The organism is Streptomyces sp. NPDC052396 (assembly GCF_044593195.1).
Lineage (GTDB): Bacteria > Actinomycetota > Actinomycetes > Streptomycetales > Streptomycetaceae > Streptomyces.
Genome location: NZ_JBIUAW010000001.1, coordinates 502605 through 610756, shown reverse-complemented (window position 1 = coordinate 610756; position 108152 = coordinate 502605). Strand labels below are relative to the sequence as shown.

The following is a 108152-nucleotide window of genomic DNA, read 5'->3' as shown; positions in this document are numbered from 1 at the left end:
TGTCGGCTGGACGCCGGGCTTCGCCCAGCTCGGCTATCTCAAGGACCTCACCGGCACCCCGGCGCTGGACAGGACCGATGACTTCCTGCCCGGCCCGCTGAAGAACGCCGCCTTCCAGGGCAAGACCTATGGCGTCCCCCAGGTCACCGACACCCTGGGCCTGTTGTGGAACAAGGACCTGTTCGCCAAGGCCGGCGTCGACAAGCCCCCGGCCACCTGGCAGGAGGTCAAGGACGTCGCCAAGAAGATCAAGGACAAGACCGGCGCCGACGGCCTGGGGCTCAACCCGGACGCCTACTACTCGCTGCCCTTCCTCTACGGGGAGAACAGCGACATGGTGGACGTGGACAAGAAGCAGATCACCCTCGCCGACGCCGCCTCCCGCAAGGGCGTCGAAACCGCCGTCGACCTGATCAAGTCCGGTGCCGCGCCCAAGCCCGCCGGCACCGACGGCTACAACACCCTCAAGACCGACTTCAAGAACGGCAAGCTGTCGATGCTGATCGACGGCCCCTGGGCGACCAAGGAGCTCTTCGGCGGGGACGCCTTCAAGCAGCGCGGCAACCTGGGCATCGCCCCGGTCCCGGCCGGTTCCACCGGCACCGCGGGTGCGCCGGTGGGCGGCCACAACCTGGTGGTCTACGCCGGGTCGAAGAACTTCGACGCCACCTACCTCTTCGTCCGCTTTATGACCGACACCGCCCAGGAGGAGGCGGCCTCCAACGCCATTGGAGTGCTGCCCACCCGCAAGTCCGCCTACAGCGCCCAGGTTCTCGCCGACCCGGTCCGCAAGTCCTTCCGCGATGCGCTGGACAAGGCCCACCTGCGTCCCCAACTGGCCCAGGGCGGCGACCTGTTCACCGACTGGCTCAAGCACTGGACCCAGATCCTGACGCTGCGCGAGGAGCCCAAGGACGGGCTGGACGCCACCGCCAAGGCGTGGAAGTCCACGCTGCTCAAGGACTACTCGGTCCAGGAGTAGCCAGCAGATGACCACCGTCGCCGAAACCACCGCGCGCCCCGGCCTGTTCCGCCGGGCCAGGCGCTCCTTCGACACCCACTGGTACGCCTGGGCCATGGTCCTGCCGGTGGTCCTGGTCCTGGCCGTCCTGGTCGGCTACCCGCTGGGCCGGGGCATCTATCTGTCCTTCACCGACGCCAATGAGGCCAATGTCGGCCGCACCATCGGCGTCAACCACATCCCGTCCACCTACAAGTTCGTGGGACTGGACAACTACTGGCGGGTGCTCTCCGGCCAGGAGGGCCACTTCTACGGGCGGCTGGGCTGGACGGTGCTGTGGACCGCGTCCTGTGTGCTCCTCCACTACGCCCTCGGTCTGGGGCTGGCCCTGCTGCTCAACCGCAAGGTGCGCTTCCGCGCGCTGTACCGGGTGCTGCTGATCCTGCCCTGGGCGGTGCCCGCCTTTGTGGCCACCTTCTCCTGGCGGCTGATGTTCAACGAGAAGTACGGCGTGTTCAACACCCTGCTGGCCAAGCTGGGCGTGGGCACGGTGGACTGGCTGGGGGACTCCACCCTGCAGAAGATGTCGGCGGTGGCGGTGAATGTCTGGCTGGGCGTGCCCTTCATGATGGTGGCCATCCTGGGCGGACTCCAGGCGATTCCGGCCGAGTTGCACGAGGCAGCCGAGATGGACGGGGCCTCGTCCTGGCAGCGGTTCCGCCATGTGACCCTGCCCGGGCTGCGGCCGGTGAGCGGCACGGTGATCCTGCTGGGCACCATCTGGACGTTCAATATGTTCCAGGTGATCTTCCTGCTGATCGGCGCGGGCGCGGACTCGGACAGCGAGATCCTGGTGACCTACGCCTACCGGCTCGCCTTCCAGGGCATCCGCGACTACGCGGGCTCGGCGACCTACGGCATTCTGATCCTCTCCCTGCTGCTGGTGTTCGCGGTCTTCTACCGCCGGACGCTGGCCCGTCAGGAGGCCACCCGATGACCGCACGCCCGAACGCACGCCCTCGCGGGGAGCGGTCCCGGGGCGCCTCGGTGGCCCTGCACACCACCCTGATCGCCGCCTCGGCCATCTCCGTCTTCCCGGTGCTGTTCATCCTCTTTGTCTCGCTGCGCGGCCGCGACGGCTGGCAGCAGCCCACCCGGCTGACCGGCTTCAGCCTCGCCAACTACCGCCATATCCTGGGCCAGACCGAGTTCCTCACCTGGTTCGGCAACTCGGTGGTGGTGGCGCTGGGCGCCACAGTGGTGGGCGTGCTGATCGCGGCCACCGCCGGCTACGCCGTGTCCCGGATGCGCTTCCCCGGCCACCGGCCGCTGATGTGGATCTTCCTGGTGGTGCAGATGTTCCCGATCGCGGTGCTGATCGTGCCGCTCTACAACATCCTGGGACAGCTGCGACTCCTGGACAGCTACACCGGGTTGATCCTCACCTACTGCTCGACCTCGGTCCCGTTCTGCGCCTGGATGCTCAAGGGCTACTTCGACTCCATACCCGCCGAGATCGACGAGGCGGGCCGGGTCGACGGGCTCTCCCCCTTCGGCACCTTCTGGCGGCTGGTCCTGCCGCTGGCCCGGCCGGGCCTGGCGGTCACCGGCTTCTACTCCTTCATCACCGCCTGGGGCGAAGTCGCCTTCGCCAGCCAGTTCATGAGCAGCGAGAAGCACTACACGCTGGCCGTGGGCCTGCAGACCTTTGTCGGCCAGCAGAAGGCGGAGTGGGGTCTGATGACCGCCGCGGCGGTCCTGATCACCGTCCCCGCCGGGATCGTCTTCTTCATCGCACAACGGCATCTGGTAGCCGGCCTGACAGCCGGCGGCACCAAGGGCTGACATCGGGTTGTGGGCAGTCGTTCCGCAGGGCGGAACGGGTGGGCACAACCCGCCACCGGGCCGCACCCGGCGCCGAAACCCCAAGCATCCACGAACAGGAGCCCCGTGACCCACCCGGCAACAGCGCCCTCCATCACCAGCACCCCCGCGGGCAGCGCCTGGTGGCGCGACGCCGTCATCTACCAGATCTACGTCCGGTCCTTCGCGGACAGCGACGGCGACGGCGTCGGCGACCTGCCTGGCATCCGGCAACGGCTGCCCTACCTCGCCGAGCTCGGCGTGGACGCCGTCTGGCTGACCCCCTTCTACGCCTCCCCGCAGGCCGACGGCGGCTATGACGTCGCCGACTACCGCACCGTGGACCCGCTGTTCGGCGATCTCCCGGACGCCGACGACCTGGTCCGCGAGGCACACCGGCTGGGCCTGCGGGTGATCGTGGACATCGTGCCCAACCACACCTCCGACCAGCACTCCTGGTTCAAGGCGGCGCTGGCCGGCCCCGCCGCGGCCGAGCGGGCCCGCTACCACTTCCGTCCCGGCCGGGGCGAGAACGGTGAACTGCCGCCCAACGACTGGGAGTCGGTCTTCGGCGGCCCCGCCTGGACCCGTACCGCCGACGGCCAGTGGTACCTCCACCTGTTCGCGCCCCAGCAGCCGGACCTCAACTGGGACCACCCCGAGGTGCGGGCGGAGTTCGACTCGGTGCTGCGGTTCTGGCTGGACCTGGGGGTGGACGGCTTCCGGATCGATGTGGCGCACGGCATGGTCAAGGCCCCCGGACTGCCCGACATCGGCCGCAAGGAACAGGCCAAACTCATCGGCTCCCAGGTGCTGCCGTTCTTCGACCAGGACGGGGTGCACGAGATCCACCGCTCCTGGCGCCGGCTGCTGGACTCCTACCCCGGCGAGCGCATCGGAGTGGCCGAGGCCTGGGCCCCCGACGCGGACCGGCTGGCCCGCTATGTCCGCCCGGACGAGCTGCACCAGGCGTTCAACTTCCACTTCCTGACCTGCGACTGGGGCGCCGCGCCCATGCGTGCGGTCATCGAGGAGTCGCTGGCCGCCACCGGCTCGGTGGGCGCCCCCGCCACCTGGGTGCTGTCCAACCATGATGTGGTCCGCCACCCCACCCGCTACGGCGGCGGCGACCGGGGCGAGCGCCGGGCCCGGGCGGCCGCGCTGCTGATGCTGGCGCTGCCCGGCTCCGCCTATGTCTACCAGGGCGAGGAGCTGGGCCTGCCGGAGGTCACCGACCTGCCGGACGAGGTGCGCCAGGACCCGGCGTTCTTCCGCGGGGACGGCCAGGACGGCACCCGGGACGGCTGCCGGGTCCCGCTGCCCTGGTCCGGGGAGAGCGCCCCCTATGGCTTCGGCCCGGGCGGCAGTTGGCTGCCCCAGCCCGACTCCTGGCGCGAGCTGTCGGTGGCCGCCCAGTCCGGCGACCCGCGCTCGGTCCTGGAGCTCTACCGCTCCGCGCTGGCCCTGCGCCGCCGGCTGCCCGGCCTCGGCGACGGCGAGCTGACCTGGCTGGACGCCCCCGAGGGAGTACTGGCCTTCGCCCGCCCCGGCTTTGTCTGCACCCTCAACACCACCGGCACCGAGGCCGAACTGCCCGTCCCGGGGCGCCCGGTGCTGGCCAGCACGGCCCTGGAGTTCACCGGCGGCGCGGTGCGGCTGCCCGCCGACTCCTGCGTCTGGTGGGAACTCTGACATGCGACCGGTACAGTCACCTCCCGTGACCGCCCGGCTAGCCGATATCGCAGCCCAGGCGGGTGTCAGCGAAGCGACCGTCAGCCGCGTCCTCAACGGCAAGCCGGGGGTGGCGGATGCCACCCGCCACCTGGTGCTGGCCGCGCTGGATGTGCTGGGGTACGAACGGCCGGTCCGGCTGCGCCAGCGCAGCGCCGGACTGGTCGGGCTGATCACCCCCGAGCTGGAGAACCCCATATTCCCGGCCTTCGCCCAGGTGATGGGCCAGGCCCTGACCAGACAGGGCTATACGCCCGTCCTCGCCACCCAGACCCCGGGCGGCTCCACCGAGGACGAGCTCACCGAGATGCTGGTCGACCGGGGCGTGGCCGGGATCCTCTTTGTCTCCGGCCTGCACGCCGACACCTCCGCCGATATGCAGCGCTATGCCCGGCTGCGTGCCCAGGGCGTGCCCTTTGTGCTGATCAACGGCTTCTCCGACCAGGTCAAGGCGCCCTTTGTCTCCCCCGACGACCGGGCGGCCATGCGCCTGGCCGTCACCCATTTGGCCGCACTGGGCCACCGGAGCATCGGCCTGGCCCTCGGCCCCCGGCGCTATGTCCCCGTGCAGCGCAAGATCGAGGGCTTCCTCGCCGCCATGAAGGACCAGCTCGATACGGGCAAAGCGACCGCGGGGCAACTGATCGAGCACTCACTGTTCACTCTGGAGGGTGGTCAGGCGGCGGCCGCCGCGCTCCTGGACCGGGGCTGTACGGCGGTGGTCTGCGCCAGCGACATGATGGCGCTGGGGGTCATCCGGGAGGCCCGCCGACGGGGACTGGAGGTCCCCCGGGACGTCTCCGTCGTGGGCTTCGACGACTCGCCCCTCATAGCCTTCACCGACCCCCCGCTGACCACGATCCGCCAGCCCGTGCAGGCCATGGGGCAGGCCGCGGTGCGGGCACTGCTGGAGGAGATGGGCGGCGAGACCGCCGCCCATGGCGAGTTTGTCTTCCTCCCCGAATTGGTGGTTCGCGGTTCAACCGCCTCGGCCCCCAAGGGCGTACCGGCGGCGGCCGCGAATCCGGCCGAAAGCCATCAAGCCCCTACGTAGAGACAATCTGCGGGCGTCCGCCATCTGGCACACTCTGGGCCTATGGGTGAAGCGACAGCAAGGACCCTGCACGACCGGACGGCCGCTCCGTCACCCAGCGAGGACCACGCGGACAGGCCGCCCACCCGCCGGTCCGTGCTCCGGAGACCACATGCGCCACGGCGGCCGCGGCTGTGGTTCGAGATCCTGCTCATCGCGGTCAGCTACTGGGTCTACTCCCTTGTGCGCAACGCCGTTCCGGAGCAGCAGGACGCGGCGCTGCGCAACGCCGGCTGGATCTGGCAGGCGGAGCGGACCCTGCACATCGCCGTGGAGCACAGCGTCAACCAGGCCATGAACTCGGTGACCTGGCTGATCGTGGGGATGAACTACTACTACGCCACACTGCACTTCGTGCTCACCATCGGCGTGCTGGTCTGGCTCTACCGCTGGCATCCCGGCCGCTATGCGGCGGCCCGGCTGGCCCTGTTCGCCACCACCGGTGTGGCACTGATCGGTTACTACCTGTACCCGCTGGCCCCGCCTCGGCTGATGGACGGGGTGGGCTTTATCGACACGGTGACGGTGCACCACACCTGGGGATCGATGGCCTCCGGCAACCTGGCGGACGTCTCCAACCAGTACGCGGCGATGCCGTCCATGCACATCGGCTGGTCCACCTGGTGCGGCATCACCATCGCCACCCTGGCCAGGCCGCTGTGGGTACGGGTGCTGGGGATGCTCTATCCCGCGCTGACCCTGCTGGTGATCGTGTCCACCGCCAACCATTTCTGGCTGGACGCGGTGGGCGGCCTGCTCTGCCTGGCCTTCGGCTTCACCCTGTCCCACTTCTGGTACGGGGCCTTCCCGTTCCGGCTGTCCCGGCAGGTGAGCAGCCGGCCGGTGGCGGTCCGTGCGAACGCGCCCCGCTAGGGGCGCGGGGACCTACCTCCCATAGAACCGCTCTTCCACCACACCCCGCGCCCGCCGCGTAACGCGCCGGTAGTCGTCCAGCATGTCGCCGACATGCCCGGGCTCATACCCGAGATACCGCCCCACCGCGGCCAACTCCCGCGGATCGCCCGGAAACGTGTCGCCGGCCCGGCCGCGTACCAGCATCACCGCGTTGCGCACGCTGGTCGCCAGTACCCATGCCTCGTCCAGGGTCCGGGCCTCGTCCGCCGGGATCAGCCCGGCCGCGCAGGCCGCCGTCAGTGCCCGGCGGGTCCGGGTGGTCCGCAGCCCCGGCACTTCCCACCCGTGCCGCAGCTGCAACAGCTGGACCGTCCACTCCACATCGGACAGCCCGCCGCGCCCCAGCTTGGTGTGGGTGGTGGGGTCGGCCCCGCGCGGCAGCCGTTCGCTCTCCATCCGGGCCTTCAGCCGCCGGATCTCGCGCACCGCGTCCTCGCCCGGCCCGCCGGCCGGATAGCGCAGCGGATCGACCAGCTCCATAAAGCGGCGGCCCAACTCCTCGTTCCCGGCGACCGGTTCGGCCCGCAGCAGCGCCTGGCTCTCCCACACCAGCGACCAGCGCCGGTAGTAGGCGGCGTACGACCCCAGGCTCCGTACCAGCGGCCCCGACTTCCCCTCCGGCCGCAGATCCGCGTCGATCAGCAACGGCGGGTCGGTGGTGGGAAGTTGCAGCAGCCGCCGCATCTCATTGGCCACCGCGAACGCCGCCTTGGCGGCCTCCTGCTCGTCCACGCCCTCCCTGGGCTCATGGACGAACAGCACATCGGCGTCCGATCCATAGCCCTGTTCCCGGCCGCCGAACCGCCCCATTCCGATCACCGCGAACCGGGTGGGCAGGGTCTCGCCCCACTGGGCCCGTACCGCGGCCCGCAACGCCCCCGCGATGGCCGCCGCGTTGAGATCGGAGACGGCCTGGCCCACCGCGTCCACCCGGGCGCCGAAGTCCCGTTCGCCATTGCCGGTGGTGTACGCCCCGATGATGTCCGCCGCACAGGTACGGAACAGCTCCCGCCGGCGCACCCCGCGCACCGCGACCACGGCGGCCTCCGCGTCCCCGGCCCGGCCCACCGCGGCCAGCGTCTCCTGCTCCAGCGCCTGCCGGTCCCGGGGCCGCAGCCCCTCCTCGGCGCCCAGCAGCGCCACCGCCTCCGGCGCCCGCAGCAGCAGGTCCGGCGCCAGCCGGCCGGCCGACAGCACCCGGGCCAGGTTCTCCGCCGCCGCCCCCTCGTCCCGCAGCAGCCGCAGATACCAGGGCGTCTTGCCCAGTGCGTCGGACACCTTGTGGAAGTTGAGCAGCCCCGCGTCCGGATCCGCCGAATCCGCGAACCACCCCAACAGCACCGGCAGCAAGGTCCGTTGAATGGCCGCCTTCCGCGTCACCCCCGAGGCCAGCGCCTCCAGGTGCCGCAGCGCGGCCGCCGGGTCCGCGTACCCCAGCGCCTGGAGCCGCTGCCCCGCCGCCTTGGGGCTCAGCCGGATCTCCCCCGGCTCCAGCTGCGCCACCGCGTCCAGCAGCGGCCGGTAGAACAGCTTCTCGTGCAGCCGCCGCACCTCCCGCGCGTGCCGCCGCCACTCCTTGCCCAGTTCGGCGACCGGTTCGGTACGGAACCCCAGCGATCTGCCCAGCCGGCGTAGTTCGTCCGCCGCCTCCGGCATCAGATGGGTGCGGCGCAGCCGGTGCAGCTGGATCCGGTGCTCCATGGTGCGCAGGAACCGGTACGCGGCGTCCAGCGCCGCCGCGTCCGCCCGCCCCACATACCCGCCCGAGGCCAGCGCCGCCAGCGCGGCCAGTGTGCCGCCCGCGCGCAGGGTGGCATCGCTCCGCCCGTGCACCAACTGCAGTAGCTGCACCGCGAATTCCACATCGCGCAGCCCGCCCGGCCCCAGCTTGAGCTCCCGCTCCACATGGGCGACCGGAATGGAGGCGATCACCGTCCGGCGCATCTGCTGGACGTCCGCCACAAAGTTCTCCCGCTCCGCGGCCTGCCACACCAACGGTGTCACGGCCTCCACATAGCGCCGCCCCAGCTCCTGGTCGCCGGCCACCGGCCGGGCCTTGAGCAGCGCCTGGAACTCCCAGGTCTTGGCCCAGCGTTCGTAGTAGGCGAGGTGACTGGCCAGGGTGCGCACCAGGGGGCCGTTGCGCCCCTCCGGGCGGAGGTTGGCGTCCACCGGCCAGATGGTGCCCTCCGGCGTCACATCCGAACACACCCGCATCATCCGCGAGGCCAGCCGGGTGGCGGCCCGCAGCGCCGACGCCTCCTCCGCGCCCCCGTTGGCCTCCGCCACAAAGATCACGTCCACATCGGAGACGTAATTGAGCTCCTGGCCCCCGCACTTGCCCATGCCGATCACGGCCAGCCGGCAGACCGCCGCGTCATCCGGGTGCTCCCCGGCGGCGATCGCCAGCGCCGCGCGCAGGGTGGCGGTGGCCAGGTCGGCCAGCTCCGCGGCGGTCTCGGCGATGTCGATCGTCCCCGTGACATCCCGGGCCGCGATCGTCAGCAGACAGCGCCGGTAGGCGGCGCGCAGCGCGTCACTGGGCACCAGCCCGCGCTCCCGCCCCAGGGCCGCGCCCTCGGCCAGGGCCCGTTCGAAGTCCGCCGTACCCGGGTGCAGATCGTTCTGCTCAAAGGCGATCAGCGCCCGCCAGTCCCCCGGGTGCCGCGTCAGGTGGTCACCCAGCGCCTCCGAGGCACCGAGCACCCCCAGCAGCCGGTCCCGCAGCGGCTTGGCCGACACCAGGGTGTCCACCAGCGCCCGCCGCCCGTCCGCCGGCAGCACATCCAGCAGCCGGACCAGCCCGCGCAGCGCGAGATCGGGATCGGCGGTGGCGCCGAGCGCCTCCAGCAGTACCGGATCGTCCCCTACGGCCCCCAGCCCCTCGGCCCCGAGCAGCCGCTCGGCCGCCGTGAGATCGGCGAACCCGTACCGCACCAGCCGGGTGAAGGTACTGCTCCTGCGTCCCGGCACCGTCATTCCGCCGCCTCCAGGCTGACCATGTCCGATCAAGGGCTTCGGGGGACCAGCCTATCCGGGACCGGGGCTGGCGGTAGCGGGGCAGGTCGCCGGTGTGGATGCGCCACTCACCGATGGCGACGTCCTCGCCGTGGACGAAGTCCGTTCTGCTCGCATAACGGGGGCGGCCGGACGGGCCCTGGCGGACGCGGGAGAAGACGGCACCCTCGCCATGGCGCGGGTCGAAGACCGCGTAGACCGGGACACCGAGCAGCGCATAGTCCCGTACCTTGCCGGTCCAGTCGTTGTCCGGGCCGGCGACGGACACCACCTCGACGACGGCGAGGAGGCTGCGCGGGTCGAAGGTTCCCTGGCCCTCCATGTCCGACTCGGCGATGACGATGACATCCGGGCAGCGCAGCACGCCCTCGCGCGCGTTCTCCACATCGGGCGCCCCGGCATGGGCCACCAGTCCGCCCGGGATGACCTGCTCCAGGCGGCGGCTGACGCGATACGCCGTCAGCTCGTGGGGCCCCTGCGGCATGCGCAGATCGTGAACGATCCCTTCCTTGGTGATCTCCAACGTGCCGGGCACGCTGTCCCGCACCCGCTCCACGGCGGCTCGCATCAGCGTGTAGCGGCTGCGGCGGAGGGCCTCGCGGTCGGCGCGGTCGGGAGCGATCGCCATAGCGCTCGTTCACTCCTCTCGTTCAACAGCCGGGCCGGCGGGCGACTTGCCGGGCTCACGGTAGAGGCGGTGTGCACGGACTGTTCCTTCCTCGGCCCGCTGGCTGCTGCGCGTCGCGTACTCAAGGACCACATTCTCGTCCAATGCGGCGGACACGGACTCCACCCAGGCCCCGGCCGCCCGCTGAAGCGACCACAAGGCGCCCGCCAGAGCGATGTCGTTGTAGCAGCGGGCCCTCGAACCCACAGCCCCGGCAAGGGTTTCCGTACCGTCGCGCTCCCCAAAGTTCCATGGGATCCCATCCCATCGATCAGCCCGCCGACGGCTACGAGCCCTAAGCTGGCCGCAGGGAATTGGGAGGGAAACAGCGGCGATGCCGGAATTGAACAACACAGCCGGGCCCAACCGGCGGACGGGGAGCGGGCTCTGGGCCCCCGCCCTGGCCAACCTCGCCCTCGGCGTGCCCGCCTTGCCACCCCTCTACCTCGCCTGGTGGCTGCTGACCGAGTATCTGCCGATGGACTGCCGCAGCGTGGCGGACCTGCCCGGGGCAGCCAACTGCGACTACACCACGCTCGATCACGCGCCCGTGATGATGTTCCTGCTGGCGGTGACCGGGCTGCCGATGCTCGCCCTGGTGTACCTCGTGGATGTGCACCTCCCGCCGCGGCGCGGCCGCCGCCCGGGCGTCTGGCTCGGTGCGGCCGCGCTGATCCCGGCCCCCTTCGCGACGGCTCTGGCGCTGGCCTGACGGCAGGGGTGCCTCACAGCCCGAGCAACTCGGCGAAGGTCCCGCCCAGGACCCGGTCGCGCAACTCCCCGGGCCGGGTGACGCGTTCCACGGTCATCCGGGCCAGCGCCGGGTCGCCGTAGGGCGCGTCGGAGCCGAACATCGTCCGCTCCGGCACCTCGTGGATCGCCAGCTTCACCGCGAAGATGATGTTGGCCGTCGACAGTTCCAGGAACACATTCGGGGTCTCCCGGGCCAGCTCGATGGCGGACAGCCAGTGCGCGCCGCCGAGTTGGCTGATCACCAGGGGGACGGACGGGTAGCGGCGGGCCAGCCCGGCCAGGGTCGCCAGGTCGGCCTCGGTGGTCGGCGCGGCCCCGTGCACCACCACCGGCAGCGCGCCATGGTCGGCGGCCGCCCGCAGCACCGGCTCGATCCCGGCCGCCTGCCCGGGCGGCGGCGTCAGCTCACCGATCCCCCGGAACCCCCGCCCGGCCACATCCCGTGCCACCGCCAGCTCGATCTCCTCGGCCGGCACATCGAGCCGGACCGAGCGGAAGCCGATGAACCGGTCCGGGTGCGCGGCGATCGCCTCGTCCAGCTCCCGCCATGCGGCCCGGTGGCCATCGGCGTCCCCGCCCAGCGCCCCGGCCAGTACGCCCATCTCACGGCGGAGCGAGGCCAGGTCCTGGGCCCGCTCCGGGTGCGGACGGGTGGCGAACAGCACCGCCCGGTCCACCCCCGCCTCGTCCAGCAGCGCGAGGTGCGTGTGCAGGGGGTCGTGGACATGGCTGTGGGCGTCGATGATCATTGGTCTCTCCTGGCGGCGACGTGGAATGCGGCTGCCTGACCAGTGTCGAACCCTGACACTGTGACAAGGTCAAATTCATTGAGTTCACGGGGGAGCGAGAGCAGCCATGCTCATAGGGCAACTGGCCGAACGGACCGGCACCAGCGAGCGGCAGCTCCGCTACTACGAGCGGACCGGGCTGCTCGCCTCGACCCGGCGGGCCAACGGCTACCGCGACTACGACGAGACCGCCGAGGAGACGGTCGCCCGCATCCGCGCCCTGCTGGCCGCGGGCCTGCCGACCAAGGTGATCCGGCAGGTCCTGCCGTGCGCCCTCGGCGATGGCTCCCTGCACCCCTGCCCCGGCGTGGTGAACTCCCTCCGCACCCAGCTGACCCTCCTCGACGAACGCGCCGACGAACTGGCCCGTGCGCGGCGGACGTTGCGGGACGCCATCGCATACGCCGAGGGAGTTGTGGGCGGGAGCTGATTCCACGGCTTCACGGCTTTCGCCACCCGGCGTGCGGCGGCGTCCCTAGGCTTGCCACCGGCGGGCGCCGTTGTTGTACGGCACCTGTCCCGAGGGGGGGTCCGCGCTGTCCTGGCTGTCCACCGTGACGTACCGGTGGCCTACGGCGTTGGGGACGGGCACTGGGAGGTGGACGCGCATGAGCGCTGCGGAGCAGGGTGTTGACGAGCCGGGGTGGGAGCTCGACCCGGACGACGAGTCGGTGGTGATGGTCGCGGCGGTCGGCCGCCAGCTACGGCTCTGGCGGGAGGCGGCGGGGCTGCGGCCTGCGGAGTTGGGGGCGGCGATCGGGTATAGCGAGGCGCTGGTTTACAAGGTGGAGCAGGGTAAGCGCATTGCGCAGCCTGAGTTCTTGGACAGGGTCGACGAAGCGTTGGGGGCAGGCGGCAAACTCGCGGCGATGAAGAAGGACCTCACGCAGGCGCGGTTCCCGAAGAAGGTCCGGGACCTGGCGAAGCTGGAGCAAGAGGCAGTTGAGGTAGGGGCATACAACAACTCGGTCATCGACGGGCTCCTACAGACCGAGGCGTACGCCCGAGCGGTGTTCGGCAGCCGTCGCCCCTCATTCCCTGAAGGCGAGGTGGAGCGTCGCTTGGCCGCACGGATGGCTCGCCAGGAGATCATGGACGGCTCGGCGGCACGGCCCACCTTCAGCTACGTGCAGTGCGAGGCTACGCTACGCCGTCGCGTTGGAGGCAGAATGGTGATGCGGAGGCAGCTCGAACACCTGCTGCAGGTCGGAGAGTTGTGGAACGTAGACCTGCAAGTCCTGCCCCTGTGCAGCGAGGAGAACTCCGGCCTGGATGGCCCGTTCCGACTGCTGAAGCTCAAGGACGGCACGGCCGTCGGGATGGACGCGGTACAGCTCACGAGTCGTGTGATCACCGACCACAAGGAGCTCCAAATCCTGGACTCACGCTATGGGATCATCCGGGCGCAGGCTCTCGCGCCACGAGAGTCTCTGGCCTTTATCGAGAACGTGCTAGGAGAGACATGATGCTCAAGCCCTCGCCCGGTACCGCCTCTGGGCCAGAGTGGATAAAGAGCAGCTACAGCGCGGCTGACGACCCCGCGTGCGTCGAGGTCGCCGCCGCCCCAAGCACCATCCGCGTCCGCGACTCCAAGAACCCCCAAGGCCCCCAACTAACCTTCCCCACCGCCCCCTGGGCCACCTTCACCCAAGCCCTGCCGGGCGCAGCCCATCGCCTGTGCCCCTGAAGGGGCGGCTCCCCACCGGCGGTTGGGCCCAGTGGCATGAGTTCACCATCGCCGCCCGGCGGACGGATAAACGACTGGCGCTCACGGCCCTCGTTGGTAGGTTCTCGCCATGTCGCCAACACGCCTCACCAGTACCCCCGTCACCCCCGACGACCTGGAAGAAGTCGTTCGCCTGGCAGTCGCCGTCTGCCGCGCCGCGCCCGCCGGTGCCTGGTCGCGGCCGGCCGGGGAGCTGGAGTGGGACTGCTGGGAAACCGTCGGGCACCTCGCCGACGACATGTTCTGCTACGCCCTGCAACTGGCCCCTCCCGCACCGCCGTTGGACGGCCATGTACCCACCGTGCTGAGCCGGCTGCGCCCCGGCGGCCCCAAGGAGACGGTGCACGCCGAGCGGGACGCCGGCCCGGACGGGCTGATCCAGGTCCTTGAGGGGTGTACGGGGCTGCTGGCCGCCGTGGCGCGCACCAAGTCGCCGGAAACCCGGGCGCATCACTGCCATGGGATTTCGGACCCCGAGGGCTTCACCGCCATGGGCATCGTGGAGGCCCTGGTGCATATGTATGACGTGGCCAAGGGGCTTGGGGCGGCCTGGGAGCCGCCCCTGGACATCTGCGGGCGCGTGATGGCCCGGCTGTTCCGGGACGTGGCCATCGGCGAGGAGGGCGCCTGGCAGGCCCTGCTCTGGGCGACGGGCCGTATCGAACTGCCCGGCAGGCCGCGCCGGACCTCCTGGCGGTGGAACGGGACCCCGGAGGGCACGGACGACGGGGCCTGAACCGGTCCTGCCGGGCGGACCCGGACCGGCGCCGGGCGGGGCCCGGCGCCCCCGCCCGGAAACTCCGCGCGGCTCCCGGCGCACCGGTCAGAGCGTGCGGGCGAAGAGGTCCAGCAGCGCCGTCCAGTGGCGTTCGGCGCCCTCGGGCTGGTACTCGGCGGTGTCGGCCTGGGTGAAACCGTGCGGGGCGCCGGGGTACACCTCGCACCGGTGGCGTACGCCCGCCTCGGTGAGGGCCTTCTCCAGGCGGTCCATCTGCTCGGGCGGCATCGAGGGGTCCTGGTCGGCGTGGCCGAAGTACAGCTCGGCGGTGATCCGGTCGGCCAGCAGGTGCGGGCTGTCCGGCTCGGTGGTGGCCAGGTGCCCGCCGTGGAAGCCGGCCGCCGCGGCGACCCGGTCCGGGTAGGTGCCGGCGGTGCGCAGGGTCAGGTAGGCGCCCATGCAGTAGCCGGTGACACCGACCGGCCCGTCCGCGGCCTGCGGAGCGTCGGCCAGCCAGCGCAGATAGGCATCGGCGTCACGCATCGCCCCGTCCGTCTTCAGGACGGCCCCCATCATGGGCCAGATCTTCTTGAAGAGTTCTTCGCGATGCTCCGAGCCGATGAAGTCGGGCAGGTCGAGCACCGGTGCCCGCCCATGGCGGTAGAAGACATTGGGCATCAGGACGGTGTAGCCGGCCGAGGCCAGCCGGTCGGCCATCTTCTTCAGGTGCGGGCGCACCCCGAAGGCGTCCATGTAGAGCAGGACGGCGGGGTACGGGCCGTCCCCCTCGGGGTGTGCCAGGTAGGCGTCGGCGGCGCCGTCCGGCGTGGGAATGTCCACCATCGTTCCATGCACCGTGGTCATGTGTGTGCCCTCTCCCCATTCACGAATGAACTGACCGAGCTTTCAAGATCGTAGTGAGCCTACGCCCGGCAGCCTCATTCGCGCTCGTCGGACCAGCGGCCCAACTCCCCTTTCCGGCGGGCGAAAAGGTCAGAGCACCGGCAGCATCTTCCGCAGCTCGAAGGCCGTCACCTCGGAGCGGTATTCCTCCCACTCCTGCTTCTTGTTGCGCAGGAAGAAGTCGAAGACATGCTCGCCCAGCGTCTCGGCGACCAGCTCACTGCGTTCCATCAGCTCGATCGCCTCGCCCAGGTTCTGCGGCAGCGGTTCGATGCCCATCGCCCGGCGCTCGGCGTCCGAGAGGGCCCAGACGTCGTCATCGGCGCCCGCCGGGAGTTCATAGCCCTCCTCGATGCCCTTGAGGCCGGCCGCGAGAAGCACCGCGTATGTCAGGTACGGGTTGGCGCCCGAGTCGATCGAGCGGACCTCGACGCGGGTGGATCCGGTCTTGCCGGGCTTGTACATCGGCACCCGGATGAGCGCGGAGCGGTTGTTGTGGCCCCAGCAGATGTAGGACGGCGCCTCGCCGCCCGCGCCGGCGGTGCGCTTGGAGCCGCCCCAGATGCGCTTGTAGGAGTTGACCCACTGGTTGGTGACGGCCGAGGTCTCCGCGGCATGGCGGAGCAGGCCGGCGATGAACGAGCGTCCCACCTTGGAGAGTTGGTACTCGGCGCCGGACTCATGGAACGCGTTGCGATCGCCCTCGAAGAGGGAGAGGTGGGTGTGCATGCCGGAGCCGGGGAACTCGGAGAACGGCTTGGGCATAAAGGTGGCGTGTACGCCCTGTTCCAGGGCGACCTGCTTCATCACCACGCGGAAGGTCATGATGTTGTCCGCGGTGGAGAGGGCGTCGGCGTAGCGCAGGTCGATCTCCTGCTGGCCGGGGGCGCCCTCATGGTGGCTGAACTCCACCGAGATGCCCATGGATTCGAGCATGGTGATGGCCTGGCGGCGGAAGTCCATGCCGATGTTGGTGGGGGTGTGGTCGAAGTAGCCGGAGGAGTCGGCGGGCACCGGCCGGGTGCCGTCCACCGGCTTGTCCTTGAGCAGGAAGAACTCGATCTCGGGGTGGGTGTAGAAGGTGAAGCCGAGGTCGGAGGTCTTGGCCAGGATGCGCTTGAGGACATAGCGCGGGTCGGCGTACGAGGGGGAGCCGTCCGGCATCAGGATGTCGCAGAACATCCGGGCGGTGCCGGGGGTCTCGGCGCGCCAGGGCAGGATCTGGAAGGTGCCGGGGTCCGGCTTGGCGATCATGTCGGACTCATAGACCCGGGCGAAGCCCTCGATGGCGGAGCCGTCGAAGCCGATGCCCTCGTCGAAGGCCTGCTCCAGCTCGGCGGGGGCGACGGCCACGGACTTGAGGTAGCCCAGCACATCGGTGAACCACAGCCGCACAAACCGGATGTCGCGCTCTTCGAGCGTGCGGAGCACGAACTCCTGCTGCTTATCCATGGCTACCTATCCTCGCAGGTCAGACGGCTCGGGTCACCGGGTGCGGGCGGGACTGGGACCTTGAGTATCACGTCCGCGCGTTACCGAGGGGTTTCCGGCCGGTAGCACCGTCCCTCAGCCCCCTCCTGCATCGTACTTACGGGCGAGGGGCGCGTGCCGCTCGCACTCCCGTATGAGCGGTGGCGCACGGGGTGCGCTTTACTCTTTCTTTACGTTGGCGGGGTCGCCGAGTGCGGCGCCGTTCGCCCGCCCGCCGCAGGCGGAAAACAGCGCCGCACCCGGCACTCAGTCGCCCGCGGCGGCCAGGATCGCCGCCAGCGAACCACGACTCGCCCGCATCTCGGCCATCCGCCGGTCCATCTCCCGCAACTGCTCGCGCAGTTGACCACTCACACAAGGATGAACCACCATCCCGTCCCCCTCGATGCACGGCAGCACCTCCCGGATCACCCGGGTCGGCAGCCCCGCCTCCAGCAGCATCCGGATGCGGCGGACGGTCAGCGGCGCGTCCCCGGCATAGACGCGGTGCCCGCCGGGCGTACGCCGGGGAACCAGCAGCCCCTGCTCCTCGTAGTAGCGCAGCAGCCGGACGCCGACCCCGGTGGCCCCGGCCAGCTCACCGATCCGCATGGTGATCCCCTTCACATCCGCTCGCATCCGCTTGAAGCTCACATCGGTGTGAGCTTCTAGCGTCCCTCGTATGACAACTCGCATGACAACGCAGACAACGAACCACACCTCGACCGTCATGACCGCGATCAACGCCAACCCCTTCAATCTGCGGGTCATCGAGGAGTTCCGCGCCAACGGGGGCAGAGTCGGCGGCGAGTTCCACGGCAAGCCGCTGCTGCTGCTCACCACTCGGGGCGCGCGCAGCGGCCGTCCGCGCACCACGCCCCTGGTCCACCTGCCGACCGGGGACGGCCGGTGGACCGTATTCGCCCTCAACGGCGGCGCCCCGGTAGCCCCCGCCTGGTACCACAACTTCCGCGCCCACCCGGAGGAGTTGCATATAGAGCTGGGGGGCGAGACCTTCCCGGTCCGGGCCTCGGAGGTCATCGAGGAGGCGGAGTACGAGGAGCTGTGGCGCCGCCAGATCGCCGCCGAGCCGAAGTTCGCGGACTTCCGGGCCCGGGCGGCGGGGCGACGGGTGCCGGTGCTGACCCTGGAGCGAGCCGGCGGTAACGGTGCGTAGCCTGGCTGGGCTCGCCAGTGGGTGGCTGCGCGCCATCGGCGTCCGCGGACCGTTCGCCGCCAATGGCACCTGATCTCCCACGAGTTGCGCAACCCGGCCCGGGGGACGGTAACGGGCGGCGCGTGGGTGGGGAGAACCCGTCGAAGGCGGGAAACGGCGCCGCACCCGAACCCCGTCACCAGCCCTCCAACACCCCCACCACCTCCCCCGCCCCGTCCTCACCCGCCAGCAAAGCCGCCGCAGCGGAAGCACCCCGCCCAAAAGACCGCTCCTCGGTCACCCGCCCAAGAGCCGCCGCCAGCCGTTCCCCCGTCAGCTCCGCGAACGGAATCGCCGGCGTCGCCGCTCCCAGCGCCGCCAACCGCGCCGCCCAGAACGGCTGGTCGGCGGTGACCGGCACCGGGACGGACGGGATCCCCGCCCGCAGGGCGGCGGCCGCCGTACCCGCACCCGCGTGGTGCACGGCCGCGACGCACCGGGGAAGCAGCAGCTCATGGGGAAGGTCCCCCACCGTCAGCACATCGTCCCCGCCGGCGGCCAGCCCCGCGCTGCCCGCCTGCAGAACCCCCCGCAGCCCCGCCCTCCGCAGCGCGGACACGGCCAGCTCGCCCAGCCGTTCCCCCTCGCCGGCGGCCATGCTGCCGAAGCCCACGAACACCGGCGGCGGACCGGCCGCCAGGAACTCCGCCACCTCCGGCGGAAGTTCACCGGCCCGGTGCGGCCACCAGTTGCCCACCACGGTCAGGCCGGGCCGCCAGTCGCGCGGCCGGGGCACCAGCACGGAGCTGAAGCCGTGCAGCACCGGCCAGTCGGCCGCCTCCAGCCGCCGCCGGGCGGCGCCCGGTGCGAGCGGCGGCAGCTCCAGGGAGCGGCGCAGCTCATGGATGGCACCGGCGAACAGCCGGTCCACCACCCGCAGCGAGAGGCGCCCGGCGGCCCGGTTGCCCAGGCGTCCCAGGGAGCGGGGGGCGCCCACGGTGGGCGGGAAGTCCCCGGTGGGGGCGGTGGGCTGGAGGTAGACGCCAAGGGTGCGGACCCCGGTGGCCTCGGCCAGGTGCCAGCCGAAGGGGGCCGTGCTGGTGGACAGCAGCAGCGCCTCGGTGTCCTCGGGGACGGCCCGGGGCAGCCCGGCGGCCAGCTCCCGGCCGAACGCGGCTGCCGCACGGGCCAGTTGCCGCCGGTCGCCCACCGGCCCGGTACGGGCGTTGCCGGGCAGGGAACGGAAGCACAGCCCCGCGTCCCGCACCAGCGGGGCGAAGGAGTCATGCGTGGCCAGGGTGACCTGATGGCCGGCCGCCCGCAGCCGGGCCCCCAGCCCCGTGTACGGGGCGATGTCACCGCGCGAGCCCGCGGCCGTGATGGTCACCCTCATCGGGCCACCGCCCGCTCCGCGTTGGCCCGCACCGCACGGTGCAGATACCCGGCCAGCCCGGGCCGCTGCTGGGACGGCGGCACCAGCAGCGCGAAGGCCCGGGCATCGGTGGCGAAGTCCTCGGCGATGCGCAGATGCATCTCGTACGGGCAGGGGGTGAACCAGCGGGCGATGTGCTGCCGGTGCCGCTCGGCGAGCTCCATGGCCCGTACCCCGTCGGCCGGTTCGCCGGCGTCGAAGGCGGCGCGGAGCTCCTCCCGCCAGTCGGCGGCCTCGGCCATCAGCCGCTGCCAGTCCTCCTTGCTGTGCGCGGCGGCGCTGGCCATGGACCGCTGATGGCCCTCGCTGTGCCGCCACTTGAGGTCCGCCTCGGTGGCATAGCTGAGGTCGAAGCCGATCTCGCCGAAGACCTCGAAGCGTTCCCCCGGGGTGAGCCGGACGCCGGTGCGTTCCACCTCCATGGCCCGTTCGGCGACCTCGACCAGGCGTCGCAGCCTGGCGATCTGTGCGCTGAGCTGTTTGTGGCGGGCGCGCAGCTGGTCCAGGGCGCTGGCCCCGGGGTCGTCCAGGATGGCGGCGATCTCGTCGAGGGAGAAGCCGAGTTCCCGGTAGAAGAGGATCTGCTGGAGGCGGGCCAGGTCGGCGTCGGTGTAGAGCCGGTAGCCGGCCGGGCTGCGCTCGCTGGGGCTGAGCAGTCCGGTCCGGTCGTAGTGGTGCAGGGTGCGTACCGTGACGCCGGCGAAACCCGACAACTGGCCGACGGTGTGGCTCATGGCGTTCCTTTCGTCCGCCGGTCACCTTGCCGCCTGACGTCGGGTGAGGGTCAAGCGGGGTGGAACGGACCCGCCGGCTTCAGTGCCGGGGCTGCCGTACCGCCAGCACCGCCGCCGCGATGGCCTGCGGTCGGTCGTACATCAGCAGGTGCCCGGCGGGGGCGACGGCCTCGAAGCGGCCGTCCAGCCGTTCGGCGAGCGCCCGTTGGCGTTCCAGCCAGCGGCGTTCCAGCCAGGAGCCGGTGCCGGGCGAGGCGGCCAGCACGGTGACGGGGACCGGCGGCAGCGGGTGCTCGGCGCGCAGCCGCTCCAGTTCGGCGGCCACATCGCGGTAGCGGGCGTTCTCCATCAGCACCGCGCGCACCACCCGGCCGGTGCCATAGGTGCGGCGCACCAGCTCCTCGGGGGCCGGGTCGTGGCGGCCCAGCGAGGAGGCGCGGACGGTCAGCCGGCGCAGCGCCGGGCCGATGGCCCGGGGCAGTCCGGCGGCGGCCAGCACCCGGCCGCGGGCGCGGGCGGCGGCGTGCCGCAGTTCACCGCCGGGCAGCGGGCGGGCGTTGTCCTCGACGCTGCCGTCGGCCAGCACCAGTCCGGCGGTGCGCTCGGGGTGGAGCCGGGCGAATGCCTCGGCGTGGAAGCCGGCCAGTGAGTGGCCGACCACGGTGGCCGGTCCGGTCAGGCCCAGCGCGTCCAGCACCCCGGCGATCCGGTGGGCCTCGCCGGCGGCGCTGGGCGGCTCCTCGGCGGGGGCGCTGAAGCCGAGGCCGGGGCGGTCGAAGCGGACCACGGTGCGGTGCGGGGTGAGCAGCGGAACCACCGGTTCCCAGTCGAACCAGCCCATGCCCAGCCCGCCGCTGAGCACACACACCGGCCCGGCGCCCTGGCGCACCACATGCAGTGGCACTCCGCCGACGCGCAGCATGTGTCCTGGTGGGCGGTGTTCGGATCGCATCCCGGTGGCTCCCCTTCGGTTGGCGCAACGCTAGTCCAAGGCGGCGCCTTCCCGTTCCGCCCCTTCCTCGCCCAGGGCCCAGTGCGGTTTGCGGAACCTCAGGAAGGCGAGCGGGGCGAGGAAGCCCAGGGTGAGCAGTCCGCCGCCGACGATCAGCAGGTAGCGCCACAGCGGCTGGCCGCCGAACTGCTCGGGCGGTATGAAGCCGATGCACAGGGCGGCCAGCGAGGCGGCGAACCCGGTGCCGGCGACCAGACGGACGGCGGGCACCCGGAAGCCACGCGGCTGCCCGGGGCGCAGGGTGCGCAGCCGCACCACGGCGGCGAACATCAGCAGATAGACCACCAGGTAGATCTGCGCGGTGACCACGGAGAAGATCCAGTAGGCGCTGGAGACATCGGGGATCACCGCGTAGAGCAGGGCGATCAGGGTGGTGAGCACGCCCTGGGCGACCATGATGTTGCGCTGGACGCCGTGCTTGTTGAGCCGTTGCAGCACCGGCGGCAGATAGCCCTCCTGCCGGGCGACCAGCAGCAGTCCCCGGGACGGTCCGGCCAGCCAGGTGAGCATCCCGCCGAGCGCGGCGGCGACCAGCAGCACACCGACCACCTTGGTCAGCCAGCCGATGTGGAAGTGGTCGAAGAAGCCCTGGAACGCCTGCATCACTCCGGCGGTGAGGCTGAGGTCCTTGCCGGGCATCACCCAGCTGATGGCCAGCGCGGGCAGGATGAAGATCAGCAGCACCAGGGCGGTGGCAGTGAACACGGCGCGGGGGAAGTCCCGTTCGGGCCTGCGCAGCGCGGAGACATGCACACCGTTCATCTCCATTCCCGCGTAGGAGAGGAAGTTGCCCACGATCAGCACCAGCGAGGAGATGCCGGTCCAGGGCGGCAGCAGGTGGCCGGTGTCCATCGGCGCGGCCGGGTGGTTGCCCTGGCCGAGGAAGAGCAGGCCGAGGACGACCAGCACCACTCCGGGTATCAGGGTGCCGATCACCAGCCCGATCCCGGCCAGTCCGGCCACCGCCCGGGTGCCGCGGGCCGAAATCAGCACGCCCGCCCAGTAGATGACCACGATCACCAGGGCGACATAGAGGCCGTTGTCCGCCAGCGAGGGGTCCACGACATAGGCGAAGGTGCCGGCCACATAGGCGAGCAGGCTGGGGTAGTAGGCGATGGTCATGGCGAACTGGCACCAGACGGCCAGGAATCCCAGCCGCTTGGACAGGCCCTCGCTGACCCAGCGGTAGATCCCGCCGGGCCAGCCGGAGGCCAGTTCGGCGGAGACCAGGGCGGTGGGCAGCAGGAAGACCACGGCGGGCAGCAGGTAGAGGAAGACCGCCGCCAGTCCGTAAAGGGCCATGGAGGGGGCGGGGCGCAGATTGGCCACCGAGGCGGTGGTCATCAGGGCCAGACCGGCCCAGGAGATGAACCGCGGGCGGGGGTGGGTGTCGGGCGTGCTGATGGAGGGACATTCGTCCCGGGCCTTTTCCTTGAGGGGCATGAGCGGGAGGAGCGTCCTTCGGGCCGAGCGTTTATACGTTTCGCCCCATCATCGGCCCTTGGGCCCGCTCTGCGCACATCCGCTGCGGAGTACGTACGGGGCAGGAACGACCCGGGCCCCCGTCGCGGTGCGACGGGGGCCCGGGCGGGGACGGAAGGCGGATCAGGCGGCCAGCGGCACCTGGGTGCCCGGCGGGACCTGGCCGTAGTGGTCGACGACCTTGTTCAGCTCGCTCTGGTAGTAGACCGAGTGCGTGCCGAAGATAAAGACCAGGAACAGGCCCAGGCCGCCGCTGCAGGTCTGCGGCAGACCGGCCGCCCGCTGGGCGTCGCAGATCCGCTTGCCGGTGTTGTAGTAGGAGACAAACGGCGGGATCAGCAGGTACCAGCCGAACCAGATGGTCAGCATGGAGCCCGCCGGGCTGATCTTGCGGCGGCTGTCGAACTCCGCCATCTCCTTGTGGATCTTGAAGTACCAGACCAGGGAGTAGATCCCCAGGGTGATGATCACCAGGAACCAGACGGCCCACGGGCCGCGCCGCTTCATGGCCAGGCCATAGTGCGCCGGCGCCGGGTAGCCGACCGGGGCGGCGGGTGCCGGGTAGCCGTATCCGGCGGGCATCTGCTGGTACGGATTGGGGCCGGGCTGGCCCCACTGCGGCGGCGTGGTCAACGAGTCTCCTTGGCATGGACCCTGGCGGGTTTTCAGTCATCATGGCCTGATCGCCATGAGCGGTGCGCAAGGTTTTCATAAGATCGGACCCGTATGCCAGCGGGAACCCTCACCCTCCGCCCGTCACGCCTATGGCCCCGCTCACACAAGATCGCGTCAGAGAGACGATTAGACTGGCCTTGTGCCTCAACTTCGTCTCGCCCTGAATCAGGTCGATGCCGGCGTCGGCGACCTCGCCGGGAACGCCGAGTCGATCGTCCGCTGGACCAGGCACTCCGCCGGGCAGGGGGCTCATCTGGCGGTCTTCCCCGAGATGGCGCTGACCGGCTACCCGGTCGAGGACCTGGCGCTGCGCTCGTCCTTTGTCGAGGCCAGCCGCGCCGCGCTGGGCGAACTGGCCGCCCGGCTACGGGACGAGGGCCTGGGCGAACTGCCGGTACTGGTCGGCTATCTCGACCGCAGCGAGGAGGCCGCGTCCCGCCTCGGCCGCCCGGCCGGCTCCCCGCTCAACGCGGCCGCGGTACTGCACCGCGGCAAGGCGGTGCTCACCTTCGCCAAGCACCATCTGCCCAACTACGGGGTTTTCGACGAGTTCCGTTACTTCGTGCCCGGTGACACCCTGCCGGTGCTGCGGGTACACGGCATCGATGTGGCCCTGGCCATCTGCGAGGACCTCTGGCAGGAGGGCGGCCGGGTGCCGGCCACCCGCACCGCCGGGGCCGGGCTGCTGATCTCCGTCAACGCCTCCCCCTATGAGCGGGAGAAGGACGACACCCGCCTGGAACTGGTGCGCAAGCGCGCCCAGGAGGCCGGCTGCACCACCGCCTACCTGGCCATGACCGGCGGCCAGGACGAGCTGGTCTTCGACGGCGACTCCATCGTGGTGGACCGGGACGGCCAAGTCATCGCCCGCGGCGCCCAGTTCACCGAGCAGTGCCTGCTGCTGGACCTGGACCTGCCCGCCGCCCGGCCCGAGGCGCCCTCCGGGGTGGTCGACGACGGACTGCGCATCGACCACCACACCGTCTCGGCCGAGCCGCTGCCCGCCTACGCCCCCGAGTTCCCCGGCGAGCGCGCCGACCACCTCGATGACGACGAGGAGGTCTACACCGCGCTGGTGACCGGCCTGCGGGCGTATGTGGTCAAGAACGGCTTCCGCAGCGTGGTGCTGGGCCTGTCCGGCGGCATCGACTCGGCGCTGGTCGCCGCCCTCGCCTGCGACGCGCTGGGCGCGGAGCATGTGTACGCGGTGGCCATGCCGTCCCGCTACTCCTCCGAGCACTCGGTCGCCGACGCCCGGGAGATGGCCCGGCGGACCGGGCTGCACTTCCGCATCCAGCCGATTGCCCCCATGTTCGACGCCTATATGGGCGAGTTGGGGCTGACCGGCCTGGCCGAGGAGAACCTGCAGTCGCGGCTGCGCGGCACCATGCTGATGGCCATCTCCAACCAGGAGGGGCACATCGTGCTGGCGCCGGGCAACAAGTCCGAGCTGGCCTGCGGGTATTCGACGCTCTACGGCGACTCCGTCGGCGCGTACGGCCCCATCAAGGACGTCTACAAGACCGGCATCTTCCGCCTCGCCCGCTGGCGCAACCGGGCGGCCGAGCGGCGTGGTGAGACCCCGCCCATCCCGGAGAACTCCATCACCAAGCCGCCGAGCGCCGAGCTGCGCCCGGGGCAGGTGGACACGGACTCGCTGCCGGACTACGAGGTGCTGGACCGGATCCTGGAGCTGTATGTCGACCGCGACCAGGGCCTGGCCTCGATTGTGGCGGCCGGCTTCGAGGGGGAGCTGGTGGCTCGGGTGCTGCGGCTGGTGGATACGGCGGAGTACAAGCGGCGCCAGTACCCGCCGGGTACCAAGATCTCGCCCAAGGGCTTCGGCAAGGACCGGCGCCTGCCGATCACCAATCGCTGGCGGGAACGGGGCTGATCGGAGCGGGGCTCGCCCCGGGGCGTCTGCCGGCGACTTCCGCGGTTCGGCCGCGGATCGTGCGTGGAGTCGCGCGGTTCCCCGCGCCCCTGATGGGACCCGGCGGGGTGGGTTACAGCTTTAGGCGGGCCGCGACCGGGAGATGGTCGCTGCCGGTGTCGGGCAGGGTCCAAGCCGCCACCGGCTCCATCCCCCGCACCATGATCTGGTCGATCCGGGCCATCGGGAAGCTCGCCGGCCAGCTGAAGCCGAAGCCGTCCCCCGCCGCCCCCTGCGCGGACCGCAGTTGGGAGGTGACCGGTGCCAACGACCGGTCGTTCATGGTGCCGTTGAGGTCGCCGAGCAGCACCACCCGCTTGCCCCGCTCCCGCGCGATCGCCTCTCCCAGCGCCGCCGCACTGTCATCGCGCTGCCCGGCCGTGAAGCCGGCGTTGAACTTGACGCGCACCGAGGGCAGATGGGCCACATACACCGCCACCTGCCCGCGCGGTGTGTCCACCGTGGCCCGCATCGCCCGGGTCCAGCCCATCTTGATGTCCACCGGACGCACCTCGCTCAGCGGGTACTTGCTCCACAGCCCGACCGTGCCCTGCACCGAGTGGTGCGGATAGGTGCCCGCCAGCGCCCGCTCATAGGTGGGCGCCGCGTCCGGCTTGAGCTCCTCCAGCGCCACCACCTCCGCCCCGGCGGCGGCCACCGCCTTGGCGGTGTGCACGGGGTCGGGGTTGTCCGCGTTGACGTTGTGGCTGATCACCATCAGATTGCCGCCGGTGTGCGACTTGGGCGCCAGCAGCCCGCCGAAGAGATTGAGCCAGACCAGCACCGGCAGCAGCAGCGCCAGCAGCGCACTGGCCGAGCGCCGCAGCACCGCGAGCACCAGCAGCACCGGGATGAACAGCCCCAGCCACGGCAGGAAGGTTTCGGTGAGGCTGCCCAGGTTGCCCACCCGGTTGGGGATCGCCGCATGCATCAGCATCAGCAGCCCCAGCAGCAGCCCCAGCACCCCGATGACCAGGCCCCGGCGCCAGATGCCCGGCCCGCGCCAGCCGCTCAGGAAGCGCCGGAGTGCGGAGCCGGCCGGCTCCGCGACGGCTCCCTTGTGGCCGGTCTCCGCCATGTCCGCCTGTGGCATCCCGTTGTCCTCACCAGGTCGTGCGCCGTCACTTTCCCGACCACCCCGGCAGGGCGGTCGGGAAGGAGGACGGACGGCCGGTGGGGCCGGGTTCCTGGCGGTCGGCCGTACGGGCGTCCTGTGACACAACGGGCACATTCGGACCCGTCAGCCGGCGCCTGTCTGCCGGAGCCCGTCAGCCGGTGCCCTCGCGATCCGGCGGCCCCGCCCCGTACAGCACGGTGTCCACGATCTCCGCGCAGAGCCCCTCCGGCAGCTCCTTCCACTCGTGCAGCACCGAGCGCGAAAGCAGCGGGCTGACCAGCAGATCGGTGAGGAGCTCCAGGTCCGCCCCGGGGCGGATCAGCCCTTCGGCGATGCCCCGCCGCAGTACCTCGCCGAACACCTGACGGCGGGCCTCCAGGATGGTGTCGTGGTACTCCCGCCACACCGCGGGATGCGCCTTGACCTGGGCGAGGACCGTCCGCAGCACGGCGGAGGAGCGCTTGGCCAGCACCCGGCGGCGCATCAGTTCCAGCAGGTGGACCAGGGCGTCCCGGACCGAGCTGCCGGCCGGCGGCGGGTCATAGGCGATGTCCAGGGAGCGCAGTACGTCCAGCATCAGCGCTTCCTTGCCCGGCCAGCGCCGGTAGACGGTGGCCTTGCCGACGCCCGCCTCCCGGGCGATGCGCTCCATGGACAGATCGCCGAGGCCCACGCCCTCTTCCAGCAGCCGCACCACGGTGTCGATCACCGCCGAGTCCACGGCGCCGCTGCGCGGCCGTCCACGCTGCACGGCGGGGGCGGCGGAGACCTGGGTTCCGGTCATCGGCCCGCTCCCGTCTGCTCCTTCTCGCTCTCCGGCCGGGAGGAACCGCCGGACGCGGCGGCGGGGCCGCGGCCGGGCAGGAAGAGCGTCACCACAATGGCACCGAGCACGGCCACCGCGGACGAGCACAGCGCGGTGATGTGCATGGCGTGCAGGAAGGCGTCCTCGGCCGGGCCGACCAGCGCCCGTCCCGCCGGGCCGAGCCGCTGGGCCAGACCCAGGGTGGCCTCCACCGACTCGCCGGCCGCGTGCCGGGCGGACTCGGGCAGACCGGGCACCTGGCCGAGCTTGCCGGAGATGCCGTCCCGGTAGGTGGTGGAGAGCACCGAGCCCAGCACGGCCACCCCCAGCGCACCGCCGACCTGCCGGAAGGTGTTGTTGACCGCGGATCCGGACCCGGCCTTCTCGCGCGGCAGCGACTGCATGATCGAGACGGTGGCCGGCGGCATGATGTGCGCCATCCCCGCGCCCTGCAGGAAGAAGATCACTTCCAGGATCCAGATCGGGGTGTCCTTCTCCAGCAGCAGGAAGCCGGCCATGGTCCCGGCCACCAGCAGCATGCCCCCGGCACACACCGCGCGGGCGCCGAACCGGTCCACCACCAGCCGGGCCCGGGGCGCGAAGCCCATCTGGGCGGCGGCCAGCGGAAGCAGCAGCAGACCGCTCTGCAGCGGGGTGTAGCCGCGCACGCTCTGGGTGTAGAAGACCACGAAGAACGTCACACCCATCAGCGCGAAGAAGACCAGCGCGATGGAGCTCACGGCGGCCGAGAAGGCCGGATTGCGGAAGTAGCGCACATCGATGGCCGGGTGGTCGCTGCGCCGCTCGTGCAGCACGAACAGCAGCAGCACCAGCAGCCCGCCGCCGACCGTGCCGAACACCTCGGGCCGGGTGAAGTCGGCGAGCTGGCCGCCCTTGATGATGCCGTACACCAGCAGCACCAGGCCGACCACGGACAGCAGCACACCCACCGGGTCCAGCCGGCCGGGCCGGGGGTCCTTGGAGTCGGGCACCAGCAGCACCATGGCGATCAGCCCGGCGATCACAATGGGGACATTGACCAGGAAGACCGAGCCCCACCAGAAGCGGGAGAGCAGCACCCCGCCGGTGATCGGGCCGATGGCGATGGCAAGGCCGACCGCGCCGGCCCAGATGCCGATGGCCTTGGGCTGCTCCTCGCGCTCGAAGACATTCATGATGATGGCCAGCGTCGCGGGCATCACAAAGGCGCCGCCCAGGCCCATCACCGCGCGGAAGGTGATCAGTTCGGCGGGCGAGCCGGCCATCGCGGAGAGCACCGAGCCGATGCCGAACACGGTCATGCCGAACAGCAGGACCTTCTTGCGGCCCAGCCGGTCGCCCAGCAGGCCGGCGGTGAAGAGTATTCCGGCGAAGACCAGCGTGTAGGAGTTGATCGCCCACTCCAGCTCGCTCTGGGTGGCCCCCAGTCCGGCGGGTCTGGGCGAGGCGATGGTCTTCATCGCCACATTGAGGATCGAGTTGTCCAGCACCACCACCAGCAGGCTGAACAGCAGCACGGTGAGGATCGCCCACCGCCTGCGGTGGACGGCCTCGGGAACCTGGCGCGACGGGCCGGCCCCGCCGGACCCGACAGGAGAAGTCATGTCATCAGACTAAAGCACTTTCGATACGAGACCGTCTCGTATCGAAAAGTCAGGCGGAGTCTTTGCCCGTGAAGGATCCGGGGCCCTGTCTTCCCCGTCCGCGGCGGCCGTGTCAGCATTGGAACTGATCCGGGGACGCCGTCAGGGCGCCTCGAGACGACATCACAGGAGCCAGTGCAATGACGCATGCCGCGAAGACGCCCGACAGCAGCAAGTCGCTGTACGGCGGGATCACCTCCCGGCGCATCACGGTCCGCGACATCGCCGCCGCCAAGGAGCGCGGCGAGAAGTGGGCCATGCTCACCGCGTACGACGCGATGACCGCCTCCGTCTTCGACCAGGCCGGCATCCCGGTCCTGCTGGTCGGCGACTCGATGGGCAACTGTCACCTCGGCTACGAGTCCACGGTGCCGGTCACCATGGACGAGATCAGCATCCTGTCGGCCGCCGTGGTACGGGGCACCAAGCGCGCCCTGATCGTCGGCGACCTGCCCTTCGGGGCGTACCAGGAGGGCGCCGTCCAGGCGCTGCGCAACGCCACCCGGCTGGTGAAGGAGGCGGGCGTCGGCGCGGTCAAGCTGGAAGGCGGCGAGCGGTCCGCCCACCAGATCGAGCTGCTGGTGCAGGCCGGCATCCCGGTGATGGCGCACATCGGCCTGACCCCGCAGTCGGTCAACGCCTATGGCGGCTACCCGGTGCAGGGCCGGGGCGAGGAGGCGGCCCAGCAACTGCTGCGCGACGCCAAGGCCGTTCAGGACGCCGGCGCCTTCGCCGTGGTGCTGGAGCTGGTGCCGGCCGAGCTGGCCGCCGAGGTCACCCGCATCCTGCACATCCCCACCGTGGGCATCGGCGCCGGCCCCGAGTGCGACGCCCAGGTACTGGTCTGGACCGACATGGCCGGAATGACCCAGGGCCGGCTGCCGCGCTTCGTCAAGCAGTACGCCCAGATACGCGAGGTACTCAGCGGCGCGGCACGGGAGTTCGCCGCGGATGTGGTGGGCGGCGCCTACCCGGCCGAGGAGCACTCCTTCCACTAGGCCGCGTCTCGGGTGCGGGCCGCCCCCGGCCGGCCGGGGGCGGCCCGCACCCCTTGTCGGCGGGCTGTCGGCGGGATGTCGGCGGCTGTCGGCGGGATGTCGGCGCCCCCTGGCAGCCTCATCCGCATGCGACCCCAAGACACCCCGCGAGGCGCCAACGGCGCCGTCCAAGTCCGCGGCCTGGTCAAGCACTACGGCACCACCAAGGCCCTGGACGGCATAGACCTGGACGTCCCCGAAGGCACCGTCCTCGGCGTCCTGGGCCCCAACGGAGCCGGCAAGACCACCCTGGTCCGAGTGCTCTCCACGCTGGTCAGGCCGGACGCCGGCACCGCCCGCGTCGGCGGTTTCGACGTCCTCACCCAGCCCCGGCAGCTGCGCCGGGTGATCGGCCTCACCGGCCAGTACGCCTCGGTCGACGAGAAGCTCTCCGGCACCGAGAACCTGTACCTGATCGGCCGGCTGCTGGACCTGCCCCGCAAGGAGGCCAAGCGCCGCGCCGCCGAGCTGCTGGAGCGCTTCTCGCTCACCGAGGCCGCCAAGCGCCCGGCGATGACCTACTCCGGCGGTATGCGGCGCCGGCTGGACCTGGCCGCCTCCATGATCGGCCGCCCGGCGGTGCTCTATCTCGACGAGCCCACCACCGGCCTGGATCCGCGCACCCGCAACGAGGTGTGGGCCGAGGTGCACCATCTGGTCCGCGAGGGCGCCACCGTGCTGCTCACCACCCAGTACATGGAGGAGGCCGAGCAGCTGGCCGATGAGCTGACCGTCATCGACCGCGGCCGGGTGATCGCCGGTGGCCGGATCGACGAGCTCAAGGCCAAGGTCGGCGGCCGCACCCTGCAGGTCCGGCCGGCGGATCCGGCCGAACTGCCACGGCTGGCCGGGGTGGTGGCCCGGGCGGGGCTGGACGGTGTCTCCGGGGCGACCGTCGACCAGGACGGGGGTCTGGTCAACGTCCCCATCGTCACCGATCAGCAACTGACCGCCGTGGTGGGCCTGCTGGCCGGGAGCGGCTTCGCCCTCGCCTCCATCAGCACCCATCTGCCCAGCCTGGACGAGGTGTTCCTGGCCATCACCGGCCAGAAGACCTCCACCGGCAACGCCGTCCAGGCCGAAGAACTCCAGGAGGTGGCGGTATGAGCGCCGCGACGATCACCGCACCCGTCACCGACGCCCGGCTCGGTCTCCGGGACCACCTTCGGCACATCAGCGCGCTGGCCCGCCGCAACGCGCTGCAGCTCAAGCAGAATCCGGAGGCGATGGTCGATGTCGTCCTGACGCCGGTGATCTTCACCCTGATGTTTGTCTATGTCTTCGGCGGCGCCATGTTCCCGGGCCACCGCGATGACTATGTCAACTATCTGGTGCCCGGCCTGATGGCGATGACCGGGCTGAACATCGCCATGGCGGTGGGCAGCGGCGTCAACGAGGACTTCCAGAAAGGGGTGATGGACCGGTTCCGCACCCTGCCGATAGCCCGGTCCTCGGTCCTGATCGCCAAGATCGTGGTGGAGGTCGGCCGGATGCTGGTGGCGGTGGCCATCCAGCTCGGCATGGGCTTCGCGCTGGGCCTGGAGATCAAGACCTCGGTGGGCGAACTGCTGGCCGCGGTCGCTCTGAGTGTGCTCTTCGGCGCCTCTCTGATGTGGATCTTCGTGCTGCTGGGTCTGACCGCCAAGTCGGCACAGGCCGTGCAGGGAATGGGGATGATGATCATGATTCCGCTGCAGTTCGCCAGCTCCATCTTCGCCCCCACCAAGTCCATGCCCGGGTGGCTGCGGGGCTTTACCGAGTACAACCCGCTGGCCAATCTGGCCGATGCCGCCCGCAGCCTGATCAACGGCGGCCCGGTGGCCCACTCGGTGTGGATGACCCTGGCCTGGTCGGTGGGGCTGACCGTGGTGGTGGCACCGCTGGCGGTGGCCAAGTTCCGCCGGCGGGCCTGAGGTTGGCGGGCATCCGGTCAGATGAGGGCGGTGGCCTCCTCCAGGGAGAGGCGGCCGCCCTCGGCGTACACCCGCCGGTATGTCTCCTCGCCCAGCGCCGCCCGCGCCGTTGTCTCGACCCGCAGCATGATCTCCCGTTCCAGGGACTGCTGCTGGGGGCCGTCGGCCCGCAGCACCTCGACCGCCCCCAGCAGCCGGGCGGCGGTCAGCGCGTGCTCCTCGCCGTCCAGCGCGGAGTGGGCGAACGCGGCGTGCATCAGCTGCACCACCGGCAGCTTGACCGCGACAAAGGCCGACATCGGGTCGTCGAGCAGTTCCAATGCCTGCCGCACCCTGGGCAGCGCGTCCATGGGACGCCCCTCCAGCACGTCCAGCCAGGACAGCAGGCCCATCATCAGGCCCTGGAACAGCCGGATGGCCCGGTGCCGGAACTCCCCGAGCAGTTCCTCGAGGAGCTGCCGGGCCTCCACGAGCCGCCCGGACCGGGCGACTCTGACACCGAGGGTGAGCCGGATGAGGAAGTCCACATCCGGAACGCCTCCTTCGGCCTCATTCATCGACTCGCGCAGCATCCGCTCGTTCTCGGCGCCGTCGATGGCCCCCGCTTCCATCAGCATCTCGGCCAGCCGGGAGCGCATCAGCGCCACCTGGGTCGTGGCACCCACCGCACGGGCGCTGTCCATGGCCGCCCGGTAGTCCTCGGCGGCGGCCAGGAACTCCCCGCGACGCTCCCGGTTTTCGCCACGTCCGGCCAGCGCCTCGGCCACTCCCCAGGCGTCCCCGGTGCGCCGGAAGATCTCCAGGCCCTCGTCCGCGTCCAGCCGGGCCTGCTCGGCCCGCCCGGGCCACTCATTGCCCACCTTGGCCCGCTGCAGGAGATGGAAGGCCAGCTCCCACTCGTAGCCCAGCTCCCGGCACTGCCGCACGGCCAGGTCCAGATCGTCGAACAGCCCGGTGAAGTCGCCGGTGAGCAGCCGGGCGTAGATCCACAGCATGCCGGGCGTGCGAAGGGTCTGCGGCGGCAGGTGCCGGTACGCCTCGATCACGGCCCGCAGCCGGGCCTGCATCTCGGGGGCGTTGAACACCTGCATATCGGATTCGGCCGTGGCCACGGCGATCAGCCGCACCTGCCGCCGGGCCTCCTGGAGGAGTTCCGGCCGCATCGGCGGCGGGGCGTCGATGCACCGCTCGGTGAGCGCCGGGGCCGGCTCCACCGGCCCCTGGAACGGATCGGGTCCCAGCGCGGCCACCGCGTTGGACCAGGTCCGGCCGTCGGTCAGCCGGGCGCGCAGGTGCCAGAACCAGTTGAGGGAGATGACCAGGCACAGCCCCTCCTGCTCGTCCTGCGCCGCCACCGCGTGCCGCAGCGCGGCCCGCATGTTGTCCTGCTCCCGCTCCAGCCGGTCCAGCCAGTGCCGTTGCCGCGGCCCGCGCAGCAAGGGGTCGGCGGTACGGGCCAGTTCGCGGTAGTACACCAGGTGCCGGCGCTCCACCCCGGCGCGCTCGCCCGCCTCGGCCAGCCGCTCCCCCGCGTACTCGCCGACCGTCTCCAGCAGCCGGTAGCGCATCTCGCCCTGGTCGTCCGGCGCGGCGACCACCAGGGACTTGTCCACCAACGAGCCGACCATGACGGCCACTTCGCCCGGTCCGGCGCCGTCGTCGGCGCACACCGCCTCGGCCGCCGCCAGGTCGCAGCCGCCGGAGAACACCGACAGCCTGCGCAGCACGGCGCGTTCGGGCTCGTCCAGCAGGTCCCAGGACCAGTCGACCACCGCGCGCAGGGTCTGCTGGCGGGGCAGCACGGTGCGGCTGCCGGAGGTCAGCAGCCTGAAGCGGTCGTCCAGGCGGTCGGCCAGGCCGCGCGGGGTGAGCATCCGCAGCCGGGCGGCGGCCAGTTCGATGGCCAGCGGCAGTCCGTCCAGGCGGCGGCAGATCTCGGCACAGGCCTCCGGGTCGTCCTCGACACGGAAGCCGGGGCGGGCCGTGGCGCCCCGGTCGGCGAGCAGCCGCAGCGCCACCGGGTCCGGCAGTGGCTCCACCGGCCGTACCAACTCGCCCGGTACGGCCAGGGGTTCGCGACTGGTGGCGAGCACGGTGACGCCGGGGCAGTGCGCCAGCAGCGTCTCGGTCAGGTGGGCGACGGCGGCCACCAAGTGCTCACAGTTGTCCAGGACCAGCAGCATCCGGCGCTGGGCGCAGTGTTCGGCGAGCCGGGCCACCGGGTCATGGGCGGTGGTGTCGGCCGCCGCCCGCAGCCCTTCGGCGGTGCCGCGCACCACGGTCTCGCGGGCGCCGAGCGCGGTGAGGACCGCCTCGGCCACGGTGTCCTCGTCCTCCAGCGGCGCCAGTTCGGCGAACCAGACACCGTCCGGCCAGGCGTCGGCGGCGGCCTCGGCGGCCTCCTGGGACAGCCGGGTCTTGCCGGCGCCGCCCGGCCCCAGCAGGGTGACCAGCCGGTGCCCGGCCAGATCGGCCCGGATGCTGGCCAGTTCCCGCTCCCGCCCTACGAAGGAGGTCAGCCGGGCCCGCAGATTGCCCCGCCGGGGGCGGGGCGGGGCGGCTCCGGCGGCCGCCCCGTGCTCCGCCGGCGGCCGTCCGGCGCTCTCCGGTCCGCCGGACGGCCGGTCCATGCCGGGCGATCGGTCCCTGCCGGACGGCCGGGGCTCCTCCGGTACCGGCCCGGGCACCGTGCCCGCTCCGGCGGCCGCGGAGACGGCAGGGCCGGCGGCCCCGCATGCCCCGGTGCCACCGGTGTCCCCGTACGGCCCGGCGGCGCCGGGCCCGACAGCCCGGTCCGTCCCGGCGGGCCCGGCAACGGCGGACCCGTACGGCCCACCCGCCCTATTCGCCCCGGCGGCCCCGGCGGCCCCGGCGGCCCCGGCGGCCCCGGCGGCCCCGGCGGCCCCGGCGGCCCCGGCGGCCCCGGCGGCAGCAGACCCCGCCCCCCGCACATCCCGCAACCGCTCCGGCGGCGCCAGCAACTCCGCGTGCAGCGCCCGGAGTTCCGGCCCCGGGTCGGCGCCCAGGCGCTCGGCCAGCGCGGTACGCAACTGCTCATAGGCGGCCAGGGCCTCCGCCTGGCGGCCGGCCGCGCGCAGGGCCCGTAGCCGCAGCGCCTGGAGCGGCTCGTCCAGGGGCCGGTCCAGGCACAGTTCCACCAGTTCGGGCAGGGCGCTCTCGGCCCGGCCCAGGGCGACGACGGCGGCCAGCCGGTCGCGGCGGGCGTCCAGCCGGCGGGCCGCCAGCCGGGCGGCCTCCGCCTGATGGCCGGGCAGGTCGGCCAGGGCGGGGCCGCGCCACAGGGCCAGCGCGTCCTCCAGCAGCACCACCGCCTTGCCCGGGTCGCCGTCGGCCAGGGCCAGGGCGCCCTCCTCGGCCAGCCGCTGGAAGCGGTGCATATCCACCTGGTCCGGTTCGGCGCACAGCCGGTAGCCGCCGGCCACCGACTCCACCGCCTGCCGGCCGATCGCCCGGCGCAGCCGTCCCACCAGCGCCTGCAGCGCCCCGGCCGCGTCCGCCGGCGGTTCGGCACCCCAGACGGCGTCGGCCAGCGCCCCGGTGGTGCGGGTGCGGCCCGGGTGCAGGGCGAGGGCGCCCAGCAGGGCGCGCAGCCGGGCACCGCCGAGGGCCACCGGCTGGCCGTCGGAGGCATGGACCTGGGTGGTGCCGAGGATGCCATAACGCATCGGCCCATTCTCCCCTGCCATTACGCCATTCGTACCGCGCCCAGGTACCGTCGCCCGGAACCGTCCGTACGCCCGGAATCTCCCCGGCGCCCACCCCAGGAGCACTCAGATGGCATTCGACGCGACCCGCGGCGAGCGGCGCGTAAGTCCCGTCTTTCTCGCCCTCGTCGCCATCATGGCGGTCTCCCTGTGGGCGATCTGGACGGACTTCTCGGCCAGCCCCGGATTCGCGGTCTTCCTCTTCGTGGTCTCGGCCTGGGTGGTCTCGCTCTGTCTGCATGAGTACGCGCACGCGCGCACCGCGCTGCACAGCGGGGACATCTCGATAGGGGCCAAGGGCTACCTCACCCTCAACCCGCTCGCCTACACCCATGCCCTGCTGAGCGTCGTGCTGCCGGTGGTCTTCGTGATCATGGGCGGGATCGGTCTGCCGGGCGGCGCGGTCTTCATCGAGCGGCACCGCATCCGGGGCCGCTGGCGGCACAGCCTGATCTCGGCGGCGGGCCCGCTGACCAATGTCCTGTTCGCGGCGGTGTGCACCGCGCCGTTCTGGCTGCACGCGATGGACGGGGTGCCGGACCACGTCCGCTACGCACTGGCCTTCCTGGCGCTGCTCCAGGTCTCCGCGGCCATCCTCAACCTGCTGCCGGTGCCGGGCCTGGACGGCTACGGGATCGTCGAGCCCTGGCTGTCGTACGGGGTGCGCCGGCAGATCGAGCCCTTCGCGCCCTTCGGCCTGCTGGCGGTGTTCGGCTTCCTGTGGATCCCCGAGGTCAACAACGCCTTCTTCGACCTGATCGACTCGGTGCTGCGGGTGCTGGGGGTCAGCGACTGGGACGCCTACTGGGGCCAGCGGCTGTTCCGCTTCTGGCAGGGCACCCCGGAGATCCCGGACCTCGGCGGCTACCTGATCACTCGCTGACGGCGGCCCGCTCCATCCGCGCCTTGCGCACGTAGTACCAGGTCATGTTGGAGGAGACGCCCACCAGCAGTACCCAGACCACACCCAGCCAGCTGCCGCGTACGAAGGAGACGACGGCCGCCGCGGTCGCGAGGACACAGACGGCGAGGGCGTAGCGGGCGAGGCGGGGCATGGGGGGCGGCTCCTGTCGGCAGCGCGGTCGCGTACTGAACCCGGCCATTGTCCCCCATGCCCCGTTTGCGCGGCCGCCCGGTGGGGTGAACCGTCAGGGCTCAGACGTCGGTGACGCGCAGCCCGGCGTGCGCCTTGTAGCGGCGGTTCACCGAGATCAGGTTGGCCACCAGCGACTCCACCTGGTGGGCGTTGCGCAGCCGGCCGGCGAAGACGCCCCGCATCCCGGGGATGCGGGCGGCCAGCGCCTGCACCAGGTCGGTGTCCGCCCGCTTCTCGCCGAGCACCATCACATCGGTGTCGATCTCGGCGATCTCCGGGTCGGAGAGCAGCACCGCGGACAGGTGGTGGAAGGCGGCGGTCACCCGGGATTCCGGCAGCAGCGCGGCGGCCTGCTCGGCGGCGCTGCCCTCGGCCGGCTTCAGGGCGTAGGCGCCCTGCTTGTCAAAGCCCAGCGGGTTGACGCAGTCGATCACCAGCTTCCCGGCCAGTTCCTCGCGCAGCGCCTCCAGGGTCTTGGCATGCCCGTCCCAGGGCACCGCGACAATCACCACATCGCTGCGCCGGGCGCACTCGGCGTTGTCCGCGCCCTCGATGCCCAGGCCCAGTTCGGCGGCGGCGGCCTCGGCCCGCTCGGCCGCCCGGGAGCCGATGATCACCCGCTGGCCGGCCTTGGCCAGCCGGTAGGCCAGGCCGCGTCCCTGGTCACCGGTGCCACCGAGGACTCCGACCACCAGGCCGGAAACATCCGGAAGGTCCCAAGGGTCCTTTGCCGCGGGCTTTGTTGTGTCAGCAGAAGCAGTCATGACAGCGATACTGTCACGCCCGCCCCGGCCCCGGCCCGGCCCCTGTCGAGCGAGCTGGGTCCCTAACGAGTGAGCCGGCCCCTTCCCCGCTCCCCGACTGCGCCGGGCGCGCCAGGATGGGGGCGTGGACGCCGTACGGGTCGCGCTGCTGCGCGAAGTGCTCGCCGGAACCGAGTGGTTGCAGGCCACCCGCCGCTTCGCCGGGGCGCTGCGCAAGTCCGTGGGGACGCGGGACGGGGGCCTGCTGCTGCTCGGCACGGCGGAGTACGAGCCCTGGCATCTGGCCGCGCACCTGGACGAGGAGGCGGCCCGCTCCGGGCTGCCGGAGCTGTCCCCCACCCTGGTGCGCCACCGGGTGCCGCCCGCCGTCCCGGCCCATCTGTCGGTCGGCCTGGGCCGACTGCGGGCGGCGGGGCGCGGCGAGACCCTGCTGGTGGTGCTGGCGCGGACCGGTGCGGAGCCCGGCGCGGAGCTGCTGGAGCGGGTGCAGGATGTACGGCGCGGCGGGGCGACGGTACTGGCGCTGGACGGCGCGCCGGAGGGCGTGCACCAGGAGATGCGCGCCCTGGCGCATGACGCGCTGTCCGTACCGCCGTCCGCCGAGCCGGACTTCTCCCTGGTGCAGCATCTGCTGAGCGCCACGGCGGGCGAACCGGCGCCGTCCGGCCGGCGCTTCCGCGACCAACTGGCCAGACTCGCCGAGGAGTTGACGGCCGCGCCGCCCAACCGCTGGTGAGGCGGGGCGAAAACCGTTTGCCGCCCCGCCCGGCGAACGCCGAGCATGATGCCCCGTGACCGAGCACCATCCCCGTTCTCCCACGGCACGGCTGCGCGCCCTGCTCCCCGACCTCACCCCCTGGCACTCCTCGGCGGACTTCCGCCGGATGTGGCTGGCCGGGCTGATCACCGTCTTCGGCAGCTTCCTCACCCTGGTGGCATTGCCGGTGCAGCTGAAGGAGCTGACCGGCTCCACGCTGGCGGTGGGCGCGATCGGCGCGGTGGAACTGGTGCCGCTGATCGTCTTCGGGCTCTACGGCGGGGCGCTGGCGGACGCGCTGGACCGCCGCCGGCTGATCCTGTGGACCGAGGCGGGCCTGGGCCTGCTCAGCGCCCTCCTGCTGGCCAACTCGCTGCTGCCGCATCCCATGATCTGGCCGCTCTATCTGGTGGCCGCCCTGGCCAGCGCGCTCAACGGGCTCCAGCGCCCGGCCCTGCACGCGCTGGTGCCGCGCATCGTGGCCCATGAGCAACTGCCCGCGGCGACCGCCCTGAACACCATCCGCTGGCAGCTGGGCGCGGTCGCCGCACCCTCCCTGGCCGGCGTGATCATGGCCTACTGCGGCCTGCGGGTGTCCTATGGGCTGGATGTGCTCAGCTATGCCGTCTCCTTCGCCCTTCTCCTGGGCCTCGCCCCCTCGCCCGCGTCCCGGGACGCCGCCCGGCCCTCGCTGCGCGGCATCGTGGCAGGCGCCCGTTACGCCTGGGGACGCAAGGAACTGCTGGGCACCTATGCGGTGGACCTGACCGCCATGCTGTTCGCCTTCCCCAACGCGGTCTTCCCCTTCCTCGCCGACGATCTGGGCGCGCCCTGGGCGCTGGGCATGATGTACGCCGCCGGGGCGGCCGGTTCGCTGGCCGTCAGCGCGACCAGCGGCTGGATCACCCGGGTGCACCGGCACGGCCGGATGGTCGCGGGCGCGGCGGCCTGCTGGGGTCTGGCGATGGCCGCGGCGGGCTGGGTGGGCGAGATCTGGCTGGTGCTGCTCCTGCTGGCGGTGGCGGGCGGCTGTGACACGGTCAGCGGGCTGTTCCGCTCGGCGATGTGGGACCAGAGCATTCCGGATGAGCTGCGGGGCCGTCTGGCCGGGATCGAGCTGCTGTCCTACTCGGTCGGACCGCAGCTGGGGCAGGTGCGGGCCGGTGCGATGGCCTCTGTCACGGGGGTCCGGATGGCCGTCTGGGCGGGCGGACTGGCCTGTGTGGCCTCGGTGGGCCTGCTGGCCCTGGCCCTGCCGAGGCTTCTCTCCTACGACCAGCGCACGGACGAGCACGCCCAGCGGGTCCGTCTGGCCCGCGCGGCATAGCCTCACGGCTGCCGGACCACCGCCCGCCGGGCGGCACCCGGCGAGGAAACCCCGGCCGCGGCCGCGCCTGCCCGGGGCTCCGCCCCGGGCGGACCAGGCGGGTGCGTGGCCGGGGCGCGTGGCCGGCCGCGGGCCCTGTGTGCCCACCCCGTTCCGGCGGGGCGGGCGCGAAGTGGTCACCCCGCACCGGCGGAGACCCCGGCCGGCGGACCCGAGGAGTCAGTCGTCCTTCCAGCGAGGATCCTCGCGCCAGGACTCATTCCGTTCCCGTGCCGTCTCCATCGCGTGGGATGCCTCCTCCCGCGTGCCGTACGGCCCCATCCGGTCCGCCGCCCGGCACTGCGGCCCCTCCTCGACCACGCGGTGCTTCAGGCAGTAGTACCACTCACCCGGCTTCCCGGCCGGGCGCCGCTTGAACAGGGCCATCGCGCCCTCCTCTCCTCACCGACTGCTCACCCACATGCTCCCCGAGAGCCGCTGACTACACTCGCTGACATGTCTGGCCAGTCACTTCTCGCCCCCGGGAGACTCTCTCCCACCCGCCCCGTCCCCGCCTCCATCCCCCGGCCCGAGTACGTCGGCAAGCCGGCCCCGGCGCCGTACGCCGGTCCCGAGGTGCAGGACACCGAGACGATCGAGCGCATGCGGATCGCGGGCCGTATCGCCGCGCAGGCCATGGCGGAGGCGGCCAAGCACATCGCCCCGGGTGTGACCACGGATGAACTCGACCGGGTCGCCCATGAGTTCATGTGCGACCACGGCGCCTACCCGTCCACCCTCGGCTACCGCGGCTTCCCCAAGTCGCTGTGTTCCTCGGTCAACGAGGTGATCTGCCACGGCATCCCGGACTCGACCGTGCTGCGCGACGGCGACATCGTCAATCTGGATGTGACCGCCTACATCGGCGGCGTGCACGGCGACAACAACGCCACCTATCTGTGCGGCGAGGTGGACGAGGAGTCGCGGCTGCTGGTGGAGCGGACCCAGGAGGCGCTCAACCGGGCCATCAAGGCCGTCAAGCCGGGCCGCCGTATCAACATCATCGGCCGGGTCATCGAGTCCTACGCCAAGCGCTTCGGCTATGGCGTGGTACGGGACTTCACCGGCCATGGCATCAACTCCTCCTTCCACTCCGGCCTGATCGTGCCGCACTACGACAGCCCGCACCACGACACCCTGATCCAGCCCGGAATGACCTTCACCATCGAGCCGATGCTGACCCTGGGCACCCATGAGTACGACATGTGGGAGGACGGCTGGACCGTGGTCACCAAGGACCGCAGGCGGACCGCGCAGTTCGAGCACACCCTGGTGGTCACCGAGACGGGGGCGGACATCCTGACCCTGCCGTGACGGACCTCACGGCGGTAAGGTTTTCCCGACAGCACGTCGGGAAACATCTGGCTTAGGTAACCCTAATCTTCCGCCCTTCGTTTGGTCACCGGAGGTCCGCCTTGGACTCGCCCGCCGCGACACCGTTCTCCACGCTCATCCGCACCGCCTCGCACCAGCAGCACACGGAGGCCGAGAACTCGTCGTTCATGAGCCACCTGCTCGGCGGGCGGCTCGGGGTCGCCGCCTACCGTGGCTACACCGAGCAACTCTGGTTTGTCTACCGGGCGTTGGAGTCCTCCTCGGCGGCGCTGGCCGGTGACCCGGTGGCGGGCCCGTTCATCCGTCCCGAGCTGGCCCGCACCGCCCAGCTGGAGCGCGACCTGGCCCACCTGGGCGGCCCGGGCTGGCATACCGGCCTGCGCCCGCTGCCCGCCACCGCCGCCTACGCGGCCCGTATCGAGGACTGCGCCCGCGCCTGGCCGGCCGGCTATATCGCCCACCACTACACCCGCTACCTGGGCGACCTCTCCGGCGGCCAGGTCATCCGGGGCACCGCCGAGAAGACCTGGGGCTTCGCCCGCAAGGGAGACGGCGTGCGCTTCTATGTCTTCGAGGACATAGGGAACCCGGCCGAGTTCAAGCGCCACTACCGCTCGCTGCTGGACGCGCTGCCCCTGGACGACCTGGAGAAACAGCAGGTCATCGACGAGTGCAAGCGCGCCTTCGCGCTCAACACGGCGGTCTTCCGGCAGCTCGGCGAGGCCTTCCCGCTCAGCGCGTAGCGGTGGCGGCGGCCCGGCGCACCCGGCCGCCCACCTCGATGGTGCCGTCCGGCAGGGGACGGGTCAGCAGCTGGGAGCCGGCGCCCTGGCGGATGTCCAGGGCGCGGCCCAGCTCCCCGGTGAGCAGCAGGGCGGCCGCGCCGGTGGCCTCGTCCTCCGTGATTCCGTCGCCACGGCGCGGGAAGGCCCGTGCCCGGACCCGGCCCGCTTCCTCGTCCGCCCAGGCCCAGGCGTACAGCCAGCCCTCGCCCGGCGGCGGCGCGGGCAGCGCGTCCACCTCCGCCGGGGAGGCGTACCGCTCGGTACGGCGTCCGGTCACCCACTCCGGGCGGGCGGTGATCCACACCAGCTCGCCCTCCCGGCGCACCGGCACCTGCCCGGCGGGCGGGCGCAGCACCTCGGTGTCACCGCCCAGCAGCCAGGCCACGCCGATCAGCGGGTGCCCGGCGAACGGCAGCCGGGTACTGGGGGTGTAGATGTCGACGGCCCCGCGCTCGGCGTCGTCCACGAACACCGTCTCGCTGTAACCGAGTTGGGCGGCCAGCGCCTGCCGCCCGGCGGAATCCGGCACGGCGGCGCCGTCGGCGACCACCCCCAGGGCATTGCCGCCCCGGCCGTCCGGGCCGCAGAAGACATGGACTATGCGCACATCGGTCATCCGGCAATCCTCTCGTAGCGGGCGCCTCCGATGGCCGGTGCCAGGGCCGCCCGACAACGCCGCAACCAGCAACGGGGCACGGTATCCCGGCCGGACGGCAGCCCGGCCACGGCGGTGACCGGCGGAGCGCGGCCACGCCCCGGCCCGCTGCCACGGACCGGGGCGCAACCTCTATTGATCACACGTCAGTTGACGGTGACCGTGGCCTTCCACTGCTGCAGCAGGTGGGAACAGAAGTGGCCGGGGTCCGGCACACAGCCCTTGACGGACGTGATGTCCGTGGTGCCGGTGGCGTTGGCCTGGAAGGTGGCCGTCACACTGCCGCCGCCCAGCGACGCCGAGTTGGTCAGGGTCAGCACATCGCTGCTGCTCGCCGTGGGCGTGCTCCAGGTCCAGGTCATCCCGTTGCCAGTGGAACCGGTCAGCTGAACCGTGACGGTGTCCCCGGCGTGCACCGAGACAGCGGTGCCGTTGTCGGTGTCCGACAGCGTGATGGCGCCGGCGGTGGTGTCCGCGTAGGACGCGGGGGCGGCGAGGGCAACCCCGGTGAGGGCCATGCCTACGGCGAAGGGAACGGCCAGAGCCTTGACTCGCATCATCATCACCTCGAGATATCGAGCGAATGGAAACGACAATCGTCTACACGTTCGACGTTGCGATCGGCACCCACGTTGTCCGATAGTCGAACCTATTTCGCCAACTACCGGAGGTGAGTCATCAGTTGGGGCAATCGGGAGCGACCTGTGGTGAACCCCGCGCTCCGCTATCACTTGCGGCTCGGCACCGGACGGCCGGCCGGTCGCGAACACCCGGGAAAGACCCCGTCCGCGGCTTTCTCCGGACCGGGGATCCAAGACGGTGACTCAATCAACTCGCCCCATGGATGACCGAGAGCGATCGGCCCACCAAATCGGGCGGAAGTACCCAAGGCCGGACGGATAACTCCGCGCGGTGCGACGGTCCCCCATATGGAGCAGCAGGCCGGGCGGCCGCGAGTGGCGGGTGACAACACTGAGCAGGTCATGCGTTCGACGGCAGGAGGAGGGAACTCCCATGCGAATACGTCAGGTATCCCGCGTACTGGTGCCGCCGGCCCTTCTGCTCGCCGTGTCCGGCCTGGGCGCCGCATCGGCCACGGCGGCGCCCAGGGCGCCTCAGCCCGTCACCGATGTGGAGTGCATAGAGGCGGGCGGACAGCCGAAGAACGTCTCCTTCGGCTGGGACACCTACACCATCTGCTCCGGCGGCGCCTTCGACGGCAAGGTCATCGCTGACGATGACGACGACTGGTGGTCGCTGCCCTGAGGACACAACCTCCGTACACCGCCGGGCCGTTCAGCAGCCACCCACCGTAAAGCGGTCGAAAGCCTGGTAGAGGTCCTGGTCTTCGGGCAGCGAACCGTCGACGGAGGGCCCGGCGGCGGTGGCCAGCAGGGTGGTGAGCCGGGCCAGGGCCGGGTGGCGGGCCCCGGCCGCCGAGTGCACGGCGAGGGCGTCGGCCAGGAAGGGGGCCTGGGCCACATCGGCCGGCGGCCGGCCACCGGTGAGGTGGACGGTGCGCGGCCGGCCGGCGATACCGCTGAGGGAACTGTTGACGGCGAGGGCGGCGAGGCAGTCGGCCAGCGGATGACCCGCCGGACAGACCGGGGCCTCGATATGGTCCACGGCGTAGTGCGGCACGGTGCGCACACCGGCGACCAGCCACCGCCGTACGGCCGGTGCCAGGTCCGGCCATGCGGCGGCGGGCGGCAGCCCGGTGAGCGCGGCCGCGGCTCGCGCTTCGGCCTCCGCCAGGCGGCCGGCCGGCACGGCGAGCGAGGTGAGGCCGAGCACCGGGGCGGCGGGCCGCTCGGTGACGGCCAGGAAGACGGCGTAGTGGGTCATGCTCCCGCTCTGGACGACCGCGCGACGGCTACTTGTGGATGCAGATCTCGCCTTGGCTGTGGTTGGTCAGCGTAGTGGTGTGCGCATGGCCATCGGCGGTGATGGTGAACGTGGCATTGGCCGAGTACTTGTGGCACTGCCCCTTCGGCGGCGGCCAGTTGGCCACCACCCGCGCCTTGAACTTATTGCTGCCGGAACCGGTGTTGTGCGCGACCTGGTGGCCCTCCCGGAAGAGAGTGACCGATATCGAGTAGTGGGGCATCTTCTTCTTACAGCCCTTGAGGTCCGCGTGCACATTGATGACGTCCGGGTTGGTGTGCGATTCATGCGGTGAGTCCAGCGCGGCATCACAACTGTCCCACAGGGCCCGGATGTTGGCGGGCGCGGCGGGGCTCTGGGGCTGGGCCAGGGCCTGCGCCTGGAACGGGGCGCTCAGACCGACGGCAATGATCGCGGCACCGAGGAGTCGCGTTCGCATGGAGTGCTCTCCTGTGGTCGGGGAACATCAGCGGCGCCCACGCTATGCGCCGGGCGCGACACCCCGACACCGGCTATCCGGCCAGTTGCCGCCGCAGGCCGCGGCGCCCACCGTCGGCCCGGTCCGCGGGCGATGAAGCCGGACGACCTGCGCCCGGCCGCAGGTCGTCGTGTGGGCCGGGTACCTGGTACCCACGCCGGCGGTGTTCTTCGCCCCGGGTAGGGTTGCCCGGAATTCCGCGGCACCCAAGGAGGCCACCCCCGATGCGACGTCGGCCGCGCCCAAGACTGTTTCCGTGGCTGGTGGTGCTGACCGTGCCGCCGCTGCTGGTGGCGACCGGCTGTGTGACGGTGCACGGGGAGCGGGCGATCATCCCATCGCTCACCAGGGATGAGGCCCCCAAGGTCCTGCGGGAGTTCACCGAGGGCTATACCCGCGCCTACCGCACCCTCGACCCGGCCCAGGTGGACCGGGTCGAGACCGGTGCGCTGGCGGAGATAGGCAAGGCCGACCTGACGGCCCAGCGCGCGCTGACTCCCCAGGGCAATCCCGGCTATCCGGCACTGGTGCTGGACGACGCCCGCTTCACCGTGCCGCAGATGGCCGGGTGGCCCAAGTTCTTCCTGGCCGACACCCGCAGCAACCGGGACGGCAACCGCTGGCTGGTGGTCTTCACCCGTAATGGGCCCAAGGACCCCTGGAAGGCGGCCTATCTGTCGCTGATGCCCAAGGAGCGGGTGCCCGGCTTCGCCCTGGACAAGGACGGCTACGCCCTGCCGGTGCCGGTGAAGCCGGGCGCCGCCGCCGGGCTGGCGGTGGACCCGTCGGCGGTCAGCGGCGCGTACACCCGCTTCCTGGGCACCGGCGGCGGGGAGGTGTTCGCCCCCAGCGGGGCCACCACCCAACTGCGGGCGGACCGCGCCAAGTTCGCCCGTACTCCCAGCTTCTGGACCGAGTATCTGGACACCCCGGACGGGGCCCCCGGCCTCCCGCCCTTCGCGCTGCGCACCAAGGACGGCGGGGCGCTGGTGTTCTTCACCGCGCACCACCGCGAGAAGCGCACCATGGCCAAGGGCCTGCGCCCGGCCGTCACCGACCCGCGCACCAAGGCGCTGCTGTCCGGGGAGCTGAACACCTCGGTGACCTACACCCGGGTCTCGGAGTCGGCGGTGACCGTGCCCGCCAGGCCGGCCGGCGGGCGGGTCACCTTCCTCAACCGCATCGAGTCGCTGACCGCGGCCAAGGGCGGCTGACGCCGGTCAGCACCGGTAGAGGGTGTCGGGCCCATGCGGGTCGCCGCCGTAGGACGCGGCCGGCACCCGGGTGCAGGAGGAGCGGACCCAGTCGGTGATCCCGGTGACGGGTGTGGCGCCGCCGCCCCCGCCCCCACCAAGCATGGCGCCGAAGCCGCGCTCGGTGCCCACCAGGACGTAGGACACCTTGCCCGAACTCACCAGCTGCCGGAATCCGGCCTCGGTGGGGAACGGCGCCCGGCCGCTGAATCCGCCGATCGGCAGCACATCGGCGCCGGTGGCCAGGATGTAGGGCGATGCCTGGCTCCAGCCGGTGGTGGCGAAGAGGTACTCGGCCCTGCCCCGGTGGGCGGTGGTGTAGTCCAGCAGCCCGCGCTGCTCGGCGGTGAGCCGGCCGTCGCCCTGGCCGAAGCCGCCCCGGCCGCCGGGCCCGCCGAAGCCGCCGCCCTTGGCGAAGTCCCCGCTGCCGCCGGGCGCGCCGCCCCACGGCATCCGGCCCTGCTTCCCGGCGCCGCGGTGCCCGCCCGGTCCGCCCGTTCCGGAGGGGCCGACGGCGCCCATGCCGGAGCTGCCGTAGCGGGGGTTGAAGACCTGCACCGCCCAGGCGCTGGGCGCGATCAGCACTGCGGCCAGCGAGGCGGCCAGGCCGGTGAGGGCCAGCCGCCGCCCGCCACCGGTGCGGGCGATCACCAGCACCACCACGGCGGCCGCGCCCAGCACCGCCACGGTGGGCGCCAGCCAGGGCAGGAAGCCGGGGAACCGCCCGGCCAGATAGGTGCCCCAGGCGGCGGTGGCCGCCACCGCGCCGGGCAGCGCCCAGGCGCGGCGGCTGCCGCCGGCCCGGAAGGACCGCCACATCAGGGTGAGGCCGCCGCCGGCCAGCGCGGCCAGCGGTACCGCTATCACGCCCATGTAGTAGGTGTGGCCGCCCACGCTGCCGGCGCTGAAGGCCAGGAAGTACACGGCCAGCCAGGTGCCCCAGAGCAGGAAGCCGGCCCGGGCGCGGTCGGTGCGCGGCCGGCCCCGGCGCCACAGCAGCCCGCAGACCACCGAGACGGCGCCCAGCGGGTAGAGCCAGCCGGTCTGCGCGGCCAGCGCCGGGCCGAACATCTTCCCCCAGCCGTCCTCACCCCGGCCGCCGGGACCGCCCGGGCCACCCGGGGCCCGGGCGGCCGGGGCCTGACCGTCGGCCTGCTGTCCATCAGCCTGCTGACCGGTCCGCCCGTGAACGGCCTGCCCATGAGCCGTCTGCCCATGAGCCGTCTGGCCCTGACCGGCCGGCCGCCGGCCGTACGACCCGTCGGCGGTGGGCGGCGTGGCACGGTCCCCGCCCGGCGCGGCGGACGGCTGGTGGTGTCCGCCCCCGCCCTGGGTGGCGCTGACGCTGCCGGTGGACGCGGCGCTGATGCCCAGCGAGGAGAAGCGGTTGAGGAAGTTGTAGCCCACCACCATGCTGACCGCGGAGTTGTTGGTGGTGCCGTCCACATAGGGCCGGTCCTTGGCCGGGGTCAGGGTGACGGCCGCCGTCCAGGACGCCGAGACCGCCAGCACCACCGCGGCCGCCGCACCCAGGTGGGCCAGCCGTCTGCGCCGTCCGATGGGCGCCGAGACCAGATACACCAGGGCCAGCGCCGGCAGCACGGCCCAGGCCTCCAGCATCTTGGCCTGGAAGCCCACCCCGACCCAGACCGCGGCCATCAGCAGCGGGCGCAGCCGCCCCCGCTCCGCCGCCCGCTGGGTGGCCTCCGCCGCCAGCAGCACACACAGGGTGAACAGCGGGTCCTCCACGGCCGTGCGGAACAGCCCCACCGCCACCGGCGTCAGCAGAAACGCGGCATCGGCGATCAGCGCCGCGCTGGCGCCGGCCCAGCGGCGGACCACCCGGTGCAGCACCAGCAGGCTCAGCACCCCCTCGATTACCTGAGGGAGCGTCAGCGCCCAGGGGTGAAAACCGAAGATCCGGGCGGAAATCGCCTGCGGCCAGAGGAATCCCGGCAATTTGTCGAGGGTGATGGAATCACGCGGGTCGAAGGAACCGTAGAAAAACGCCTTCCAGCTCTGCGTCATGCTGCGCACGGCATCCGCGTAGAAGGCGTGGTACTGGCTGTGGTTGATCCCCCAGGCATAGAGCACGGCGGCGGCCACGGTCATGGCCCAGAGCGCCGGGCGGGCGTATCCGGGCTGGTCGTCCGGTGTTTTCCAGAGCGCGCGGCGGGTGGCCGCCCCCGGCGGGGCGGCAGGAGCGAGGGGAGTCGTAGCCATGCGGAGCAGTCTTGGCCACGGTTGGCGGAATCCTGTCGGAAAAGCGGCCGCTTCAAGGAACTTCTCATGGAACGCGGAGGAACCCTTTACGGACCTGATCGTCCCTTGGAATTACCCGGTGGAATTCATTACCGCCCGATCGGCCAGGCGGCGTGGTGTTCATGGTCGGGCCGCTGCCCCGCGTACTGGGCACAGGCGTCGGTCAGCGCCTCCAGCAGCGTCAGCGGATCGGGCAGCGGACGCTCGGGGCCGTGCAGCCAGGCGACCCGCCCGTCGTCACCCGGCAGCGAGGAGGGGGGCAGCAGCACATAGCTGCCCCGGCAGTGCCAGCGCAGGCCCGGATGCTCATCCATGGTCTCCGGATGGCAGTCCAGCTCGCAGGGCCACCACTCGTCCTCGTCATCCGGAGTGCCCCGGGTGGCGGTGAAGAACAGCATGCGGTCCGGGGCCACCGTGGCCACCGGACCGACCTCCACTCCAGCCGCCGCCAGCCGCTCCAGCGCCTGGCGGCCGGCCTCCGCCGGGACGTCCAGCACATCGTGGGCGATGCCGGTGGCGGTGATGAAGTTGGCCTCCGGCTGGCCGCGCAGCCATTTGGCCACCTTCTCGGTGTCCGTGGTGGCCAGCGTCTGCCAGGCGAAGGAGACCGGATGGCGCCCCGGGGTGGGACAGCCGATGCGTTCACAGGAACACCCGTAGCCGGATGGGTGCGCGGCGGGCGCCAGCGGGAAGCCGGCGGCGGCCGCGGCCAGGAGCAGTTCCTCGCGGGCGGCCGCGGTCGCCGCCCCCGTGCCCGAATCGTCCGACCCGTTTCTGGGGCGGCGCAACCACTGGGAGAACCTGCCCTTGCGTTCCATCTATCCCCTCACCGACCTCGACCGCGCTCTTCGCTCAATGCTGCCACCATCCGCGGCCCCGCGTGACCGCCGGGCGCACCCGGGGGTGTGACTCGGGCCGCTTCGGCGGGTGTTCCGCGCGGATTCAGCCGCCGGTGAGCCCGCGCAGGGTGAGGTCCACCACCGCGTCCGCGTACTCATGGGTCAGCGGGAGGGTGCGCAGCAGCCAGCGGTGGGTGAGCGGTCCGGTCAGCAGTTCCAGGGCGGTGCGCGGGTCGATGTCCGCGCGGATGTGGCCGGCCCGCTGGGCGGCGGCCAGCCGCCGGGCGTACAGCCCCAGCTGGGGCTCCAGGATCCGCTCGGTGAACTGGGCGCAGACCTCGGGGTTGACGATGGACTCGGCGGCCAGCGCCCGGTGGGCCGCGTCGAAGACGGGGCTGTTGAGCTCGTCCACGGTCATCCGGAGCACCAGCTTGAGGTCGGCCTCCAGGTCCCCGGTGTCCGGGAGCTCGTGCTCCCCCGCGGCCGCCTCCTCGGCCGAGGCCGCGAAGGCGTCCAGCAGGACCGCCGCCTTGGAGGGCCACCAGCGGTAGATGGTCTGCTTGCCCACGCCCGCCCGGGCGGCGATGGCCTCGATGGTGAGCCGCTGATAGCCGGTCTCGCCGACCAGTTGGAGGGCCGCGTCCAGGATGGCGCGCCGGGAGCGCTCGCTGCGCCGGGAGGCGTCGGGGGCGGTCTTGGGGGTCATACGGAACACCCTAGCGGGATCTTGAGCCGAGACGGTTCGTCTCATATGTCGCCGGTACGACCATCCGCCACGCAGGAGTGACGCACGAAGACGGTCCCGTGTAAACCACCCGTACGGTTCATGCGCGCAGGTCGCCGACCGTGGACCATTTGGGCACGCACCACCGCCACACCTGGCCCAACACCACTGTGAGGAGCGCTACTTGCGTACCGCAATCCCTCGCCGCTACCTGATGTGCGCGCCTGCCCACTTCCGGGTCACCTACTCCATCAATCCCTGGATGGATCCGGCCAAGCCCGTCGACCTGCCGCTCGCCCTCACCCAGTGGGAAGAGCTGCGCGACCGCTACCGGGCGCTGGGCCATACCGTCGAGGAGCTCAGCCCCCGCCCCGACCTGCCCGACATGGTGTTCGCCGCCAATGGCGCCACCGTGGTCGACGGCCGGGTGCTGGGCGCCCGCTTCGCCCACCCCGAGCGGGTCCCCGAGGCCGCGGTGCATCTGGACTGGTTCCGGGCCCATGGCTATCGCGAGGTGCGCGAGCCGGAGCACATCAACGAGGGGGAGGGCGACTTCGCCGTCACCGCCTCCTATCTGCTGGCCGGCCGCGGCTTCCGCAGCAGTCCGCTCTCCCACCCCGAGGCCCAGGAGTTCTTCGGCCGTCCGGTGATCGGCCTGGACCTGATCGACCCCCGCTACTACCACCTGGACACCGCGCTGTGCGTGCTGGACGGCGACGAGGTGATGTACTACCCCGGCGCCTTCTCCCCCGGCAGCCGCGCCGTCCTGGCCCGGCTCTTCCCCGACGCCCTGATCGCCACCGAGGCGGACGCCGCGGCCCTGGGCCTCAACGCGGTCAGCGACGGCCGCCATGTGCTGCTCCCCCAGGCCGCGGTGGGCCTGTTCGCCCCGCTGCGGGAGCGTGGCTTCGAGCCGCTGGGGATGGATCTGGGCGAGCTGCTGAAGGGGGGCGGCAGCGTCAAGTGCTGCACGCAGGAACTGCGTTGAGCGGGGTTGCCCGGTGAGCGCCGTCAGTTCAGGCGCGCGTTCCGTCCTGCCGGCGGGGTTCCCGCGAGGGATTCCCCGCCACCCGTCCCAGCACCGGGGTCAGCAGCCGGGCGGCTATGCCCAGGCGTCGCCCCAGTCCGCGTCCCGGGCCGCCCGGTAGCGCTCGCCGTGCCGCTTGGTCACGGTCTCGCGGACCAGGCCGTCCTCGGGGGTGCACAGGTCCAGCAGGACCTGGCCCTTGCGGATCTGCGGGCGGCGGACGATGCGCGGGGCTGCCTCCGGGAGCGACTCCTCGCGGACGGCGGCCACATAGGAGAACTTCTCGTCCTCGTAGGCCAGCGAACCGCCCTTGACCTGCCGGTGCAGCGAGGAGCGGCTGACCCGGGCGGAGAAGTGGCACCAGTCGGCACCCGGCACTATCGGGCAGGCGGCGCTGTGCGGGCAGGGGGCCACCACCCGGAAACCGGCCGCGATCAGCTGGTCGCGGGCCTGGATGACCCGGGCGTAGCCATCGGGGGTGCCCGGCTCGACGATCAGCACGGCGCGGGCCCGGGCGGCCTGGGCGGTGAGCGTCCGCCGGGCTTCCTCGGTGAGCTCGTTGAGGACATAGGAGACGGTCACCAGATCGGTGCCGTCCGGGATGGGCAGTTCCCCGCCGATGGTCTGGCGCCGCCAGTCGACACCGGCCAGCGCCGGACAGTCCCGGGCCAGTTCGGCGCCCAGGTCCAGGGCGGGCTGGGCCCAGTCCAGGACGGTGGTGTGCCGCTCGCCGCCGGGCCAGGTGGCGGCGACCGCCCAGGTGGCGGCGCCGGTGCCGCCGCCGAGGTCGACATGGGTGGCGGGCACCCACTCGGGCAGCCGCTGGTGGAAGGCGGCCAGCGCGGACCGTACCGCCTCGAAGGTGGCCGGCATCCGGTACGCGGCGTACGCGGCCACATCGGAGCGGTCACGCAGCACGGGGGCGTGGGTGGGGACGCGCCCCCGGTAGTTGGCGATCAGCCGGTCGACGGCCTGGGCCGCCTGGGTGGGCGGCAGTCCGTCGAGCAGTCCGGCGAGCGCGGCGCGCAGGTCCTCGCCGGTCGGGGCGGTGTGGGGGGCGTGCATTGGTCGGATTTTACGGGCTGACGGGCCTTACGGGCGGACGGGCTTCGCCGGCCCCGCACCGCCGGTGGCACCCGCACTCCCGGTGGCGTCCGCACCGCCGGCGGCACCCGCACCCCCCATGGCGTCCGTGCGCCGCCAGGGACGGCACAGCCCGGCGAAGCAGAGCACCGCCGCCAGCGCACAGCCCAGCTGGACGGCCGCCATCGGCACCGCCGTGCCCTCGCCGGCGATCCCCACCAGCGGTGAGGCGATGGCGCCCAGCAGGAAGGTGGAGGTGCCCAGCAGCGCGGACGCGGAACCGGCCGCGTCCTGGGCGCGCATCAGCGCCTGGGCGTTGGTGTTGGGCATGGCCAGGCCCATGGCCGACATCAGCACGAACAGGCCGGCGGCGATGGCCGCCAGCGGGGCCCGGCCGAAGACCCCGGAGGCCATCAGCAGCAGGGCTGTGGCGGCCAGGGTGATCACGGCCAGGCCGAAGGCCAGCGCCTTGTCCAGGCTGACCCGGCCGACCAGCAGCTTGCCGTTGATCTGCCCGACCGCCACCAGACCCACCGAGTTGAGGCCGAAGAGCAGGCTGAAGGTCTGCGGGGAGGCCCCGTAGATGTCCTGCACCACAAAGGGGGAGGCGGATATGTAGGAGAAGAGCGCGGCGAAGGCGAAGCCACCGGAGAGCAGATAGCCCAGGAAGATCCGGTCGGCGAGCAGCGAGCCCATGGTGCGCAGCGCCTGCCCCACGCCGCCGTTCCGGCGCCGCTCCGGCGGCAGCGTCTCCGGCAGCCGGGCCCAGACCAGCAGGACCAGGGCGACGCCCACGGCGGTGAGGACGACGAACACCCCTCGCCAGTCGGTGAGTTTGAGGATCTGCCCGCCGATCAGCGGGGCGATCACCGGCGCCACTCCGGAGATCAGCATCAGGGTGGAGAAGAAGCGGGCCATGGCCAGCCCGTCGTAGAGGTCGCGGACCATGGCACGGGCGATCACAATGGCGGCGGCCCCGGCCAGGCCCTGGACCAGCCGGAAGGCGACCAGCAGTTCGGTGGTGGGCGCGAAGGCGCAGGCGGCGGTGGCCAGTACGTAGATCACCAGGCCGGTGAGCAGTGGGCTGCGGCGTCCCCACTTGTCACTCATCGGCCCCACCACCAGCTGACCCAGCGCCATGCCCATCAGGCAGGCGGTCAGGGTGAGCTGGACGGTGGCGGCCGGGCTGCCCAGCGCGTCGGTGACCTCGGGCAGGGCCGGCAGATACATGTCCATGGACAGCGGGGGCAGCGCGGTCAGGGAGCCCAGGGCGAGGGTGACCAGCAGGCCGGTGCGCCGGGTCCGGTCAGGGGCTTCCGGCGCCTCCTGCCCTGGTCCGGCGTGGGTGCGGCCTATCCGGCCGGTCTCGGTCATCCGCTGCTCCTTGGGTTGTTGAACCCTCATGCTGTCATGGGTGTCACCCGGCGGCGGCCATTACTTCCACAATTGATCACCTCGCCTGTGGTCCGACCGGACAAGGCCGCATCAACGTCCCATACGAATCAAATAAATTCGTTCGAGAAACCCGCAACCAGAGGCCCAGGTCTCTCGTGTTCCTCAACGAAGGCCCAAGAACGGGCCGATCGGGCTTAATCGGGAGGAACGCCAATGAAACGCGCATACCGTCTCGCCGCCTCCGGTGCTCTCGCCGCCACCCTGATAGCCGGCGGGGCCGCGGCCGCCGTCGCCGCTCCGGCCTCCGCCCACACCGCCCCGTCCGCCGCCCAGCCGGCCGCCAAGCCCGCCCTCACCGCCCAGGCGAGCACCGGCGCCGTCAAGGCGTGGCAGGAGTTCCGGGTCAGCGGCAAGGCGTCCGGCATCAAGGCGGGCACCACGGTCACCCTGCAGCAGAAGCAGGGCGCCAAGTGGGTCTCACTGCCCGCGAAGGTCGCCGTCAACAAGAGCCTGAGCTACTCGATGCGCGTCAAGCTGGGCATCAAGGGCAAGAACGCACTGCGCGTGGTGGGCGGGGGCGCGGTCTCCCCGCAGTTCACCGTCACGGTCCGCTGACCGGGGACTGCCGCCACCCGACAACGACACGGCGCCGCAACCGAGTTGGACCATCGGGTCCCTGGTTGCGGCGCCGTGTGCGTGCCGGTGCGAGGACGGCTCGCGACGACTTACGACGGCTTAGAAGAAGCCGCCCTCGTCGTCGTCCTCCTCGTAGTAGTTGTTGTTGACGACGGTGACCTGCTCGGGCTCGTCGTCGCTGAACGCCTCGTTCAGCAGCGCGCCACCGACCAGGCCCGCCACACCCGCGCCCACCAGGGCACCGGTGCTGTGGCCGCCGCGCTGCGGGGGCTGCTGGGCCTGCGGGTAGCCGGCGGCCGGGTAACCCGGCTGCTGCTGGGGGTAGCCGGCCTGCGGGTAACCGGCCTGCTGGGGGTAGCCCGCCTGCGGGTAGCCGGCCTGGGGAGCCTGCGGCGTGTAGAAGGGCGGGGGCGTGGTCTGCACCCGCTGGGCGCAAGCCGGGCACGTCTGGATGGGCCTGGGGACGCCCCACTGGGGTGACCACTGCACGCTCATCGTCCCGACCCCGTGAGACGGGTCGAAGAAGCAGGTCATTGTTACTCCTTGTAATCGGCACTGCCGGCGAACAGCATAACTCCCTGTCATCGACGAAGCGTTGGCCCCGGCAGTTCCCTGATACTCGTCACAACTCGGTGACCACTACATCCAGTGCCCAGGGCCGGCCGCCCTTCGCCGGCGGCTCGCCCTCCACCCGGTAACCCAGCTCCCGCAGGGCCTCGGCCAGCTCGGCCGGGCGCTCCGGCTCGGCGCCGGCGGTCAGCAGGTCCCGTACCAGACGGCCCTTGGTGGCCTTGTTGAAGTGGCTGACCACCGACCGCTTCTCCACCCCGGCCACCACCCTGGACTGCAGCACCCGCACCGTCACGGTCCGTTCGGCCGGTTCGCCCTTGGGTTTCCAGGCGGCCGCGTATGCCGCCGAACGCAGGTCCAGCACCAGCCCGTCGCCCGCCGCCTCGGGCAGCACCCGGGCCATGGGCTCCCGCCAGTACGCCGCCAGCGCCCCCAGGCCGGGCAGCTTGACCCCCATCGAACAGCGGTAGGAGGGGATGGCGTCACCGATGCGCACCGCGCCCCACAGCCCCGAGAAGACCAGCAGCGAGCGCTCGGCGGACCGGCGGGCCTTGCCCTCCAGGCTCGCCAGGTCCAGCGCGTCATAGAGGACGCCGGTGTAGATCTCCCCGGCGGGCGCGGTGGGCGCCCCGTACAGGCCCGCGTTCTTGGCGATCTCACCGCGCAGCCCGGGGCTCAGGCCCAGCACCTCGGCGGCCTTCTGCTCATCGCCCGAGCACAGCTGGACCAGCTCGTCCAGCACCGCCCGCCGCGCGTCCGCCAGACCCGGCAGGGACAGCGCCCCGAGGTCCACCGAGGCCCCGGTCCCCGCGGTGGCCTTCCCCTCGGACGGCGGCAGCAGCACCAGCACAGTCGATCTCCTTCGCAAAGCGGTCGGATACGGAGCCTAGCGCCGCACGCCGCGGTCACCTCGCCCCCGTGTGAACCGTCGGGTAACAGCCCGCTACCATGGTCCATACGGCGGACGAGCCGGCCGGGCGGCCGCGAGGGATCTTCGGATCTCCCGAGGAACGTCCGGGCTCCACAGGGCAGGGTGGTGGGTAACGCCCACCCGGGGTGACCCGCGGGACAGTGCCACAGAAAACAGACCGCCGGGGGCCGTAAGGCTTCCCGGTAAGGGTGAAACGGTGGTGTAAGAGACCACCAGCGTCCGAGGTGACTCGGACGGCTAGGTAAACCCCACCCGGAGCAAGGTCAAGAGGGACCGCCGCTTGCGACGGTCCTGCGCGGACGTTCGAGGGCTGCCCGCCCGAGTCCGCGGGTAGACCGCATGAGCCTGCCGGCAACGGCAGGCCTAGATGGATGGCCGCCTCCCCCGGGGCCGCAAGGCCCCTGGGAGACAGAACCCGGCGTACAGGCCGACTCGTCCGCCCCTTACCCTTCCTGACCTGCGAAAACAGGCTCCGGCGGGGCTTCTTTTTGACTCCTGGGGGTTTTCTGGGGGTTTTCAGTCGGAGCGCTCGCCATTTCCCGCTGCGTCTCCACGGCCACGCGAACGGCGAGCGCCAGCAGGGAGCCGAGCGCGGCAATTCCCCGGGCTCTGGACTTCGGCATATTGAGAACGAAGTCGAGTTGCTCCGCGCGAGGGTGGCTTCCTATGGGATGTGGGAAACGAAGGAAGAGTTGTTCCTGCGGATCTGGCGTGGCTACTCCGGGCGTGCGGCCAGGATGTTCTGGCCGCAGGTGTTGCCGGCGATTTGATAGCCAGCCCAGGAGGGTGTGGCTCAGGAGCAGGCGACGAGGTCGCAGTCAAACCTCACTGCCAACGCGGGAGGCGTTCCGTCCGGCTTACCCCACGCCGTGCCCCTTCCGGTTCCGGGGTCGGCCGCCACGACGGCAATTTCTTTTGTGTTGCACTTGTCGTCCTGGAAGAGGTGAGCCTTCTGGTTGGTCGCGTTGGTGACCCTGATGACCTGATAGGGGAATGTGATGCACCTGCCCGAGGGCGGGTTGGTCATCTCTCCCGTTCGGCTGGCCGAGTTCTCGAAAACGAAGCGGCCGTTCGCCGCGTATGCCGGGGCTGTGCCCGCCGTGGTGGCGAGCAACGCTGCTACGGGCAGCGCGAGCAGGATGCTCATGCGGTGCTTCACTCGGTCCTCCCTCCTCGCCGTGCTCACGTGTGTGTGATCTCGATTTGGGTGTGGCAGCTCGGGCTGGGGTTGATGTCTGCAGTGTGGAGGACCTCGCGACTGCCGATGAAGGCACTTGCTGCGAACTGCCGGACGTCCGAGCAGGGCCCGAGGTCGAAGCTCGCTGTGGCTCCTGACACCACGTGGCGCTGGGTTTGCAGCCGGATGACCGGGTCGCTGAAGCGCGCGACGGCGAGGTCAACTTCGTCCAGACCGAAGCCAGAGTGATTGACGACATCAACCCGGTAGCTCGGTGCGGCCGCCTGGTGTACGGCCGAAGCCGGCGCGGTAGGCGTGAGCACCGCGGCGATTGCCAGCGAGGCGGCGCAGACCGCCTTGACCGCGCACCTCATCGGACTTTCCTGTGCATTTCGAGTGCGCCCGTGTTCCGGATGGTGACGACGTCGTCGCAGCCGACAGGATCGGCGTCGACGTCGCCGGTGGTGAACTTGCGCTCACCGCCCACGAGGCCGCTGACGGCGTACTGCTTGACGTCGGAGCACGGTCCGAGGTCGAACATGATCACGCTGGAGGCCGGCACGTTGAACTGGTGGAGGATCTGGGTGACGGGCGTGCTGTTGCGGGTGAAGGCCAGAGCGACCTCGTCGAAAGCCTGGTTGGAGAAGTTGTCCACCTCGACTTGATAGTTCTTCTCCTGGCGCATCATCACGCGCGGAGCCGTTGCCGACGCCGTTCTCGTCTCAGCTGCATACCCGGAGGCCGGAGTGGCGGCCAAGGCCGCGAGGCAAGCCGCTGTCACAGCCATGGCGCGGTTGAAGAGTGAGATTCGCATGCATCCCCCCTTTGAAGGGCCGGCGGAGGCCAACCCAGCGCCCCCTACGCTGAGTTGCGGCGCTATCGCTCGCCATAGTGGACCGGCCAGAGCCCGATCGGGTGAACAGTCCGACTGCCCACGCCCGACCGCACGCCTCTCGACCTTATGAGCGCCGCTCGCTTCCCGTCCGCCTCGCCCCGCGTTCTGTGGAAGGTGCGGCTCGTCGCCGAGCCCACTCCGTGTAACACAGATCATCCCGCCCCACCCCAGGCAGAGCGACCTGCCGCTGAGACCGTTACCCGATCCCTCGGACAGGCCCTAGTTCAATGCCCCTGCTCCGGCCCTAGCCGGAGCAGGGGCCTTCTCCTCGTTCACCGGCTTTCGCTCAATCCCGCGTGGCGCCCGTTGGCCACAGCACACGAACCGGCACCCCGGTGCGGTCGGCGTAGGCCACCACATCGGCTGTGCCACCGAAGCCCCGCGCAGGCTGCCCGTCCCAGATTGCGAGGACCTCGTCAACGAGCCCTACGAGTAGCTCACTACCGGCCATGTGTGCCTGAGAGTTGGACTGGATCAGCCCTGTGTGGTGAACGTCTGACGCACGCCGCAGCAGAGCGTCATAAGTCTCGTGATGCCAGGAAGGCAGACCGTCACGGTACTCGTCCGCTGGCACTACGACCTCGATTCGGCCGCCGTGAAGAAGCACCGCTTCGGCGAACCAGGCGTCTGGCCCGTCGGCGATACAGCTCACCCCTACAAGGTCATCCGGCGGATATGCCTCGACCGCTTCGCGGAGTGCCCGCCGAACGTCCTTCTCCACCTCCTGGGAGAGCCCCCGATGTCCCGTGATGCCGACCCTCATACATGCCCCCTCGCTTACAGATATGCGTCGCTCAAACGGCCGTCGAACTCCCGGACCACGGCCGGCGGCGTGGAGGACGAGTAGCTTCGCCGGAAGATGCGGGCACGCTCAGCCACACGCCCCGAGCGCAGCCTCAGCCCGGTGTCGAGCGCTTGGGATGCCAGAGCAAAGGCAGTGTCGAGGTGGCCTGTCGCCAGGTGGCCGCTGGCCACGTCGAGGGTCAGCAGAGCCCTTTGTTTCTCGTGGGCGGATGACAGCGCGGCTGTGGCGTCCGCTACGGAGGAGAGCACCCACCTAGGCCGCGACAGTCGGGCACCACACGTCACTCGGGCCGCTGCGACCTTGCGCTCATCGAACGTGAATACCCAGGGCCATGGGGGAATCTCCGTTGTCGGAATCCGGGCGACCTCGGCGGCGCTGGTGGCGAGAGCCCGGTCGGCAGCTCGCTCGTCCCCGGCCGTGGCGTGAGCGACAGCTTCCAGTGATGACAGCCATGCGGCGGCAATTGGCGGGCACGACAAGCCTAGTTGCCGACGTGCCGACCGAATCAGCGCGAGCCCTTGCGCACAGTTACCGTACTCGACCTCGAACTGAGCGAGACTTCCCTGTTGATAGGCGATCAGCAGCGGATCGCCAGCACGTCGCGCCGCCTTGATCGCGGCGCCGTACCAAGTACGCGCCGACCCTTGATCCGCCATGTCCCAGCTCAGCCATCCCACTAGGCTCGCGACTTCACTTCCGACGGCGGCGAGGCGGTTCCTCGCCGCTCGGTCGGTGGTCTGAGCGGCCACCGTCTGCACGAGGCGCATATGCCCTTCAACTGTGTCCGACAACTGCCGGGCTGAAACGGTGGCGTCCATCCGCCGATATGCAGTCGTCGCGAGATGGAGCACGGCGGCTTGCCCCCCTTCCCACTCGGCGCGCGGGGGCGTCACTGGGTTCAGGACCGGCGTTGCTGCCACGGCACCAACGTCGAGCAGGAAATTTCGCCGTTTCACGTCATCGTTTCCATCTCTGCGCTGCCCCGTCACCGCGCCGGAGTCGGCAAGGCCAACCAGTCGGGGCGGAATGCCGAGGTGGTGCGCAGCCCGGGCAAGGGCGGTCATGTTGTACTCGCCGGCACCGCGCTTCTCCAGCCGGGAGACCGCTGACTGCGACAAGCCGCAGGCAACGCCGAGCTGGCCCTGTGTCATGCGCACAGATGCACGCACAAGTTGGATCACGCGACCGTAGTCACCTTGCGCGGACGCGGCCTGTAAGGCGCTGTCGGACCAGTTCATCCGTGCCTGTCCCTCTCACGGTAAGTAGCGGGGAACGGATATACGAACCCACGTACCCGCAGACCGCATATTCGTATGCTCGCTGCGCATAGATGCTGGCGTCACGCCACCATCACCGGTTCGCTCGTCCCACGGAACAACGGGACAGAGGAGCGTCCGACATGGCCAGTCCGCAAGGAGCCGAAGCCCTTGCCGCCAAGCCGAACGTCAGTCGCGTGGCCTTGCCGCGACTGACCGCTGCACACGGCCCCGCCGCTGAACGCCGCGACCAGGGCAGGCGGGTGTTCGTCGTCCGCGAGAACGGCACCGTCGTGGAACGACCACCCGGGGCTGCGCCGGCGGCCGAACGGTTGCGGGCCCGGGTCGCCGAGGAGAACGCGGCCTCCCGGAAGCGCGCCGGGGGCTTGCTGTGACTGTCCCGGGGATCACGCTACCCACTTCTACGAAGCTGTTGACCGACCCGCATGCGCCGGGGCGGAGACCTCTGAGCGTTCCGTTCATCACCGCGTGGAGCGGGGAGACCCGCAGGCAAGAGGCGATCGTCCCCAACCGCGACGGCACCGGAATCACGTTCCTGGAAGGAGAGAACGTGCAGGACCGCGACGAGCGCGGGGCCCTGTGGACCACCCGCGGCCTTGCTCGCGGCAAGGGGACGCCCCTGTTCGGCTACGTCCATTCCCAGCGTCAACGCCGGTGCATGCACCGCCGGCTCTGTCAGGTCTGCGGGGGCCCGGCCGATCACACCGCTGACGGCACGCTGTGGCTCCTGGACACCGCAGATGTGGAACAGCCCTTCCCTCAGTCCGTGGAGGGCACGGTGCAGCCGCCGGTCTGCCGCCGCTGCGCGATCGAGGCTCCGCGCCTGTGTCCGGCCCTGCGCCGTGGTCATGCCCTGGTCCGTGTACGGCATCACGCGATCGCCGGGGTGTACGGCTATCTCTACCGGCGCTGCCGCAGCACAGGCCAGGCCGTCGCCGATAGGGAGGAGTACGTCTACTACGACGACTCCGCGCGGCTGAGGTGGGTCCTCGCCGGACAGCTCTTCGTTCACCTGGCGGGTATCTCTCACGTGCCCGAGGACGAGATTGCCCGCTGGCGCGAGCAGGCAGCGGCCGAGACTCCCGAGGCCCACGCCGTCGGCAGCAGCCACCACGGGCAAGGGGGCTGAGGATGACCCTCGCCAAGACCGACCCCACCAGTGCCGGTGAACTGCCGGTCGGCACAGGGCGGGTGGGGCGGGTTTCGGCCGGCTCCGCACGAAGCGCATACCTGCGAGCTTCCCGCCACGGCAACGTGGCGGGCGTCAAGTTCCCGGCCGACCGTCCTTCGTGAGGACGGGGTACGGCGGCCGGCCGGGTCGCACCACGCACAGTCTCATCCGTCATCGAATGGAAAGGCTCGTGATGTTCAACTACTCCGATCGCCTGCCGACCGGGACGCCTCTTCCGCAGGGGCACCTGACAGCAGCGCCGTGGGGGCTCCGCCGGATCGCCGCGTACCCGCCGGTCGAGGTCCCGCAGTACCACCGTGTCGAACTCGACGCCGCGACCCAGACCGCCCGCTACCTTGACGCCAACGGGGCCGTGGTCATGGCGCCGGGGCACGGTACGTCGTCGGGCACGAACCCGCCGACCGGGACCACCGGACAGGGCGACCGCAGCAGTGATTCGCCCGACAGCGACACCGGGAACGACACCGACCAGTGACAGACCCGCGCCCGGTACTGGTCGTCACCAACCTTGACGACCCGACCGCCGATCTGGTGATTGCCGAGCTGCACGACCGGGGCACCCCGGTCGTGCGGTTCGACTCCGGTGACTTCCCCGCCACCCTGTCCTGCTGCGCCTTCATCGGCGGAGATGTGACGCAATGGCGCGGAAGCGTTCAGACGCCCACCCGTACCGCCGAACTCGGCGCCGCCCGGTCCCTGTACTACCGGCGCCCCTCCGGGTTCGCCTTCCCGCACCTCGATGCCCAAGACGCACGTTTCGCCGCCGCACAGGCCCGGTTCGGCCTCGGCGGCGTGCTCACCTCGCTCCCCGACTGCCTGTACGTCAACCACCCCAACCGCATCGGGGACGCCGAGTACAAGCCGGCCGGGCTCGCCGCCGCGGCGACCTGCGGCTTCGCCGTGCCGCCCACACTGATCACCAACCGCCCCGACAACGCCCGCAGCTTCATCAAGCAGCACGGGCCGGCCATCTTCAAACCGCTGTCCGTACCGCTCTACCTCGTGGACGGCAAAGCCCAGACCGTACCCGTCGCCGACGTCAGTGCCGACGAGATAGACGAAGCCGTCACCGGCACCATGCACCTCTTCCAGGCCCGCGTGGACAAGGTCGCCGACGTGCGGGTGACGGTCATCGGAGATCGCGTCTTCGCCGTCCGCATCGACTGTGACCTCCTTGACTGGCGCACCGATTACAGCGTTCACACCTACACGCCTGTCTCTGCGCCTGCGCCCGTAGAGCGCGCGATCTTCGCGTACCTTCGGCACTTCCGGCTCGTCTTCGGCGCCTTCGACTTCGCCCTCTCGCGCTCCGGCGAGTGGACGTTCATCGAATGCAATCCCTCGGGTCAGTGGGCATGGATGGAGCCCCCTACGGGTCTGCCCATGACCGCGGCCCTCGCTGATCTCCTGGAACGAGGTACCCGTGACCGCCGTACCTGACATCGACACCACCGCCGCCGACCTGCGGCACAAGCTCGCCGACCAGCTCGCCGGCCACGGTTGGCTGCGCTCGCCACAGTGGCGGGCGGCGGTCGAGGCCGTTCCCCGTCACGAATTCGTCCGCCGCTTCTACCGCGAAACCGATGCCCCCGGGCTGACCACGTGGACGCCGGTCACAGCCGACCTCGTCGGTGTCGGGGAGTGGTTGCAACAGGCGTACACCGATGACACCCTCATCACCCAGTTCGATGGCCGGGAGATCGACTGGAGCGAACCGAAGCCGATCAGCGGCGCGCACCCGACATCGTCCTCCACCCTGCCGTCCCTCGTCGTGCGCATGCTGGAAGACCTTCAGGTTCACGACGCCATGGCCGTCCTGGAGATCGGTACCGGCACCGGCTATTCGACCGCCCTCATGTGTCACCGTCTCGGGGCCCAGAACGTGACCTCCGTGGAGACCGATCCTGATGTAGCCGACCGCGCACGCGAAGCACTCAACAGGTGCGGATACAGCCCGCGCCTCGTCATCGGCGACGGACTCGCCGGCGCCCCCGAAGGCGGCCCCTACGACCGGGTCATTGCCACCTGCGGTGTCCGCAACATCCCCCAGACATGGGTGGAGCAGACGCGCCCCGGCGGCCTCATCCTCGCAACGCTGCGCGGCTGGATGCGCTCCCTTGGCCTCGTCCGCCTCACCGTCGGCCATGACGGACACGCGGAGGGCCGGATCATCGCCGAAGAACCCAGCTTCATGATCGCCCGACAGCAGGACGCACCCGAAAGCCTCGGCATGCTCCCTGCACCGGACGAGGGCAGCACGCGCACCACGCCGCACGGCCCCGATCTGCTGTCCATGTCCGACAGCGGGTTCCTGGCCCAACTCGCCATGCCGAACGCCCGCTTCTTCACCATGCCGGCCGACAACGGCACCCCTCACACCTACGTGCTCGACGCCACGAACAACGCCTTCGCCGTCCTCACACCCGCCGACGGCAACGAATGGACCGTGCGCCAAGGCGGCCCCATCGCCCTGTGGGACGAGCTGGAACGGTCGCTCGCCACATGGCACACCGCCGGCTCCCCGGCGCCCACCGAGTTCGGGATCACGGTTACGCCGACGCGTCAGGCGATCTGGCTCCGGTCACCCGAAGGTCCGAGCTGGACACTGCCAGACCAGACGTAGCCCCCTGGTCGTGCCAATCGTGGAGGCGCCGCACCTAGTGAAGGTGTGGACTTCAACATCACAGCGGAGGAACAACGGCTTCCCCTCGTGATCGTCGGCCACCTGGACGCTGGCAACGCGCCGACGGTCGATGGTCTGTCCGCGGATCTGGGGCACGATGTCCACTCCGCCGCTCTGTCGCTCCGAAGGAAGGGGTGGATCCTGGTGCGCGACGTCAACGGGCGAGACACAGTGGTCGCGCTGGCTCCAATGGCGCTCCAGGCCGTGCGCAGTCTCCGCTACGGGCGCCGGGAGACATGAGACGTGCTGGCCGGACGGCCCGGGTCACTTGTTCCGTACCCGGGCCGGCGCCGACCGCTAAGTGGTCCACAGAACCCGGCGTACAGGCCGACTCGTCCGCCGCCTCTCCCCTTTGCGTAGGGGGTCTGGCGTACCGGCCCCGCAACTGCCCCCGCGCACAGCCGAGATGGGAACATCCGTCACCCACAAGTGGTGCGTCGGGCCGATCCCCGGCACCAGGGGCGATAGCCTGCTGCCCGCCATGCACGAATTCGCCGACGAAGCCCGCTCACGCGTCGCCCACCTGCTCAGGATGGCCAACACCAGTGACGACCAGGTGCGCGCCCGGCTCATCGAGTACGCCGACAGCACGCCGGAGCCGCCGATCATGGATCAGGCCGGGATCGTCACCACGGGCTGCTCGCGCTGTCGTGGGACGGCCTGGCGGCGGCAGGATCCCGAGGGGCCGGTGTGGGTCTGCGGCTCCTGCGGTCATGTGGCCGAGGTGACCGTGCGGTGCCCGCACTGCGGGGTGGACATGGCGGCGCCACCGCCCGGCGCCCCGGACCGCTGGGCCTGTCCCAGCTGTCCGCGCACCGCCGCCACCGGTGAGCGCGCCCAGGACATCGAGGAGCGGGAACGCAAGCGGCTGCGGGCGGTCGCCCTGCTGGGCAAGGCGGTAGCCCGGGGCCGGGCCGAGCGCTGAGCCGGCCCGGCCCGGCCCCGGACATCAGCGCGTTATCTGCGCGTCCAGCTCTGGTCGGCGCCGCCGGTGCAGTCCTGCGCGTACACCGAAGTGCCGTCGGTGGCCACGCACTTGCCGGTGTTGACGTTCCGCAGCTGGTACGGGTTGGCACCGTCCAGGAACCACAACTGGTTGCCGCTACCGCAGTTCTGCGCGTACACCGACGAACCGTCGGTGTCCAGGCACTCGTTGGCGGCCACATTGCGCAGCTGGACCGCGCTGGTGCCGGAGGCCACCCAACGCTGGCTGTAGCCGGTGCTGTTGCAGTCCTGTGGAGAGACCGTACTGCCGTCGGACTCCAGACACTTGCCGGTGGCCGCGTTCTGGTACTGGTACATGCCGGGCATCGAGGACAAGGAGCTGGCGCCGGCGGTGGGTGTGAGCACGGTGAGGGCGGCGGTGGCCGCCAGGGCTCCGGCCGCCAGCAGTGAGCGGTGTTTCATGTGCGCCTCCTGATGAGGATGTTGCGCGGAAACGGGCGCTCACAGACTGACGGCCGAACCTCGCAGTCAGTAGTAAGAAACTGGCCAGGAAACCGGCCACCGGGGCCGGCGGCCCGGTCAGCGCAGGTGCGCGGTGTCGTTCAGCAGCCGCAGCGAGGCATTGCCGTCCCCGTAGTACGCCACCGCCGACAGTGAGGCCGCCGCCAGCTCCATCCGGAACATGGACTCGGGCGGGGCACCCAGCGCCAGCCGCACCAGGGTCTTGATCGGCGTCACATGGGTCACCAGCAGCACCGTGCGTCCCGCATAGCGGGCCAGCAGCTTGTCCCGGGAGACGGCGACCCGGCGGGCGACGGCCGCGAAGGACTCCCCGTCGGTGGGGGCGGCCTTGCTGGAGGCCAGCCAGGCGTCCAGGTCCGCCGGGTAGCGCTCGCGCACCTCGGCGAAGGTCAGCCCCTCCCAGGCCCCGAAGTCGGCCTCGCGCAGGCCGTCTTCGACACGTACCTCCAGGCCCAGCCGGGCCGCGACGGTCTCGGCGGTCTCCCGGCAGCGGCGCAGCGGGGAGCTGACCACGGCCTGGATGGTGCCGCGCGCGGCCAGGGCGGCGGCGACCGCCTCGGCCTGCCGGCGGCCGGCCTGCGAGAGTTCAGGGTCCGGGCCGGCGCTGCCGGAGAAGCGCTTCTGCGGGGTGAGAGCGGTCTCCCCGTGGCGCAGCAGGACAAAGGTGCTGGGCGTGCCCAGGTCGGCCGGGGCGGCCCAGCCGACCGGTGTGGCCTTGGGCTCCGAGAGCGGCTCCGCGAGCGGCTCCGCCACCGGCTCCGGGCGGGTCTGAGGCACGGCCGCCCGCGAGGGCTCCCACCGCTCGCCCCGCTTGCCGGCGTCCATGGCCTCGTTGGCCAGCCGGTCGGCGTGCTTGTTCTTCTCCCGGGGGATCCACTGGTAGCGGACCTGGCCGGCCGGGAAGACGGACGCGGCCCGGGCGGCCAGCGGCTTCATATCCGGGTGCTTGATCTTCCAGCGCCCGGACATCTGCTCCACCACCAGCTTGGAGTCCATCCGGACCTGGATGGCGGCCTCGGGGTCGAGGGCCTTGGCGGCCTCCAGGCCGGCGATCAGACCCTGGTACTCGGCGACGTTGTTGGTGGCGGTGCCGATGTACTCGGCGGCCTCGGCCAGTGCCTCGCCGGTGACCGCGTCCAGGACGACGGCGCCGTAGCCGGCCGGGCCGGGGTTGCCGCGGGAGCCGCCGTCGGCCTCGACGATAAAGCGGTTGGCCATGGTGGTTACAGGCCGGACTCGGGGGTGCGGACCAGGATCCGGCGGCAGTTCTCGCAGCGGACGACCGTGTCGGCGGCGGCCGCGCGCACCTCGTTGAGCTCGGTGATGTTCAGCTCCAGGCGGCAGCCCTCACAGCGGCGCTGGTAGAGGCGGGCGGCGCCGACGCCGCCCTCCTTCTCGCGCAGCTTGTCGTAGAGCTTCAGCAGGTCGGCGGGGACGGACCCGGCGACGATCTCCCGCTCCTTGCCCACGGTGGCGATCTCGGCGTCGATCCCGGCCAGCGCCTCGTCCCGGCGGGTGACGGCGGCGTCCACCTTGGCCTGGACGGCCTCGACCCGGCCGGTCAACTCGGTGACCCGCTCCTGGGCGGCTTCGCGGCGCTCCATGACCTCCAGGACCACGTCCTCCAGGTCGCCCTGGCGCTTGGCCAGCGAGGCGACCTCGTGCTGGAGGTTCTCCAGGTCCTTGGGGGACATCCCGGCGCCGGAGTCCAGCCGCTGCTGGTCGCGGGCGGCGCGCTGGCGCACCTGGTCGACGTCCTGCTCGGCCTTGGTCTGCTCGCGGGCGGTGTCGCTCTCCTCGGTCTGCGCGGCGACCAGCAGGTCGCGGTGCTGGGCGAGGTCGCTCTCCAGGGTGGTGATCTCGGCGTGCTCGGGCAGGCTCTTGCGCTTGTGCGCGAGCTGTCCGAGCCGGGTGTCGAGCGCCTGGAGGTCGAGGAGGCGGATCTGGTCGGCGGGCGCGGCGTTCAGTTGGGGGCTCCTAGGAAGGGAGTGGCGGGCGGGGCTTTTAGTCGGCGGACGCCGCGTGGGCGGTCCAGGGGTCGGTCACGATACGGGACACATGGGTGCGCAGGCCCCAGTCATGACGGTCGGAGATCTCGTCCAGCTGGGCGGCGGCCTGTTCGCACCAGGGCCACTCGGTGGCCCAGTGGGCGGCGTCCAGCAGGGCCAGCGGGCTCTGCTCGCGGGCCTCGGAGGCCGGGTGGTGGCGCAGGTCGGCGGTGACATAGGCGTCCACACCGGCCGCCCGGACCTCGGCGAACAGGGAGTCGCCGGAGCCGCCGCAGACCGCGACGGTGCGGATGAGGCGCTGCGGGTCGCCGGCGACCCGGATGCCCTGGGCGGTGGACGGCAGCCGCCTGGCGGCGCGTCCGGCGAACTCGGCCAGCGGCAGCGGCGGGTCCAGCTCACAGATCCGGCCCAGGCCGCGGCGACCCGCCGGGTCGGTGGGGTCGGGCACCAGGGGGCCGGTGATCCGCAGGTCCAGGGCGCCGGCCAGGGCGTCGGAGACCCCGGGGTCGGCCCGGTCGGCATTGGTGTGCGCCACATGCAGGGCGATGTCGTGCTTGATCAGGGTGTGCACGGCGCGGCCCTTGAAGGTGGCGGCCGAGACGGTGGTGGTGCCGCGCAGATAGAGCGGGTGGTGGGTGACCACCAGGTCGGCGCCGAGCCGTACCGCCTCGTCGACGACCTCCTGTACGGGGTCCACGGCGAACAGCACCCGGCTGACCGGGCTGTCGGGGTCCCCGCAGACGGTGCCCACGGCATCCCACTGCTCGGCCCGCTCCGGGGGCCACAGGGCGTCGAGGGCGGCGATGACTTCAGACAGTACGGGCACGGGGAAAGGCTACCTGCACCCCGTACCCGGCCGGTGGGGAAGCACACTCGGCACCTCTTCACCCGGCGAATCCCCCAAGCTCCACCCATACGCATGAAGCACCCTCCCTCGGAGGGTTGGGCGGCAGGTCCGAAAACTACGTTCTGTGCCGGAGGTGACGTTTCTCATGACGGTCTGTGCCCCCCAGAGCAGCCCCGAGAGCACTGTCCACCGCGCGTCGGCCCCGGTGCGGCGCCGGGCGTTCACGGTCACCGCGGACGGTTCCTACGCCGCCTGGCTGGCGCTGAGCCGCAGCACCGGCGGCTGGTTCCCGGAGCGGTGGACGCTGGACGGCCCCGAGCCCTACGCGGTGCCGCTGCCCGCCAGCCAGCCGGAGGAGGCGGACACCGAGGTGCTGCCGCTGGCGGACGGGCGGGTGCTGATCCGCCGCCGGGTGGCCGAGCGGTTCGCGCTCTCGCTGCTCTACCCGACCGGGCCGGGCACCGGCGAACTGCCGCTGGGCGCCATCGAGTGCCCGCATCTGTCGCTGTTGCCGCCCGCGCCGGACGGCCGCTCGGCCTACGCCCTGGTGCACGGCGACCTGGCCACCACCCTGTGGCGGGTGCACGGCGGCAGCCGGGGGCCGGAGCTGCTGGCCAAGGTGCCGGGCCGGTGCACCGGCGGCGCCTGGCTGGACCGCTCCGGCCGGCTGCTGGCCCTGGACCGGGAGCTGGAGGGGCTCACCAAGGCGGTGGTGGTGGATCTGGGGCGCGGCGGCGAGACCAGCCCGCTGCTGCAGATCGCCGAGCACAGCAACGACCGGCTGGTGCTGGCCGATGTGGACAGCGGCCTGCTGCTGGTACGGTCCGACGCCCCCGGCGAGGACCGGCTGGGCTGGGGCGTGCTGGGCTCGGCACGGCCGGTGCGGTTCCCCGAGTGCCTGCGGCTGGACGAGGCACCCCTGGTCCCCTTCGCCACCCAGCCGGGACAGCCGCTGACCCCGGAGACCTGCTCGGTGGCGTTTCTGATCGACCGGGTGGAGCTGGACTCCGGCAGCTGGGTGGGGGTGTGGCGCCCCGCCGAGCGGCGGCTGCGCCAGTTCCCCGGGCCGGCTGGCTGGGTGGCCGGGGCCGGGCTGTGGACCGCCGACGGAGAGCTGCGACTGCCCTGTGTGACCCCCCAGGTGCCCTGCGGCCTGGCCCGGCTGCGGCTGCCGGAGGAGGTGGCGGAACCGCCGGAGGAGGACCCGGGCGGGGCGGCCGCGCTGCGCCCGGTGCCGCTCCAGCAGGCACCCCACGCCCGGGCCGTGACACGGCGTCCCCTCTGACGGAAACTCTGACGGATGTTCGATCCTGGGTGGCTGGCTCGATCAAGGTCCCGTTAGGATTGGGGCGGGGGCTGCGCAGCGGTGCTGAAGGGGCGTGCGCGGAAAGCGTGTTGACCGCCGTGTGAGTGGCCCAAGTGGCCCCCGGTGCACGCTATTCCCACACCGACGGAGTGACCTTCCCCATGTCCGAAGCCCGAACCGACACGACCGAAGCGAGCCGCATCGAGGCTTCCGCCCAGGCCGCAGCCGCCGGCTCCGGCAGGCACCGCGGCCCGTCGTCGATGCTTGACGACCAGCCTGCCTCGCCGCACGGAAAGCACCGCCGCCCGGCGGAGGCCAACTGATAAGTCCCGGACTTCTGGGGCGGAGTGCCGGATTATGTTCCGGTTCCGCCCTTTTTCCGTATCCGGCAACTGCCGCCGGCCGTCACAGTCCCAGCAGTTCCGTCGCCGCGAACGACTCCCCCTTGCGTTCCGCGAAGAACCGGGTGAACCCGCCCGCCAGGTCGTCCAGGGCGAACCGGGCGGCGATCCGCGGCCGTTCCAGCACCGCCACCCGCCCCCCGTACACCACCAGCACCTGCCCGCTCACCCCGCCCGCCGCCGGGGACGCCAGATGCCCCACCAGCGGGGAGACCTGTTCCACCGCCAGCGGATCGGGCCCGGTGGCCGGCGCGGCACCGAAGACATCCTCGGTCATCCGGGTGCGCGCCCGGGGGCAGATCGCGTTCACCGTCACCCCGTACTTGCGCAGCGCCGCGGCGGTGGACAGGGTCAGGCCCACGATCCCGCCCTTGGCCGCGGCGTAGTTGGGCTGTCCCGCGGCGCCCAGCAGAAACGCCTCCGAGGCGGTGTTGATCACCCGCCCGTACACCGGCTCCCCGCTGGCCTTGGCCCGCTCCCGCCAGTACGCGGCCGCAAAACGGATGGTGTTGAAGTGGCCCTTGAGGTGGACCCGGATCACCGTGTCCCACTCCTCCTCGGACATGGCGAACACCATCCGGTCCCGCAGGATCCCCGCGTTGTTCACCAGCACATCCAGCGAGCCATAGGTGTCCAGGGCCAGCCGCACCAGCTCCCGCGCGACGGCGAAGTCCCCGATGTCCCCGGCGTGGGCGACGGCCCGGCCGCCCGCCGCCCGGATCTCGGCCGCCACCGCCTCGGCGGGCCCCGCCGAGGCCGCACCCGAGCCGTCCCGCCCCGGCCGCCCCTGGTCATTGACCACCACCGAGGCACCGCGCCGGGCCAGTTCCAGGGCCTCGGCCCGGCCCAGACCCCGGCCGCCTCCGGTGACGATCGCCGTTCTGCCGCGCAGTGGCGGCGTCATCGCCGCCATCTCACAGCTCCACACAGGTACGCAGCGCCACACCCGAACGCATCTGCTCCAGCGCGTCATTGACGCCCGCCAGCGGCACCCGATGGGTGATCATCCCGGCCAGCTCCACCCGCCCGGCCCGCCACAGCTCAATGGCCCGGCCATAGGAGCGCAGCACATCGCCGCCGCCGTACAAGGAGGGCAGGATCCGCTTCTCGTTGAAGAACAGCTCGAACATATTGAGTTGCAGGGTGTCGTCCATGGCGCCCGCGCCCACCACACACAGGGTGCCGCCGCGCCGGGTCAGGTCATAGGCGGTACGGGCGGTGCCCGAGGTGCCCACCACCTCGAAGACATAGTCGAAGCCCTCACCACCGGTGACCCGGTTCCTGGCCTCGGCCAGTTCCTCCGGCGCCACCGCCTCCGTCGCCCCGAACCGCAGCGCCGCCTCGCGCCGGGAGGCCACCGGGTCCACCGCGACGATCCGTGCCGCGCCCGCCACCCGGGCGCCCTGCACGGTGGCGATTCCCACCCCGCCGCAGCCGATCACCGCCACCGATGAACCGGCCGCCACCCGCGCGGTGTTGAGCGCCGCACCGAGCCCGGTGGTGACCCCGCAGCCGATCAGGGCGGCGATGTCAAAGGGCACATCGTCCGGGATCGGCACCGCGCATCCGGCGCCCACCACCGTCTCCTCGGCGAAGGTGCCGGTGCCCGCGAAGCTGAACACATCGCCGCCCGGCCGCCGGAAGTTGGGGGTGGAGACACTGAGGAAGCCGGACAGGCACAGCTGTGTCTGGCCACGCCGGCAGGCGGCGCAGCCGCCACAGGCCGGCAGCCAGCACACCAGCACCCGGTCCCCCGGCCGCACCCCGGTGACACCCTCGCCCACCTCCAGGACCTCGCCCGCCCCCTCATGCCCGGGGACAAACGGCGCGGGCTGCGGCAGCACCCCGGACATCGCGGACAGATCGGAATGACACAGCCCGGCGGCCCGCATCCGCACCCGGACCTTGCCGGGGCCGAAGCCCACCGCCTCGATGTCGTCCACGACTTCGAGCTTGTCCTGCCCTTTCTCGTGCTGCACGGCGGCGCGCATGGGCGGCTCCCTTCGTACGGCTGGGGTGTTGCGGGCTCAGCGGTGTTCGACCACGGTGTCCGCCAGCACGGCGGCGTCCTGGCGCTCGGGCACCGTCACCGACACCTGGATCCGCCCGGGCCCGGGGCAGTCGCGCCACATCCGCAGCCGCAGCCGTTCGCCGGGGTAGACCACGCCGGTGAAGCGGGTGGTGTACGAGCGGACCCGCCCGGCGTCCCCGCCCAGCAGCCCGTCCACCACGGCCTTCAGCGCGATGCCATAGGTGCACAGTCCATGCAGGATCGGCCGGTCGAACCCGGCCCGCCGGGCGAACTCAGGGTCGGCGTGCAGCGGGTTGAAGTCCCCGCTGAGGCGGTAGAGCAGCGCCTGGTCCTCGCGGAGGGCCCGCTCCACCGTCAAATAGGGTGCGCGCTCGGGGAGTTCCAGCCGCATGGCGACACCGCGCTCCCCACCGAAGCCGCCCTCGCCCCGGACATAGATCTGCGCATCGCTGCTCCACAACGGCCCCTCGGCGTCGGCCACATCGCTGCGCAGCACAATCACCGCCGCCTTGCCCTTGTCATGGACGGCGGCAACCCGTGAGGTCTGGGTGGCTCCGGTGGACCGGACCGGGATGGGCCGGTGCACCGAGACGGTCTGCCCGCCGTGCAGCACGGCCGCCAGGTCCACCTCGATCCCGGGCGCGGACAGCCCGCCGGCCAGCGCCATCCCGCCCCCGGCCACGGTGGCGAACGAGGGCAGCACCTGCAGCCTGCTCTCCAGGGTGTAGCGCAGCTCGGCCGGGTCGGTGGCCGGCCGGCCCGCACCGATGCCCAGGTGGTAGAGCTGGATGTCCTTGTGGTCCCAGGACAGATCGGTCACGCGCGGATCGGCGGCAAGGGCCTTGGCGGCGTCGATGGGCATGCACGGCTGTATAGCCCGTTCCGGATGGCTTGGGAAGACGCATGTCACCGCCGTCGACGGGCGGTTGCCCCCGCACCGCCGGGAACCGGACACTCAACGGGATTTCGTCAAAAGGGGTTTCGTAGGCTGTGCGGCATGACGAGCACGGCAGCGGGCCAGCCCGCCGGATGGACCAAAATGCCCACCCTCAAGAGCTTCATCCCCTTTCTGCTCGTCAACATCCATGACACCATCGCCGTCCTCACCGGCGGCATGCCGCTGCCCTGGCTCGGTGGCCTTGGCGAACTGGTCTTCATCGCCCTGTATCTCGCCACCATCTCCACCGCCCTGGACGACGACCGCCACGACAGCCGCACCCCCCGGCTGCTGCTGGCCGGACTGGCCGTGGTCACCTATGCGCTGGCCGTCGGCTACTGGAACCACTGGCAGATGTGCTTCCCGCTGCTCTCCCTGGCGACCGGCGTGGTGCTGCGCCGCGACACCCGGCTGATCGCGTTCGCCCTGGCCCTGCTGGGCATCACCTACGGGATCATGGCCTCGCTCCGGGGCGCCCATGACACCACCGGGGACATCGTGGCCGCGGGCTGGGGCACCGGCCTGGCCGGGATGCTGGCCGCCAACCTGCTCAACCTGGTGGAGAGCAACTCCGCCCTGCGGGCCACCCGCGAACAGCTGGCCCATGCCGCGGTGGAGCGCGAGCGGCTGCGTTTCTCCCGGGACCTGCACGACCTGCTGGGCCACACCCTCTCGGTGATGGTGGTCAAGGCACAGGCGGTACGCCGCCTGGGCCCGCGCGACCTGGACGCCGCGCTCTCCCAGGCCGCCGACATCGAGGCGGTGGGCCGCCAGGCCCTGACCGAAATCCGGGAGGCCGTCACCGGCTACCGGGAGAGCAGCCTGGCCACCGAGCTGGACAACGCCCGTTCCCTGCTGGAGGCTTCGGGGATCGCCGCCGAGATCAGCCAGTCCGGCCCGCCGCTGCCGCCGCAGACCGGGGCGCTGCTGGGCTGGGTGGTGCGCGAGGGCGTCACCAATGTGGTGCGGCACAGCGGCGCTTCGCACTGTGCGATCGAGGTACGCGGCGAACCCGACCGGGTCCATCTGGAGATCACCGACGACGGCGTGGGCCCGGCCGCCGGGCCGGAGATGGAGCGGCCCCGGCCCAAGACCGGCGGCAATGGCCTCAGGGGCCTGGCCGAACGGCTGGCCACCGCGGGCGGCTCACTGACCTCCGGCCCGGCCGGCCGCCGCGGCTTCCGGCTGGTGGCGGAGCTGCCGGTGGACGACGAGGAGGGACTGGCGGCCTGATGAACGCACCACTGTCTAGGCTGGACGGTATGACAGACACCGGCCCCGAGCAGCCCGCCCAGCGCATCCGCACCCTCCTCGCCGAGGACCAGGGAATGATGCGCGGAGCGCTGGCGCTGTTGCTCGGCCTGGAGGACGACATCGAGATCGTCGGCCAGGTGGCCAACGGGGACGAGATCCTGCCCACGGCCCTGGAAGTACGACCGGATGTCGCGCTGTTGGACATCGAACTGCCGGGCCGCAGCGGGCTGGACGCCGCGGCCGACCTCAGGGCCGGGCTGCCCGAGTGCAAGGTGCTGATCCTGACCACCTTCGGCCGCCCCGGCTATCTGCGCCGGGCGATGGAGGCCGGGGCGGCCGGGTTCCTGGTCAAGGACGGCCCGGTGGAGGACCTGGCGGCCGCCATCCGCCAGGTGCTGGCGGGCAAGCAGGTCATCGACCCGGTGCTGGCCGCGGCCGCGCTCAGCACCGGCCCCAACCCGCTCACCCAGCGGGAGCGCGAGGTGCTGGCCGCGGCGGTGGACGGCGCGACGGTCGCCGACATCGCGGCCAAGGTGCACCTCTCGCCGGCCACGGTGCGCAACTACCTCTCGGCCGCCATCGGCAAGACCCAGACCCGCAACCGCATGGAAGCGGTCCGCACCGCCCGCCAGAACGGCTGGCTGTAGCCACCGAAGGCGCTCCACCCACGACCGCAAGGACAAAAGCAATGCTCAGCCCCGCCACCCTCGCCGCCTTCGAAGAGGCCAAGGGCTTTATGCCCACCGACGAGGGCCGCGCCCTCCACGACGCCGCCACCGAGGCCGCCGAACTGGGCCTCCCCCTACTGGAAGTAGGGACCTACTGCGGCCGCTCCACCATCCTCCTCGCCGACGCCGCCCGCCAGGCGCACCTCACCGCCATCACCATCGACCACCACCGCGGCAGCGAAGAGCAGCAACCCGGCTGGGAGTACCACGACCCCACCCTGGTGGACCCGGTCACCGGCCGTATGGACACCCTCCCCGTCTTCCGCCGCACCCTGCACGCCGCCGGCCTGGAGGACCATGTCATCGCCATAGTCGGCCGCTCCCCCCAGGTGGCGAAGACCTGGCGCACCCCCGTCGGCCTGGTCTTCATCGACGGCGGTCACACCGATGAGCACGCCACCGCCGACTACGAGGGCTGGGCCCCGCACCTCGCCTCCGGCGGCCTGCTGGTCATCCACGATGTCTTCCCCGACCCGGCCGACGGCGGCCAGGCCCCGTACCGCATCTACCGCCGGGCCCTGGAATCCGGTGCCTTCACCGAGGTCTCGGTGACGCACTCGCTCCGCGTCCTGCGCCGGATCGCCCCCGGCCACTGAGCCATAGGCGCTACCATCGCCCAGGTGTCCACCGGCAGCCTCCCCCGCATACCCCGCCCGCTCAGGGCCGTGGCACTGACCGCGCTGCTCCTGACGGGCCTCGCGGGCTGCGACGACAAGACCGACGACGCCAAGTCGGCCGAGGGCAAAGCGCCTTCGGCCGTTGCTTCCGCCTCAAGTTCAACCCCCGCCTCCGCGGCACCGAAGCCAAGTACCTCCCCTGCCAACGATGGTTCGCTCAAGGGCAAGGTCGTCGTCATCGACCCCGGCCACAACATCCACAACCAGGACCATCCCACCGAAATCAATCAGCAGGTGGAGATGGGCAACGGCCGCAAGGAATGCGACACCACCGGCACCGCCACCAACTCCGGTTACGCCGAAGCCACCTTCAGCCTGGATGTCGCCCACCGCATCCGCCGTATCCTCCAGGCGCAGGGCGCCACCGTCACCCTCACCCATGACGGCGACCGCCCTTACGGGCCGTGCGTGGACGAACGCGCCGAGATCGGCAACCGGGCCCACGCGGACGCCGCGGTATCGGTACACGCCGACGGCGCACCGGCCGGCGACCGCGGGTTCCATGTGATTCTTCCCGCACCGCTCAAGAACGGGCAGGTGGACACCACGCCCATCGTCGGCCCTTCCAGGGCACTTGGCGAACGCATCGCCGGCGACTTCGTCCGCGTCACCGGCAGCGCACCCTCCAACTATGTGGGCAAGGGAACGGGTTTGGACGTCCGTGACGATCTGGGCGGACTCAATCTGTCCAAAGTCCCCAAGGTGTTCATCGAATGCGGCAATATGCGCGATCCCGATGATGCCGCCCAACTCACCGATGACGCTTGGCGCGAAAAGGCGGCGCAAGGGATCGCAAACGGCATCAGTGACTTCCTGCACGGGTAACGGAGGGAAATAACGGCAGGCCACAGCCTTGTCACGAGGGCGAAACGAAGAGCCGCCCCGGACATGGGAGCGATAGGTTCCCCCGTACGATGGGGGGCCGAGTTTCCCCCGCGCCCTCGCACCTCGCGAACTGGCACCGACGCCAGCTGACAACTTTCCAACTGCACGGACAAAGGACTTCAGGTGAACATCCGCTCCCTCACTCGAGGCGACGGCGTGGTGATCGGAGCAGCGGTGTTGCTGTTCATCGCCTCGTTCCTCGACTACTACTCGGTCGACTGCAGCGGTCCTTGCGACACATCGAAGGTGCCCAATCTGTGGGAAGGCAAGGTCTTCCCCGCACTGCCGTCGATCGTGCTCGCCGGCCTCATCGCAGCCGCGCTCATCGTCGCCTCCCGTATCCAGACGGGCCGCAATGTGCTGGGCCTCACGCTGGAGCAGTGGGGGACGGCGCTGGCGGTCTTCGCGACCTGGACCACCCTGTGGACCATGTTCGACGGTCCGCTTGAGGACATGAACTCCAACGTCGGTGTCGGCATCGGCCGCATCCTGGCACTGATCGCCAATGCGGTCATCGCCGCCGCCGCTCTGTTCTCCTCCCGCGTCCCGGCCCTTAAGGCCCCTCTGATGGGCGCCCCCCAGCAGCCCGTCTCCCCCTACGGGACCGGCCCCAACCCGGGCTATGGCTACCCCAACCCGGCCGCCGGCCAGCCCGGCGCCCCCTATGGGGCCCAGCCGGGTGCCTCCTTCGGCGGCCAGGCCCCGTCCCCGTACCAGCCGCAGGACCCGACCACGGTGCAGCCCGCCGCTTCCCAGCCGGATGGTGGCGCGGGTGCCGCCGCGGCCCAGCAGGCGGCCGGCCAGTCCTTCGGTGGCGGCCAGCCCGCCGGTGCGCAGGGTGGCGCTCCCGCCTCCGGGTTCACCCCGTTCTGGTTCGCCGTCCCGGTGAACCGGCCGCTGTTCCCGGAGGACGGCTCGCAGACCCCGATCGCCGAGCTGACCCCCGGTACCTGGTACCTGGCCGTGGACCAGCGCGGTCCGGCCCTGGTCGCCCAGACCCAGGACGGCCGCCGTGGTGTCCTCCAGGACACCTCCGGCATCCAGCGCGGCTGATTCAACGCCCCGCCCATTTCCACGCCAAGGCCCGCCGGTTCCCTCCGGCGGGCCTTCGCCGTACAGTGACCCGCCATGCGACTCGGTCTCGCACTCGGCTACTGGGGCCGCGGCCCGGACCCCCGCCATCTCCAACTCGTCCGGGAAGCGGAGGACTTGGGATATCACTCGGTGTGGACGGCCGAGTCCTGGGGCTCGGACGCCTTCACCCCGCTGACCTGGATCGCCGCCCACACCCGGCGCATCGCGCTGGGCACCGCGGTGGCACAGATGGCGGCCCGTTCGCCGGCCGCCACCGCCATGCACGCGCTCACCCTGGACCATCTCTCCGGCGGCCGGCTGCTGCTGGGGCTGGGGCTGTCCGGTCCGCAGGTGGTGGAAGGCTGGTACGGGCGCCCGTTCCCGGACCGCCCGCTGATGGCCACCCGGGAGTATGTGGACATCGTCCGTCAGGTGCTGCGCCGCACCGCACCGGTGACCCTGGACGGCCGCTACCACCGCCTCCCCTATGACGGCCCGGGGAGCACCGGCCTGGGCCGTTCGCTGCGGTCCATCACCCACCCCCTCCGGCCCGACCTGCCGGTGCTGCTCGGCGCCGAAGGCCCCAGGAACATCGCCCAGACCGTCCATATCGCCGACGGCTGGCTGCCGCTCTACTGGTCGCCCGCCCGGACCCACCTCTACGCCGAATCCCTGGCCGCCGCCCCCGAGGGTTTCCTGGTGGCCCCGCTGGTCCGGGCCGCCCTCTGCGCCGATGTCACCGAGGGCCTGCGGCCGGTGAAGGCGATGCTGGCCTTCTATGTCGGCGGCATGGGGCACGCCCGACGCAACTTCCACGCGGACCTGCTGGCCCGCTGGGGCTATGGCGAAGTCGCCGCCCGCATCGGGGAGTTGTTCGCGTCCGGACGCCGCGAGGAGGCGGTGGCCGCGGTGCCGGACACCCTGGCCGACGAGATCTCCCTGGTCGGCCCCCGGAAGCGGATCGCCGAACGCCTGACAGCCTGGCGGTCGGGCCCGGTCACCGACCTCCTGATAACGGCCCCCGACCCACCAACCCTCCAAGCCCTGGCCGAACTCAACGCCTAGACCGGGGACACCCCGAACCCACTCAACTCCTCGGCGGCTTCCCCGCCATGTACAGCCAAGTCCGGAAGAACTCCCCCAGCCCCTTCCCGGACTTCGCCTCGCAGAGCGCGAAGAACTGCTGGGCCTCCACATTGCCGAAACGATGCTCCCGCACCCATGTGCGCAGCACATCGAAGAACACCGAGTCCCCCACCGTCTCCCGCAACCGCTGAAGCATCATCGCGCTCCGCCCGTACACCGGCCGCCCCGATATCTGCTCGGCGTCCGGCGTGGCGGGCGGATAGGACCAGATGTCCTCGCCCGCCGGGCCCTTGCTCTCCGGGTCCTTGCCGTCGTAGTAGTCGTCAAAGGTCTGCCGCACCGTGCGGCCGCCCTCCTTCTCCTCCCACATCCACTCCGCGTACTGGGCGAAGCCCTCGTTGAGCCACATATCACGCCAGTCGCGCAGGGTGACCGAGTTGCCGAACCACTGGTGGGCCATCTCATGTACCACCAGCTTGTCGTCCGGCGGCTCCTGGAAGTACGGCTTGGTCTGGGTCTCCAGGGCGTAGTGCACCTCCTCATTGCGGTCGATGACCACGCCGGCGGAGGAGAAGGGGTACGGGCCGAACAGGCCGGTCTCCCAGTCCAGTACCCGGGGCAGCACCTTGTTCATCCGCTCGGCGGCCGCCTCCTCGCCGGGCGCCGAGGCGATATAGAGCGGCAGCCGGCCGGCCCGGCCCCGGGTGATCCGGAACTCGCCCACCGCCACACTCGCCACATAGCTGGCCATCGGTTCGCCGTTGTGCCAGACAAAGGTGGTCTTGCCGCCCTTGGTCTCCTGTTGGCGCAACTCGCCGTTGGCCACGGCTGTATAGCCCTTGGGCACGGTCACCGTGATGTCATAGGCGGCCTTGTCGGAGGGGTGGTGGTTGCCGGGGAACCAGGCCATGGACCCCTCCGGCTCGCCCAGTCCGACCGCGCCGTGTTCGGTCTCCACCCAGCCCTCGGTGGCGCCGTCCACGTCATGGACGGTCTGGGGGGTGCCCCGGTAGCTGATCTCGGTGGTGAACTCGGCCTCCCTGGCCACCGGTTGGCGCGGCCGGACGGTGAGCTTGGTGCCCTTGCGGGAGGTGTGGGCCGTCCTGCCCGCCACCCGGGCCTCGCGCACCCGCAGTCCCTTGAGGTCCAGGCTGAAGGCGCTGAGGTCCTGGGTGGCCCGGGCGGTGATCACCGCCTTGCCCTCCAGCAGATTGTCCTCCGGCCGGTAGTCCAGGGTCAGGCCATAGTGCTCAACCCGGTAGCCCCCATTGCCCAGCCGGGGGAAGACGCTGTCCCCCGCGCTTTGCGCTCCGGGGCGCCCCTGGCCTTCGTCGGCGCCGCCGCAGGCCGTGACAAACGCGAGTGCCAGGGGTATCGCGCACCGCGACAGCCTGCGGGGAAGCGTCTGTTGCCCCGGTCTTCGGAGAGTGTCTGCCATGCCCGCAATGCTTTCATTGTCGACAGGCTCGGCAACGCCCCTTCCCGGCCGTCCGGTTCAGCCGCCCGAGCCGAGCTCGCTCGCCGAGGGCGTCTTGTCCTTCACCTCGGCACCGGCGCCCTTCCCGGCGTCCTTCACCTTGTTGATGACGTCCTGGAAGCTGTTGACATCACCGTCGACGGCATCGCCCTTCTTCAGCTTGCCGGGCAGGCCCTTGAGCGACTCGATGCCGGCAGCCAGGGGCGCCAGCGCCTTGGACAGCGTGGGGTCGCCCTCGGCGTTCTTCTTGGCGGCCTTGAGCCGGTTGTAGGTGAAGGTGCCCGCCAGGGCCGCCTTGGCCAGGGCCTTGACCCGGCCCTTCTCACCACTCTTGAAGGCGCCCGCCTTGTAGGGCTTGACGATCCACTTGTAGGTGGCGCCCGCGGCGAGCCCGGCGTTGGCGACAAACCGTGTCTTGGCGAACTTCTGCTTCTCGGCCGAAGTCGTCGGCGACGCCTCGCTCTTGCTCTCCTTCTTGCCGCCGCCACAGGCGGGGGCGACCAGCAGCAGGCTGCAGACCAGCGGCAGCGCTACGGCGGTACGGCGGACGCGGGCGCGACTGGACACGGTTGGCCTCCGACGGGCGCTTGGGGACACTCCCGACAAGGCTTACCCAAAGCGACGCCCCCCGCACGCCGGACCGTACCGTTCGGGCGATGCCCTCGTACGCCTGCCCAGGCCCGGCAGCGCACCGGCCGGCTGAAGCGCCGCAGCCGGGCTCAGGCACGGCAGTACGGCTCAGCCGCAGCAGTCGGGTTCCAGCCCGCTCGGCAGCCGTTCACCGCCGAACACCGCCGTGGTCGCCTCGTCGCCGCCCAGCGCGGCCACCGCCAGCAGCAGCGCGCCCGCGGTCCAGGTGGTCTGCTCCTCCGGCCAGACCGCCTGGTCCTGGTAGACATAGCCGGTCCAGTACATGCCGTTGTCGGCGCGCAGATGACCGATCCAGCGCAGGATCTCCACCGCGCGGTCGGACTCGCCCATCACCCAGAGCGCCAGGGCGAGTTCACAGCTCTCGCCGCCGGTGACCCAGGGGTTGGGCACCACACAGCGCACCCCCAGACCGGGCACCACAAAGCGGTCCCAGTCGGCCTCGATGCGCCGCTTGGCCGCCTCGCCGGTGAGGGCGCCGCCCAGTACCGGGTAGTACCAGTCCATGGAGTAGCGGCTCTTGTCCAGGAACCGCTCAGGGTGGTGGCGTATCGCATGGGCCAGCAGGCCGGCCGCCAACTCCCAGTCGGGCTGGGGCTCTTCGCGGTGCTCGGCGATGGCCAGGGCGCAGCGCAGCGCCTGGTGGATGGAGGAGCAGCCGGTGAGCAGGGCGTCGGTTACGGCCCGGCCGTCGGCCTCGCGCTTCCAGCCGATCTGTCCGCCGGGCTGCTGGAGTTCCAGGACGAACTCCATGGCCGCGCAGACCACCGGCCACATCCGGTCCAGGAAGGCGTCGTCGCCGGTGGCCAGGTAGTGGTGCCAGACGCCGACCGCCACATAGGCGGTGAAGTTGGTCTCCCGGCTGCGGTCGGTGGGTTCGTCGGCGGCGCCGTCGGCGTAGGCGGCGTACCAGGAGCCGTCGGCGTTCTGGTGCCGGGCCAGCCAGCGGTAGGCGGCCTCGGCGCGGCCGTGTTCGCCGGCGGCGTCCAGGGCCATGGCGGCCTCGACATGGTCCCAGGGGTCGAGGTGGTGGCCGCGGAACCACGGTATGGCCCCGTCCTCGCGCTGGGTGGCGGCGATGCCCTCGACGGTGCGGGTGGCCTCTTCGGTGGTGAGCACGCCGGGCAGTGCGAGGCGCTCCGCGCGTCCCGGACGACGGTGGTACGTGGTCACGCGCGCACCTCGTCCAGCGCGCCGTGCGCCGCGCGCGGCTTGGTGGCGTAGGCGACAAAGCTCTTGCCGATGACCGGGTTGAGGGCCTGTTCGGCCAGCCGGGTGGCCAGGGGCTTCTTCATGATGTCCCAGACCAGCAGCTTGTGGTACGCGCGCACCGGCAGTGCCTTCTCGTTGTCCACGCCGAAGGCGCACTTCAGCCACCAGTAGGGGCTGTGCAGGCCGTGCGCATGGTGGGTGCCGTACGGCTTGAGTCCGGCCTCCTCCATCTTGCGCAGCAGTTCATCGGCCTTGTAGATGCGGATATGGCCGCCTTCGACCTCGTGGTAGGCGTCGCTGAGCGCCCAGCAGATCTTCTCCGGGCCGTAGCGCGGCACGGTGATGGCGATCCGGCCGCCGGGCCGCAGCACCCGGACCATCTCGGCGAGCACTCCCTTGTCGTCGGGGATGTGCTCCATCACCTCGGAGATGATCACTACGTCGAAGCTGTCGTCGGGGAACGGCAGGGCCAGCGCGTCGCCCTCCATGGCGGTGGCGGTGGCGCCCTCCGGGGCCTCGCCGGCCTCCTTCATGGCGGCGAACCACTTGGCGACCTCGCGGATCTCCTCGGCGTTGCGGTCCAGTGCCACCACCCGGGCGCCGCGCCGGTAGCACTCGAAGGCATGCCGGCCCGCGCCGCAGCCCAGGTCGAGGACGCGGTCGCCGGGGGCGAGCGGGAAGCGGGAGAAGTCGACGGTCAGCACGGTGTCTGCTTTCGTCCGGCGGAGCGGGTCGGTGGTGCGCCTGGGCGGGTGTGCCTCAGGCGGTGGTGCGGGTGCGCTGCCGTGCCCGCCGGGCCTCGGTGTAGCGGGCGATGGAGGCGCGGTAGTGCTCGGCGGTGCCGATGGCCGCCTGCCGCCAGGTGAACCGGTCCAGTACGCGCCGGCGTCCGGCGGCGCCCAGCCGGCGGCGCAGTTCGCCGTCGTCCAGCAGGCGGCCCAGCGCGGCGGCCAGTGCTCCCGCGTCGCCGGGCGGCACCGCCAGGCAGGTCTCACCGTCCGGGCCGGCCACCTCCGGGATGGCGCCGCCGGTGGTGGCGACCAGGGCGGTGCCGGTGGCCATCGCCTCGGCGGCGGGCAGCGAGAAGCCCTCGTAGAGCGAGGGCACACAGGCGATCTGGGCGCCGCGCACCAGGTCGACCAGTTCGGCGTCGCTGATGCCCTTGACGAACTCGACCGCGCCTTCCAGCCCAAAGCGTTCGATGGCCTGGGCCACCGGCCCGTCGTCGGCGCGCTTGCCGACCACCACCAGGTGGGCGTCCGGGTGTTCGGTACGAACCTTGGCCAGGGCCTCCACCAGGTGCACCAGTCCCTTGAGCGGGACATCGGCGCTGGCGGTGGTGACGATCCGGCCGGGGATCTCGGCGATGGCCGGGTCCGGCGAGAAGAGGTCGGTGTCGGCGCCGATGGGCACCACATGGACCCGCTCCGGGCGGACGCCCAGGTGGTCGGTGATCTCCTGCCGGGAGGAGCCGGAGACGGTGAGCACCCTGGGCAGGCAGCGGGCGACCCGCTCCTGCATCCGGGTGAAGCCGTACCAGCGGCGGACGGACAGCCGGCGCGCCAGGTCCTCGGCGGCGTCCAGCTCCAGCTGCCGGTCCACGGTGATGGGGTGGTGAATGGTGGTCACCAGGGGGGCGCCCAGATCGGCGAGCAGGCCGTAGCCGAGGGTCTGGTTGTCGTGGACGACATCGAAGTCGCCCCGGCGGGCGGCCAGATGGCGCCGGGCGCGCAGCGAGAAGGTCAGCGGCTCGGGGAAGCCGCCGGTCCACATGGTGGCCACCTCCAGGGCGTCCACCCAGTCCCGGTACTCCTCGCGGCCGGGGGTGCGGAAGGGGTCGGGCTGCCGGTAGAGGTCCAGGCTGGGCAGTTCGGTGAGGGTGACGCCCTCGTCGTCGTCGAGCACCGGGTAGGGCTGGGCGCCGATGACCTCCACGGAGTGTCCCAGGCGGGCCAGTTCACGGGAGAGGTGGCGGACGTAGACCCCCTGGCCGCCGCAGAACGGGTTGCCCTTGTAGGACAGCAGCGCGATGCGCAGCGGGCCGTCACCGCCGGCGGTGGGCACCGTGCGGGGCGGACCTGACCCGACTGCCCGGGCGGTCTCAGCGGTCACTCGCGGCCCCCTTCTTCCTGCAGTTCAGCGGGAGCGTAACCGCTGCGTATACCTAGAACAAGTTCCACCTGGCGCCGGGCCCGGCAACTGCCGACCATACCCGGCGGGTTCAGAACACGTTCCAGTGATTCGCGTCACTGCGCGGAGCCCTGACATCATGCAGCGTGTCCGCCGCCACAGCCGTTACGCATGGAACGGAACCCAGCACAGCAGATGACCGCAGCCCCCAAGCCGGCCGCGCCGCCGCTCACCCAGCGCCAGGAGGCCCGCCGCCGCCGCATTCTGGCCACCAGTGCGCAACTGGCCGGCCGGGGTGGCTTTGACGCGGTGCAGATGCGGGAGGTGGCCGAGTGCTCCGGTGTCGCGCTCGGCACTCTCTACCGCTACTTCCCGTCCAAGGTGCACCTGCTGGTGGCCACCATGCAGGACCAGCTGGAGCGGCTGCACGAGACCCTGCGCAAACGGCCGCCCACCGGCGGGGATCCGGCGGCGCGGGTCGCCGAGACCCTGATGCGCGCCTTCCGTGCCATGCAGCGCGAACCGCATCTGGCCGATGCCATGGTGCGTGCGCTCACCTTCGCCGACCGCTCGGTCAGCGCCGAGGTGGACACCGTCTCCCGGCTGACCACCGCCATCATCCTGGATGCCATGGGCCTGCCCGGCGGCCCCTCCCCCGAGCAGCTCTCGGCGGTGCGGGTCATCGAGCACACCTGGCACTCGGCGCTGGTCACCTGGCTGTCCAGGCGGGCTTCCATCGCCCAGGTGCGGGTGGACATCGAGACGGCCTGCCGGCTGATCACCTGAGTCTTTTTCGCTCTTGCGCTTTCCACGGGTTTCGTCAACTCCCGCAAGATCCTTGCCTCGCAGGTATGAAATAGGCGGCCGGTGTTAAACGAACAAGGCTGTGGAATTCCTGCGGGGAGGAATGGTTCGGTGATCCAGGTTCTGCTGGTCCACGACACCCGACTGCTGCGCACCGCGCTGGCGGCACTGCTGGAGAAGGAGCCCGGTATCGAGGTCACCACGGCCGGCTGGCGGGACGCCGCCGGCTGGGAGGGACGGCCCCAGGTATGTGTGGTCGACATGGACGGCCCGGAAGCGGCCAAACCCCACGGAGTACGGGAACTGGCCCGGCGATGTCCCGCCGGCGACGGGCACAGCGCACTGCTCGCCCTGGTCAGCCGGGGACGGCCCGGGCCCCTGCGGCTCGCCTACGAGGCCCGTGCTCTGGGCTATCTGAGCAAGAACGCCGCCCCGGAGCACTTAACAGACGGAATACGCCAGGTGGCCAGAGGTGAGCGCTATATAGACGAGTCCCTGGGCTTCGGCTTCCTCCAGGCCGCCGACATCCCCCTCACCCAGCGGGAGTTGAACGTTCTCTCGCTGGCCGCCGAGGGCGCCTCCATCGACGAGATAGCCTGCGGCCTGCACCTGGCCAATGGCACCGTACGCAACTACATGGCCGCCATCACCCGGAAAACCGGCGCCCGCAACCGCGTTGACGCCATCCGCATCTCCCGCCGCGCCGGCTGGCTGTGAACGCGGACGGGCCCTCCCGCACAGGGAGGGCCCGCTGTACCGCCGCCTGGTTCAGAGGCAGATCAGCACGCTGACGTTGCTCACACAGGACAGCAGGCTGACCGTGCTCTCGTTGGCGGTGGTGCCGAGGTCCTCGGACTCCAGGCTCTGCAGGTCGAGAAGCGCCATGATGTCTTCCTTTCTTATGGGGACTTGGGGACAGTTGGTACTGCTCACCACGATTCCACGGAAAGCGGAACCGGCTCATGGGGCCCGGTGTTCCGGGCGGTGGGGGACGGTCAGAGGAACGGCAGCCCGGCCGGGCGGTCGCCCAGCGCCGCGCCCAGGGCCAGCAGGCAGCCCGCCGTTCCGGTGGCCAGATCCATCGACAGACGCATCATCTGGTGGCCGGGGAAGGCCAGTTCGCCCTGGTAGGGCATGCCGTACCAGCCCAGCGCCGCGACCTGCGCGGCCAGCGCCGCACGGTGGTCGCCGGGGGTCGTGGTCCGGCTGAGGTGCAGGATCATTCCGGCGCGCCCCTGGAGCAGCCCCGGCTGGGCGTAGAACCGGGAGCAGGCGGCGGGCAGTATCTCCGCCCGGGCCCGGGCGAGTTCAGCGTCCTCCTGGGCCTGGGCGGGCAGTTCGTCCAGCACCATGGCGATGCCCACGCTGCCGTCCCCCAGGTAGGGCATGGTGCGCCAGCCCTCGTCCACCTGGAGACTGCCGCTGGGGGTGCGCACGGTGTGGGCCAGGTCCAGCCGCAGCGCGTTTTTGGCCAATTCGAGCAGGGCCGGATCGCCGGTGCGCTCATACCGCCGCAGGAAGAGCAGCGCCGGGCCGCTCGCCCCGCGCATCAGCCCCGCCCGGCGGCGCTTGGTCCCCTCCGCGTCGGCCAGGTCCCCGGCCAGGCGCTCGGCCAGCAGCTGCCCGGCCTCCTCGGCGTACCGGGCCAGTTCGGTCTCGCCCGTGGTGTGTGCCAGCCGGTCCAGCGCCAGGCCGATCCCGGCCAGCCCGCCCCGCAGGTCCGAGGTCAGCTGCCGCCACCGCTCGGCGAGCAGCTGCTCCACCAGGTCCAGGGCGCGGGCCCGGTGCCCCAGCCGGTCCAGCACCAGGGCGACACCGGCCAGCCCGTCGTACAGCCCCAGCGGGGTGCCGGCCGGCACCGGGTCGGTGTGCCTGAGCAGCCACTGCTCCCCCGCCTCGTACCGCTCGGCGCCCACCTCGGCCAGGGCGTGCAGCACCCCCGCCGCGCCATGCGCCAGCCCCAGCCCGCCGCCGTCGGAGAACTGCTCCACATCGCCGGGGAACAGCCGGTCGTCGCGGTCCGGGGTGGCCGAGGCCAGGATCGCGCGCACCATGGAGTCCCGGGCGGTGGGCCAGTCGGCGGTGTCCGGGAGCGAAGTGCCCGGCGAAACGGTTCTGTTGGTCTGGCCCGTGGTACGGGTGATCTCCCGTACCGCCTCGTCCAGGAACTCCCTTGGCACATCCGGGAATTCGGCGGCGATCACCTCGGCCAGGTGGGCCGCCTTGGACCGGTCGATCACCAGCAGGGTGGTCACCGGCAGGAAGAGCGCCAGCCGCAGACAGGCCAGGGCATAGCGGTCCACCTCCGGGCCGGTGCGGTCCGGCGGGGCGAAGAAGCCCGGATGTGCCACCACCTGGCGCCCGTTCTCCGTGGCGTCCGCCGCCGCCTCGAAGTCGATCAGCGCCACCGAGTTCTCGTCCGGCGCCACCATCACATTGAACATATGCAGGTCGTTGAAGACCACGCCCCGGTCATGGACGGCCGTCACCGCCTCCTCGACCGCGCGGTGCACCCGCAGCGCCCACCGGGTGTACCCGGCCACCGCCTCCGGGTCGGGGCGGGCCGCCAGCAGCGGATGCCGTTCCCCGAAGAAGGAGTTGAGCGGACGCCCCTCGATAAAGTCCATCACCAGGAACCGGTGGTCGCCCAGCTGGAGCCAGCCCCTGACCTCCGGCGCCACGCCCAGCCCCGACAGCCGCTCCAGCGCCGTTCGCTCCCGGTCCAGCCGGGCCACCGCGTCCGCGCCGTCCGAGGCCAGTCCGGCATACGGCCGGCCCTCCTTCAGCACCACCTTGCGGCCATTGCGCCGGTCGGTGCCGGCGTACACCCCGCCGCCATTGGAGAAGTGCAGCGCCTTCTCGATCCGGTACGGCAGCTCGCCCACCGTGGTGGCGTTGCGGGCGGCCAGGTGCGGCCGGAGGAACTCCGGCAGCGTCACCCACTCCGGCACCCGGAACGCGGGCTCCCGCCCGTCCGGCACCAGCTTGCCCTCGCCGTCCTCGATGGCCGGCACCAGCCGTCCGCGCTCGTCCACGCAGAACCGCCGGGCGAACGCCCCGTACCGGACATACAACGGCCCCTGGTGCCAGCGCAGATCGGTGAGGATATACGGCCCGGGCCAGCCGCCGATCAGCTCCTGCAGCTCATTCAGGACCAGCTCCAGCTGGGCCTCGTCCGCCGGATAGACAGTCACCGCCTTGCCGCTCATGTCCCGCCCCGCGTACTTGCTGTTGCGCAGGTGGAGCAGATGCGGCGCCGGCACGAACTTGAAGGGGATGCCCCGGCCCACGCAGTAGTCCCAGACCGTGGCGGCCAGCTTCTCGGCGGTGTCCGCGGTGGCCGCCGCATGGATCTTCCAGCCCTGCGCGGGCAGTTCCTGCCCGCTGGGGAACAGATGCAGCCAGTCCCCGGTACGGGCACTCTGCCACCCCTCGGGCACCGGCCGCCGGGCCGCCTCATAGAGCGCGGGCCGCTGCTCGCCGAGGCCGGTCAGCCGGTCCGGGGTCTCATAGAAGTGCCTGTCCGCCAGGCAGTAGACCTCGTACCGCTTATCCATCGCGTCCCCCGGTGTGCGCCCTTGATTGCGACGGAATGAGGCTGCCATGGGGTGAGCGGGACGGAACAGTCACAGATGTCACTGAGTGACCGTGCGGAACGCACGAGTAACAAGGGCGAGTTGAGGAGAGTGTACGCACCACTCGCTACGCCCCGCCCGGGCGCCCCGGCTCAGACCGCTGCGGGGAAGGCGAACCGCACCCCGGTCAGCTCCTCGGACAGCTCCCACAGCCGGCGGCCGGTCTCCGGGTCGGCCGCCGCGTCGGACAGCGGCACCAGGGTGGGCTCGCCCCGCAACTCGGCCGGACCGTCCGGCCCGATGAACTGCCCCCCGGCCACGGCCGGTTCGGTGGCCGCGTACAGCTGTGGCAGCGCGCCCCGCGCCGGCGGCTGGGCGAGCAGCGGATTGCCGATCCGGCCGAACACCACCCGCCACAGCCCCACCGGAGCGCTGGTCTGCAGATTGGTGGCCGTATAGCCGGGGTGGGCCAGCACACTGCGCACCGGGCTGCCGGCCCGCACCAGCCGGCGGTGGAGCTCCCGGCCGAAGACGGCGTTGGCGAACTTGGACTGGTTGTAGAAGCCCATCGGCGAGTACCCCCGCTCCCCGGCGAGATCCTCGAAACGCAGCCGCCCCTTGCGGTGGTTGACCGAGCTCACGGTGACCACCCGGGGATCGCGCCCGGCGGCCAGCAGGTCCAGCAGCAGCCCGGTGAGGGCGAAGTGCCCCAGATGATTGCAGGCGAACTGCAGCTCATGGCCCTGCGGGCTGAGCGACCGGGGCGGCGCCATCACCCCGGCGTTGTTGATCAGCACATCCAGCCGGGAGTGGTCGGCGCGCAGCCGGTCGGCGAAGTCCCGTACGGAGTCCAGGTCGGCCAGATCGACCGGGCGCGCCTCCAGGGCGGCGGCGGGCTGCTCGGCGGTGATCTCCGCGATGGCCCGGCGGCCCTTGTCGAGGTCGCGCACCGCGAGAATCACCCGCCCGCCCCGGCGGGCCAGGGCCCGGGTGGTGGCCAGGCCAAGGCCGCTGTTGGCCCCGGTGACCAGGAACACCCTGCCGCTCTGGTCCGGGATCCGCTCGGCGGCCCACTGCTGCTTCTGCTGCTGCTCGCGCTGCTTGGTCATGCGACACACGTTGCCCCTCGTGTCACTCGGTGTCAAGATGTCACTGCATGACACCCATGGCATGGAGCTACGATGGACTGGTGACTTCCCCACTCCGCCCCGAAGCCAGCCTGGCCCAGCGCAAGCGTCAGCTCGTCTCGGACGAACTGACCGAGGCGGCACTGCAGTTGCTGGCGCTCAAGGGGTTCGATGTGGTCACCATCGACGAGATCGCCACAGCCGCCGGAGTGTCCAAGCGGACCTTCTTCCGGTACTTCTCCTCCAAGGAGGACGTGGTCGTCCAGTTCCTGGCTGGCATGGGCACCGGCATGTGCGCCGAACTGGCGGCCCGCCCCGCCGGGGAGCCGCCCTCGGCCGCCCTGCGGCACGCCGTCTGGATCGCCATGGCGGCCTGCGCGGACCACGGCGACCGGGCGCTGCGGGTGGTCCAGCTGATCCTGCGCACCCCCGCGCTCTACGCCCGCTTCCTGGAACGCCAGGCCCAGTGGCGCGCCGACCTGGCGGTGGAACTGACCCGACGCCGGGGCGCCGGAGCCAAGTCCCCGGATCTGCAAGCCGAGTTGGCGGCCGGCATGGCCCTCACCGCGTTCGACGCGGTGCTGCGGCGCTGGAGCGACAGCGACGGCACCGAGAACGCGGCCGCCCTGATCGACCGGGCCTTCGCGGTCCTGGCCCCGGCGCTGGACGCCCCGTAGGGGGCGCGGGAAACTTTCAGGCTTCCTTGTCAGTGCACCCGGTCGCTCTTCGGCCCGATGTCTTTGATCCTGTTCGGAGTTCCGTCCGGGGCGAATGAGTCGCGGAAGGTGAAGGCGTGCGGCGCGGAGCCATGATCATGGAGGTGCTCCAGCCTGGAAACCCCGTCCCGCCAGGTGGGTATCGCGTCGCCGGAGACCCACCAGAAGACGTAATTCGGGTGCCCTGTCCTCTCGAACCAGTCGTAACGCCTGTTCAGCGCCTCACGGTGCATACCGGTGTAGACGGCGTCAAAGGCGGGGCGCAGATCGGTCCAGAGTGAGAGGGTCGCGGCCAGGGCGGTGGTTTCCGCCGTACGGCCCTTGCCGTACCAGGTCGGTACGGAGAACTCTCCCCAGGCACCCCAGTCCGCCTCGAAGAGGCCGCCCCGCTCGACGTTTACCGGTTCAGCATGCGCCAGGTATCCGGGGTGCTGACTGAACTTCCGGTAGACGGCCTCACCCATGGCGTAGAACTCGTGCGTAAGAGGTGCGGAATCGGCGAGAGGTGACTTCAGGACGCCGAATGTGTACAGAGCAAGATGGGGCATGCGTCTCTCCCTGGTTGTGGCTGCCTGGTGTGGACCCGGTTCGGTGGCTTATGCGTGGGGGCGAGGGTTCATGGGCGTGACCGGCTCATCCCGTCGTGGGTGGCTCAGCCCGCAGGAATCCCCTGTGCGACTGCCGAGGACGAGATGAAGGTAGCTGCCTCTGCGAGCCATGTCGAAGTTGCACATTCCCTGGCCGAATGCCCTCTTGCCCAGGTCCTCGCGGGAGTTGGCACGACGCCGGCGGCGTTGCCGCCGGCCCCTTCACCGCCAGGACTGAACCCGACGCCACCCGGCCCGCACCAGCAGCCACCCCGGCCGCCCCAGCGCCAGTACCAGCCCCACCAGCGGCAGAGCCAACAGCAGGATCTGCAGCCAGGCAGCCACCAGCCCCAGCACCGAGTGGGCATGCGCCAGCAACGCATCAGCACGCCACCAGTCGGCCCACAGCAGCTGCGGCAAGTTGACCAGCATCAGTCCCAGTTGGAGCCCCAGCGTCGGGACCAGGAACAGCACCCAGCAGGCCACCACAATCTGCGGCCACCGCTTCAGGGCACGCAGCAGCCCCTCCTCGTCCCGGCGCCCAAGCAGCACCCGCCGGAGAATGGGGGCGATATACCGGAAGAGGTCGGGGATACCGACCAGGTCCGCGACGATGTAATAGCCGTCGAACCGCAGCGTGGGCAGCAGCTGTTGGACGATTTCCAGGTTGACGGAGAGGATCGCCACCAGCAGCGGCTGGAATCCGGTCAGTGCGTAACAGCCCAACAGCCCCAGGGCGAACAGCGCGTTGAAATAGACCCCGCCCAGATCGGCCCGGATACGGCCCGCCCGGCTCAGCCGGTAGGAGTTGGTGATGTCGGTGTAGAAGGCGGGCCAGACCAGATAGATGCCACAGCCCATCGCCCCGGGCCGTACTCCGCCATAGCGGCAGGCTGCGCCATGGCCGAGTTCATGGAAGGCGCAGGAGGCGACGGCCAGGAAAATCACCAGCAGGATGAGGCCCGGGGAGGAGAGCACCGAGCCCAGTGCGGCGGCGGTGTCCTGGGTGGTCCAGAGCCATGCCTCGCCCGCCAGGAATGCGCCGACGCCCAGGAATACCAGCACCGGCCGGAAGAGCCAGGCGAAGAGGCCGGAGAGAAACCAGGTGAGGTGTTCCGGCAGCACCGCCAGCCGGAACCGGAAGGCGAGGAAGGGATCGGTCTTCGCCGGCGGCGGGGGGAGCGAGCCATCGGCGCGGGTGGTCAGGCCGAGGGGGGCGAGCTTGTGGTCGAGGAGGTAGGCGATATGGGCCTCGGTGAAGCGCCGGCCGGTCTCCCGGCTCAGGTCGGCGGCCACCCGTGCGGTGACCGGATCGCCCGCACCGCTGTGTGCTCCATGCCGCTCCAGGGAGCGGACGGCCTGGTAGAGCAGGGTGGGCAGGCGGACCAGCTGTCCGTCCGGGCGGCAGACCAGCTGGGGCGGCTCGCGGTAGCCGGATCCCTCGAACTCGCCGACCAGCTCGATGCCGGCCACCGGTGCCGGTTCCCCGGTCCGGCCGGTGCGCGGGGCGGAGGGCAGCGACATGGACTCTCCGGGGCGTAGGGGGAGGCGGGGAGGGACCGGAGAACTCCGGTCCCTCCCCGGACGGATGCGACCAGCCGCTGCTATCCGGTCAGTGGCTGGAGATGGCCGCCGGGACGCAGGTCACACCGCTGGCCGGGTTCTGGGAGCCCAGGCCGAGGGATCCGAGCAGGCCCGGGGTGCCCTGGTGGTCGACGGCCTGGCAGGCGGAGAGCGCCGTGGTGCCGTGGTCGCTGGGGGCCGGGGCGAACACACCGCCGCCGGTGGCCGCCGCGGAGCTGCTGCTGGCGGCGCCGGCACCATCGCCGCCGGGGTGGTTGAACGGGGTGGCCACGATGCCCATGACGGTGCGCTCGGGCAGCACCTCACCTGAGATCAGGCCGAGCTCCTCGAAGCTGATGACGTTTTCCATTCCATCCCCTTTCCTTGGTTTTTCGCACCCGGAAGGCCCGCTCGGCGATCCGGAGTTCTGGGATTGATGTGCGGCAGGTGGTTCAGTGGCTGGAGACTGCCGCGGGAATGCAGGTCATGGTGTATCCGGGCGTGCTGGAGGCCAGCCCCAGCGCGGCCAGCAGGCCGGGGCTTCCCGGTTCCTGCCGGTACTGGCAGGCATAGGCGACGGTGGTGCCGTGTTCGCTGCGCACCAGCATCCGGTACAGCGGATGGTCGGCCCCCGGTGGCGAAACGCTGGACAGCACGGTGCGCATCGGCAGCAACTCACCGGACATTCGGTCGAGTTCCTCGAAGGTAATGGCGGATCCCATCGTCAGTTCCCTCCCTCGGGGATGACACCGTCACCATCACCCCTCCGCACGGCCAACGCCTCATAGGAATACCGGAAGCGGTGGCCGTACGGCGATCACTCAATAGGGTTGCGCAGCAGGGGAGTTGGGGTTTTGGCGGGTGAATTCCCCGGGGCGACAGCGGGGGTTCACCCGACGGGGGCGTGCTGTTCGTCCGGCTCCCCGGCCGCGATGTCGGCACCCTGAACCCCTCCTTCCGGCCGTCGGCTCCTTTCTCGCCAGCGGGCAGCCGGAACATGGGGTTCCGCTCCAAAGTGCACTCGTTCGGGGCAGGTTGGGCTGTTTCTGAGGTGCGGGCCGTCGGTGGCTGGTCGCGCCCGCGCGGCGGAGCCGCATGACGCGGACGCCCCGCGCCCCCGAAGGGCTGCCCCTACGGGGCGTCCATGCCTTCGGCCGGGAACACCCACTCCCCCGTGTCGGCGCGGTAAATGGTGATCGCCTCGACCGGGCAGCCCTCGGCCGCGTCCAGCACCGCCCGCGAGGGCTCGGTGTCGGCCGCGGCGGGGTGCGACTTATGCGCCGGGTCGAGGCGGAAGGCGCCGGGCGCCAGGGCCGCGCACTGGCCGGAGCCCACACAGCGCTGCCGGTCCACCTCGATCCGCCACCGGGCCATGGTCATGCTCCCGCCGGCAGGTGGATCGTCTTGTGCTCCAGATATTCCGCGAAGCCCTCGGGGCCGAACTCCCGCCCGATTCCGGAGGACTTGAAGCCGCCGAACGGGCCCAGCATGTCCAGGCTGAAGGTGTTGACGCAGAAGGTGCCGGTGCGGATCCGGCGGGCGAAGGCCACACCGTGGTCCGTGTCGGCGGTCCAGACGCTGCCGGACAGCCCGTACTCGGAGTCGTCGGCGAGGCGGACGGCGTCCTCCTCGTCCTCGTAGGGGATCAGGCAGACCACGGGGCCGAAGATCTCCTCGCGGGCCACCCGCATGCCATTGGTGACCTCGCCGAGCAGGGTGGGCCGCACATACCAGCCGGTGCCGGGAGCCTCGGGGGGCTCGCCGCCCGCCAGGACCTTGGCCCCCTCGTGCTGCCCCAGGGCGATGTACTCCAGCACCCGTTCCCGCTGGCGGCGGGAGACCAGGGGGCCGATCCGGGTGTCCGGGTCCAGGGGGTCGCCCACGGAGAGGGCGTTGGCCGCCGCGGCGAGGCGCTCGGCATAGTCGGGGTAGCGGGTGCGCGGGACCAGGACCCGGGTCTGGGCCACACAGGCCTGGCCGTTGTTCATCCAGGCGGCGGGGACAATGCCGGCCACGGCGGTGTCCGGATCGGCGTCCGGCAGCACCACGGCCGCCGACTTGCCGCCCAACTCCAGGGTGACCCGGGTGAGTTCACGGGCTGCCACGGCCATCACCCGCTTGCCGGCGGCGACCGAGCCGGTGAAGGAGACCTTGTCGACGCCGGGGTGGCCCACCAGGTACTCCCCGGTCTGGCCGCCGCCGGGCAGGATGGACAGCACCCCCGGCGGCAGTCCGGCTTCCGCCGCGATCCCGGCCAGCGGGTAGGCGTCCAACGGGGTCTCGGGCGCCGGCTTGAGCACCACCGGGCAGCCCGCCAGCAGTGCGGGCGCCAGCTTGGCGGCCGCCGCGAACTGGGGAACGTTCCAGGGCACCACGGCCGCCACCACCCCCACCGGCTCATGCCGCACCAACAGCGGGCCCAGGACGCCCGTGCGGCGCTCCTCATAGCTCTGCCCGCGGGCCACCCGGAGGGCGCCGTCCCAGACCATCACCGCGCCCAGCGCCTGGGCGAGCAGACTCCAGGAGCAGGGCGAGCCGTTCTGCGCGGAGATCAGCCGGCCGATCTCCTCATAGCGCGCGGCCAGTCCGTCCTTGATCCGGGTGACGATCTCCATCCGCTCCTCGGGCGGCCGGGCGGCCCAGGCGGGGAACGCGGCCCTGGCCGCCGCCACCGCGCGGTCCACATCCGCGTAACAGGCGTGTGGCACCCGTCCGATGACCTGCTCGCTGTGCGGTGAGACGACCTCGATCACCTGGTCGGAGGCCGGGTCGGTCAGGGCCCCGCCGATGAAGAGCTGCCGGTGCTCCATATCTGACGCCATGTCAGACGTGGTAGCACCGCCCCAGCCGCCCGGCAATGCCTCCGGCGGCCGGGGGCACTACCCGGCCGCTGGATAAGCCCCCGCTAAAATGTCCGGAAACCCGGTACAAACCCGGCGTCCGATGTCTGAGAGGCACTCCACCATGGCCCCCCGCTCCGCCGCGCGCCGGACCTCCGCGATCCTGGGCGCAGTCGCCCTGCTCGGGACCACCGGCCTGACCGCCGCCCACGCCGACTCGGCCCCGTCGCCCAAGGCCCCCGGCCTCTACGGCACGGCGGACCCCAAGTTCGACGGCGTCTTCCGCCAGTCGCTGGCCTTCCTGGCGCAGAACGCGGCCGGGGTCAGCCCGGCCCCGGAGGCCGTGGACTGGCTGGCCGGACAGCAGTGCGCGGACGGCGGCTACCCGGGTTTCCGGGCCGACACCGGCAAGCCCTGTGACGCGCAGAAGGGCGAGTTCACCGACAACACCGCGGCGGCGGTGCAAGCCCTGGCGGCCGTCGGCGGGCGCGGCGAGCAGGTGAAGAAGGGCCTGGACTGGCTCACCGCGCACCAGAACGCGGACGGTGGCTGGGGCATGGGCCCGGGCGAGAACAGCAACGCCAACTCCACCGCCACCGCGATCGGCGCCCTGGCGGCGGCCGGCAAGGACCCGGCCAGGATCACCGCCAAGAGCGGCAAGTCCCCCTATGACGCCCTGCTCACCTTCCAGCTGGGCTGTGACGCCAAGGCCGATGACCAGGGCGCGTTCGGCTGGGCACCGCAGAACGGGCAGCTGACCGCCGACAACTCCGCCTCCGCCGCCTCGTCCCTGGCCGCGCTGGGCAAGGGCTATCTGGTGCCGGCGGCCGGCAAGGACAACAAGCCGGTGCAGCCGCTGGACTGCAAGCAGGGCAAGGCCGCGAAGGACCCGCAGGCCGCCGCCTCGGCCGCCGCCGCCTATCTGGTGAAGAAGCTGGACGCCACCGGCGACCACCTGGAGTCCTCCATGCCCGGTGCCCCCAAGGGCCCGGACTTCGGGGTCACCGCCGATGCCGTGACCGCGCTGGCCGCCGGCGGCCACCGGGAGGCGGCCGCCAAGCCGCTGAAGTGGCTGGAGTCCAAGGACGCCAAGGCCGTGCAGTGGGCCAAGGGCGACTCCGGCCAGGGTGACCCGGGCCGGCTGGCCAAGCTGGTGCTGGCCGTGCACGCGGCCGGTGGCGACCCCGGCGACTTCGCCGGCACCGACCTGGTGGCCCAGTTGAACGCCACCGGCCCCAAGCCGGCGAGCACGCCCGCCCAGCAGGAGGAGAAGAAGAAGGAGAAGGGCACCACCTTCGGCGTCTGGTGGTTCGTCGGCGTCTGCCTGGTGGCCGGCATCGGCGTGGGCTTCCTGCTCAGCGGCCGCAAGAAGAAGCAGCCGTGACCATGGCCCGCACGGCGGGCGCCCTGCTGATCGCCGGGCTGCTCGCCCTCCTCGGCCTGGCCCCGGCGCAGGCGGCCGGCTACCGCTACTGGTCGTTCTGGCAGAGCGGCGGCAGCGGCTGGACCTATGCCACCCAGGGCCCGGCCCAGGCCCGCCCGGCCGACGGCCAGAGCATCGGCTTCCGCTTCGCCGTCAGCCAGGACTCCGCCGACGCCGCCAAGCCGCGCACCGCGCCCGCCTTCGGGGCGGTCTGCGATGCCACCCCCGCCCAGGAGGGCCGCAAGCGGGTGGCCGTGGTGCTGGACTTCGGCACCGCCGCCGACGCCCCCGACCGTGAGCGGCCGCCCGCCGGCCGTACCGCCTGTGCCCAGCTGCCCCGGGACGCCAGTGCCGGAGACGCGCTGGCGGCGGTGGCCAAGCCGCTGCGGTACAACTCCGCCGCGCTGCTGTGCGCCATCTCCGGCTATCCCAGGGCCGGTTGTGGCGAGCAGGTGGACGGGCAGCAGCCCGCCACGGCCGGAAGTGCGGGCGGCGACGGGCCGTCCGTCGGTCTGATCGCCGCGGTCGCGGCCGTGGTCGTACTGGGCGCCGCCGCCCTGTGGCAGGCGCGCCACCGGCGCGGATGAGCGCCCGACAGGCGCGCGCCCGGGAGTTGCACGCGGGCGCGTGGTGGATATGGGCGCTGGGCCTGGCCACCGCCGCCTCCCGTACCACCAACCCGCTGCTGCTGTGCCTGCTGGTGGCGGTGGCGGGCTATGTGGTGGCGGCCCGGCGCACCGAGGCACCCTGGGCGCGCTCCTATGGCGCCTTCCTCAAGCTGGGCCTGGCCGTGATCGTCATCCGGCTGCTGTTCGCCGTGCTGCTCGGCTCCCCGATCCCCGGTACGCACACCGTGCTCACCCTGCCCGAGATCCCGCTGCCCGACTGGGCGCGCGGGGTGCGCCTGGGCGGCCGGGTCACCGCCGAGGGCCTGGTCTTCGCGCTCTATGACGCGCTCAAGCTGGCCGCCTTGCTGATCTGTGTGGGCGCCGCCAATGCGCTGGCCAACCCGGCCCGGCTGCTGAAGTCGCTGCCGGGCGCGCTCTATGAGGCGGGCGTGGCGGTGGTGGTGGCGATGACCTTCGCCCCCAACCTGGTCGCGGATGTCCAACGGCTGCGCGCCGCACGGCGGTTGCGCGGCCGTCCGGACCGGGGGCTCAAGGCCCTGCTCCAGGTGGGGCTGCCGGTGCTGGAGGGGGCGCTGGAGCGTTCGGTGGCGCTGGCGGCGGCCATGGACGCGCGCGGCTACGGCCGTACCGCCCAGGTCCCGCCCGCGGTACGGCATCTGACCTCGGCGCTGACCCTGGGCGGTCTGCTGGGCGTGTGCGCCGGCACCTATGGCCTGCTGGCCGACCAGGGCGCCGGATACGGCCTGCCCCTGCTGCTGGCCGGACTGCTGGCCGCGCTGGGCGGACTGCGGCTGGGCGGCCGCCGCTCGGTGCGCACCCGCTACCGGCCGGACTCCTGGGGCCTCCGGGAGTGGCTGGTGTCCGGCTCCGGGGCGCTGGTCGCCACGCTGATGATCCTGGCCGGTTCCCACGCCCCCGGGGCGCTGCACCCGCCCGCCGTACCGCTGGCCGCGCCCCGGCTGCCGCTCTGGCCGGCCGCCGCGCTGCTGATCGGCCTGGCGCCGGGCTTCCTGGCCCCGGCGCCGCGCACTGTGGAAGGAGACCTGACCAGGTGATCCGCTTCGAGCAGGTGTCGGTCAGCTATGACGGCGCCGCCGCACCCGCCCTCCGGGACGTCGAACTGACCGTCCCCGAAGGTGAGTTGTGCCTCCTGGTCGGCCCGTCCGGAGTCGGCAAGTCGACCCTGCTGGGCGCCGTCAGCGGGCTGGTGCCGCACTTCACCGGCGGCACCCTGCACGGCCGGGTCACCGTGGCGGGGCGCGACACCCGTACCCACCGACCCCGTGAACTCGCCGATGTCGTGGGCACGGTGGGCCAGGACCCGTTGGCCCACTTTGTCACCGACACGGTGGAGGACGAACTGGCCTACGGCATGGAGTCGCTGGGCCTGCCCGCCGACACCATGCGCCGCCGGGTGGAGGAGACCCTGGACCTGCTGGGCCTGGCGGCCCTGCGCGCCCGGCCCATCGCCACCCTCTCCGGCGGCCAGCGCCAGCGGGTGGCCATCGGCTCGGTGCTCACCACCCACCCCCGGGTGCTGGTGCTGGACGAGCCGACCTCCGCCCTGGACCCGGCCGCCGCCGAGGAGGTGCTGGCCGTACTGCAGCGCCTGGTGCACGACCTGGGCACCACGGTGCTGCTGGCCGAGCACCGGCTGGAACGGGTGGTGCAGTACGCGGACCAGGTCATCCTGCTGCCCTCGCCGGGCGCGGCCCCCGTGATCGGCGACCCGGCCGAGATCATGGCCCGTTCCCCGGTGCATCCGCCGGTGGTCGGCCTGGGCCGGCTGGCGGGCTGGTCCCCACTGCCGCTGTCGGTCCGCGACGCCCGCCGCAAGGCAGCGCCACTGCGCGAACGGCTGGCGGACCGTACCCCGCCACCGGCGCCGGAACCCACGATTCCGGAACAACGGCCGCGTAAGCGCCTGTTGGGCGTCCGCTCCCCGGAATCCACCGCTCCGCCCGCCGCCGCAGAGACCTCCGCCCTGGTGGTCCGGCACGGCCGCCTGGACGCGCTGCGCGGGGTGGACCTGCGGATACACGCCGGGGAGACGGTGGCCCTGATGGGCCGCAACGGGGCGGGCAAGTCCACCCTGCTGACCACCCTGGTGGGCCTGCACGCCCCCGCGCACGGCACGGCCCGGGTGGGCGGCCTGGACCCGCACCGCACCGGGCCCCGCCAACTGCTGCGCCAGGCCGGCCTGGTGCCGCAGGAGCCGCGCGATCTGCTCTACGCCGACACGGTGGCCGCCGAGTGCGCGGCCGCCGACCGGGACGCGGACGCGGCGCCCGGCACCTGCCGGGCCCTGGTCTCCGAACTGCTCCCGGAGGTGGCCGACACCACCCACCCCCGCGACCTCTCCGAGGGCCAGCGCCTGGCCCTCGCCCTGTCCGTGGTGCTCACCGCCCGGCCACCGCTGCTCCTGCTGGACGAGCCCACCCGGGGCCTGGACTACGCGGCCAAGGCCCGCCTGGTGGAAATCCTGCGCGGGCTGGCCGCCGAGGGCCATGCGATCGTGCTGGCCACGCATGATGTGGAGCTGGCGGCCGAGCTCGCCCACCGGGTGGTCATCCTCGCCGAGGGCGAAATCGTCGCGGACGGCCCGACCACCGAGGTCGTGGTCTCCTCGCCCGCGTTCGCCCCCCAGGTGGCGAAGGTGCTGGCGCCTGCGGCGTGGCTGACGGTCGGACAGGTGCGGAATGCGCTGGGGCTGATGCCGTCATGAAGCTGCCCCGGCCCCGCCCCGCAAGGGGCGCGGGGAACTGCGCGACCAGCCACAGCCGGCCCGCACCCGGCAAGGAAACGGCGCCCCGCGCCAACCCCATCCGCCTCGGCCCCCGCTCCATAGCGGCCCTGGCCCTGATCACCCTTATCGGCATAGCCGCCTTCGCCTGGCCCCTGCTGGCCGACGGCAACTCCGGGCTGGCGCACAGCCATGACGCCCCCTGGCTGTTCGCCGCCCTGCTCCCGCTCCTGCTCGCCGTCGTCCTGGCGACCATCGCCGACACCGGCCTGGACGCCAAGGCCATCGCCATGCTCGGCGTACTGGCCGCGGCCGGCGCCGCGCTGCGCCCGCTGGGCGCCGGGACCGCCGGCATCGAGCCGATGTTCTTCCTGATGGTGCTCTCCGGCCGGGTACTGGGCCCCGGCTTCGGCTTTGTCCTGGGCGCCCTGTCGATGTTCGCCTCCGCCCTGCTCACCGGCGGGGTCGGCCCCTGGATGCCGTTCCAGATGCTGGCCATGGGCTGGGTCTCCATGGGCGCGGGCCTGCTGCCCGCCCCCGACCGGCTGCGCGGCCGCGGCGAACTGGCCCTGCTCGCCGGGTACGGGGCGCTGGCCTCCATCCTCTACGGCACGGTGATGAACCTCCAGGGCTGGCCCTATATCGGCTCCCTCGCCTCCGGGATCTCCTTCGTCCCCGGCGACCCGCTCCCCGACAACCTGGCCCGCTTCACCGCGTACTGCCTGGCCACTTCACTGGGCTGGGACCTGCCACGCGCCGTGGTCACGGTGCTGGCCACCCTCACCCTGGGCCCCACCGTCCTCAAGGCCCTGCGCCGGGCCACCCGCCGGGCGGCGTTCGACGCACCGGTCACCTTCACTTCCACCTCATAACGGGAACCGCCATGAGCCCAACCGGCATCACCCGTAGCCCGGGACAGCTGCGGGGCAGCATCATCGCCTCGGCGGCGCTGGGGCTCGCCCTCGCCATCGCCGCCGTCGTGCTGCTCCTGGTCCCCGTGCCCCGGGCCCTCCATGAGCAGCGGGCCTACGCCGCCGCGGCCGAGTGCCCGGCGAACGCGGGGGCCGGGGACTGTCTGCGCCGGGTGCCGGCCACCGTGACCGGGACCGACAGCGAGTATGTGCACAGAACGACCGTCCACTGGCTGTCCCTCACCGAACGGGACGGCACCGCGCACCGCCTGGCGATGCGCGGCACGGGCCCCGTCTCCTCCGCGGTCTCCCCGGGCGACCGGGTCACCGTGACGTACTGGCGCGACGCGATCCGCTCCGTCGACTTCCATGGGCGGCGCCAGTCCACCGCCGAGAACCCGGCCGGCACCTACCGCACCTGGTCCGCGGCCGGTCTGGGCCTGCCCGGGCTCGCCGGTCTGTTCCTCTGGTGCGCCCACGCCCTGCGCCGGGCCTGGCGCAGCCCCGATCCCGCCGCACGGCGGGGCTGGCGCATGCGCCTTCCGGTGATGGCCGCACTTGTCATCGGCGGCATCGGCGGCATCGCCCCGTTCGTCACCCCGGACCTGCCCGCGGCCCTCCGGCTCACCGCGCTCTGTGACGCTCCGGTGCTGGTGATCACCGCCATGGTCATGTTCCTGCTGGGTCGGCGCGCCTCCGACTCCCTTGCGGTCACCCCCCGGACGCCCGAGCGGGAAGAGCGCTTCCCCGGTCTCGTCATCGGCCATGTCCCCTATGCCGGCGGTGGCTTCCTGGTGGCCGAACCCGGTCAACTGGCCGTGACCATCGACCCGGACGGCCGGATCCTGCGCAAGCCGCTGCCGCGCACGCTGTTCGCCGAGCGCGTCCGCCACCTCTATCTCACCGACCCCGTCGACGGTCCCCAGCGCGGCTCCCGGGTGATCGAATGCCGTGACGGGGAGCAGCAGGTCCTCATCGTCACCGGGAAGAACAACGTCCCATGGGTGCTGGGCGCCCTGGCACCGGAACCGGTCAGGACAACCGCTGAATGATCGTCCCGGTCGCCAGCGCCCCGCCCGCGCACATGGTGATCAGCGCGAACTCGGCGTCCCTGCGCTCCAGTTCATAGAGTGCGGTGGTGATCAGCCTGGCCCCGGTGGCTCCCACCGGGTGCCCCAGGGCTATCGCCCCGCCATTGACATTCACCTTCTCCAGGTCCTGGTCGAAGACCCGGGCCCAGGACAACACCACTGCGGCGAAGGCCTCGTTGACCTCCACCAGGTCGATGTCGCGCAGTGACATCCCGGCCTTGCCCAGCACCGCGCGGGTGGCGTCGATGGGCCCGTCCAGGTGGAAGTGCGGGTCACAGCCGACCAGGGCCTGGGCGACGATCCGGGCCCGGGGGCGCAGCCGCAGGGCCCGGGCCATGCGTTTGGAAGCCCATAACAGGGCGGCCGCCCCGTCCGAGATCTGGGAGGAGTTGCCGGCCGTGTGCACGGCGGTGGGCATCACCGGCTTGAGGCCGGCCAGCGCGTCCATGCTGGTGTCGCGCAGCCCCTCGTCCCGGTCCACCAGGCGCCACATGCCCTGCCCGGCCAGCTGTTCCTCCTCGGTGGTGGGCACCTGGACCGCGAAGGTCTCGCGCTTGAAGCGCTCCTCCGCCCAGGCCCGGGCGGCCCGTTCCTGGGAGCGCAGGCCCTGGGCGTCCACATCGGTCCGGGTCAGGCCGCGTCGGCGGGCGATCCGCTCGGCGGCCTCGAACTGGTTGGGCAGGTCCACATTCCACTCGTCGGGGAAGGGTCTGCCCGGACCGTGCCGGGAGCCGCTGCCCAGCGGCACCCTGGACATGGCCTCCAGTCCGCAGCCGATGCCAATGTCGATCACGCCGCAGGCGATCATGTTGGCGACCAGGTGGTTGGCCTGCTGGGACGAGCCGCACTGACAGTCCACGGTGGTGGCCGCCGTCTCATACGGCAGGCCCATCGCCAGCCAGGCCGTCCGCGCCGGGTTCATCGACTGCTCCCCGGCGTGGGTGACCGTGCCGCCGACGATCTGCTCCACACAGTCGGGCTGGATGCCGGTGCGGGCGAGGACTTCCCGGTAGGTCTCCCCCAGCAGATAGGCGGGATGGAGCTGGGCGAGCGCGCCGCCGCGCTTGCCGATGGGGGTGCGTACGGCTTCGACGATGACAGGTTCAGCGGCCATGACTCGTCCTCTCCTGATCCCGCGATCCCAGTCCTACGCGGTGCTACCGCCGGTACGCAAGGGTCGCGCAAAGCCGGGCCCGGCAACAGATGGCGTCCTCCTCATTGCCTTGTCCGGGGGCCGGAGTTAGCGTCGGAAAACAGTTGACTGACGGTGCGTCAGCAATCGAGGAGTGGTGGCCATGACCTGCCCCGCCCTGCCGGACGGCTTCGACTTCACCGACCCCGGCCTGTACCACCGCCGGGTCCCGCTCCCCGAGTTCGCCCTGCTGCGGCGTACCGCCCCGGTGTGGTGGAACGCCCAGCCGGCCGGCGCCGCGGGCTTCGACGACGACGGCTACTGGGTGGTCACCCGCCACGCCGACGTACGCGAGGCATCGCTGCGCCCCGAGGACTTCTCCTCCGCCCGCAACACCGCCGTCATCCGCTTCCGTCCGGACATCCGGCCCGAACACATCGACGCCCAGCGGCTGATGATGCTCAACATGGACCCGCCCGAGCACACCCGGGTGCGCCAGATCGTCCAGCGCGGCTTCACCCCGCGCGCCATCCGCGCCCTGCGGGACGCGCTGCGCGAGCGCGCCGAGGACATCGTGGCCCGGGCCCGGTCCCGGGGCGGCGGCGACTTTGTCACCGACATCGCCTGCGAACTGCCCTTGCAGGCCATCGCCGAGCTGATCGGCATTCCCCAGCGCGACCGGGCGAAGATCTTCGACTGGTCCAACACGATGATCGCCTATGACGACCCGGAACTCGCCGCCGACCATGAACCCGGCGTCCAGGCCGCCGCCGAACTGGTCGCCTACGCCATGGGGCTGGCCACCGAACGGACCGCCTGCCCCGCCGACGACATCGTCACCCGCCTGATGGCCGCCGAGAACCAGGGCAACCTCCGCTCCGACGAGTTCGGCCTGTTCGTCCTGCTGCTCGCCGTGGCCGGCAACGAGACCACCCGCAACGCCATCACCCATGGGATGCACGCCTTCCTCACCCACCCCGCCCAGTGGGACCTCTACCGCCGCTCCCGCCCCGCCACCACCGCCGAGGAGATCGTCCGCTGGGCCACCCCGGTCACCGCCTTCCAGCGCACCGCCACTCACGACACCGAACTGGGCGGCACCCCCATCGCCGCCGGCCAACGCATCGGCCTCTTCTACGCCTCCGCCAACCGCGACCCCGAGGTCTTCGACTCCCCCGACACCTTTGACATCACCCGCGACCCCAACCCCCACCTGGGCTTCGGCGGCGGCGGCCCGCACTTCTGCCTGGGCAAGTCGCTGGCCATCCTGGAGATCGACCTCCTCTTCGCCGCCATCGCCGACACCATGCCCGGCATTGAACTCGCCGGCGAGCCACGGCGGTTGCGGTCGGCCTGGCTGAACGGGATCAAGGAGATGCGGGTGCGGTACGCGCCGTCCATGGCCCGGTAGTCCACCGGGGGCTGCGCACGGGCCCCCGAAGGTGGGTCCGGCTGGGAATCAGTGTGGCTACCGAGCAGCAATTTTCGCCTTGCGGCACCTATGTCGCCAACGACATATACAGTGGATCGCGTGGAGCGCCTCTACACGATCGAGATCGAGCCGGAGGTGCGGTCCTGGCTCGAATCGCTACCTGTCAAGCACTACCTCAAGGTCGAGGAGTACGCCTGCTTACTTGCCGAGCAAGCGGCAACCCTCGGAGAACCGTACGCCCGCTATCTCGGCGACGGCCTGCGCGAGCTGCGCCCGACCCTCGACGGCGCGTCGGTGCGCATCACCTACTGGCTGACCCCAGGTCGCACGGCGGTCCTCCTGACCGTCTTCCACAAGACAAAGCAGCATGAGGACGGCGAGATCCAACGGGCAAAACTCGCACGGAAGACCTGTATGACCGAACATGGCCCAGCGCACGAGGAGTTTTCGCGCACGTTCAAGGAAGGGAACAGCAGCCGATGAACCACAGTCGATGGAAGCTCTCTCATGAGCGGAAGCTGGCCGAGGGCTACACCGAACCCGAGGGCATCGCCGAGGCTCGCTATGAGATCCATCTGTCCATGGCGCTCGCCCAAGCCGTGTACGACCGGCGTACCGAGCTCGGACTGACCCAGACCGAACTCGCCAAACGGGCCGGACTCACCCAAGCGAAAATCTCCCGCATCGAGGGCTCGGACACCGTGCCCACCTTGCCGCTGCTCAGCAAGCTGGCCAGGGCACTGGACGCGTCGCTCAACATCGCCCTGGACGACGACAGGACCCAGGTGACTTTCACCGCACACCACACGGACGCGGCCTGATCCGCCAGGCAGGACCGCACTACGCCTCGTCCGCACCCCGGTACGCATACAGCTCGTCCAGAAACTTCCGCCGCACGGCCGGGATCCGGTCGACCGCCCGGAAGTAGGTCCGGTTGGCGGCCAGTACAGCCCGTCCCAGCACCGGCTTGTGCAGCGGATCATCGCCACTGGTTCCGTTCTGCGCCAGTGAGTCCTTCACCCGGGCGAAGCCATAGGGGATCATCTCCGCCTCGTAGTCGCCGATCGCGCCCAGCAGATCGCGCCGCCCCGCCGCGGCCTCCCCCAGCGCCCGTGCCAGCAGCATCGCGTCCCGCAGTGCCGTGTTGGCGCCCACGCCCTGTCCCGGGGTCATGGTGTGCGCGGCATCGCCGAGCAGGGTCACCTGGGTGGTCTCCCAGGCGGGCACCGGCTCGGAGGTCGCGATCCGGATGGGGAACGCCGTCGACGCGTCCGCCATCGCGAACAGCCGGCGGAAATCCGGGTGCCAGTTGGGAGTCAGCTCCAGCGCGAGATCGGTCAACTGCCGCCCGCGCAGCGACATCACATCCGCCGGGAACTTGTCGTTGGCCGCCCAGAGCCCCCAGGAGAGGTAGTCCCGGGTGTTATCGAAGAGCAACCCCGGCCAGGAGCGCAGCAGTTCGGCGTCATTGCCGGCCGCGCCCTCCTTGATGCCGCCGCGCTCGTCCCAGCCGAACTCCATCACATGCCAGATGCACATAAACCCCTTGGGGGCGAAGGTCAGCGACAGCCCGGTGCGCGAGGGGCCGGGCAGCAGGCCGAGCGCCTCCCGGCTCATCGGTATCTTGGCCGCGATGCTGGTGATCCCGGCCTCCTTGAGTACCGCGTGCGGCAGATACTGTTGACGTACCTGGGAGTTCGCCCCATCCGCCCCCACCAGCACATCGCCCACCGCCGAGGATCCGTCGGCGAAGTACGCCACCACCTTCCCGTCCGGCCGCCGCTCATATCCGGTGAAGCGCTTGTCGAAGTGGACGATGTCCTCCAGCCCGGTCAGCAGCACCTGCCGGAGCGTCTGCCGGGACACCGAACGCTCGGAGTTGACCGGGTCGGCGTCCCCGCGCAGCGGTACGGCCGCGGTGATCTTCTTTTTCTCGGTGAGCACAGTGAAGTGCGAGGGCGTCCGCGCACAGGTCGCCACAAAGGTGTCGAACAGCCGCGGCGGCAAGCACTCCCTGAGCGCCCGGTTGCCGGTGGGGTCGATGCCGACCCGGTAGCCGTGCAGTCCATCGGTGCGGCTGCGGTACCGCTCGTAGACGGCCACCGGGATCCCGCGCTGCCGCAGCCCATGGGCCAGCGCCAGCCCGCCGAACCCGGCTCCGACGATCAGGACATGCGGCCGGTTTTCGCTGCTCATCACTCTGCTCCACTTCTCTAGAACTTCGAGTCGCTAGATTTTCTAGCGATCTAACGATGAGGATGACCCTACGAAGGGATCGCTAGAATTTCAAGAGGAATCTCGAAGGAAGGACGGGTGGAGACAGATGGCAGCGGAGCCGGAGCACGAGACCGAGGGCCGGGAGCGGCTGATCCAGGAGGTAGGCGTGGCCATGCAGCGCTATCAGCGCGCCAGCGACGTCCTGGACCAGCGCCTGGCCGACCACCTCGGCCTCAACCGCACCGACCTGCGCTGCCTGGAGCTGCTCCTGGACCCCACCCCGCTGAGCCCCGGCGAACTCGCCACCGCCGCCGGCCTCACCACCGGCGGAGTGACCACGGCCATCGACCGTCTGACGGCCGCGGGCTATGCCACCCGCAGCCGCGACACGGCCGACCGCCGGCGGGTGATCGTCCGCCCCACGGAGAAGTGCTTCGCGATGGTGATGGAGATCTATGGCCCCATCGTGGCCGAGGGCTCCGAGTACCTCCGCGCCCTGGACGTCACCACACTGACCCGGCTGATCGACTTCCTGCGCTTCGCGACGGATCAGCAGCATGAGCATGCGGGGCGGCTGGCGGAGCGGCGCAAGCACGCTCACTAGCGGCGAAGGGCGCCACCCCGCCCTTGATTCCCAACTCACCCTCGGCAACGTCGAATTGGTCCGTACCCGAACCTTGCCAAGGCCCACCCGCGGACTTACTCTCGGGTACACCTTTCTGGGGCGGCATGTTCGTACTACGCACGTTCGCCGTGTCACGGCCCTGATGCGGCAATTGCCCCCCGCACGCTGCGCACTCCCCCCACGTACCAGGCTCATACCGCTCACCAAGGGGACGACAGGATGAAGGACGCTCAGGGAAGACAGGTGACGGGGCGCGTCAGATGGCGGAAGTTCGCCGTGCTGGCGGTGCCCGGGTTCGCGGCGACGGCCGCGTTGGCCGTCGCGCTGGCGCAGGGGGCACTGGCCGCCTCGTTCGCGGTGTCGGGGCAGGAGTTCAAGGTCACGGCCGAGCGTCTGGACGGCGATGGCTTCGTCCAGTACGGAGGCGTGGACCGCACCGTGCGCAAGGAGCTCGTACCGGTCGCCGTCACCGCCATCGGCCACGCCAAGCTCTACGGCATGTGCCAGTCGGTGGTGACCCACCTGGGCCCGCTCGGCGACATCACGCTCAAGCTGCACGCGGGCGGCGGTGGCAAGCCCGCCGAGGCCACCGATCTGTTCGTGGACGCCACCCAGCTCTCCGGTGACGCCACCTTCGACGACATCCAGATCGGGCAGGACGCGTCCACCCTGAGCAAGGGGCCCAAGACCGCCCAGGGCATGCAGGACGCCTTCGGCCAGCAGTCCACCCATGTGAGCATCACCGGTCTCCACCAGACCGCGCGGGCGACCAACGCCGGTAAGTTCACCCTCGCCGGGCTGAGTCTGAACCTCGTCAAGGGCAGTGACGAGTGCAAGTAGGCGCACTCCCGGCCCCCGCACGGCGGCATCCATGGCGGGCCTGGCGGCAGTGGCGCAAGGGACGCCCCTTCTGGGGCGGGCTGTTCGCGGTGTTCGCGGGCACCGAGATCTGCTCACTGCCGCTGGCGCCACTGAAGATCATGCTCGCCCAGGGGATCGCCGGCATCCCATCGGTCCTCATGGGACTGGTGATGATCCTGATGGGCCTGAGTGCGTGGTTTGCGCCCCACTACCGGGTGTTCGCCGGGATCGTCACCGTGATGTGCGCGGCCGCCGCGCTGGTGATGTCCAACCTGGGCGGGTTTCTGATCGGCACCCTGATGGGCGTGATCGGGGGCAGCATGATCTTCGCCTGGCAGCCCTATCCGCCGGCGGAGCCGGAACCTGCCCCGGACTCTCCTACCGACACCGAACCCGCACCTGAAGGCCCGACGGCCAGTACGCAACACCCACAGGAGCAACTTCCCCCCAAGGAGTCGCAATGATGAGTGTGCACAGATCCCGCACCCGCGCCCTGCTCGCCGCCGGCGCCGGGCTGGCCGTCACCGCGGCGCTCACCCTGGCGGGCACCGCCAACGCCCGTACCGC

General features: G+C 71.4%; 113 protein-coding genes, 1 other RNA gene and 1 pseudogene (2 of these 115 cut by a window edge). 58 read left to right on the top strand and 57 right to left on the bottom strand.

The annotated features are described in order from the left end of the window. The 6 genes from ACIHFE_RS03015 to ACIHFE_RS02990 all read left to right on the top strand — a co-directional run. On the top strand, positions 1 to 982 hold the 3' portion of the coding sequence (locus tag ACIHFE_RS03015; protein WP_400103942.1) for an extracellular solute-binding protein. It extends 320 nt beyond the left edge of the window; 982 of the gene's 1302 nt are visible here — the last part of the coding sequence; the start codon falls outside the window, past its left edge; its stop codon occupies positions 980 to 982. A gap of 7 nt (positions 983 to 989) precedes the next feature. After that, a complete protein-coding gene (locus tag ACIHFE_RS03010) occupies positions 990 to 1958 on the top strand; it encodes a carbohydrate ABC transporter permease (protein WP_400103940.1) in 969 nt (322 codons plus the stop codon). Continuing rightward, the gene (locus tag ACIHFE_RS03005; RefSeq protein ID WP_400103938.1) at positions 1955 to 2806 is read left to right on the top strand and encodes a sugar ABC transporter permease; all 852 of its coding nucleotides are present in this window, start codon (positions 1955 to 1957) and stop codon (positions 2804 to 2806) included. The genes ACIHFE_RS03010 and ACIHFE_RS03005 overlap by 4 nt, the downstream gene beginning before the upstream one ends. 105 nt (positions 2807 to 2911) lie before the next feature. After that, the gene (locus ACIHFE_RS03000) at positions 2912 to 4516 is read left to right on the top strand and encodes a glycoside hydrolase family 13 protein (RefSeq protein ID WP_400103936.1); all 1605 of its coding nucleotides are present in this window, start codon (positions 2912 to 2914) and stop codon (positions 4514 to 4516) included. Positions 4517 to 4541: 25 nt separating this feature from the next. Further along, complete coding sequence (locus ACIHFE_RS02995) at positions 4542 to 5609, top strand: LacI family DNA-binding transcriptional regulator (RefSeq protein ID WP_400103934.1); 1068 nt, start codon at positions 4542 to 4544, stop codon at positions 5607 to 5609. 42 nt (positions 5610 to 5651) lie between these two features. Continuing rightward, the gene (locus ACIHFE_RS02990; protein ID WP_400103932.1) at positions 5652 to 6521 is read left to right on the top strand and encodes a phosphatase PAP2 family protein; all 870 of its coding nucleotides are present in this window, start codon (positions 5652 to 5654) and stop codon (positions 6519 to 6521) included. Positions 6522 to 6533: 12 nt separating this feature from the next. Here ACIHFE_RS02990 and ACIHFE_RS02985 read toward each other — a convergent pair whose 3' ends face one another. Continuing rightward, positions 6534 to 9542 (bottom strand): bifunctional [glutamine synthetase] adenylyltransferase/[glutamine synthetase]-adenylyl-L-tyrosine phosphorylase, encoded by a 3009-nt coding sequence (locus tag ACIHFE_RS02985; protein ID WP_400103930.1) that lies wholly within the window; start codon positions 9540 to 9542, stop codon positions 6534 to 6536. A 127-nt stretch (positions 9543 to 9669) separates the two neighbouring features. Further along, positions 9670 to 10065 (bottom strand): annotated as a pseudogene (locus ACIHFE_RS02980) (Uma2 family endonuclease); the annotation flags it as partial. Between the two features lie 517 nt (positions 10066 to 10582). Between ACIHFE_RS02980 and ACIHFE_RS02975 the strand changes: the two are divergent. Next, positions 10583 to 10960 (top strand): hypothetical protein, encoded by a 378-nt coding sequence (locus tag ACIHFE_RS02975; RefSeq protein ID WP_400103928.1) that lies wholly within the window; start codon positions 10583 to 10585, stop codon positions 10958 to 10960. A gap of 13 nt (positions 10961 to 10973) precedes the next feature. Here ACIHFE_RS02975 and ACIHFE_RS02970 read toward each other — a convergent pair whose 3' ends face one another. Continuing rightward, positions 10974 to 11750 carry an amidohydrolase family protein gene (locus ACIHFE_RS02970; protein ID WP_400103926.1) on the bottom strand — a complete coding sequence of 259 codons (777 nt, stop codon included), beginning with the start codon at positions 11748 to 11750 and terminating at the stop codon, positions 10974 to 10976. Between the two features lie 106 nt (positions 11751 to 11856). On the opposite strand from ACIHFE_RS02970, the gene ACIHFE_RS02965 reads away from it, so the two are divergent. The 4 genes from ACIHFE_RS02965 (at position 11857) to ACIHFE_RS02950 (ending at position 14251) form a co-directional block, all read left to right on the top strand. Next, positions 11857 to 12219 (top strand): MerR family transcriptional regulator, encoded by a 363-nt coding sequence (locus ACIHFE_RS02965; protein ID WP_400103924.1) that lies wholly within the window; start codon positions 11857 to 11859, stop codon positions 12217 to 12219. 178 nt (positions 12220 to 12397) lie between these two features. Beyond that, on the top strand, positions 12398 to 13255 hold the full coding sequence (locus ACIHFE_RS02960) for a helix-turn-helix domain-containing protein (protein ID WP_400103922.1): 858 nt from the start codon (positions 12398 to 12400) through the stop codon (positions 13253 to 13255). After that, the gene (locus ACIHFE_RS02955) at positions 13252 to 13476 is read left to right on the top strand and encodes a DUF397 domain-containing protein (RefSeq protein ID WP_400103919.1); all 225 of its coding nucleotides are present in this window, start codon (positions 13252 to 13254) and stop codon (positions 13474 to 13476) included. The genes ACIHFE_RS02960 and ACIHFE_RS02955 overlap by 4 nt, the downstream gene beginning before the upstream one ends. 109 nt (positions 13477 to 13585) lie before the next feature. Next, complete coding sequence (locus ACIHFE_RS02950) at positions 13586 to 14251, top strand: hypothetical protein (RefSeq protein ID WP_400103917.1); 666 nt, start codon at positions 13586 to 13588, stop codon at positions 14249 to 14251. 87 nt (positions 14252 to 14338) lie between these two features. Here ACIHFE_RS02950 and ACIHFE_RS02945 read toward each other — a convergent pair whose 3' ends face one another. The 3 genes from ACIHFE_RS02945 to ACIHFE_RS02935 form a co-directional block, all read right to left on the bottom strand. After that, entirely contained in the window at positions 14339 to 15097 is a 759-nt protein-coding gene (locus tag ACIHFE_RS02945; RefSeq protein WP_400103915.1) for a dienelactone hydrolase family protein, read from the bottom strand. 129 nt (positions 15098 to 15226) lie between these two features. Continuing rightward, positions 15227 to 16588: a type I glutamate--ammonia ligase gene (gene glnA / locus ACIHFE_RS02940; RefSeq protein ID WP_400103913.1), complete on the bottom strand. Its 1362-nt coding sequence runs from the start codon at positions 16586 to 16588 to the stop codon at positions 15227 to 15229. Positions 16589 to 16873: 285 nt separating this feature from the next. Next, positions 16874 to 17218, bottom strand: a complete 345-nt coding sequence (locus ACIHFE_RS02935; RefSeq protein ID WP_400103911.1) for a MerR family transcriptional regulator — start codon at positions 17216 to 17218, stop codon at positions 16874 to 16876. An 82-nt stretch (positions 17219 to 17300) separates the two neighbouring features. On the opposite strand from ACIHFE_RS02935, the gene ACIHFE_RS02930 reads away from it, so the two are divergent. Further along, positions 17301 to 17783 carry a nitroreductase/quinone reductase family protein gene (locus ACIHFE_RS02930; protein WP_400103909.1) on the top strand — a complete coding sequence of 161 codons (483 nt, stop codon included), beginning with the start codon at positions 17301 to 17303 and terminating at the stop codon, positions 17781 to 17783. 175 nt (positions 17784 to 17958) lie between these two features. Here the strand turns inward: ACIHFE_RS02930 and ACIHFE_RS02925 are convergent, their stop codons facing one another. The 5 genes from ACIHFE_RS02925 to ACIHFE_RS02905 all read right to left on the bottom strand — a co-directional run bounded on the left by ACIHFE_RS02925 (position 17959) and on the right by ACIHFE_RS02905 (position 23055). Further along, a complete protein-coding gene (locus ACIHFE_RS02925; protein WP_400103907.1) occupies positions 17959 to 19155 on the bottom strand; it encodes a glycosyltransferase in 1197 nt (398 codons plus the stop codon). Continuing rightward, positions 19152 to 19928, bottom strand: a complete 777-nt coding sequence (locus ACIHFE_RS02920) for a MerR family transcriptional regulator (protein WP_400103904.1) — start codon at positions 19926 to 19928, stop codon at positions 19152 to 19154. The genes ACIHFE_RS02925 and ACIHFE_RS02920 overlap by 4 nt, the downstream gene beginning before the upstream one ends. A 79-nt stretch (positions 19929 to 20007) precedes the next feature. Beyond that, positions 20008 to 20880: an alpha/beta fold hydrolase gene (locus ACIHFE_RS02915; protein ID WP_400103902.1), complete on the bottom strand. Its 873-nt coding sequence runs from the start codon at positions 20878 to 20880 to the stop codon at positions 20008 to 20010. Between the two features lie 30 nt (positions 20881 to 20910). Next, on the bottom strand, positions 20911 to 22383 hold the full coding sequence (locus tag ACIHFE_RS02910) for an APC family permease (protein ID WP_400103900.1): 1473 nt from the start codon (positions 22381 to 22383) through the stop codon (positions 20911 to 20913). Positions 22384 to 22545: 162 nt separating this feature from the next. Further along, the gene (locus tag ACIHFE_RS02905; protein WP_400103898.1) at positions 22546 to 23055 is read right to left on the bottom strand and encodes a DUF4234 domain-containing protein; all 510 of its coding nucleotides are present in this window, start codon (positions 23053 to 23055) and stop codon (positions 22546 to 22548) included. 181 nt (positions 23056 to 23236) lie between these two features. Here ACIHFE_RS02905 and ACIHFE_RS02900 point away from each other — a divergent pair, with 181 nt between their 5' ends. Then, positions 23237 to 24991, top strand: a complete 1755-nt coding sequence (locus tag ACIHFE_RS02900) for an NAD+ synthase (protein WP_400103896.1) — start codon at positions 23237 to 23239, stop codon at positions 24989 to 24991. 112 nt (positions 24992 to 25103) lie between these two features. On the opposite strand, the gene ACIHFE_RS02895 is transcribed toward ACIHFE_RS02900, so the two are convergent. From ACIHFE_RS02895 to ACIHFE_RS02885, 3 genes are all read right to left on the bottom strand, one after another. Then, on the bottom strand, positions 25104 to 26123 hold the full coding sequence (locus tag ACIHFE_RS02895) for an endonuclease/exonuclease/phosphatase family protein (protein WP_400103894.1): 1020 nt from the start codon (positions 26121 to 26123) through the stop codon (positions 25104 to 25106). A 175-nt stretch (positions 26124 to 26298) separates the two neighbouring features. Next, positions 26299 to 26931 carry a TetR/AcrR family transcriptional regulator gene (locus ACIHFE_RS02890; protein WP_400103892.1) on the bottom strand — a complete coding sequence of 211 codons (633 nt, stop codon included), beginning with the start codon at positions 26929 to 26931 and terminating at the stop codon, positions 26299 to 26301. Continuing rightward, positions 26928 to 28556, bottom strand: a complete 1629-nt coding sequence (locus ACIHFE_RS02885; RefSeq protein ID WP_400103891.1) for an MFS transporter — start codon at positions 28554 to 28556, stop codon at positions 26928 to 26930. Before ACIHFE_RS02885 ends, ACIHFE_RS02890 begins: the two co-directional genes overlap by 4 nt. Positions 28557 to 28735: 179 nt before the next feature. On the opposite strand from ACIHFE_RS02885, the gene panB reads away from it, so the two are divergent. From panB to ACIHFE_RS02870, 3 genes are all read left to right on the top strand, one after another. Then, positions 28736 to 29593, top strand: a complete 858-nt coding sequence (gene panB / locus ACIHFE_RS02880) for a 3-methyl-2-oxobutanoate hydroxymethyltransferase (RefSeq protein ID WP_400103890.1) — start codon at positions 28736 to 28738, stop codon at positions 29591 to 29593. Between the two features lie 126 nt (positions 29594 to 29719). Next, the gene (locus tag ACIHFE_RS02875; protein WP_400103888.1) at positions 29720 to 30739 is read left to right on the top strand and encodes an ATP-binding cassette domain-containing protein; all 1020 of its coding nucleotides are present in this window, start codon (positions 29720 to 29722) and stop codon (positions 30737 to 30739) included. Continuing rightward, complete coding sequence (locus ACIHFE_RS02870; RefSeq protein WP_400103886.1) at positions 30736 to 31545, top strand: ABC transporter permease; 810 nt, start codon at positions 30736 to 30738, stop codon at positions 31543 to 31545. Before ACIHFE_RS02875 ends, ACIHFE_RS02870 begins: the two co-directional genes overlap by 4 nt. A 17-nt stretch (positions 31546 to 31562) precedes the next feature. On the opposite strand, the gene ACIHFE_RS02865 is transcribed toward ACIHFE_RS02870, so the two are convergent. Continuing rightward, positions 31563 to 35231, bottom strand: coding sequence for an AfsR/SARP family transcriptional regulator (locus ACIHFE_RS02865; RefSeq protein ID WP_400103884.1), 3669 nt, complete (start codon positions 35229 to 35231; stop codon positions 31563 to 31565). A gap of 109 nt (positions 35232 to 35340) precedes the next feature. Here ACIHFE_RS02865 and ACIHFE_RS02860 point away from each other — a divergent pair, with 109 nt between their 5' ends. Further along, positions 35341 to 36153, top strand: a complete 813-nt coding sequence (locus tag ACIHFE_RS02860; protein WP_400103882.1) for a site-2 protease family protein — start codon at positions 35341 to 35343, stop codon at positions 36151 to 36153. On the opposite strand, the gene ACIHFE_RS02855 is transcribed toward ACIHFE_RS02860, so the two are convergent. Both ACIHFE_RS02855 and npdG read right to left on the bottom strand, forming a co-directional pair. Continuing rightward, positions 36143 to 36325, bottom strand: coding sequence for a hypothetical protein (locus ACIHFE_RS02855; RefSeq protein WP_400103880.1), 183 nt, complete (start codon positions 36323 to 36325; stop codon positions 36143 to 36145). The two genes, ACIHFE_RS02860 and ACIHFE_RS02855, sit on opposite strands and share 11 nt — an antisense overlap. 100 nt (positions 36326 to 36425) lie before the next feature. Then, positions 36426 to 37130 carry an NADPH-dependent F420 reductase gene (gene npdG / locus ACIHFE_RS02850; RefSeq protein WP_400103878.1) on the bottom strand — a complete coding sequence of 235 codons (705 nt, stop codon included), beginning with the start codon at positions 37128 to 37130 and terminating at the stop codon, positions 36426 to 36428. Between the two features lie 124 nt (positions 37131 to 37254). Here npdG and ACIHFE_RS02845 point away from each other — a divergent pair, with 124 nt between their 5' ends. Together ACIHFE_RS02845 and ACIHFE_RS02840 are read left to right on the top strand one after the other, a co-directional pair. After that, on the top strand, positions 37255 to 37866 hold the full coding sequence (locus ACIHFE_RS02845; protein ID WP_400103876.1) for a hypothetical protein: 612 nt from the start codon (positions 37255 to 37257) through the stop codon (positions 37864 to 37866). Between the two features lie 55 nt (positions 37867 to 37921). Next, entirely contained in the window at positions 37922 to 39214 is a 1293-nt protein-coding gene (locus tag ACIHFE_RS02840; protein WP_400103874.1) for an MFS transporter, read from the top strand. Positions 39215 to 39433: 219 nt separating this feature from the next. Here ACIHFE_RS02840 and ACIHFE_RS02835 read toward each other — a convergent pair whose 3' ends face one another. Beyond that, positions 39434 to 39640: a hypothetical protein gene (locus tag ACIHFE_RS02835; protein ID WP_400103872.1), complete on the bottom strand. Its 207-nt coding sequence runs from the start codon at positions 39638 to 39640 to the stop codon at positions 39434 to 39436. Positions 39641 to 39709: 69 nt separating this feature from the next. Here ACIHFE_RS02835 and map point away from each other — a divergent pair, with 69 nt between their 5' ends. Next, on the top strand, positions 39710 to 40567 hold the full coding sequence (map, locus tag ACIHFE_RS02830) for a type I methionyl aminopeptidase (protein ID WP_400103870.1): 858 nt from the start codon (positions 39710 to 39712) through the stop codon (positions 40565 to 40567). Positions 40568 to 40668: 101 nt separating this feature from the next. After that, on the top strand, positions 40669 to 41331 hold the full coding sequence (locus ACIHFE_RS02825; protein WP_400103868.1) for a heme oxygenase (biliverdin-producing): 663 nt from the start codon (positions 40669 to 40671) through the stop codon (positions 41329 to 41331). On the opposite strand, the gene ACIHFE_RS02820 is transcribed toward ACIHFE_RS02825, so the two are convergent. Next, positions 41321 to 41989: a PhzF family phenazine biosynthesis protein gene (locus ACIHFE_RS02820; protein ID WP_400103866.1), complete on the bottom strand. Its 669-nt coding sequence runs from the start codon at positions 41987 to 41989 to the stop codon at positions 41321 to 41323. The genes ACIHFE_RS02825 and ACIHFE_RS02820 overlap by 11 nt on opposite strands. 185 nt (positions 41990 to 42174) lie before the next feature. Then, positions 42175 to 42585 (bottom strand): hypothetical protein, encoded by a 411-nt coding sequence (locus tag ACIHFE_RS02815; protein ID WP_400103864.1) that lies wholly within the window; start codon positions 42583 to 42585, stop codon positions 42175 to 42177. 457 nt (positions 42586 to 43042) lie between these two features. Here ACIHFE_RS02815 and ACIHFE_RS02810 point away from each other — a divergent pair, with 457 nt between their 5' ends. After that, the gene (locus ACIHFE_RS02810) at positions 43043 to 43294 is read left to right on the top strand and encodes a hypothetical protein (protein WP_400103862.1); all 252 of its coding nucleotides are present in this window, start codon (positions 43043 to 43045) and stop codon (positions 43292 to 43294) included. 30 nt (positions 43295 to 43324) lie between these two features. Here ACIHFE_RS02810 and ACIHFE_RS02805 read toward each other — a convergent pair whose 3' ends face one another. Both ACIHFE_RS02805 and ACIHFE_RS02800 read right to left on the bottom strand, forming a co-directional pair. After that, positions 43325 to 43873: a hypothetical protein gene (locus tag ACIHFE_RS02805; RefSeq protein ID WP_400103860.1), complete on the bottom strand. Its 549-nt coding sequence runs from the start codon at positions 43871 to 43873 to the stop codon at positions 43325 to 43327. 28 nt (positions 43874 to 43901) lie between these two features. Then, positions 43902 to 44351, bottom strand: a complete 450-nt coding sequence (locus ACIHFE_RS02800; RefSeq protein WP_400103858.1) for a hypothetical protein — start codon at positions 44349 to 44351, stop codon at positions 43902 to 43904. A gap of 263 nt (positions 44352 to 44614) precedes the next feature. Between ACIHFE_RS02800 and ACIHFE_RS02795 the strand changes: the two genes are divergently transcribed. Then, the gene (locus ACIHFE_RS02795) at positions 44615 to 45604 is read left to right on the top strand and encodes a hypothetical protein (RefSeq protein WP_400103856.1); all 990 of its coding nucleotides are present in this window, start codon (positions 44615 to 44617) and stop codon (positions 45602 to 45604) included. 6 nt (positions 45605 to 45610) lie between these two features. Here the strand turns inward: ACIHFE_RS02795 and ACIHFE_RS02790 are convergent, their stop codons facing one another. The 3 genes from ACIHFE_RS02790 to ACIHFE_RS02780 all read right to left on the bottom strand — a co-directional run bounded on the left by ACIHFE_RS02790 (position 45611) and on the right by ACIHFE_RS02780 (position 49450). Then, positions 45611 to 47866, bottom strand: a complete 2256-nt coding sequence (locus ACIHFE_RS02790) for an ArnT family glycosyltransferase (RefSeq protein ID WP_400103855.1) — start codon at positions 47864 to 47866, stop codon at positions 45611 to 45613. A gap of 128 nt (positions 47867 to 47994) precedes the next feature. Beyond that, entirely contained in the window at positions 47995 to 48723 is a 729-nt protein-coding gene (locus tag ACIHFE_RS02785) for a bifunctional DNA primase/polymerase (RefSeq protein WP_400103854.1), read from the bottom strand. A gap of 124 nt (positions 48724 to 48847) precedes the next feature. Next, entirely contained in the window at positions 48848 to 49450 is a 603-nt protein-coding gene (locus ACIHFE_RS02780) for a TetR/AcrR family transcriptional regulator (RefSeq protein WP_400103853.1), read from the bottom strand. A gap of 202 nt (positions 49451 to 49652) precedes the next feature. Between ACIHFE_RS02780 and ddaH the strand changes: the two genes are divergently transcribed. Further along, positions 49653 to 50456: a dimethylargininase gene (gene ddaH / locus ACIHFE_RS02775; protein WP_400103851.1), complete on the top strand. Its 804-nt coding sequence runs from the start codon at positions 49653 to 49655 to the stop codon at positions 50454 to 50456. 114 nt (positions 50457 to 50570) lie between these two features. Here ddaH and ACIHFE_RS02770 read toward each other — a convergent pair whose 3' ends face one another. Together ACIHFE_RS02770 and ACIHFE_RS02765 are read right to left on the bottom strand one after the other, a co-directional pair. After that, on the bottom strand, positions 50571 to 51560 hold the full coding sequence (locus ACIHFE_RS02770; protein WP_400103849.1) for a small ribosomal subunit Rsm22 family protein: 990 nt from the start codon (positions 51558 to 51560) through the stop codon (positions 50571 to 50573). A gap of 27 nt (positions 51561 to 51587) precedes the next feature. Further along, positions 51588 to 52952 carry a multidrug effflux MFS transporter gene (locus tag ACIHFE_RS02765; RefSeq protein WP_400103847.1) on the bottom strand — a complete coding sequence of 455 codons (1365 nt, stop codon included), beginning with the start codon at positions 52950 to 52952 and terminating at the stop codon, positions 51588 to 51590. Between the two features lie 234 nt (positions 52953 to 53186). Between ACIHFE_RS02765 and ACIHFE_RS02760 the strand changes: the two genes are divergently transcribed. Further along, positions 53187 to 53588 (top strand): hypothetical protein, encoded by a 402-nt coding sequence (locus tag ACIHFE_RS02760; protein WP_400103845.1) that lies wholly within the window; start codon positions 53187 to 53189, stop codon positions 53586 to 53588. Between the two features lie 120 nt (positions 53589 to 53708). On the opposite strand, the gene ACIHFE_RS02755 is transcribed toward ACIHFE_RS02760, so the two are convergent. Together ACIHFE_RS02755 and yaaA are read right to left on the bottom strand one after the other, a co-directional pair. Further along, a complete protein-coding gene (locus ACIHFE_RS02755; RefSeq protein WP_400103843.1) occupies positions 53709 to 54143 on the bottom strand; it encodes a hypothetical protein in 435 nt (144 codons plus the stop codon). Positions 54144 to 54231: 88 nt separating this feature from the next. Further along, on the bottom strand, positions 54232 to 55029 hold the full coding sequence (gene yaaA / locus ACIHFE_RS02750; protein WP_400103841.1) for a peroxide stress protein YaaA: 798 nt from the start codon (positions 55027 to 55029) through the stop codon (positions 54232 to 54234). 115 nt (positions 55030 to 55144) lie between these two features. On the opposite strand from yaaA, the gene rnpB reads away from it, so the two are divergent. Beyond that, positions 55145 to 55549, top strand: an RNA gene (rnpB, locus tag ACIHFE_RS02745) — RNase P RNA component class A. A gap of 354 nt (positions 55550 to 55903) precedes the next feature. On the opposite strand, the gene ACIHFE_RS02740 is transcribed toward rnpB, so the two are convergent. The 5 genes from ACIHFE_RS02740 to ACIHFE_RS02720 all read right to left on the bottom strand — a co-directional run bounded on the left by ACIHFE_RS02740 (position 55904) and on the right by ACIHFE_RS02720 (position 59225). Beyond that, positions 55904 to 56257, bottom strand: a complete 354-nt coding sequence (locus ACIHFE_RS02740) for a hypothetical protein (protein WP_400103839.1) — start codon at positions 56255 to 56257, stop codon at positions 55904 to 55906. A gap of 35 nt (positions 56258 to 56292) precedes the next feature. Further along, on the bottom strand, positions 56293 to 56661 hold the full coding sequence (locus tag ACIHFE_RS02735) for a hypothetical protein (RefSeq protein WP_400103837.1): 369 nt from the start codon (positions 56659 to 56661) through the stop codon (positions 56293 to 56295). Beyond that, positions 56658 to 57101 (bottom strand): hypothetical protein, encoded by a 444-nt coding sequence (locus ACIHFE_RS02730; RefSeq protein WP_400103835.1) that lies wholly within the window; start codon positions 57099 to 57101, stop codon positions 56658 to 56660. The genes ACIHFE_RS02735 and ACIHFE_RS02730 overlap by 4 nt, the downstream gene beginning before the upstream one ends. 367 nt (positions 57102 to 57468) lie before the next feature. Further along, positions 57469 to 57945 (bottom strand): hypothetical protein, encoded by a 477-nt coding sequence (locus tag ACIHFE_RS02725; protein ID WP_400103833.1) that lies wholly within the window; start codon positions 57943 to 57945, stop codon positions 57469 to 57471. 14 nt (positions 57946 to 57959) lie between these two features. Beyond that, positions 57960 to 59225: a helix-turn-helix domain-containing protein gene (locus ACIHFE_RS02720; RefSeq protein WP_400103831.1), complete on the bottom strand. Its 1266-nt coding sequence runs from the start codon at positions 59223 to 59225 to the stop codon at positions 57960 to 57962. A 161-nt stretch (positions 59226 to 59386) separates the two neighbouring features. On the opposite strand from ACIHFE_RS02720, the gene ACIHFE_RS02715 reads away from it, so the two are divergent. The 8 genes from ACIHFE_RS02715 to ACIHFE_RS02680 all read left to right on the top strand — a co-directional run bounded on the left by ACIHFE_RS02715 (position 59387) and on the right by ACIHFE_RS02680 (position 64064). Then, positions 59387 to 59638 carry a hypothetical protein gene (locus ACIHFE_RS02715; RefSeq protein WP_400103829.1) on the top strand — a complete coding sequence of 84 codons (252 nt, stop codon included), beginning with the start codon at positions 59387 to 59389 and terminating at the stop codon, positions 59636 to 59638. Between the two features lie 176 nt (positions 59639 to 59814). Next, positions 59815 to 60393, top strand: coding sequence for a hypothetical protein (locus ACIHFE_RS02710; protein ID WP_400103827.1), 579 nt, complete (start codon positions 59815 to 59817; stop codon positions 60391 to 60393). Positions 60394 to 60395: 2 nt separating this feature from the next. Then, the gene (locus ACIHFE_RS02705) at positions 60396 to 60557 is read left to right on the top strand and encodes a hypothetical protein (RefSeq protein ID WP_400103825.1); all 162 of its coding nucleotides are present in this window, start codon (positions 60396 to 60398) and stop codon (positions 60555 to 60557) included. A 71-nt stretch (positions 60558 to 60628) separates the two neighbouring features. Next, entirely contained in the window at positions 60629 to 60931 is a 303-nt protein-coding gene (gene tgmA, locus ACIHFE_RS02700) for a putative ATP-grasp-modified RiPP (protein ID WP_400103823.1), read from the top strand. Continuing rightward, positions 60928 to 61896, top strand: coding sequence for an ATP-grasp ribosomal peptide maturase (gene tgmB / locus ACIHFE_RS02695; protein ID WP_400103821.1), 969 nt, complete (start codon positions 60928 to 60930; stop codon positions 61894 to 61896). The genes tgmA and tgmB overlap by 4 nt, the downstream gene beginning before the upstream one ends. Then, on the top strand, positions 61880 to 63079 hold the full coding sequence (gene tgmC, locus ACIHFE_RS02690; RefSeq protein ID WP_400103819.1) for an ATP-grasp peptide maturase system methyltransferase: 1200 nt from the start codon (positions 61880 to 61882) through the stop codon (positions 63077 to 63079). Before tgmB ends, tgmC begins: the two co-directional genes overlap by 17 nt. Positions 63080 to 63124: 45 nt before the next feature. Further along, positions 63125 to 63379, top strand: coding sequence for a hypothetical protein (locus ACIHFE_RS02685; RefSeq protein ID WP_400103817.1), 255 nt, complete (start codon positions 63125 to 63127; stop codon positions 63377 to 63379). 241 nt (positions 63380 to 63620) lie between these two features. Next, on the top strand, positions 63621 to 64064 hold the full coding sequence (locus ACIHFE_RS02680) for a hypothetical protein (RefSeq protein ID WP_400103815.1): 444 nt from the start codon (positions 63621 to 63623) through the stop codon (positions 64062 to 64064). 32 nt (positions 64065 to 64096) lie between these two features. Here ACIHFE_RS02680 and ACIHFE_RS02675 read toward each other — a convergent pair whose 3' ends face one another. The 4 genes from ACIHFE_RS02675 to ACIHFE_RS02660 all read right to left on the bottom strand — a co-directional run bounded on the left by ACIHFE_RS02675 (position 64097) and on the right by ACIHFE_RS02660 (position 67441). Next, complete coding sequence (locus ACIHFE_RS02675; RefSeq protein WP_400103814.1) at positions 64097 to 64546, bottom strand: RICIN domain-containing protein; 450 nt, start codon at positions 64544 to 64546, stop codon at positions 64097 to 64099. 117 nt (positions 64547 to 64663) lie between these two features. Then, positions 64664 to 65824 (bottom strand): bifunctional RNase H/acid phosphatase, encoded by a 1161-nt coding sequence (locus tag ACIHFE_RS02670; RefSeq protein ID WP_400103812.1) that lies wholly within the window; start codon positions 65822 to 65824, stop codon positions 64664 to 64666. Positions 65825 to 65829: 5 nt separating this feature from the next. After that, complete coding sequence (locus tag ACIHFE_RS02665) at positions 65830 to 66573, bottom strand: zinc ribbon domain-containing protein (protein ID WP_400104398.1); 744 nt, start codon at positions 66571 to 66573, stop codon at positions 65830 to 65832. Positions 66574 to 66610: 37 nt separating this feature from the next. Further along, positions 66611 to 67441 (bottom strand): Nif3-like dinuclear metal center hexameric protein, encoded by an 831-nt coding sequence (locus ACIHFE_RS02660; RefSeq protein WP_400103810.1) that lies wholly within the window; start codon positions 67439 to 67441, stop codon positions 66611 to 66613. 166 nt (positions 67442 to 67607) lie between these two features. On the opposite strand from ACIHFE_RS02660, the gene ACIHFE_RS02655 reads away from it, so the two are divergent. Further along, on the top strand, positions 67608 to 68747 hold the full coding sequence (locus ACIHFE_RS02655) for a hypothetical protein (protein WP_400103808.1): 1140 nt from the start codon (positions 67608 to 67610) through the stop codon (positions 68745 to 68747). Positions 68748 to 68929: 182 nt separating this feature from the next. Further along, the gene (locus ACIHFE_RS02650) at positions 68930 to 69091 is read left to right on the top strand and encodes a hypothetical protein (RefSeq protein ID WP_400103806.1); all 162 of its coding nucleotides are present in this window, start codon (positions 68930 to 68932) and stop codon (positions 69089 to 69091) included. 82 nt (positions 69092 to 69173) lie between these two features. Here ACIHFE_RS02650 and ACIHFE_RS02645 read toward each other — a convergent pair whose 3' ends face one another. From ACIHFE_RS02645 to ACIHFE_RS02635, 3 genes are read right to left on the bottom strand one after another with little or no spacing between them, the layout of a single operon-like run. Further along, complete coding sequence (locus ACIHFE_RS02645; protein ID WP_400104397.1) at positions 69174 to 70073, bottom strand: 3-oxoacyl-ACP reductase; 900 nt, start codon at positions 70071 to 70073, stop codon at positions 69174 to 69176. A gap of 10 nt (positions 70074 to 70083) precedes the next feature. Then, positions 70084 to 71160 (bottom strand): Zn-dependent alcohol dehydrogenase, encoded by a 1077-nt coding sequence (locus ACIHFE_RS02640; protein ID WP_400103804.1) that lies wholly within the window; start codon positions 71158 to 71160, stop codon positions 70084 to 70086. A 36-nt stretch (positions 71161 to 71196) separates the two neighbouring features. Next, positions 71197 to 72063, bottom strand: a complete 867-nt coding sequence (locus tag ACIHFE_RS02635; protein WP_400103802.1) for a MaoC/PaaZ C-terminal domain-containing protein — start codon at positions 72061 to 72063, stop codon at positions 71197 to 71199. A 135-nt stretch (positions 72064 to 72198) separates the two neighbouring features. Between ACIHFE_RS02635 and ACIHFE_RS02630 the strand changes: the two genes are divergently transcribed. The 6 genes from ACIHFE_RS02630 (at position 72199) to ACIHFE_RS02605 (ending at position 77821) form a co-directional block, all read left to right on the top strand. Then, complete coding sequence (locus ACIHFE_RS02630) at positions 72199 to 73371, top strand: sensor histidine kinase (RefSeq protein ID WP_400103800.1); 1173 nt, start codon at positions 72199 to 72201, stop codon at positions 73369 to 73371. Between the two features lie 29 nt (positions 73372 to 73400). Next, a complete protein-coding gene (locus tag ACIHFE_RS02625) occupies positions 73401 to 74039 on the top strand; it encodes a response regulator transcription factor (RefSeq protein WP_400103798.1) in 639 nt (212 codons plus the stop codon). A 41-nt stretch (positions 74040 to 74080) separates the two neighbouring features. After that, positions 74081 to 74716, top strand: a complete 636-nt coding sequence (locus ACIHFE_RS02620) for a class I SAM-dependent methyltransferase (protein WP_400103796.1) — start codon at positions 74081 to 74083, stop codon at positions 74714 to 74716. 24 nt (positions 74717 to 74740) lie between these two features. Next, on the top strand, positions 74741 to 75622 hold the full coding sequence (locus ACIHFE_RS02615; RefSeq protein ID WP_400103794.1) for an N-acetylmuramoyl-L-alanine amidase: 882 nt from the start codon (positions 74741 to 74743) through the stop codon (positions 75620 to 75622). Between the two features lie 183 nt (positions 75623 to 75805). Beyond that, positions 75806 to 76735 (top strand): hypothetical protein, encoded by a 930-nt coding sequence (locus tag ACIHFE_RS02610; protein WP_400103792.1) that lies wholly within the window; start codon positions 75806 to 75808, stop codon positions 76733 to 76735. A 75-nt stretch (positions 76736 to 76810) separates the two neighbouring features. Continuing rightward, on the top strand, positions 76811 to 77821 hold the full coding sequence (locus tag ACIHFE_RS02605; protein ID WP_400103790.1) for an LLM class F420-dependent oxidoreductase: 1011 nt from the start codon (positions 76811 to 76813) through the stop codon (positions 77819 to 77821). 22 nt (positions 77822 to 77843) lie between these two features. Here ACIHFE_RS02605 and ACIHFE_RS02600 read toward each other — a convergent pair whose 3' ends face one another. The 5 genes from ACIHFE_RS02600 to ACIHFE_RS02580 all read right to left on the bottom strand — a co-directional run bounded on the left by ACIHFE_RS02600 (position 77844) and on the right by ACIHFE_RS02580 (position 83291). Then, positions 77844 to 79280, bottom strand: a complete 1437-nt coding sequence (locus ACIHFE_RS02600; RefSeq protein ID WP_400103788.1) for a M1 family metallopeptidase — start codon at positions 79278 to 79280, stop codon at positions 77844 to 77846. A 57-nt stretch (positions 79281 to 79337) separates the two neighbouring features. Next, the gene (locus ACIHFE_RS02595) at positions 79338 to 79886 is read right to left on the bottom strand and encodes a hypothetical protein (protein ID WP_400103786.1); all 549 of its coding nucleotides are present in this window, start codon (positions 79884 to 79886) and stop codon (positions 79338 to 79340) included. A 171-nt stretch (positions 79887 to 80057) separates the two neighbouring features. Beyond that, positions 80058 to 81140 (bottom strand): prenyltransferase, encoded by a 1083-nt coding sequence (locus ACIHFE_RS02590; RefSeq protein ID WP_400103784.1) that lies wholly within the window; start codon positions 81138 to 81140, stop codon positions 80058 to 80060. Continuing rightward, complete coding sequence (locus ACIHFE_RS02585) at positions 81137 to 81883, bottom strand: methyltransferase domain-containing protein (RefSeq protein WP_400103782.1); 747 nt, start codon at positions 81881 to 81883, stop codon at positions 81137 to 81139. The genes ACIHFE_RS02590 and ACIHFE_RS02585 overlap by 4 nt, the downstream gene beginning before the upstream one ends. A gap of 55 nt (positions 81884 to 81938) precedes the next feature. After that, positions 81939 to 83291: a glycosyltransferase family 4 protein gene (locus ACIHFE_RS02580; RefSeq protein WP_400103780.1), complete on the bottom strand. Its 1353-nt coding sequence runs from the start codon at positions 83289 to 83291 to the stop codon at positions 81939 to 81941. Between the two features lie 213 nt (positions 83292 to 83504). On the opposite strand from ACIHFE_RS02580, the gene ACIHFE_RS02575 reads away from it, so the two are divergent. After that, positions 83505 to 84095 carry a TetR family transcriptional regulator gene (locus ACIHFE_RS02575; RefSeq protein WP_400103778.1) on the top strand — a complete coding sequence of 197 codons (591 nt, stop codon included), beginning with the start codon at positions 83505 to 83507 and terminating at the stop codon, positions 84093 to 84095. 129 nt (positions 84096 to 84224) lie between these two features. Beyond that, entirely contained in the window at positions 84225 to 84830 is a 606-nt protein-coding gene (locus ACIHFE_RS02570) for a LuxR C-terminal-related transcriptional regulator (RefSeq protein ID WP_400103776.1), read from the top strand. Positions 84831 to 84881: 51 nt separating this feature from the next. Here ACIHFE_RS02570 and ACIHFE_RS02565 read toward each other — a convergent pair whose 3' ends face one another. The 3 genes from ACIHFE_RS02565 to ACIHFE_RS02555 all read right to left on the bottom strand — a co-directional run bounded on the left by ACIHFE_RS02565 (position 84882) and on the right by ACIHFE_RS02555 (position 88797). After that, the gene (locus ACIHFE_RS02565) at positions 84882 to 84998 is read right to left on the bottom strand and encodes a SapB/AmfS family lanthipeptide (protein WP_400103774.1); all 117 of its coding nucleotides are present in this window, start codon (positions 84996 to 84998) and stop codon (positions 84882 to 84884) included. 110 nt (positions 84999 to 85108) lie between these two features. Then, positions 85109 to 87670: a class III lanthionine synthetase LanKC gene (lanKC, locus tag ACIHFE_RS02560; RefSeq protein WP_400103772.1), complete on the bottom strand. Its 2562-nt coding sequence runs from the start codon at positions 87668 to 87670 to the stop codon at positions 85109 to 85111. 170 nt (positions 87671 to 87840) lie between these two features. Next, the gene (locus tag ACIHFE_RS02555; protein ID WP_400103770.1) at positions 87841 to 88797 is read right to left on the bottom strand and encodes an oxidoreductase; all 957 of its coding nucleotides are present in this window, start codon (positions 88795 to 88797) and stop codon (positions 87841 to 87843) included. Positions 88798 to 88853: 56 nt separating this feature from the next. Between ACIHFE_RS02555 and ACIHFE_RS02550 the strand changes: the two genes are divergently transcribed. Continuing rightward, positions 88854 to 89492, top strand: a complete 639-nt coding sequence (locus ACIHFE_RS02550; protein ID WP_400103768.1) for a TetR family transcriptional regulator — start codon at positions 88854 to 88856, stop codon at positions 89490 to 89492. A gap of 29 nt (positions 89493 to 89521) precedes the next feature. On the opposite strand, the gene ACIHFE_RS02545 is transcribed toward ACIHFE_RS02550, so the two are convergent. The 6 genes from ACIHFE_RS02545 to ACIHFE_RS02520 all read right to left on the bottom strand — a co-directional run bounded on the left by ACIHFE_RS02545 (position 89522) and on the right by ACIHFE_RS02520 (position 94503). Further along, entirely contained in the window at positions 89522 to 90079 is a 558-nt protein-coding gene (locus ACIHFE_RS02545; RefSeq protein WP_400103766.1) for a DUF3291 domain-containing protein, read from the bottom strand. Positions 90080 to 90340: 261 nt separating this feature from the next. Next, a complete protein-coding gene (locus tag ACIHFE_RS02540) occupies positions 90341 to 91642 on the bottom strand; it encodes a hypothetical protein (RefSeq protein ID WP_400103764.1) in 1302 nt (433 codons plus the stop codon). Positions 91643 to 91730: 88 nt separating this feature from the next. Continuing rightward, complete coding sequence (locus ACIHFE_RS02535; RefSeq protein ID WP_400103762.1) at positions 91731 to 92051, bottom strand: hypothetical protein; 321 nt, start codon at positions 92049 to 92051, stop codon at positions 91731 to 91733. Positions 92052 to 92133: 82 nt separating this feature from the next. Next, positions 92134 to 92403, bottom strand: coding sequence for a hypothetical protein (locus ACIHFE_RS02530; protein ID WP_400103760.1), 270 nt, complete (start codon positions 92401 to 92403; stop codon positions 92134 to 92136). A gap of 409 nt (positions 92404 to 92812) precedes the next feature. Beyond that, the gene (locus tag ACIHFE_RS02525) at positions 92813 to 93055 is read right to left on the bottom strand and encodes a ferredoxin (RefSeq protein ID WP_400103758.1); all 243 of its coding nucleotides are present in this window, start codon (positions 93053 to 93055) and stop codon (positions 92813 to 92815) included. A gap of 2 nt (positions 93056 to 93057) precedes the next feature. After that, on the bottom strand, positions 93058 to 94503 hold the full coding sequence (locus tag ACIHFE_RS02520) for an aldehyde dehydrogenase (protein ID WP_400103756.1): 1446 nt from the start codon (positions 94501 to 94503) through the stop codon (positions 93058 to 93060). 121 nt (positions 94504 to 94624) lie between these two features. Between ACIHFE_RS02520 and ACIHFE_RS02515 the strand changes: the two genes are divergently transcribed. Genes ACIHFE_RS02515 through ACIHFE_RS02490 form a run of 6 tightly spaced genes read left to right on the top strand, consistent with a single transcriptional unit; the run spans position 94625 to position 101279 of the window. Further along, positions 94625 to 95905 (top strand): prenyltransferase/squalene oxidase repeat-containing protein, encoded by a 1281-nt coding sequence (locus ACIHFE_RS02515; RefSeq protein ID WP_400103754.1) that lies wholly within the window; start codon positions 94625 to 94627, stop codon positions 95903 to 95905. A 2-nt stretch (positions 95906 to 95907) separates the two neighbouring features. Beyond that, positions 95908 to 96531: an SCO2322 family protein gene (locus ACIHFE_RS02510; RefSeq protein ID WP_400104396.1), complete on the top strand. Its 624-nt coding sequence runs from the start codon at positions 95908 to 95910 to the stop codon at positions 96529 to 96531. Beyond that, positions 96528 to 97628 carry a CbiQ family ECF transporter T component gene (locus ACIHFE_RS02505; RefSeq protein ID WP_400103752.1) on the top strand — a complete coding sequence of 367 codons (1101 nt, stop codon included), beginning with the start codon at positions 96528 to 96530 and terminating at the stop codon, positions 97626 to 97628. Before ACIHFE_RS02510 ends, ACIHFE_RS02505 begins: the two co-directional genes overlap by 4 nt. Then, a complete protein-coding gene (locus tag ACIHFE_RS02500) occupies positions 97625 to 99298 on the top strand; it encodes an ABC transporter ATP-binding protein (RefSeq protein WP_400103750.1) in 1674 nt (557 codons plus the stop codon). Before ACIHFE_RS02505 ends, ACIHFE_RS02500 begins: the two co-directional genes overlap by 4 nt. Continuing rightward, a complete protein-coding gene (locus tag ACIHFE_RS02495; protein WP_400103748.1) occupies positions 99295 to 100188 on the top strand; it encodes an ECF transporter S component in 894 nt (297 codons plus the stop codon). The genes ACIHFE_RS02500 and ACIHFE_RS02495 overlap by 4 nt, the downstream gene beginning before the upstream one ends. Before the next feature lie 11 nt (positions 100189 to 100199). Continuing rightward, positions 100200 to 101279 carry a hypothetical protein gene (locus ACIHFE_RS02490; RefSeq protein WP_400103746.1) on the top strand — a complete coding sequence of 360 codons (1080 nt, stop codon included), beginning with the start codon at positions 100200 to 100202 and terminating at the stop codon, positions 101277 to 101279. Here the strand turns inward: ACIHFE_RS02490 and ACIHFE_RS02485 are convergent. Beyond that, positions 101260 to 102432 carry a steroid 3-ketoacyl-CoA thiolase gene (locus tag ACIHFE_RS02485; RefSeq protein WP_400103744.1) on the bottom strand — a complete coding sequence of 391 codons (1173 nt, stop codon included), beginning with the start codon at positions 102430 to 102432 and terminating at the stop codon, positions 101260 to 101262. The genes ACIHFE_RS02490 and ACIHFE_RS02485 overlap by 20 nt on opposite strands. 181 nt (positions 102433 to 102613) lie before the next feature. On the opposite strand from ACIHFE_RS02485, the gene ACIHFE_RS02480 reads away from it, so the two are divergent. From ACIHFE_RS02480 to ACIHFE_RS02470, 3 genes are all read left to right on the top strand, one after another. Next, positions 102614 to 103861 carry a cytochrome P450 gene (locus tag ACIHFE_RS02480; RefSeq protein WP_400103742.1) on the top strand — a complete coding sequence of 416 codons (1248 nt, stop codon included), beginning with the start codon at positions 102614 to 102616 and terminating at the stop codon, positions 103859 to 103861. A 120-nt stretch (positions 103862 to 103981) separates the two neighbouring features. Continuing rightward, positions 103982 to 104365, top strand: coding sequence for a type II toxin-antitoxin system RelE/ParE family toxin (locus ACIHFE_RS02475; RefSeq protein WP_400103740.1), 384 nt, complete (start codon positions 103982 to 103984; stop codon positions 104363 to 104365). Further along, positions 104362 to 104703 carry a helix-turn-helix domain-containing protein gene (locus tag ACIHFE_RS02470; RefSeq protein ID WP_400103738.1) on the top strand — a complete coding sequence of 114 codons (342 nt, stop codon included), beginning with the start codon at positions 104362 to 104364 and terminating at the stop codon, positions 104701 to 104703. The genes ACIHFE_RS02475 and ACIHFE_RS02470 overlap by 4 nt, the downstream gene beginning before the upstream one ends. 19 nt (positions 104704 to 104722) lie before the next feature. Here the strand turns inward: ACIHFE_RS02470 and ACIHFE_RS02465 are convergent, their stop codons facing one another. Beyond that, positions 104723 to 106078 carry an FAD-dependent oxidoreductase gene (locus ACIHFE_RS02465; RefSeq protein WP_400103736.1) on the bottom strand — a complete coding sequence of 452 codons (1356 nt, stop codon included), beginning with the start codon at positions 106076 to 106078 and terminating at the stop codon, positions 104723 to 104725. Positions 106079 to 106205: 127 nt separating this feature from the next. Between ACIHFE_RS02465 and ACIHFE_RS02460 the strand changes: the two genes are divergently transcribed. The 4 genes from ACIHFE_RS02460 to ACIHFE_RS02445 all read left to right on the top strand — a co-directional run. After that, positions 106206 to 106703: a MarR family winged helix-turn-helix transcriptional regulator gene (locus ACIHFE_RS02460; protein ID WP_400103734.1), complete on the top strand. Its 498-nt coding sequence runs from the start codon at positions 106206 to 106208 to the stop codon at positions 106701 to 106703. Between the two features lie 240 nt (positions 106704 to 106943). Further along, positions 106944 to 107564 carry a DUF6230 family protein gene (locus ACIHFE_RS02455; RefSeq protein WP_400103732.1) on the top strand — a complete coding sequence of 207 codons (621 nt, stop codon included), beginning with the start codon at positions 106944 to 106946 and terminating at the stop codon, positions 107562 to 107564. Between the two features lie 89 nt (positions 107565 to 107653). Next, a complete protein-coding gene (locus ACIHFE_RS02450) occupies positions 107654 to 108049 on the top strand; it encodes a DUF6114 domain-containing protein (RefSeq protein WP_400103730.1) in 396 nt (131 codons plus the stop codon). After that, a protein-coding gene (locus ACIHFE_RS02445; protein WP_400103728.1) for a hypothetical protein crosses the window boundary here: on the top strand, positions 108049 to 108152 show its 5' portion. Its footprint extends 580 nt past the window's final position; the window shows 104 of its 684 coding nt (coding positions 1–104); it begins with the start codon at positions 108049 to 108051; its stop codon lies beyond the right edge, outside the window. The genes ACIHFE_RS02450 and ACIHFE_RS02445 overlap by 1 nt, the downstream gene beginning before the upstream one ends.

What these genes read in the sequence shown, in the direction of transcription:
- ACIHFE_RS03010 (WP_400103940.1), top strand. Translation starts at nt 990, where the DNA reads ATGACCACCGTCGCCGAAACCACCGCGCGCCCCGGCCTGTTCCGCCGG.
- ACIHFE_RS03005 (WP_400103938.1), top strand. Translation starts at nt 1,955, where the DNA reads ATGACCGCACGCCCGAACGCACGCCCTCGCGGGGAGCGGTCCCGGGGC.
- ACIHFE_RS02990 (WP_400103932.1), top strand. Translation starts at nt 5,652, where the DNA reads ATGGGTGAAGCGACAGCAAGGACCCTGCACGACCGGACGGCCGCTCCG.
- ACIHFE_RS02985 (WP_400103930.1), bottom strand. Translation starts at nt 9,542, where the DNA reads ATGACGGTGCCGGGACGCAGGAGCAGTACCTTCACCCGGCTGGTGCGG.
- ACIHFE_RS02975 (WP_400103928.1), top strand. Translation starts at nt 10,583, where the DNA reads ATGCCGGAATTGAACAACACAGCCGGGCCCAACCGGCGGACGGGGAGC.
- ACIHFE_RS02970 (WP_400103926.1), bottom strand. Translation starts at nt 11,750, where the DNA reads ATGATCATCGACGCCCACAGCCATGTCCACGACCCCCTGCACACGCAC.
- ACIHFE_RS02965 (WP_400103924.1), top strand. Translation starts at nt 11,857, where the DNA reads ATGCTCATAGGGCAACTGGCCGAACGGACCGGCACCAGCGAGCGGCAG.
- ACIHFE_RS02960 (WP_400103922.1), top strand. Translation starts at nt 12,398, where the DNA reads ATGAGCGCTGCGGAGCAGGGTGTTGACGAGCCGGGGTGGGAGCTCGAC.
- ACIHFE_RS02955 (WP_400103919.1), top strand. Translation starts at nt 13,252, where the DNA reads ATGATGCTCAAGCCCTCGCCCGGTACCGCCTCTGGGCCAGAGTGGATA.
- ACIHFE_RS02950 (WP_400103917.1), top strand. Translation starts at nt 13,586, where the DNA reads ATGTCGCCAACACGCCTCACCAGTACCCCCGTCACCCCCGACGACCTG.
- ACIHFE_RS02945 (WP_400103915.1), bottom strand. Translation starts at nt 15,097, where the DNA reads ATGACCACGGTGCATGGAACGATGGTGGACATTCCCACGCCGGACGGC.
- glnA (WP_400103913.1), bottom strand. Translation starts at nt 16,588, where the DNA reads ATGGATAAGCAGCAGGAGTTCGTGCTCCGCACGCTCGAAGAGCGCGAC.
- ACIHFE_RS02935 (WP_400103911.1), bottom strand. Translation starts at nt 17,218, where the DNA reads ATGCGGATCGGTGAGCTGGCCGGGGCCACCGGGGTCGGCGTCCGGCTG.
- ACIHFE_RS02930 (WP_400103909.1), top strand. Translation starts at nt 17,301, where the DNA reads ATGACAACGCAGACAACGAACCACACCTCGACCGTCATGACCGCGATC.
- ACIHFE_RS02925 (WP_400103907.1), bottom strand. Translation starts at nt 19,155, where the DNA reads ATGAGGGTGACCATCACGGCCGCGGGCTCGCGCGGTGACATCGCCCCG.
- ACIHFE_RS02920 (WP_400103904.1), bottom strand. Translation starts at nt 19,928, where the DNA reads ATGAGCCACACCGTCGGCCAGTTGTCGGGTTTCGCCGGCGTCACGGTA.
- ACIHFE_RS02915 (WP_400103902.1), bottom strand. Translation starts at nt 20,880, where the DNA reads ATGCGATCCGAACACCGCCCACCAGGACACATGCTGCGCGTCGGCGGA.
- ACIHFE_RS02910 (WP_400103900.1), bottom strand. Translation starts at nt 22,383, where the DNA reads ATGCCCCTCAAGGAAAAGGCCCGGGACGAATGTCCCTCCATCAGCACG.
- ACIHFE_RS02895 (WP_400103894.1), bottom strand. Translation starts at nt 26,123, where the DNA reads ATGCCACAGGCGGACATGGCGGAGACCGGCCACAAGGGAGCCGTCGCG.
- ACIHFE_RS02890 (WP_400103892.1), bottom strand. Translation starts at nt 26,931, where the DNA reads ATGACCGGAACCCAGGTCTCCGCCGCCCCCGCCGTGCAGCGTGGACGG.
- ACIHFE_RS02885 (WP_400103891.1), bottom strand. Translation starts at nt 28,556, where the DNA reads ATGACTTCTCCTGTCGGGTCCGGCGGGGCCGGCCCGTCGCGCCAGGTT.
- panB (WP_400103890.1), top strand. Translation starts at nt 28,736, where the DNA reads ATGACGCATGCCGCGAAGACGCCCGACAGCAGCAAGTCGCTGTACGGC.
- ACIHFE_RS02875 (WP_400103888.1), top strand. Translation starts at nt 29,720, where the DNA reads ATGCGACCCCAAGACACCCCGCGAGGCGCCAACGGCGCCGTCCAAGTC.
- ACIHFE_RS02870 (WP_400103886.1), top strand. Translation starts at nt 30,736, where the DNA reads ATGAGCGCCGCGACGATCACCGCACCCGTCACCGACGCCCGGCTCGGT.
- ACIHFE_RS02865 (WP_400103884.1), bottom strand. Translation starts at nt 35,231, where the DNA reads ATGCGTTATGGCATCCTCGGCACCACCCAGGTCCATGCCTCCGACGGC.
- ACIHFE_RS02860 (WP_400103882.1), top strand. Translation starts at nt 35,341, where the DNA reads ATGGCATTCGACGCGACCCGCGGCGAGCGGCGCGTAAGTCCCGTCTTT.
- ACIHFE_RS02855 (WP_400103880.1), bottom strand. Translation starts at nt 36,325, where the DNA reads ATGCCCCGCCTCGCCCGCTACGCCCTCGCCGTCTGTGTCCTCGCGACC.
- npdG (WP_400103878.1), bottom strand. Translation starts at nt 37,130, where the DNA reads ATGACTGCTTCTGCTGACACAACAAAGCCCGCGGCAAAGGACCCTTGG.
- ACIHFE_RS02835 (WP_400103872.1), bottom strand. Translation starts at nt 39,640, where the DNA reads ATGGCCCTGTTCAAGCGGCGCCCGGCCGGGAAGCCGGGTGAGTGGTAC.
- map (WP_400103870.1), top strand. Translation starts at nt 39,710, where the DNA reads ATGTCTGGCCAGTCACTTCTCGCCCCCGGGAGACTCTCTCCCACCCGC.
- ACIHFE_RS02820 (WP_400103866.1), bottom strand. Translation starts at nt 41,989, where the DNA reads ATGACCGATGTGCGCATAGTCCATGTCTTCTGCGGCCCGGACGGCCGG.
- ACIHFE_RS02815 (WP_400103864.1), bottom strand. Translation starts at nt 42,585, where the DNA reads ATGCGAGTCAAGGCTCTGGCCGTTCCCTTCGCCGTAGGCATGGCCCTC.
- ACIHFE_RS02810 (WP_400103862.1), top strand. Translation starts at nt 43,043, where the DNA reads ATGCGAATACGTCAGGTATCCCGCGTACTGGTGCCGCCGGCCCTTCTG.
- ACIHFE_RS02805 (WP_400103860.1), bottom strand. Translation starts at nt 43,873, where the DNA reads ATGACCCACTACGCCGTCTTCCTGGCCGTCACCGAGCGGCCCGCCGCC.
- ACIHFE_RS02800 (WP_400103858.1), bottom strand. Translation starts at nt 44,351, where the DNA reads ATGCGAACGCGACTCCTCGGTGCCGCGATCATTGCCGTCGGTCTGAGC.
- ACIHFE_RS02795 (WP_400103856.1), top strand. Translation starts at nt 44,615, where the DNA reads ATGCGACGTCGGCCGCGCCCAAGACTGTTTCCGTGGCTGGTGGTGCTG.
- ACIHFE_RS02790 (WP_400103855.1), bottom strand. Translation starts at nt 47,866, where the DNA reads ATGGCTACGACTCCCCTCGCTCCTGCCGCCCCGCCGGGGGCGGCCACC.
- ACIHFE_RS02785 (WP_400103854.1), bottom strand. Translation starts at nt 48,723, where the DNA reads ATGGAACGCAAGGGCAGGTTCTCCCAGTGGTTGCGCCGCCCCAGAAAC.
- ACIHFE_RS02780 (WP_400103853.1), bottom strand. Translation starts at nt 49,450, where the DNA reads ATGACCCCCAAGACCGCCCCCGACGCCTCCCGGCGCAGCGAGCGCTCC.
- ACIHFE_RS02770 (WP_400103849.1), bottom strand. Translation starts at nt 51,560, where the DNA reads ATGCACGCCCCCCACACCGCCCCGACCGGCGAGGACCTGCGCGCCGCG.
- ACIHFE_RS02765 (WP_400103847.1), bottom strand. Translation starts at nt 52,952, where the DNA reads ATGACCGAGACCGGCCGGATAGGCCGCACCCACGCCGGACCAGGGCAG.
- ACIHFE_RS02760 (WP_400103845.1), top strand. Translation starts at nt 53,187, where the DNA reads ATGAAACGCGCATACCGTCTCGCCGCCTCCGGTGCTCTCGCCGCCACC.
- ACIHFE_RS02755 (WP_400103843.1), bottom strand. Translation starts at nt 54,143, where the DNA reads ATGACCTGCTTCTTCGACCCGTCTCACGGGGTCGGGACGATGAGCGTG.
- ACIHFE_RS02740 (WP_400103839.1), bottom strand. Translation starts at nt 56,257, where the DNA reads ATGAGCATCCTGCTCGCGCTGCCCGTAGCAGCGTTGCTCGCCACCACG.
- ACIHFE_RS02735 (WP_400103837.1), bottom strand. Translation starts at nt 56,661, where the DNA reads ATGAGGTGCGCGGTCAAGGCGGTCTGCGCCGCCTCGCTGGCAATCGCC.
- ACIHFE_RS02730 (WP_400103835.1), bottom strand. Translation starts at nt 57,101, where the DNA reads ATGCGAATCTCACTCTTCAACCGCGCCATGGCTGTGACAGCGGCTTGC.
- ACIHFE_RS02725 (WP_400103833.1), bottom strand. Translation starts at nt 57,945, where the DNA reads ATGAGGGTCGGCATCACGGGACATCGGGGGCTCTCCCAGGAGGTGGAG.
- ACIHFE_RS02720 (WP_400103831.1), bottom strand. Translation starts at nt 59,225, where the DNA reads ATGAACTGGTCCGACAGCGCCTTACAGGCCGCGTCCGCGCAAGGTGAC.
- ACIHFE_RS02715 (WP_400103829.1), top strand. Translation starts at nt 59,387, where the DNA reads ATGGCCAGTCCGCAAGGAGCCGAAGCCCTTGCCGCCAAGCCGAACGTC.
- ACIHFE_RS02705 (WP_400103825.1), top strand. Translation starts at nt 60,396, where the DNA reads ATGACCCTCGCCAAGACCGACCCCACCAGTGCCGGTGAACTGCCGGTC.
- tgmA (WP_400103823.1), top strand. Translation starts at nt 60,629, where the DNA reads ATGTTCAACTACTCCGATCGCCTGCCGACCGGGACGCCTCTTCCGCAG.
- ACIHFE_RS02680 (WP_400103815.1), top strand. Translation starts at nt 63,621, where the DNA reads ATGCACGAATTCGCCGACGAAGCCCGCTCACGCGTCGCCCACCTGCTC.
- ACIHFE_RS02675 (WP_400103814.1), bottom strand. Translation starts at nt 64,546, where the DNA reads ATGAAACACCGCTCACTGCTGGCGGCCGGAGCCCTGGCGGCCACCGCC.
- ACIHFE_RS02670 (WP_400103812.1), bottom strand. Translation starts at nt 65,824, where the DNA reads ATGGCCAACCGCTTTATCGTCGAGGCCGACGGCGGCTCCCGCGGCAAC.
- ACIHFE_RS02655 (WP_400103808.1), top strand. Translation starts at nt 67,608, where the DNA reads ATGACGGTCTGTGCCCCCCAGAGCAGCCCCGAGAGCACTGTCCACCGC.
- ACIHFE_RS02650 (WP_400103806.1), top strand. Translation starts at nt 68,930, where the DNA reads ATGTCCGAAGCCCGAACCGACACGACCGAAGCGAGCCGCATCGAGGCT.
- ACIHFE_RS02645 (WP_400104397.1), bottom strand. Translation starts at nt 70,073, where the DNA reads ATGACGCCGCCACTGCGCGGCAGAACGGCGATCGTCACCGGAGGCGGC.
- ACIHFE_RS02640 (WP_400103804.1), bottom strand. Translation starts at nt 71,160, where the DNA reads ATGCGCGCCGCCGTGCAGCACGAGAAAGGGCAGGACAAGCTCGAAGTC.
- ACIHFE_RS02635 (WP_400103802.1), bottom strand. Translation starts at nt 72,063, where the DNA reads ATGCCCATCGACGCCGCCAAGGCCCTTGCCGCCGATCCGCGCGTGACC.
- ACIHFE_RS02630 (WP_400103800.1), top strand. Translation starts at nt 72,199, where the DNA reads ATGACGAGCACGGCAGCGGGCCAGCCCGCCGGATGGACCAAAATGCCC.
- ACIHFE_RS02625 (WP_400103798.1), top strand. Translation starts at nt 73,401, where the DNA reads ATGACAGACACCGGCCCCGAGCAGCCCGCCCAGCGCATCCGCACCCTC.
- ACIHFE_RS02620 (WP_400103796.1), top strand. Translation starts at nt 74,081, where the DNA reads ATGCTCAGCCCCGCCACCCTCGCCGCCTTCGAAGAGGCCAAGGGCTTT.
- ACIHFE_RS02605 (WP_400103790.1), top strand. Translation starts at nt 76,811, where the DNA reads ATGCGACTCGGTCTCGCACTCGGCTACTGGGGCCGCGGCCCGGACCCC.
- ACIHFE_RS02600 (WP_400103788.1), bottom strand. Translation starts at nt 79,280, where the DNA reads ATGGCAGACACTCTCCGAAGACCGGGGCAACAGACGCTTCCCCGCAGG.
- ACIHFE_RS02575 (WP_400103778.1), top strand. Translation starts at nt 83,505, where the DNA reads ATGACCGCAGCCCCCAAGCCGGCCGCGCCGCCGCTCACCCAGCGCCAG.
- ACIHFE_RS02565 (WP_400103774.1), bottom strand. Translation starts at nt 84,998, where the DNA reads ATGGCGCTTCTCGACCTGCAGAGCCTGGAGTCCGAGGACCTCGGCACC.
- lanKC (WP_400103772.1), bottom strand. Translation starts at nt 87,670, where the DNA reads ATGGATAAGCGGTACGAGGTCTACTGCCTGGCGGACAGGCACTTCTAT.
- ACIHFE_RS02555 (WP_400103770.1), bottom strand. Translation starts at nt 88,797, where the DNA reads ATGACCAAGCAGCGCGAGCAGCAGCAGAAGCAGCAGTGGGCCGCCGAG.
- ACIHFE_RS02550 (WP_400103768.1), top strand. Translation starts at nt 88,854, where the DNA reads ATGGCATGGAGCTACGATGGACTGGTGACTTCCCCACTCCGCCCCGAA.
- ACIHFE_RS02545 (WP_400103766.1), bottom strand. Translation starts at nt 90,079, where the DNA reads ATGCCCCATCTTGCTCTGTACACATTCGGCGTCCTGAAGTCACCTCTC.
- ACIHFE_RS02540 (WP_400103764.1), bottom strand. Translation starts at nt 91,642, where the DNA reads ATGTCGCTGCCCTCCGCCCCGCGCACCGGCCGGACCGGGGAACCGGCA.
- ACIHFE_RS02535 (WP_400103762.1), bottom strand. Translation starts at nt 92,051, where the DNA reads ATGGAAAACGTCATCAGCTTCGAGGAGCTCGGCCTGATCTCAGGTGAG.
- ACIHFE_RS02530 (WP_400103760.1), bottom strand. Translation starts at nt 92,403, where the DNA reads ATGGGATCCGCCATTACCTTCGAGGAACTCGACCGAATGTCCGGTGAG.
- ACIHFE_RS02525 (WP_400103758.1), bottom strand. Translation starts at nt 93,055, where the DNA reads ATGGCCCGGTGGCGGATCGAGGTGGACCGGCAGCGCTGTGTGGGCTCC.
- ACIHFE_RS02520 (WP_400103756.1), bottom strand. Translation starts at nt 94,503, where the DNA reads ATGGCGTCAGATATGGAGCACCGGCAGCTCTTCATCGGCGGGGCCCTG.
- ACIHFE_RS02515 (WP_400103754.1), top strand. Translation starts at nt 94,625, where the DNA reads ATGTCTGAGAGGCACTCCACCATGGCCCCCCGCTCCGCCGCGCGCCGG.
- ACIHFE_RS02510 (WP_400104396.1), top strand. Translation starts at nt 95,908, where the DNA reads ATGGCCCGCACGGCGGGCGCCCTGCTGATCGCCGGGCTGCTCGCCCTC.
- ACIHFE_RS02505 (WP_400103752.1), top strand. Translation starts at nt 96,528, where the DNA reads ATGAGCGCCCGACAGGCGCGCGCCCGGGAGTTGCACGCGGGCGCGTGG.
- ACIHFE_RS02495 (WP_400103748.1), top strand. Translation starts at nt 99,295, where the DNA reads ATGAAGCTGCCCCGGCCCCGCCCCGCAAGGGGCGCGGGGAACTGCGCG.
- ACIHFE_RS02490 (WP_400103746.1), top strand. Translation starts at nt 100,200, where the DNA reads ATGAGCCCAACCGGCATCACCCGTAGCCCGGGACAGCTGCGGGGCAGC.
- ACIHFE_RS02485 (WP_400103744.1), bottom strand. Translation starts at nt 102,432, where the DNA reads ATGGCCGCTGAACCTGTCATCGTCGAAGCCGTACGCACCCCCATCGGC.
- ACIHFE_RS02480 (WP_400103742.1), top strand. Translation starts at nt 102,614, where the DNA reads ATGACCTGCCCCGCCCTGCCGGACGGCTTCGACTTCACCGACCCCGGC.
- ACIHFE_RS02470 (WP_400103738.1), top strand. Translation starts at nt 104,362, where the DNA reads ATGAACCACAGTCGATGGAAGCTCTCTCATGAGCGGAAGCTGGCCGAG.
- ACIHFE_RS02465 (WP_400103736.1), bottom strand. Translation starts at nt 106,078, where the DNA reads ATGAGCAGCGAAAACCGGCCGCATGTCCTGATCGTCGGAGCCGGGTTC.
- ACIHFE_RS02460 (WP_400103734.1), top strand. Translation starts at nt 106,206, where the DNA reads ATGGCAGCGGAGCCGGAGCACGAGACCGAGGGCCGGGAGCGGCTGATC.
- ACIHFE_RS02455 (WP_400103732.1), top strand. Translation starts at nt 106,944, where the DNA reads ATGAAGGACGCTCAGGGAAGACAGGTGACGGGGCGCGTCAGATGGCGG.